A 115,343-nucleotide genomic window follows, 5' to 3' on the forward strand; every position below is an offset into this window, starting at 1 on the left:
CGCTTAGCCCAACAGATTGCACGCCTTATACAACAGCCCGACTCAAATTTAGATCTGTATGGCTATGAAAACTTACTTATTGACGAATATCAGCAACAGGCATTAAAAATGGTCGTGCAACACCATTTTGGAATTATCACTGGAGGCCCCGGTACAGGAAAAACCTATACATTGGCACGTATTATTGCTGTTTTAAATAAATTAATACCTGACCTACGCATTGCAATGGCAGCACCCACAGGGAAAGCGGCACAACGTATGCAAGAGGCATTACAAAACGCATTTCAAGATCCTACACTTCAAAGTAAGGGCTTAATTACTGATAATTTACATCGTATACAACCAGTTACATTGCATCGCTTACTGGCCATGGGCAATAGAGGCATTGCTAAATTTCATCTTAAACAGCCGTTACCTTTTGATGTTATTGTAATTGATGAAGCCTCCATGCTTGATTTAAATCTTGCGACAACACTTTTTGAAGCAATTCCAGATGGAGCAAAATTAATCTTATTAGGAGATGCAAATCAGCTTGCTTCTGTTGGTGTGGGGTCAGTTTTAGCAGATTTGCAAAATATGGACATACTATCTAGGTATCGAACTCATTTAGTTCATAGCAGAAGATTTAGTGATGAAGCTCAAATTGGAAAAATAGCAAAATTTATTCAAAACGTGGGTCAAACATCGGTAGATACGCATGAGAATGTACTAGATAGACTCAGTAACGAGGTCATTAGGCCTTCAGTCATTCAGAAAATTGACCTGAAAAAAGTAGAGATAGATCAAATTCAACTTGAATATTTACCCAAATTAATGGCAGCAGAGGATGTCGAGCGATGTTTAGAGCAACTTTGGTTAGGGTATCAAGAATATGCAGAATCAGTGAAAGTGTATAATTTAAATGAAGGTAGTGAAGCGCATGATCTAGCTCAACTCAGAGATAATATTTTAAAAAGATTTAATGACTACCGTATTTTGAGTGCAATGAATGCTGGTGCGTTAGGTGTAAAACGTATTAACCATTATATTGAACAACACTTTAAGTATGCTGTTTTAGGGCAGACTACTTTTTATGGCGATTGGTATGTTGGTAGACCCATTATGGTCACGGAAAATGATTATCAGCTTGGTATTTCTAATGGCGATATTGGTATATGTTTTAAGCATCGACAAAATCTTGCACAGTATGAAGTATACTTCCCGAGTTTAAATAAATGGGTGATGGCCACACGCTTACCACAAACGATTCAAACTGCATTTGCAATGACGATTCATAAATCTCAAGGTTCAGAATTTGAACATGTGGCTGTTGTCTTGGAACAGGAAGCTGAAAAGCTCTTAAGCAAAGAGCTGTTGTATACAGCAATTACACGTGCAAAACGTGTTGTAAGTATTCTAGCAGACCCTGAATCATTAATAACTGCATTGATGGTGAAAACAGTTCGTCAAAGTGGATTAACTAAAAAAATTAATAATTCAATATATTAGAATGATAGTTAGTCGTATTTTAACTCTTTGTGCGTTATGACTTACATTAAATACAGATATTAACGAATAGAAAGATCGGTATAGTTTTGTAATAATTGATTTATTAAATAAGCTTGGTCGGGAAGATTAAGCGATAAATCGTATTATTATATTAATAGTCGAAGACAGCGAACTTACAGTGATGTGTAGTTAAAAAAAATAGTAAGTATATTTGGGCCTTGTAGTTTTGGGAGAGACTACAAGGCCTTCTTCTATTTAAAGAATAAAAAATAATCTTTTTAGGAGGTTACCTCGTTTTATTGATTTTTTAGTGATGTAGTTCACTGAAATGTACAGAACTTTCTGTTTGTAAGTGATGGCGTACATGATGTGAGGAAAAAACCTCTATGATCGACAAAAATATATCGCAATAATAGAAAGCATAAGGACGCAGCAAAGTAACAGAGATAAGGACTTCTGATAAAAATAAGACTATAAAATAATAAATGAAAAAGCACAGCGCATATTAAAGGCCCAAGGAAACTTGGGCCTTTTATTATGTCATATTTATGTTGTATTTAAAGGTTTTCTTTTAATATTATCTTGAATTATATTTTATATATCTATCTATTATTATTTTCACATAATAAAAAATATTTATAAAATGTATCTCATTAATGGAATAAAGTATGCCAAATAATCCTCAGAAAAATCATGTTGCATAAATATACAAAGCATTTTGCAATTCTATTGTTTTTCACTTAAAATATGCGCTTGCTGTAGTGATGCACGGCAGACAGTTTTATTCAATAGAATTGTTTTATATCAGTTTTTAAATTTTAAGCATCTCGGAGAAATCGAATGGCTTTAACTACACAAGATCGCGCAGAAATCATTGCTAAATTTGCACGTGCAGAAAACGACACTGGTTCACCAGAAGTACAAGTTGCTTTATTAAGCGCACAAATTAATGATTTACAAAGCCACTTTAAAGCACACAAACAAGATCACCACAGCCGTCGTGGTCTAATCCGTATGGTTAACCAACGTCGTAAATTACTCGACTATTTAAATGGTAAAGACCACGGCCGTTATGTTGCATTAATTGGTGCGTTAGGTTTACGTCGTTAATTCGATGAAACACTGTGTTTTCGGAACATCGAAGGTTCGTAATAACTTCGTGACTGAAAAGCAACGCTTAGTCTTCTAAGCGGAAGAAGGGGCGAATGTTCGCTCCTTCTTTATGTTTAAAATCTAGTGAGGTCGGCTTCTAAGCTTTGTCATTTATAATTACAAAACTCAGTCGTAGTGTGAATGCCAAACCTTAGGGGTCTCCACTAGAATAAAATCAGGAAATAAAAATATATGTCGATGTTTAATGTTACTCGTAAAGAATTTCAATATGGACAATACCAAGTTGTTTTAGAAACGGGTCGTATTGCGCGTCAAGCAAATTCTGTTTTTGTGACAATGGGTGGTGTATCTGTATTGGTTGCTGTCGTTGCTCAACCGACTGCAAAAGCAGGTACAGACTTTTTTCCTCTCACTGTAAATTATCAAGAAAAGCAATATGCAGCGGGACGTATTCCAGGTGGTTATGGTAAACGTGAAGGCCGTGCTTCAGAAGCAGAAACACTAATATCTCGTTTAATTGACCGTCCAATTCGTCCATTATTCCCAGAAGGTTACTACAACGAAGTACAAGTAACTGCAACGGTTGTATCTTCTGACAAGACAATGGAAGCTGATATTGCAGCTATGATTGGTACATCTGCAGCGCTTGCAATTGCAGATACACCATTCCGTGGCCCAATTGCTGGTGCACGTGTTGGTTTAGTAAACGGCGAATACATTCTAAACCCTAACTTTGAGCAAATGGCTCAGTCGGATTTAGACCTTGTTGTTGCTGGTACTGAATCTGCGGTATTAATGGTTGAATCTGAAGCGAAAGAGCTTTCAGAAGACCAAATGCTTGGTGCGGTACTTTACGGCCACGATGAAATGCAAATTGCGATCCAAGCGATTAATGAATTTGCTGCGGCTGTAGGTACAACAAAGTCTGAATGGACTGCGCCAACTAACGATGAAGAACTACGTACAAAACTGAAAGAAGCGTTTGAAGCGAAAATTTCAGAAGCATATACGATTGCCGTAAAACAAGATCGTTATGCAGCACTTGGTGCATTGTATGAAGAAGCAGTTGCTCAGTTCGTACCAGAGGAAGATGAAGGCGACAAAATTGCTGATGAAGTTAACTTCTTATTCGAAGATTTAAAATACCGTACAGTACGTGACAATATCTTGTCAGGTAAGCCACGTATTGATGGTCGTGATACGAAAACTGTACGTGCATTAGATGTACAAGCAGGTGTTCTTGATCGTGCACATGGTTCTGCACTATTTACACGTGGTGAAACTCAAGCAATTGTGACAACTACGCTTGGTAATACACGTGATGCACTTATGGTAGATACATTATCTGGTACAAAAACAGATAACTTCATGTTGCACTATAACTTCCCTGCATACTCTGTAGGTGAAACTGGTCGTGAAACTGGCCCGAAACGTCGTGAAATTGGTCATGGCCGTTTAGCACGTCGTGGTGTACAAGCTGTACTTCCACCAATCGATCGTTTCCCATACGTGATTCGTATCGTATCTGACATTACAGAATCAAATGGTTCATCATCAATGGCTTCTGTATGTGGTGCTTCATTATCACTTATGGATGCAGGTGTACCATTAAAAGCACCAGTTGCAGGTATTGCAATGGGTCTTGTGAAAGAAGGTGAGCGTTTTGCTGTACTTTCTGACATCTTAGGTGATGAAGATCATCTTGGTGATATGGACTTTAAAGTAGCAGGTTCTGAAAACGGTATTACTGCACTTCAGATGGATATTAAAATTGAAGGTATCACTGAAGAAATTATGGAAGTCGCTTTAAATCAAGCGTATGCAGGTCGTATGCATATCTTGAATGAAATGAATAAAGTAATTTCTCGTGCTCGTCCTGAAATTTCGGCTCACGCACCAACATTTGAAGTCATTAGCATTAATCCAGACAAGATTCGTGACGTAATTGGTAAAGGTGGTGCAACTATCCGCCAAATTACTGAAGAAACGAAAGCTGCGATTGATATTGAAGACAATGGTACAGTTCGCGTATTTGGTGAAACAAAAGCGGCAGCGAAAGCTGCGATTGCAAAAATCCAAGCATTAACAGCTGAAATTGAGCCAGGTAAGATTTACCAAGGTAAAGTTATCCGTATTGTTGAGTTTGGTGCATTTGTAAATATCATGCCAGGTACTGATGGTTTATTACATATTTCTCAAATTTCTAACGAACGTATTGCGAATGTAACGGACGTATTAACTGAAGGCCAAGAGCTGAAAGTACAAGTACAAGATGTTGATAACCGTGGTCGTATTAAACTTACGATGAAAGATATCGAACAAGCTTAAATATGTTTATGAAAAGCCCGCTTGATGCGGGCTTTTTTTATGGCATCATGTATAGCACGATGAAAAATTTATAATTATTTATGCAAATTTACTATTTTTACCATCATCCAGATGATAATACGATTTTTGTTTCTCAACAGAAGCATGAAAATTGTGTTCTAAATTTCATGTGGATTGACAGTTTAAGAACTGAAGTTGTGGGGCGAATTGAGCATTGGCAAAAAGACGTTTTTGAACATACGCATATTACCATTAATGAACTGCATACTTCAGATATTTTAAATATCGAGCATCCGTGTGGTTTTGATGTAATGGAAGAGTATGACTTTCTCATTTTTCGTAAACTGGTTACACCACACGACCATATCGGTTCAAATGATATGGGATCAGAACAGCATCAGAGTGAGTTTGGTCTAATTACAACACCTGTAAACTTTATTATTGCACCTAAAGCATTAGTGACAGTAAGAGAGGATGGGAATAAAGCAATTCAAAATTACATTGAGCGACTGGTTGGATTAATTGGTAAAAAACCAAATGAACAGAATAAACAAAGAAAGTTACCTGTAACCTCTATTAATTTAACCTTAAGAATACTCAATAGTATGATTGATGATTATTTAGGATTAAGAGCACCTTTGACACGCCGTGTTGAATATTGGCAAAAAGAGTTATTGCAAGGAAAGCATTATTTTCATCAATGGCAGCAACTACTTGAAGAAAATATGGCTTTTCAACAGGTCGAAAATTTATGTGAAGAGCAGATAGAAACTTTGCAAGAGCTTAGAGACGAAACTGTAGAAAATTATCACCATCTCTCGCAAGATAGTCATTTTGAGTCTTTAGATTTGGTTCTTGTACGTATTAATGACTTAGCCAGTCATATTGAGCGTATTCAAAAACATACTGCGCGTTTAAGAAGTTCGATTCAGGCTGCAATAGATTTACATTTTTCCGCGATATCGAACCAGACCAATGAAAATATGCGTATTCTTGCAATTATTACCGCTGTTTTTGCACCTTTAACATTGCTGACTGGGATTTATGGAATGAATTTTGAATTTATTCCAGGATTAAAATCACCTCAAGGATTTTGGATGATGCTTGTGGCAATGCTTTTATGTACAGTATTACTTATTTATTATTTTTATCGCCGTCATTTGGTTGGACGCAGTGAAAAAAGTGTTTTGGACTTATTATCACAATCTCATGAACAAAAAGGTACGAATTTTCTTTCGTTGTTAGATATGGACCCAATTAAACAGAAGATTAAAGAAGTAGAGCAGTTTGCCAAGAGAAAGTAAGTCTCATTTTTCAGGTGTAGACAGTGAACTACACCTGAAATTTTTAAACAATTAGTATTTCCAATCTACACGAAAGAGTAAGCTTCTTGGATCACCTATAAAATTGTTTCCGCCGTTCATACGTACTCTATTATTTTCGTAATAACGCTTATTCGTAAGATTCTCACCAATTAAATTAAATGATAGATTTTCAGAATAGCTATAACGTACATTTGCATTCCACAATGTATAACCGCCCTGACGAATATCATATAGACTACTGGTTTCTGTTTGTGTACTTACGCCTAGACCTGCTGACCATTGATCAAATACGCCTGGAAGTTGGTATTGAGTATATAGACGAAACATATGCTCAGGAGTATGTTTACTAAAATTACTTCCTGCGATATATCGTGAACTCTCAGTTTGTAGATATTTACTTTTATTAAATGTATAACCTGCAAAAATTGCTAAATCATCATTCACTTTTCCAGATATTTCAATGTCTACACCGCGACTACGTACTTTACCTTCAGGAATTGAAAAATGAGTGTTTCTGGAATCGGTGAGGGGGCGATTTTGTTGTTCAATATTAAATAATGCAAGTGATGCATTTAAACGATGGTCAAATAGTTCAGACTTAATACCCACTTCTTGGTTTATGCCCACGACAGGTTCTAAAATTTCACCTGTGATTTGACGGACAGATTGTGGCTTAAATATTTCGGTATGACTGAGGTATACACTTGTATCAGGTGTAATATCGTAAGTTAAACCAAAATAGGGATTAAATTTCTTCTTTTTAACTTCGCGGTTCTTGGCATACTCACCATCTGGTTTACTGTTATAGATTTCGTAATAGGTTGAACCATTGCTAATGGCTTGTGTATAACGACCACCAAGAATAAAGTGAAAGTTCTCAGGAAAATTAAAACGTGTACCTAATGATGCGGCTTGTTGGACAACATAGTTTTTATAAAAAATATGGTAGCTTAGGTTTTTATTCCAATCAGGTTCTTGAATTTGAGAGGGAGAGAATGTCCAGACATTATATGCTGTATTATTAACAATGGATTTCCAATTAGACAATTCATATAAGCTACTATAGTCAAGCGTTGCAAATACGTCATGTGTCGCATTGAATAAAGAGTATTTACCATTTAAAGCAATTTTGGCAGTTACTTCGTCGCTGGAGTTTTTATAGTTCTGATAATTATTGGTTTTTAAATTTGGATTATTTGTATTTATGCCAATATAACTCGTTGTGAGCTGAGCTAAACCGCCAATCTTTTGTAAGGACTGATTCCAGTTACTATTTAATTTAGCTGATATTTTCCAGTCGTCATTAAACTGATGTTCCAACTCTGCAAAAACATTGTATTTCTCTGAATTTAAGGTACTCCAACTTGAGCTCAGATACGTATGGTTTGGCAAACCTGAATCTATTCCTCCTGTAGCCATAGGTATACCAAAGTAATCTGGCATATCATGTGTTTTTTGGTACATTGCACCAAGGCGTAGCAGGGTCGTAGGTGTAAGATCAAAATCTAATACACCATATAAAGTTCGGGTATCACTGTGAGCACTATTTTTAAATGAGTCTTGAGTTCCCCCAATTGCAACAAGACGTCCTCGAATAGTTTTATTACTATTCAAAGCACCAGATGTATCTATCATAGAGCGAACATTATTCCATTGCCCAGCCTGTACATAACCATGCATTTGAAAATCTTGTGTGGGATGTTTTCTAACTGCATTAATTGTTCCACCTGGTTCACTATTGGCTTGGGTTAACCCTGTTGCACCTCTAATGACTTCAATATGTTCATAAATATCTAAATCTGCTGAACTCGATGCTGTTCGGTTGGCATTGCTTGCTGAACCAGGAACGGTACTACTTAGACCATCTTCTTCAATTTGATCGATATAAAATCCACGAGATTGAAAGCGATATCTTCCAGAATCACGAATTACATTTATACCTGTTGTTTGCTTTAATGCTTTGCTTAAACTCGAAATCCCCTGATCTTTTATCTGTTCTTGCGTAATTACACTAATAGATTGAGGTGTTTCTTTAGGTTTCAGCTTTAGGCCTGTCGCTGTTTCTAAGGCAGATGAGGTTTCAGATTTAACGTTAATCGTTTCAAGTTGAGTTGTTGTTGCATCTTCTGCGTATGAAAAAGATGGTGAAAGGGCAAGTACCATGAGAATACTTAAACTCAATGGATGGCGTAAAAATTTTTGCTGACGGAAAGTAGACATAAAAATATAAATAATTACAAAAATATAGTGTTATTTTATATAAATGATAATAATTATCAATATTGTTATTAATTAATAATTGTGATGCGGATATTAGAAATATAAAAATATTAGAATTTTGTAATATTTAAGGTGAGATTATTCATAAGCACGTCATCTCTTGCTAAGATAATTTGAAAGTAAATTGAAATTAAAAAGAAATGATGTGAATAGTTTGTCTTAGCCTACGAGGTGCAAATGTCAATTAAATTAATCGCTGTAGATATGGATGGTACATTTCTAAATGGAGAAAAAAAGTACAATAAACAGCGTTTTCTTGCACAATTTCTTCAGTTACAAGCACGTAACATCCACTTTGTTGCAGCAAGTGGAAATCAACTTTGGACACTCAAAAACTACTTTTCAGATATTCAAGATGAGATAGCATACGTTGCTGAAAACGGTGCGTATGTGGTCGATGGTGTCGAAGAGGTAAGTTTTTCTCATTTTAGCCAAGATGCTGTAGATACCATGATTCATGATCTCTCTCAGCATTACGCCGATGGAATTATTCTGTGTGGGAAACAAGGGGCTTATATTGGGCCAGCAGTAAAATCTGAGGCCATGCCCAAGCTTAATAAATACTTTAAGCGATTAAAACAAGTTGAAGATTTAGAGAAGGTCGACGATCTCATTTGTAAGGTAACAATTAATACAACCTATTATGACTTTGATGAGTTGACCAATGATCTAAATGGAAAGCCATACATTCAATCTGGCGATGTAAAACTGGTTTCTAGTGGTTTTGGTTTTATCGATTTGATTGTGCCTAAAAAACACAAAGCTTATGGATTAGATTTTTTACAACAGAAATGGAATATTTCAGACCACGAAATCTTAGCCATTGGCGACAATAACAATGATATTGAAATGGTTTCTAAAGCAGGCTATGGATTTGCTGTAGAAAATGCGATTCCTGAGTTAAAAAAAGTTGCAAAATATATGGCAAAGCATAATGAGCAAGAAGCCGTTTTAGATGTTATTGATATTGTTTTAAAAGCAAAAGATGAAGAAGAGCTGACTCGTCTATGCGAAGCAGAAAGCGCATAGACGAAAAAATTTAAACATGCTTTGTCTTCTGACGGAGTATGTTTACTTCATCAATTAAATCTAACATGACTGAAACCGCAGGGAGCGAGGCTTCAAAGTCTCGTTGCAACCGATATGCTTTTCTGGCTCTTTGAATATCTTCTTGCAAAAAAGTGGGCGAAGCATGCTTTTTTGCCCTTTCAGGTAAAATGTCATATTCGATGAGCTGAATAATCCAATTAGGGTGTTGCCCACAAATTTCTGCAAATCTTTCTAAAGAAAACTCATGATGTAGAACTTCTACATCATGATGAGTATGACTGGTCACTTCATAGTAATGTATACGACTTTTCATAGTTTCATCTCTTAATTTTTTCGTGGTTTAAACTGAGGAAAAACAGCCGCAAGTTTCTTGTAGGCTTCTTGCTGTTCGTGGGTTATTACCTCAGGTGTTTTAACTGTAAGTATCAGATACAAATGGCCTGGGGGTGAACTTGGAATCCCTTTGTCTTTAATACGTAGCTTTTGCCCATTCTGCGTGTTTTTAGGAATATTGACTTCAATCGTACTGCCAGAAGGTAATTGGACTTGAATTTTTTCGCCGAGTGCAGCTTCCCATGGAGTGATGGGTGTTTCTAAATATACATCTGTACCTTCCACATAAAGGTTTGTAGATTTTTGGTAGGTAATTTCTATATAAAGATCTCCATTTTCACCTCCATTTATGCCAGCTTGGCCTTGTTTTGAGAGACGAATTTGTTGACCAGATTTCATACCTTGAGGGATTCTGATTTCTAAAGTTTTTCTCTGAACTTCTGGTCTACCTTGTGGACTATAAGTAGGAACTTGTAAAGTAATTTGCTGTGTTGTACCGTGGTAAGCAACATCTATAGGAACTTCAATGGATGCATGTTGGTCTTCACCCTTAAACCCTCGATCTTGAAAGCCTCCACCAAAACCAGAACCAAAACGACCAAAAAGATCTTCGAACCCGTGAAAATCATGACTTTGCTGAAATCCTTGCTGATTAGAAAAACCATGCCCCCCTTGGAAAGCACCTTCTGGATGATCTAATGCGTAGTCATATTCTGCTTTACGCTCTTCGTGGCTTAAAGTGTCGTATGCGGTATTTATTTCTTGCATACGTGCTTCAGCATCTTTTTCTTTACTAATATCTGGATGATACTTCTTTGCAAGTTTACGAAATGATTTTTTTATTTCATCAGGAGTTGCATCTCTATCAACGCCTAAAATTTCATAATAGTTTTTAGCCATAGTCATTCAACATGAATTGTTATTAAATTTTTATCCTGAATTTTATTATGTTGTGTATAAAAATAAATCAATAGTGTACGAATGTTTTATTATTGTTTCGAATAAAAGTAGGCAGTTTATCTTTAAATATTTCTTTAAATTGATAGCTTGAAACGATTAAAAAATAGCAGTTTAATAATTTTAAGTAATTGATATATTTTTATATTTTTATATTTTTTGAATTTAGGTTACATTATTTTTTTGACATATAAGCGATGTTTAATCAAAAAATGGTTATACTAGGCGGTTTCTGTTACTCAAATGTAAACAGAGAATTTTAAGAAATATGCTGAGAGAAAACCTATGCTTCTCATGAATGTTGAACAGTACCAAGAAAATAGCTGGAAAATTCTTTGTGATTTTGATGGTACGATTAGTTTGCAAGATACAACGGATGTCTTGTTGGAAAATTTTGCAGATCAAGGATGGGAAGAGATTGAACAGTTGTGGGAGCAGGGTGAAATTGGCTCTAAAGAGTGTATGCAACGTCAAATAGCATTGTTGAATGTCACCAAAGAAAAGTTAGAAGCGCTTGTACATCAGATAGAAATTGACGAAAGCTTTATTGATTTTGTTAAAGCTGCAAAAAAATTGGGTATTCCACTGACGATTGTGAGCGATGGCTTAGATATAGTTATTCGTCATATTCTCGCAAAATATAACTTACGCCATGTTCCTGTTATTGCCAACCAGTTAGAGCAAGTTAGTGAGCATCGTTGGCAGTTACATTTCCCGAATGCAACGAAAACATGTAAATCGCAGTCTGGTACATGTAAATGTAAGGTATCTCAAACACAGCATAAGCAATACAAAACGATTCTCATAGGTGATGGTCGTTCAGATTTTTGTTTATCTGAAGAAGCAGATTATGTATATGCGAAAAAATCCTTATTAAAGCATTGCCAAGATAATAATATTAAACATGTACCATTTTCTACATTTACAGAACTTACCAAAACACTAGATCAGTTTGTTGGATTACCGCAATTAGATGCTAAGGTTCATGTATGATCAAAGATCACTCATTTTTATTAGAAGGCAATCGTACTGGTATTTTACTTATTCATGGACTAACGGGTACGCCTAATGAAATGCGTGGATTAGCACGTAAATTCAATCAACAAGGGTATACCGTTTATTCAGTTCAACTGGCAGGGCATTGCGGTACTGTCGAAGACTTAGTAAAGACCAATTGGAAAGCATGGTATGCCAGTGTATGTGCTGGGGCTGAAAAGCTAAAACAACATGTCGATGAAATCTTTGTTGGTGGTTTATCGATGGGTTCTTTGTTGGCACTTAACTATGCCATTGAGCACTCTGATGTAAAAGGGGTCATTTGTTATAGTCCGACATTTAAATACGATGGATGGAGTATTCCTCGTTGGTCAAAACTTGCTGCACCTTGGATTTTACCGACGGTTTACCATTTAAAAATAGGTCGTAAACTCATGTTTGATGAGGCTGAGCCCTATGGAATTTATAATGAAAATCTAAGAAAACGCATTGTACAGTCGATGCATCATGGGGACAGTAGTGAAGCGGGGTTACCAGGTAATCCATGGCATTCGCTTTACCATATGCAACGTTTGTCGAATCATGTAAAACGAAATCTTTATAAAATTAAAACAGCAACTTTGTGCTTGCATGCTTATGAAGATGATATTGCACACCGTAAAAACAGTCAGCTTATTTATGATCGTGTGCAAGGCCCTAAAAAACTTGTATGGTTAAAGAAAAGTTATCATATGATTACTATTGATAATGATCGTCAGCAAGTGATTGATGAATCATTAAATTTCATTCATACATATAGTGCGTTGTCTCAAGCGTCTTCTGCTTCTTAAGGTATCTTTATGGAACCCATTGTTTTTATCGTATGGTTAGTTACCATTGCTGTAGATACTGTTGGGCAACTGGCTTTTAAAGCCATTGCTTTGAGAGGTGCAGAATATGAAGGGATGGAGCGTTGGGTTGCACTTGCTAAAATGCCAATGATGTGGTTAGGCATAGGTTGTTATGTTGTTGAGTTTATTGTTTGGTTGGCATTTCTATCTTTAGTACCACTCTCTGATGGGGTCATGCTCGGGTGTATTAATATTGTGGTCATTATGATTGCAGGTCGCTTATTCTTTAAAGAGAAAATAACAAAATATCGCTTAATGGGCGTATTGCTTATTACAGCAGGCGTTGCAGTGATTGGGATGAGTATATGAAACTATTTTACTTGGTTGGATTCTCGGTATTAATGCTGTTTGATACACTTGCTCAGGTAAGTTTTAAAATGGCCTCGAACCATGCAATGCCTCTGACATTTGATTTGCCTTGGCTATTTCGTATTTTTAGTAATATCTGGATTTACGGTGCATTATTGGGCTATATCGCTTCATTTTTTACATGGATGACTCTACTGGAGCGTGCCCCGATTGGCCCTGCTGTCGCCGCTTCTCATATCGAGCTGATTAGTGTAACGCTATTGTCTGTGTGGCTGTTTAATGAGCCATTAACACTGGTTAAAGTATGTGGAATGGCCTTAATTTTCTTAGGTGTTTTATGCTTAGCCAAAGGCGAAGCAGAAGAATTTAAAGCAGAGCAAATGACAAAGGAAACGCCTTAAATCAGGCTATTTCCATTTGTTTTGCATACGCTCAATGAGCCTCACATTGAGTGCTTGTTGTTCTTCTTGCCATGTCGTTAACTGATGTTCACTTGGTACTTCTTGATCATCTAACGAGCTGAGTAATCGCTTAAACCATTGCTTGTATTGGTAAAGTGAAATATCTCCAGTGATATCAGCACCCGTAAGTTTTTGGTCGCATGCATCAATCAATGAGTTTAAGTGTTCTTCTGCAAAATAACCTTGATCCCAATTGGTTTGTACGACATCTTTAGAAAGTACATCTTTGTCTATAGATAAGTAGACAGGTAGGTTTACTTTTTCCATTTCAACTAAAAATGTTTTCATGAGTGAATCTGGTTCATCGAATGCATGCCAAGCAGATTTTGCACCAACCTTATGTAACCAACTCGCATTTTGTTGAATACTCCAATAATGCAGTTTGCCTTGACGTAGTGGTGACCAGTGGTTTTCCCAAGCATGTGCCAAGCCAATATCACTTGAGCCAATACCTAATACATCTATACGTGCCACATTTGGTAATTGGCTGGCCCAGTAGACCCATGAGCCACAATGAATACCAAAAGGGTAGCGCATATTATCTGGATGGTTATCACAAATAATTAGGTGTATTGGTTGTTCTTTATTAAGACGAGACAATAACAAATAACTGAGGTGATGGTAATCGCCACTACCTAACAGGACACAACCCATTGCTTCTATTGATGGAAGCTCATTTGAAAGTTTTTGTCCTAATGCTTCAAACGCTTGCCATTTACAACCAAAGCGAATAGTTTCTTGTTCACTTTGGAGAGGAATATTTGTCCATATTTGGTTTGATGCCATTGCTGAATCATCAAAGTTTAAAACGACTGGATGGCGTGGAGAGGTACTCATTTAGCAGTTTTCTCCTCTTGTTGTTGATGCCAATGAGCATCTGCTTCAAATAGATGTCTAAATCTTTTTAAAATAAAACGAAGTAATGGCGATTTGACCCATACAAGGTGCTGAGTAAATGTAAATTTTGCACCAAGTTGTGCTTTAACTTCTGGGTCTGTCCATCCTGCCACATAATATTTTAAATGTTGGCTTTTCGCATAATCAAGATTAACAAACCAACTAATAAAATAGAGATTGTAATCAAGTGCAAGTGGGTAGTTCAGACCAATATATTTGTCTACAAGTTTATCTTCATAAACATAGCAGATATTATAGCCAATGAGTGTTTCGCCTTTCCAATACATGAAAACTCGACCGCCGCTTTGGCTATCTTGTAAAATTTCTTGAAAAAATGCTTTGCTAAGCAAGTCAAAATGAATTTCACTTTGCTCGTATACTGCAAGATAAAGTGTATACAGTTGTTCTAAGCGCTCAGTATGATTAAAGTAATGGTCACCTGTTTGGTGAATTTCAACATTTAATTCATCTAAGCTACGGAGTTTACGTTTTAAATTTTTACGTCTGCTTTTTGACAATCTAGAGAGATAATCTTCTCGATCATTAAAGTCTATTTCGACATATGCTAAAGCTTGTCCTTCAACAGCCAAAAATCCTGCTTCTTTAGCCGATCCTATAAGTGCCGCACTTGCTTGGTTTTCTTCTTGTGTAAGCAGTGGTGAAGATAGTGGAAGATCTTTAATAATCGTAAGACTATGTTCGTGACTGTTCTTCTTTATGGTATCTATCAGTGTCTCTGATGACGTGTCTTGAGGTATTGGCGTATATTCTGTGACTGTTGTGCCAATAAAGCGTGTTGGAAAATGAACAATTTTTTTCCAATAATGATAGCCAACCAAAGACTCAATTTTTTGACGCACAGGTGCATCAAGTGTTGTGAGTAAATTGAAGTTGGTAACAAAGTAATAAAGAGAGTTATCTAAAGTAGAGGCCTGAAAATCTTGAGGTGGATGCTTTAAAAAAGCATCCACAAGACGATTTGGTTCTACATGATTTAAACCATTGTCCATAAGAAATGTTTAGATTTCCTTTTTCGCACGGTTAAGCAATTGCTCAAGTAGTACAAGTGCTTGATCAATTTCAGCGCGTGAAATTTCGAGTGATGGTGCAAAAGTAATTACGTTTTTGTAATAACCGCCCACATCAAGAACAAGACCACATTTTTGACCGTTGTACTCTAGAGTACCTGATAGGCCAATATCTACCATCTTATCAAGCAATGCTTTGTTTGGTGTAAAGCCATCAGCTTCACAAATTTCTGCACGTAATGCTAAACCAAGACCATCGACATCACCAATTTCTACATGACGAGTTTGAAGATCTTTTAAGCCTTCTAGGAAGTATGCACCACTTTCCATAATTTGCTTTTCATAGTCTTTTTCAGCAAGCATGGTCATCAATTCTAAACCAACAGCAGTACCGAGTGGGTTAGATGCAAATGTTGAGTGTGTAGAACCGACTGGGAATACTTCAGGGTTAATTAGAGCTTCTTTTGCCCAGATACCTGCCAATGGGTTTAGACCATTGGTAAGTGCTTTACCAAATACAGTAATGTCTGGTGTAATACCGAAATGTTCCCACGACCACAGTTTACCGGTACGGTAGAAGCCCATTTGAACTTCATCAACTACCAATAAAATACCATGGTCATCAAGTACTTTTTTCAAGCCTGTGAAGAAGTTTTTCGGTGGGATAACGTAACCACCTGTACCTTGAATGGTTTCCATATAAAAAGCAGCAAATTCACTTTCGCCTACTTTTGGATCCCAAACACCGTGGTATTCAGTTTCGAATAAACGTGCAAATTCTGCAATGAGTTTGTCGCCATACTCTTCAGCAGTCATACCTTTTGGACGACGGAATGGGTATGGAAATGGAATGAAGTGTGCACGATCGCCAAAGTGACCATAGCGACGACGGTAGCGGTAGCTTGAAGTGATTGACGACGCACCTAAAGTACGACCATGGTAACCGCCTTCAAAGGCAAGCATACGACTTTTACCACCAGTAAAGTTACGTACAACCTTAAGAGAATCTTCAATGGCTTGTGAACCACCAACATTATAGTGAATACGACCTGCTTCACCTGTTTTTTTGAAGATGTCTTCTGCGATGACTTTACTTAACTGAATTTTTGTTGGGTGTAAGTATTGGCTCGCAACTTGTGGAAGTGTATGAATTTGATCAATCAGCGCTTTATCTAAACGAGGATTCTTATAGCCAAAGTTAACTGCTGAATACCACATTTGAAGATCTAGGTAAGGTGTATCTTGATCATCATAGAGGTAACTGCCTTCACAGTTTGTAAAGATTTTTGGTGGTTCTACATAGTGTACAGTGTCACCATGTGAACAGTATTTTGCTTCATCAAGCAACAGTTGCTTTTCGTTAATTGCCATAAGTCAGTCCTTATTGTGCTGATTTAGTCTAGAAGGTTTTGCAGTTAAATAACATATTATTTTTAACAAAACATTAAAGAATGTGAGAAATCACTCAATTTATAATTAAAACCGGTATAAAAATCCGAGTGACGTTGAAATATCCATGTGTTTTTCCACCATTGGACTATGGTACTGCTGATTTGATAATCCTGTGAATTGTAGGCCACCGTACAGTGTCCAACGTGAATTGAGTTGATATCCTGTGTCTAAGCTGAGGTACGGTTGTAAGCTTTGTTTAGGATGGTATTCTTTTAGACCACTGGTTTGTGCTTCTGTTGCACTTACACCATAGTAATAGTTGTTATACTTTTTACTGTTCCATTGAATGCCAAGTTCAGGTGCAAATGTCCACTGTCCATAATTAACTTCAGCTAAGTAGGCAAAAGTTGCAAAAGCGCCATGGCTCCTTGAAAGAATGTCCTGTTCGGCTTGAACTTGGAAACCACCATATTGAGTAATATATGTATAGCTACCGCCAGCCATCACAGATGGTTTTCTTTTATTGAGTGTTTTCAACTCATCAGAAGGTTTAAATTCACTAGAATCGTAATATAAATTAAATTTAAGTTTATGATGGTCTTGATTGAGACCATAAAAACCAAGCTCATCGCCATCTATATAAAAATAGCGAGAATCATAGAAGATCGCAGGAAGTACAGTATTTGGGTTATTTTGATTTTTATAAGCTTGGAAATCGTAGGTATCTGTCAGTCCAATTTGTAGCTTGGAAGTGTCTGCAGCATGCAAAAAACATAAACTATTTGCCATGAGTAAAGTGGTTATTGTTAATTTCATGGCAGTTCGATTCATCTTCATGCATATTGTCCAAAATTCAGAGCGTACATTCTAAGCGAATATGCCTGAAAAACAGAAGGCATCTCAAGCGTAATTATTGTTGTGATGTTAAAATTTAACAATAAAAATAAATATATTCATATTTTTTTAAATTATTTGCATGATAAGTAGTAAAATTGGGTAAATTTGAGCTTTCGATGAGAGAGTAATAAAAAGATGTGTAGTGAGTTATATAAAATATAATTAAAAATGAATCAGTTTTTATGAATAAAAAAAGATAGACTAGTATTGAATTAAGGATTTTTTTCTTTAATGAAAAGATTTATTCAGTCATTGGATAAGTCGAATTATAAATAATACGAATTGATTAAAATAATGAATATTCAATTTACAGGTCTGTTATGCATATAAAGAAACATTTATTTCTGTTGTTATTTAGCGTGGTTTATCCTATTTCAGCATATAGTTTAACCCCTTCAGGTTCATGGACTCTGGTCGATGAAACACCTGATGTAAAAGATTATTTCTTTCGTATTAATGTTGATCCTGGGGAAGCATATAATAATATTTCTTCAGAAAAAACATCTCCATCTTCTGTTTATTTCTCACAATACGTGACCTTTCAAAATGCAAATGGTGGTTATTTAGGTCTCCAACGAAGTGGTGGCCAAAAGCGTGCTTTGGTTTCTATTTGGACAGGAGATAAACCCGAAGAGGCAAAATACTTTAATGCAGTAAGTGGTGCAATTCCTAAATTGGCCAACTGTAATGAGTTTGGTGGTTGTTCATCTATTCAAGGACCATATGCTTGGAAGGTCGGGCATCAGTATCGTTTTAGGTTTGAAAAAAGTCCCACTTTAAAAGCTACAGGTGGTCAGTGGTGGCAAATTACATTAACTGATCTGACAGTAAATCGTACAGATGTATTGGGTCAGTTAGAAACACCGTCGAGTTTTGGTAATCTTAAAAAATCTAACTCTCTATTCCTAGAGTATTTTTGGGGACCTTATCGTTGTGATACGCTTCGACATGCCAATACAACATATTATCCAATACAAGGTAATTGGGGGAAATCGACCAAATTAGCCTCTGCAAATGCGTCTGCATATGGGGATGCGCATGAGTGTGCAGATAATCTACTTCTACCTCATTCATCGAAAGAAACAATGGGTTCTCATGCTTATTTAGAAAGTGATTCTTCTGTGAAAGGATTAGGGAATCAATATCGAGGCGTACAAGCATGGAATGCGAATGAGCATTATGCAAGACAAGGTATTTTTTACTCTAAAAATCTCGATGCAAAATATCCAATATTATGGCAAGCAAAACGAACTGGAAGTTTAGGTGATATTCCATCGACCAATCAGTCAAATGCTGATTGGCGTTTTATTGGATTAGGTTATCCAATTATTAATGATTTATATTTAACGAATCGACCATTATTTAATTGGGAACAGAGAAATAGTAGTGAGGTGAATATAGGAGATTATTTTGTTTATAGTAATCCATATACCTCAGATGTTGAATATTTTAAAATCAAAAGAAAACCTGCAAGTTACTTTCCAATAAATAAAATGAGTAATGAAGATTGGGAATATGTAGGTAGGCATTTTATAAAAGGAGAGTCTTTAAAAACACAGATATATTCGACTTGGGGAGCAAATAACCGATATGGTCAAGTTGGTGAGGTTTTTAGATCAGGCAATCTTTTATTTCGTTTAAAAACGACTTCGCAATACTGGTATTTTCCGGTAAATGGTGCAACCAGTAATACATGGTGGGATCTTATTGGCACTGTGCATTAATTTTGAATGTTGGGAGGAAGTAACTTTCCTCCCAATCAAATGATTTAACTTAAGTGTTTACCAAATAATGAGAGGGCTTCTTCTGCATTAAAGGTATAACGTGCATTACAAAATTGACAATTCATTTCAATCGGGTTTTGTACTTCTAAAGTCTCTTTTACTGCATTTTCACCAATTTGAATCAGTGCATTGACGCATTTTTTTTGAGAACATGTACATGCAAATCGTAGAGATTCTTGTTCTGGAAGTCTTACATCTTCTTCATGATATAAGCGGAATAAGATCTCTTGTGGGTCGAGTGATGTAATTTCTTCTGATTTTAGCGTGTCTGTAAGCATAATAAGACGAGGCCATAAATCTTCATCTATGGTTTCATATTCATCTTCACGGCGGGGCAGTAACTGAATAAGCAAACCACCTGACGTTTCTTTTGTGCTCGCAAGTACAATATGTGTTGGGATCTGTGCAGAAAGATCGTAATATTGCATAAGACATTGTGCTAGTGTCGGTTTATCTAAAGGAACAATACCTTGATAGCGTTCACCGACTTCAGGTTCGATATTAATAAATAATACAGGTTGTTCTAAAGTCGAAAGAACTGTACTGCTGTCATGCGCCTCTGCAAAGCGAGGGTCTTCTGCAAAATCAGCTAGAGCACGAACCTCGCCTAGGTGGTTACATTCAGCCATAGCCCACTTGAGTGTGCCTTTTGCTTGAATCTGTAAGCTAATTTGACCCTTAATTTTTAATGTGCTTGCAAGTAATGCCGTTGCACTGAGCATCTCTCCAATAAGAATTTTTATTGCTTCTGGATACGAACGCTGAGACAAAATAGTTTGCAGTGCTTCATCTAGATGAACAACTTCACCACGAACAGGGCAGTTTTCAATATAAAAACGTTGACGTAAGTTAGACATATATTTCTCCAATCCCTTTATTTAATGGTGGCATCATCATAAAACACAAGTTATTCATCCTCATTTCTAGAGACATTGATGCGTTGTTGTTCAAGCCCACGGCGTAAGTTCACTTCGCTTTCTTTGGGCTCTACTTTGGTGTCGCTTTCAAATAGATGTTCTAGCTCTGCTAAGGCATTACGATGTGTTTCAAACACTTTTTGTTCATCGTTATAAATACTTTGTTGTTCTGCAAGTAACTTTTCATCATAGTCACGAAAAAGCTCTATTTTTGCATAGGCTTCTTGGTCTTCTATACCTAACTCTCTGAGGGCACGATAGGCAAGACCTAAAGAGGATAAGTAAGTCTCCCGCCAAATATGACTCACGCCAATATCACGCAATAGATGTACATGATGACGGTCACGTGCACGGACAAGCAGTTTAACATGGGGATAATTGAGTGTAATGTGTCGTGCAGTATTGAGTGAATCTTCAACATCATCAATGGCCAACACAAAAACTTTAATATGTTCAATACCTGCCGACCTCAGAAGATCGGGCTGAGTGACGTCACCATAGTAAATTTTTCCACCATAACGCCGTACGAAATCAATCTGTTTTAAGCTAGAATCTATCGCAATAAAGGGAATGTGTTGTAAGCGTGCAATGCGGGCAATAATTTGACCAAAACGGCCAAAACCTGCAATCATCATTGGGCTTTCATGATTTGGAATATCATCGAAAACCTGCTCATCATTTTGTTCTAGTCTTGGAATGACAAAGCGTGTCATGAACCAGTACAAAATAGGTGTTAATACCATAGAGAGTGTGACAATTAAAGTTACAGGCTCAAGTAAACTTTGCGCTAATAGCTGTTCACTGTGTGCAACATTAAATACTACAAATGCAAATTCTCCGCCTTGTGCAAGACACGTACCGAGCATCAGGCTATTTTTCCACGTATTTTTATAATATTTACCAATGAGTGTAATAGAAATAAGCTTAATGAGTAAGAGCGCCAGTGCACCACCTACAATAAGCAATGGATGCTCAAATAGCGTAGAAAGTTGAGTGGTCATTCCAACAGTCATAAAGAATAAACCAAGCAGAAGCCCCTTAAATGGCGCAATACTTGCTTCTAACTCATGACGAAACTCAGAATCTGCAAGTAAAACACCTGTTAAAAATGCGCCTAAAGTTGTACTTATGCCGAGTGTTTCCATAAGTAGAACGACCCCAAGCACAATAAAGAGTGCAACTGCCGTAATAAGTTCACTGGCACCACTTTTCGCGACAAATCTAAAAAATGGGCGCATGACAAAACGACTAAATAAGAATAAACCACTAAATGCTGCAATAATTGCTGCAAAGTATGCAATGCCATGGTGTGCAGAAGACGTACCTGCAAGTAAAGGAATGACTGCAAGTAAGGGAATTGCAGCAATATCTTGAAAAAGAAGAATTGAGAAAGATTTTTGACCATAGGTCGTATTAAGTTCTTGTTTTTCATTTAAGAGCTGAAGTACAAATGCAGTAGATGACAATGCAAGCGCAAAACCAATCGCAAAACTTGTAGGAATACTTTGTTTAAAAATAAACCATAAGATTGCCATGAAAATGAGTCCTGTTACAGTGACTTGTAAACTACCCATTGCGAAAATAGCTTGTCTCATTTGCCACAATCTTTGTGGTCTAAGTTCTAAGCCAATAAGGAACATCAGCAAAATAACACCAAATTCTGCTAAATTCATAATGGCATGAGGATCATTTGCGACATTAAGTACGCTAGGTCCTAAAATAATGCCTGTAAATAAATAGCCAAGAACGGTGGCAATACCTAAACGTTTGCCCAAAGGTACAATAATGAGACATGCACCAAGAAAAATAGTCATCTGTAGCAAAAGTGACATGCAATTGTCCTACGTCATAGACGTTTAATCGTCATTTTGAGTTCATTAAAAGTAATTATGCCATGTGAAGATCATAGTCATTTAAAAGCATATCAAATTATTACTCAGTTCAATTCTTGCGGATCAATATCAATTGAAAGGCGAATATATGCTGGGCATTGAGAGGTAATAAATAACCACCAGTGTCTAATATAATAATGTAGATGCGCTCGATCTTTGCCTAAAATAACCAAATGTGCTTGATACTTTCCTGCTTTACGTTGCATTGGGGCAGGAATAGGCCCCCAGATGTCTAAGTATTGTGTTGATATTTCCTGTAAATTTTGGGAAATCTCTGTCAAAAACTGTAGGTTTTTCTGTTCATCTTTAGATTCACTCCGTACTAAAACCGTATATCGATAGGGTGGTAGGAGGGCAATTTGGCGCTCTTTTAGTGTATGTTGTGCAAATGTTCGATAGTCTTTGGAAATAAGTGTATTTAATGTGGGATGATCAGGTCGTAATGTCTGTAAGAAGACGTCTCCTTTTTTCTCGCCACGACCTGCACGTCCAGATACTTGGACAATCATTTGTGCTGTTCGCTCAGGCGCGCGAAAGTCAACGCTTAATAATCCTGCATCAATATCTAAAATGGCCACTAAAGTCACATAGGGGAAATGATGCCCTTTGGCGAGCATTTGTGTGCCTAATAAAATAAGTGGTTTATTTTGATGTATTTTGTCGTAGATTTTTTCGAGACTACCAACACGACTCGTACTATCGCGATCTACTCGAATAATTTCTGTTTCGGGAAATAGTTCTTTAAGACCTTCTTCGACTTTTACTGTGCCTAAGCCAATGGGTTTAAGCGTTTCTTGTTTACATTCTGGACAGCTTGGAGGTAAAACTTGAATAAGCCCACAGTGATGGCAATGTAAGTGCTGATATGGCTGCGTATGCAGTGTAAAGTGAGCATCGCAATTCGGACAGTTGGCTTGCCAACCACAGTGTTCACACATAAGTACAGGAGCATAACCACGCCTATTTAAAAAAATAAGTACTTGTTCTTGTTGTTGTAAACGCTGTTTAATGTGACCAATTAAGTATTGGCTTAGTCCATGCACTTTTGGACTCACTTTCAAATCGATAAGATGCATTTGGGGCAATACGGCACTTCCTGTGCGTGTATTTAAGGTTAAATGCTGAATCTTCTTTTGTTGTACCAAGGCAAAGCTATCAATACTAGGGGTTGCCGATCCTAAAATAATAGGGCATTTTTCTAAATGCGCCCGATAGAGTGCAACATCTCTGGCATGATATCTAAAACCTTCTTGTTGTTTGAAAGAAAGGTCATGTTCTTCATCTAAAATGATTAGTCCAAGATGTGGCAAGGGTGTATAAATGGCAGAGCGTGTACCGAGTATAATTGAAGCTTGTCCAGTCTGTGCCTGCTGCCATGCATGTAGACGCTGAACATCTGTTAATCCCGAGTGGAGTAAGGTGATATGGCAATTAAATCTGGCTTTAAAACGTGCAATGGTCTGAGAGGTTAAACCAATTTCTGGAACAAGTACCAGAACTTGTTTGCCTTGCTTTAAGACTTCATACATGACTTGTAAGTAGACTTCAGTTTTGCCACTGCCTGTAATACCATCAAGTAAAAAAGCACAATAACCCTCTTTTTTCTCTAAAATGGTGTGAATTGCCTGTGTTTGGTCTTCATTTGCAGTTAAAGGGATTTGTGCTAATTCTATAGGTTTTGCTGAAAAGTCGATGTTTTTTTCTATTTCTTGGATAATTTGTTTTTTTTCTAGGGCGCGTAATGTCGTTAAATGGATTCCTTCATTTACAAGATCTGTTTCAAAACAAGGTTCTACTTTTTTGCATAAGTGTGTATAGGCTAGACGCTGTTTTTCAGAACGTTTAAGCTTTTCTTCTGCATGAAAATCTATAATTTCCCAAGCAGGCGCATGACATTCATAAGCATGGCCTTGTCGTAAACGTGTAGGGAATGCACTTTGTATGACTTCACCTAAGGGAAATATGTAGTACTGTGCCGACCACTTCAATAATGACATCATAGATTGATGAATAAGAGAAGTTGTATCGATCACCTCTAAAATATTTTTGAGTTTAAATGTAGTTTCTTGTGGTGTATTGGGTGGAATTTTTTCGATAACTACAGCAATACATTGTTGGCGACCAAAAGATACTTTTACTCTCGAACCTAAGTTTAAAGAGCGATATTGCTCAGCAGTCACTAAATAGTCAAAGGAGTCATAAATAGGAAGAGGTACAGCAACACGAATACGAAGAGGATGACTAGATATTTCTGCGTTCAATACCATAATTTTTAAATGGGTTTTCTGTTTAAGATGCATTTTAGCATGCAATTTTTTTATATTGTATATGAATAAAAATAACCTCCATAAGGAGGTTATTTCATTTAACGTCGTGATTTAAACGATACATCTACTTGCTTTGGACGATAATACATACCTAAGCAAAGTAAAATGATTGAGAAAATTAAGATAGGCAAATCACCTAAACGCGTATATAAGGTTTGTCCTGAGAATGCAGGCAGATCATGTCTTAATACAAAGGCTTGATCGATTGGTGCTTGCGCAACAATTTGACCTTTTTCATTAATAAATGCTGTGATTCCTGTATTGGTTGCACGAATAAACCAGCGACCATTCTCCTTGGCTCTCATTTGTACCATTTGTAAATGTTGCCAAGGTCCCGCTGTACCAGAAAACCAAGCATCGTTAGAAACAGTTACCATAAAGTCACTATTTTTTGCATTGGTGCGAGTGAGATTGGGGTAGGCAACTTCATAGCAAATTGCTGTACCTAATGCATGCTGTTTTATATTTAATGCTTTTTGCCCAGATGGCCCTGCCGACATACTACCTTCTGTAATATCATTTTGTAGTGCAGGCAAGACCCATTTCAAAAGCCCTGCCAATGGTACATATTCACCAAAAGGGACTAGACGTTGTTTTTCATATAACCCAGATGTTTGTGCACCTGATGCCATTAGACTGTTATAAAACACACTTCGACCTGCTTGAATAGAAGCTTGTTCATCATAATAGGGAATACCACTTATCCAAGCAGAGTTCTTCTGTTTAGCGAATTGAGTCATCTCTTGTATAAATGGTGCCACACTAATTTGAGTCATTGGAATTGCAGACTCAGGCCATACGATAAGGTCGCGTCCCCATTCGCTTGAACTTAGTGTTTGATAGATTTCTAAAGTACGGTCTTGGTAGGTTGTTAGCCATTTTAAATCTTGTGGAATATTTCCTTGAACAAGAGAGACACTTAAAGCGCGTTCATTTTTTGGTTGAACAAACTGCAAGGAAGATGCACCCCAAGCCCCTAAAAGTAAGGTAAGAATAGGGAGAACCCAAAACACACGTTTTCTTATGACTTCCACACAGGCAGTAGCAATAAGTACGGCAACGAAAGAAACACTTAATACACCAAATAAAGGTGCATAATCATCGAGAAAGACATTTGTAAATGCATAACCGACAAAAAGCCATGGAAAACCAGTGAATAACCATGTTTTTAGCCATTCAAATAAAACCCATAGTGGTGCAAACGTAAGGGGCGTTTCAGGAAAAAAACGCTTGTAAGCCCATGTCTGAAAAGCATTAAATAATCCCATGACACTTGCTAAGAGTGCAATGAGGAGTATACCAATAGGTGTACTGATATTGCCGTAGTTATGAATTGAAGCAAATAGCCAAAACGCGCCCGTGAACCATAAGCCAAACCCAAAACTCCAACCGATCAGAAAGGCTTGTTTGGGTCTACGTCCAAGTAAACATGCATAAAGCAATGCAGGAGAAAGTAGGGCAATCCACCAGTAGTGGTACGGTGCTAAAGAGAGGCTAAAAGTCCCACCTGAAATTAATGCGATGAGGCATAAAACGAAGGTGGGAAGTTGAACATTTTTAGACGTAAGCGATGTTACGAGGTTCATTGACGAACAGCCCGAATGAGTTGAATCGTTCGTGTATCTGCTTCAATGATTGTAAACTTCCAGTCTTTAATTTCTATGGTTTGACCCTTTAAATCATTTACAAGGCCAATTTCTTGAAGAAGTAAACCACCTACGGTTTCGACCTCATCGTCAGAAAAATCTGCATCTAACAGATCATTAAAGTATTCGATTGGTGTTAATGCCTGTACGATCCAAGCATTGGCAGTGTCATGTTTTGCATCTGGAAGAATAAATTGTCCTTCTTCATCAGCTGTATCATGTTCATCTTCAATTTCGCCAACAATTTCTTCTAGAATATCTTCTAGTGTGACTAAACCAGAGGTTGCACCATACTCATCAATGACCATGGCAATATGGGTTTGTGTATTTTTAAGCATACGCAATACTTGGTCTGAGCGAGCACTTTCTGGAATGAAAAGTGGTTGGCGCATCAGCGCGCAAATATCTACTTTTGCTGTCGGTTCAGACAGAAAAGGCAATAAATCTTTTGCCAAAAGTACACCGACAACAGTATCAGGTTGATCTGAAGAGAATACTGGAAAACGAGAATGTGCAGAGTCAGTGAGTACATGTAGAATGTCTAACAACTGATCATCTTCTTGTAGGCTTACCATAGCAGTACGTGGTGTCATGACTTCACGTATTTTCGTTGCAGGGAGGTCGAGTACGCCCTCAAGCATTGCAACTGTATCTGGTTCTAAAAAGCGACGAGAGTCTTGTACAAGTTTGAGTAACTCATCTCTGGTTTCTGGTGCGGTGCCTAACCATTTTCTTAAGCCGCGCATACCCCACGATGAGCCTGATTCCTCTTGCATGATCCTTCCTAAATCGGTGTATTTGTTATCAAAGTAGAGGCTTCATCATACCGAAGAAAAAAGGTTCATGCATTAGAAAAACTGTATGAAAAATTTGAAAAGAATGAATTTTTTTGTCGCAACACCATTTAAGACATTATGATAAAATCAATTTTATTTTTGAAGTGATGTATTTGCTATGACAGATGTATCGGCTGACCCTAAAGTTCAGCTTAATACGCGAGGACTATATTGCCCAGACCCAATTATGATGTTACGTCAGGCAATACGTAAAATACAGTCGGGCGAGGTAGTTGAAGTCATTGCAACTGACACATCGACCTCTTGGGATATTCCACGTTTTTGTGTGCACATGAATCATGAGCTGTTACTAAAAGAAGAATATCTAGACGATAAAGGGCATAAAGAATATCGTTACCTCATTCAAAAGGGATAAAAATAAGCCTCTACAAATGAGAGGCTTATAGGTTTTATTACATATTTGGATAGTTTGGACCACCACCACCTTCAGGTGTTACCCATGTAATATTCTGTGATGGATCTTTAATATCACATGTTTTGCAATGTACGCAGTTTGCTGCATTAATTTGGAAGCGTTTGGTATTGTCTTCCTCAATAATTTCATACACTCCCGCTGGACAGTAGCGTTGTGCAGGTTCATCCCATTTTGGTAAATTCACATTTACAGGAATCGTTGCGTCTGTCAGTTTTAAATGAGATGGCTGATTTTCTTCATGTACTGTATTTGAAATAAATACTGAAGATAAGCGATCGAAAGTAAGCGTACCATCTGGCTTCGGGTAGTTTGGCTTAAAGTGCTCTGCATCAACTGTTTTTAATGCAGAGAAGTCAGGAATGGTATCGTGCAGTGTAAATGGGACTTTAAAGATGTTTTGGTCAACAAAGTTAAATGCACCACCGAACCATTGGCCAAATTTATGCATTGCAGGGCCAAAGTTACGAGAGTTGTAAAGCTCTTCTTTTAACCAGCTCTGATTATATTTCTCTGTATATGCTGTCACTTCTTTAATAAAGTGATCTTCATCTTCAGTAAGACGTGCAATAGCAAGGTCACCACCTTTGTCTACACCTTGAGCAATCGCTTCAAAAATTGCTTCTGCACAGAGCATGCCAGACTTCATAGCAGTGTGTGAGCCTTTAATTTTGGCGAAGTTCAGAAAACCTGCATCATCACCAATCAGGCAACCACCTGGGAAAGTAAGTTTTGGCAAGGCATTAAAACCACCTTTAACCACAGCACGTGCGCCGTAGGAAATACGTTTACCACCTTCTAAATATTGTTTAATAAGAGGGTGTGTTTTCCAACGTTGCATTTCCATAAATGGATACATGTTTGGATTGGTATAAGAAAGGTCAATAATCATGCCTAAAGTCACCTGATTATTTTCCGCATGGTATAACCACCAACCACCTGAAGATGCGGTTTCAGACAATGGCCAACCTGCGCCATGCATGACTAAACCTTCTTGATGTTTCTCAGGATCGATTTCCCAAAGCTCTTTAATCCCAATCCCGTAGTGTTGGGGATCGACATCTTTGTCCAATTTAAAGTTTTCAATGAGACGTTTTCCAAGATGGCCACGGCAACCTTCTGCAAATAGGGTGTATTTTGCATGTAATTCATAGCCCGGTGTGAAATGAGGTGTTGGTTCACCATCTTTACCTACACCCATATCGCCTGTTTGAATACCTTTAACTGTACCATCTTCATGATATAGAACTTCAGATGCAGCAAATCCTGGAAAAACAGCAACTTCTAACTCCTCTGCCTTTTCACCTAACCAACGAACAACATTACCTAGTGAAACGACATAGTTTCCGTCGTTGTGCATGGTTTTTGGAACCATCCAATGAGGGGCTTCTTGATGTTTTGTTTCAGACATTAAGAAATAAGTCTTGTCTTCTTTAACCGGAACGTTAAGTGGCGCACCTTCTTCTTTCCAATTTGGAAAAAGCTCATTTAAAGCGCGAGGTTCAAGTACAGCACCAGACAGAATATGTGCACCGACTTCGGAGCCCTTTTCTACGACACAAACGGTTAAATCAGATAAGTCATGTTCAATTGCTAACTGACGAATTTTTATTGCTGCAGAAAGACCAGCAGGTCCTGCACCCACAATAACAACGTCAAACTCCATCGATTCGCGTTCGATGTGTTCCATGTAGGACTCCTCATATTGAAAAAGGTGGCAACCAAACGGTACATTATGGTGCTGCCATGAGTGTTTTCTATAGACACAAATCTCAGACACATGCCAAAACGTGCCCGAGATATCATCACTTAAGATGTATAGAATAGCCTATTGGCTGATAAGTGTGTATTTTCTGTCAAATAGGGGATAAAAGCGATGGGAAAAGATGATATTTCTCAGAGTATGTATAAAAAACACTCAAATTTATCTGATAAAACTTTAGATTCCGTTTTAGAAAGTATAAATTTAGATGGGGACATACATAAAACTCAAATCCCACCACTGGATCAGTGGCAACCTGAAAGATGTGGAAAAATGGATTTATGTATACATGCCAATCATACGTGGTGGCATGAGGGTACACAAATTCAAAGAGATGCACTCATCCAACTATTTTCGCATATTTTATGCAAAGAAGAATCAAAATACTATTTAAAAACACCTGTAGAAAAAATTGAAATTGAAGTCGAGGATGCACCACTTTGTATTCGCAGTGTCGAAAAAATTTCTCAAGCTGAACAAACATGGATTTACTTTCATACTACCGACGGTGATGTGGTTGTTTTAGGTGAAAAGAATAGGATGATTATGCGTGCCTATAAAGGTGAAATGCGTCCATACGTCTATATTCGTTATGGCTTGTATGCACTTATTCCAAGGTCGGTATTTTTTCATTTAATAGAAATGGGTGAATTGATTGAAAATGATCAATTACAGACAGAACTTGTGCTTCAAAGTGGTGATTTTTGCTTGCATTTGACTGCCTGAGGTTTAAGATTTGTCAGCTAAATTAATTTCAAAATAAATGATCCCATGAATGACTTTCATTCCCTAAGATATAGACGAATTCACAGTATTAAAGCATCTAAAGATGCGCCTATTGGTGTGTTCGACTCGGGTGTTGGAGGGTTATCTGTTGTCAATGATATTTTAAAATATTTGCCTCATGAGCATATTCATTATTTAGCAGATACAGCACATGTTCCCTATGGAGCGAGAGATGATAACGAAATTCGTCACCTTACAACGCAAGCCGTAGATTGGTTATATCAAAAGGGATGTAAAGCAGTGGTGGTAGCATGTAATACAGCATCTGCATTTAGTTTAGACTACCTTCGTGAACATTATGGAAGTGATTTTCCAATTATTGGTTTGGTTCCTGCACTTAAGCCTGCAGTTTTAAATACTAAAAGCAAAGTTGTTGCTGTGTTAGCAACACCTGCAACATTTCGTGGGAAGCTAATTAAGGAAGTTGTATGTCGTTTTGCAGAACCTCTAGATGTAGAGGTTTTGCCTATAACTTCTTTAGAACTGGTGCCGCTAATAGAAGCAGGTAAGCAAGACAGCGATTATATGTATTCGCTTCTAGAGCGTACTTTAAAGCCAGCACTTGAGCGTAAAGCTGACCATCTGGTATTGGGCTGTACGCATTATCCTTTTTTAAAAAATAGTATTGAAACTGTTTTTCCAAATCAATTCCAATTGGTCGACTCAGGTCAAGCAGTTGCACGTCAGCTTGCACATGTACTTACCCATCATGGATTAATCAACCCAAATGTAACAAAAACGTTACAGATGACCTGCTATTTCACAGGTGGCTATACACCTCAGACTGAAATAGTGGTACAACGTCTAATTGCTAAAGAAATTCGTTGGACTATGGGAGAATATTCCATCTAAATGATTTTACTTGGCTTTAAAATTCCCTTATTTATTGAGTTTACACATGGTCGATAAGCGTTATCAGATATTCATCTCAACTTCAGGGGAGGGAATGTCTAAAGAATATCGAATACTGTGTCAAACTTTGATTGGGTTAGGTTATTTTGCATGGGGTGTAGAAAATAGATGTACAACTACTGCTACACTGGCGCGCCGTAAAATTGATGAAAGTGACTATATAACGCTACTTTTAGGTAGCGACTATGGACAGTTATCTGTTTCTGGTGTGAGTTATATGCAGTTAGAGTATATTTATGCATTGGCTCGACAGAAGTCGATTGTTGTGTTCATGCAAAAGTATGACTTACCGAGTAATGTCTCCACCTTAGATGAAGCACAACAAAAATTTTATCATTTCAGGCAATTGATCCAGCAAGAAGTGAAGGAAATTTTTGAATATGATCATGTCGATGATTTGGTCACGCAAGTAAAATATCATATGCCCAAAATTGTACAGACATATCCGACCCAAGGGTGGGTACGTGCTTATAATACAAGACTGTTGCAAGACGAGATTCAGCGTCTTAAGCATAAGGTGGCGCAATTTGAATTACAGGCTGAAAAAAATATAAAACTGACAGCGAATCAATCTGTTTTAGTGCAACTTTCAGACCTTTTTACACTCAGTTATCAGGTTTGTGCACATGAAAATGATTCGTTTGAGCGAATTACGCGCTCTATACGCCTTACTTGGTTGGAAATTCTTCAAATTATCGCAAAAGGGCTAACTGAACCTGCTATAGAAGATGTATTTTTAAAGCGCTTAAATCAGTATTTAATGCAAATAACATGGCAAACCTTAAGTAAAGAAAATCCTTTATTGAGTCATATTACACATGTCGATATTGATGACTATATTTTAAATAACATTAAAATTCATATAAAAGACAATGCATGGATTGTACCTATTGGTCGCGACCATAGACAAAGGTTATTGTGGAAAGTGAGCATAAATATACAAAATATTTTAAAAAAAATGATATAGAATCATGATTTGTAAAATGATTGTGAATAACGATAAGTTTTAACAAAAAAACGAGTAATTATATTATTTTAATTAAAATTCAAAACCGTTAAAGTAGATAAAAATATTTCCAGCGAATGAGTGAAGATGAAACAAGATAAACCAAAAATCACAGTAATTCTCGCTAATCTTGGCACGCCAGATGAGCCAACAGCGCCTGCTGTCAGCCGTTATTTAAAAGAGTTCTTGTCAGATCAACGTGTTGTTGAAATTCCTAAAATTGTTTGGCAAATTATTTTACGCCTTTTTGTTTTACCGCGCCGTCCTAAACGTGTGGCAGAAGCATATGCTTCAATTTGGTGGAAAGATTCGCCAATGCGTGAAATTTTATTTGATCAAGCCGACTATTTAAAAAAAGCATTGCCTGAAAAGTATCCTGAGTTTGACTTAAATATTGTCCCGCTCATGACTTATGGTAATCCGGGAATGAAAGCACTGCTAAAAGATTTAGATGGTAGTAAAACAGATCATATTTTATTGTTTCCGCTGTATCCTCAGTACTCTGCCACATCTACGGCTCCACAATATGATTTACTCTCAAAGTGGGCATTAAAACAGCGTAATTTGCCGGGTATAAGTATTATTCGTGATTACTACCAACACCCGTTATATATTCGTGCACTTGCAGAAAGTGTAAAACGTTTCCGTGCCGAGCACGGTACAGCCGACAAACTTTTAATGTCTTTTCATGGTATTCCTCAGCCGTTTGCAGACAAAGGCGATCCATACCCAGAGCGTTGTCGTAAAACTGCTAAATTGGTTGCCCAAGAGTTGGGCTTACAAGACAGCGAATGGGCAATTAGCTTTCAGTCGCGTTTTGGTGCTCAAGAGTGGGTACGCCCTTATACAGATGAACTGTTAGATGAATGGGGCAAGAGTGGTGTTAAGTCTGTTCAGATTATGAGTCCAGCTTTTTCCGCAGACTGTTTGGAAACTTTAGAAGAATTGGCCGTTGAAAATGCGGAAAACTTCAAAAAAGCAGGTGGAGAGTCTTATGCTTATATTCCTGCATTGAATACAGATGAAATGCATTTAACACTTTTCAAAACATTATTGACCGCACATTTGGATGCGATCAAGGTAACATTGGCACAATACGAATAAATCAGAAGGGATGCCCATGCTACAAGTTAAGATTGTACCTGTGACGCCATTTGCTCAAAACTGTTCAATTGTTTGGGACAGTGAGAGTAAAGAAGCCATTATTATTGATGCAGGTGGTGATGCACAAAGAATTCAACAAGAGGTTCAGGCTCTTGGAGTTCAGGTTAAGCAATTGTGGCTGACACATGGGCATCTTGACCATGCTGGTGCAGTGGGTGAACTTGCACGTATATGGAGTATCCCTGTGATTGGTCCTCATAAAGAAGATCAATTTTGGCTAGATATGCTTCAAGAAGTTTCAGCACAATATGGTTTTCCTATTCCAGAGCCTGTTCATGTATCGACTTGGCTTGAGGGCAATGAAGTACTTACACTTGGAAAGCACGCGTTTGAAGTGCGATTTGCACCAGGCCATACACCTGGGCATGTCATTTTTTACAATGCAGAACATCGGTTGTTATGGGCAGGTGATGTGCTATTTAAAGAGTCTATTGGTCGTACAGATTTCCCAAGAGGAAACCATCAGCAATTAATAGATTCTATTCATAGCACATGTTTTACATTACCTGATGAAACACAGTTTATTCCAGGGCATGGTGAGATGAGTACCATTGGTCATGAGAAAAAATTTAATCCCTTTGTATCGGGTAGAGCAGGCTAAGTTAGTCATCTTCTCTTGACAATTCTGACTGTGGTGCATCTTGTGTGGGTAAACGATAACTTTCATTTGCCCATGCACCCAAATCAATCATTTTGCAACGTTCTGAGCAAAATGGACGAAATGCATTCTCTTGCCATTTTGCAGGCTCACCACAACGTGGACATGGAATATAGCGTGTCATAAAAAATATCCAAATATGAGAGTAAAAGTAGGCAATAAGTCTTCCGCTTGCTAGACTTATGTCAATTTTTACTAGTTTGATCTGATTATGCAAATTCGTCAATTTCAGGCACAGCGGATGGTTGCCCCTCGTGATTTCCAACCTATTGAAAATAAACCGATTGTGGTGGAAATTGGAGCGGGAAAGGGGAAGCATGCGTTACAATTTTGTACGTTGCATCCAACACAGATCCTTTATGCCATTGAACGTACTCGTGAAAAATTCGATGCAATGCATAAACAGGCACAGTTACAGCCAAAAAACAACCTAATTGATATTCATGCAGATGCATTACCATGGATTACACATGCGCTTTATCCTAAGCAAGTGACGCAGTTTTTCTTACTTTACCCAAACCCAGAGCCTCATAATTCTGCACAGCGTTGGTTAAACATGCCATTTTTTGAGCTTTTACTTTCTCGTTTAGCAGATGAAGGCACAGTTACACTTGCAAGTAATATTGAAAGTTATATTGAAGAAGCAGAGCAACAGTTAAAAGAGTTATGGCAACTGCCATATGAAAAGCAAATTATTCCAAGTGATTCTGCAAGAACACATTTCGAAGTGAAATACTTACAACGTGGTGAATTGTGTCAGCAACTCATTATTCGTAAGCCACAAGGTTATAAAACGCGGTTTGATGAGTTTGAGCCTTTAAATGGTCGGGATCATGTATGAGTAAAAAGTCTGTTGCAATTGTAGGTGCAGGGCCTGCTGGTTTAATGGCAGCAGAAGTTTTAAGTCAATATAACTATGACATTCATGTATTTGAACAAATGCCTTCGGCTGCAAGAAAATTTTTGATGGCAGGTAAGACGGGTTTAAATATTTCTCATGCAGAAGAACTTTCACAATTTATTCACCGTTATGATCAAGTCGAGTGGTTGAAACCATGGATTACTCAGTTTAATGCACAGTGGATACGTGCATGGATGGATGATTTAGGTATAACCTCTTATGTGGGAAGTTCAGGGCGTATTTTCCCATTAGAAATGAAGGCTGCGCCGTTATTGCGTGCATGGTTGAAAAGATTAAGTAATACAGGTGTTCAGTTTCATTATCGGCATAAATGTACAGGTATCGAACAAAAAAAACTTACTTATATTGATACATCAGTAAACCAATCTATTGAGTCTGAGAAATTATTTGATGCAGTTGTTTTGGCATGTGGTGCTGTATCTTGGCCAAAACTTGGGAGTGATGGACAGTGGCAAACATGGTTACAACAACATGAGCTTCAACCCTTTGTTGCCAGTAACGTCGGGGTTGAGTTTTCTTGGTCGAAGTATATGAAACCTATTTTTGGTCAGCCATTAAAACGTATTCAGGCGTGGACATCATCTCAGCATAAAGTCGATGGTGATATTGTGATTACACATTACGGCTTTGAAAGTGGTGTGATTTATCGTCTTAATCGTACATTACGTACTTCTAAAGTATTGTTTTTAGATTTACTGCCTCATCTTTCAGAAGATGAACTTGTTCGTAAACTGAACCACACAAAAAAACAATCTTTATCAAATATTTGGCGAAAAGCTGGTTTAGACCAAGTGAAAATTGCACTCTTGCGTGAGATTGTTGAAAAAGAGTTATGGCAACAACCTGAAAAAATGGCATCTCAAATAAAAAATTTATGTATCTCTATTGAAGGGTTCCGACCGATAGAAGAAGCCATTAGCTGTGCAGGTGGAGTGAAAGAAAATGTATTGTCACCAATGCTAGAGTTAAACTCACAATCAGGTATTTTTTGTTGTGGTGAGATGCTTGATTGGGATGCGCCAACAGGTGGTTACTTACTTACAGCATGTTTTGCGACTGGAAGGATCGCAGGAGAAGGTGCTCACTTATTTTTATGCAAAAATAATTGAAATTTTCCTTCAACTACCTTTATATAATCATTTGAGATAGAGGAAATGGTATCTTCCTTTTTAAAACCGCCAATAATGGCTAATGATGCCTACGTAACCTTGATGATGATAGCAGGGGCGTAGGTATATGCGTACTCTGCTTAAATAGAAGATAAAAAATAGGAAGAGTATATGTACTATTCATTAGTTGCGATTGCTTTAGGCTCAATTTTAGGGGGATGGTCTAGATGGTGGGTTGGTTTGAAACTGAACAATCTACATCCATCTATTCCTATGGGAACCGTTGCCGTAAATTTGATAGGTGGGTTCATTATTGGATTTGCAATCGCATTTTTTGCGCAAAGCCAGCTCAGTCAAAATTATAAACTATTTGTAATTACGGGGTTTTGTGGTGGTCTAACCACGTTTTCAACATTTTCCTTAGAGGTTGTGACTTTGCTACAACAAGGAAGAATTTCTACTGCTATGTTGGTTATTTCGATTCATGTGATTGGTGCATTGTTGTGTACGATGGCAGGTATGGCAGTATTTCAATGGTGGCATGGTGCTTAATCAACTATTGTTTTCGATATGCTTTTAAGCATATCGAAAACCGATATTTTATACGCGAGGTTGAAGTACGTCTCCATCAAAAGAAACACCTTTCCATCCTGTTTTTATAAATTGACGGATATTTTGGTGGTCTTCTTCATTTGGGGTTGCTTGAACTTTTGCGTAGTGCTCTGCGAATAGTTGCAGCGTATCTTGCTCATTTAACTCATGCAGTTTTGCAAATGATAGAACTTTTGCACTGCCTTGGTTTTCTGTTGCTTGATTTTTTTGAGCGCCATTCACGAAAGCTGTTGGTGTATGTGTATAGTGACGGTCAATGTAAGAAATCACATCTATAAATTTGATTGTATTTGCATTTAATTGTGCTAATAGATGCTGTGCCATTTTCTGCCCTATTTAATTTAAAAATCTTATCCTACAACAAATGATGTCATATACAAATAACTAGCTCGTATGTTGATTAGGAATAATTTCTTCAAATAGATCACTTAAATTGTCATTGACTTGTAAATGAATCATATTCCAGTAGTGACCTGAAATCGTTCGATTAATCATAAGTGTATCGGGTGATGGTTTAAATAAATCCCAATATTTTAAAGACTGTTTAGCCAGTTTCACACTATCATGGTGAGCTGAATTTTCTTTAAAGTCATATTTTTGGGTAAGTGGTCTTAGCAAGACTTCAAGCCATTCATGATATAAGTTTGAAGGAAATTTCCCTTTTTCAGTGAGTGCTTGTAAATCAAATAAAGCCATTTCTAATTGAGGAATATTGCCATCACGAGAAGCTTGAATTAGGTCTTTAAATTGCTGAATGACATAAGAAGAAATAACTTTCACACCACCATAATCATATACAATAACATCGCCATTTTCTCGAAATGCAAAGTTACCTGGGTGAGGGTCACAATGAAAACGCTTCAGATAAAAGATTTCCTGTCCCATTGCTTTTACAAGGCGTCTACCTAAGGTATTTCGAATGTCTTGACTCCATGTGCTTGCTGTTGAAATATCATGCCCGACCTCAAGACTCAGTGTTAATAAATGACGAGTAGAGTAGTCTTTAAAGACTTTTGGGATAATAATTTGTGGATCTAACTTTTCATGAAATGAACGTGCAATTTCTAAATTTTGTGCTTCAATTTCATAGTTTAGTTCATTGGCTAAACTTTCCTGAATTTCATTAAAAATTTGATCTTGGAGTTTTTTATCAATTTTCAGTAATCCCATCATTTTTAATGCCAAGCGAATTTGCTTTAGGTCACTTTCACATGCTTCATCTACACCAGGATACTGAATTTTTACAACAACATGTTCACCCGTTTTGAGTTGTGCTTTATGAACTTGTCCAATGGAAGCAGCAGCAAAAGGTGTTTCCTCAAAAGCTAAAAAGGCTTCATGGAGTGATTGCTTTAGTTCTTTTTCGACTTGCACTTTAATGTCATTAAAGGGCATAGGTGGTGCTTGGCGCTGTAGTTTTTCAATTGCTTTAGATACTTCTGGAGGAAAAATATCTTTATATTGAGAGGCAATCTGTCCAACTTTCATGACAGCACCTTTCATTTCTCCAAGTGTATCTGCAATTTGAATTCCGATATCTTGAAAAAGTTTATGTCTAGCTTGGTCTTTATGCTGCTCATCGGCAGTAAAGCTACGAATAGAGTTCGATACAGTTTTTGTTGCGATACTGGCTGTCATACTTGCAAGTTTTAAGAAGCGTTTACTTGGAGAATTAACTGACTTTGCCATGTGCTATTTCGCCTCTAATAATACTTAAATAATATTTTGATAATAACGACCTTTAGTCACTCATTATGCCAGAGAATTGTTAAGTTTTTAGTATGAGGTGTGTGCCTGAAGTGTTCGACCACGACCTTGTTCTTTTGCATGATATAAAGCGTGATCTACATCTGATAGAAGTAGATTTTTGGAACATTCACCATCCTTCACCATTACGAAACCACCACTATAGTTTAGTTCTATTTTATTTTTGCCTTCATACAATGGGTGACTTGCAAGAGAAGCCCGAATTTGCTCATCAAAAGCGATTGCTTCATTTTCATAACTTGTTTCCAAAATGAGAAGAAACTCTTCTCCACCGAATCGTCCTATATGTACTTTTTGTTTTTTATTGAGTTGTAAAATATGGCAGAAGTGTTGGAGTGCTTTATCTCCAATCATATGCCCCCATGTGTCATTCACGATTTTAAAATGGTCTATATCTAGAAGAAATACACAAAAACCTATTTGAGAGTTTTTACATGTTTTTAAAGACGTTTCTAATTGGTCAAAAATAGCGACTCTATTTAGACATTGTGTAAGATTATCTGTGTTTGCACGTTTTTGTAGTATCTGTTCTGATTTACGTTGCTCTGTAACATTGATACCAATGTTAATATAGGAATAATCTGGAAGCTGAATACTGGTCCACAATGTGGTAAGCATAGAGCCATCTTTACAAATGGGAGTAAGTTCCGTCAGTGTGGATTTCTCAGGTCTACTTAAAAAGTAATTTTTTACTTTATTGTAGTCTGTTAAGTTAGTGAACAAACTTAATAACTGATTATCTGCTTGTTGTAATTCGCTATGTTTCCAACCTAAAAGTCGTTCGCACTCTTGATTCCATAAAGTAAATTTTAAATCTGGACTAATAATATTAATTAATACAGGTGCCTGTTGAGCCAACTGTTTATAAAGTGGATCAGCTTTAATATTATCAATAATATTTTTTTGAGAATAAGCACGGTTTGCAAAATATAATTTTAATAAGCCCATAAAAACAGAGAAATTCTTATTGTAAACAATATGCCTCTTTATAAAATTACCTTTTATAAAGATAAATATTTTTTGAGATATATGGGTATTATCTATTTCTAAAATAAGATAATTATTATCTATATTTAAAGGCTGATCTTTATTTTTAACATAAAAAGAAAAGGGCATATTTTTTTTAAAGAAATGGATGTTTTTAATATATTGAATGGCATTTATCTTAGAAAGTGCATAAGCACTATCGTAATAATAAGAATATTCAGAACCGTTGATGGATTCTAAAAAGACGATATCCTCACAAAGTAGAGTATTTTTGCAAAGAGTAATAATTTCTTGTGGTGAGATATTTTTATGTATACTTTCTGATATTGTGAACAAGTTTGCATTGGACATTTTAAAATGTGATGCAATTATATTTTTATTCATTTTATTATCATGTTCTTGTGAGAATTATTTTATTTTATGCTTAAAAATTATTATATATGTGAATTACATTTTAGTTGTTATGTAAATATAATGATAATAGATAGAAATACAGCAATATATGCCAAGTGATATGCTTTTATAAAAAAGTGAGATAATGGATATTATCTCACTTTAGAAAATAATTATGCTTTGCCTTCAGCTTCAGCTGCTTCCATTTGAGCACGTTGCATATTCGCTTCAAATTCTGCATCAAAGTTAATTGGAGTGAGCAATAACTGAGGGAAGCTTCCTTTTGTGACTAAATCATTTACAGCTTCACGTAGGAAAGGGAATAAAATATTTGGACAGTATGCACCTAATATATAAGGTAGGCGGTCTTCTTCAATACCATCTACAAGGAAAACACCTGCTTGTGTTACATCAACGATAAACGCAGTTTCACCCGCATTTTTCGCTTCTACAATTACTTTTAGTGCAACTTCAAAGTGTGTTGCATCAACTTTATCTGCATTTGAAGATAAGTTAATGTTTAACTCAGGTTGCCACTCTTTAGTAAAAACATGTGCCCCAGGAACTTCAAAAGAAACGTCTTTTGTATATAGACGTTCCAAAGCCAATTGTGGTTGCTTTTCTTCAGTCATTATTAAATCCTTATTTAATATCGAGCTGGTTAGTTAACCAGCTCATCAAGTTTGCTTTCGCGATCTAATGCATAAAGCTGATCAAATCCACCAATGAACTGATCGTTAATAAAAATTTGTGGAACTGTACGATGATTGGTACGCTGCATAAGCTCTACACGTACTTCAGGCGCTTCGTTTGAAAGGTTAATTTCTTTATATGAAATACCTTTGCGTTCTAAAAGTTGTTTTGCACGTACGCAGTAAGGACATACTGTTGTAGAGTAGATGACGACATTTGCCATAATGCTTCTCGCTAAACGTTATTTTGCTTTAATTAATGGTAAGCCTTGAGCTTTCCAATTTGAGATTCCACCATCCAGACGGTAACTATCTGCATAGCTAACTTGCGCGATTGCGCTACCTGCAACTTGACCTAAGTTACAAATGAAAACTAACGGTCTTCCCGCAGTTTGTAACTCTTCGATATGGTTGCTTAAGCTACTGTATGGAATATTGCGACTACCGCTAATATGACCTTCGCGATAGTCTTTGGTATCTCTTAAATCAATCAGCATTGCATTTTGTGCTTTCACCAAAATACCAAGGGACTGTGGAGAAATTTTGCGGCCATTGCGTTTTCCTTCAATTACGAAAAACAATACGATAAGAACCGCAAGCAGACCAAATAAAAAGGGGTGATTCCCCATGAATTCGAACCAACGTTCCACAATTCACCTTATTACCATCAAAAATTGAGCTAGAGTATAGCTTATATTAATAGTGATCAAAAAGCGTGGTTCAAGGGTAATTGCCAAGAAAATTAAGTTTTTTGGTTTGCGACTTGAATTTCATCGCACAAACGTAAAAAACTTTCTAAACGTCTAGGAAGAATTTCTCCCGTGTTTGCCGCTTTTTCAAGTGCGCAGTTTTTTGCATTTTTATGCGTACAATTTCTAAATTGGCATGATCCAATGAGAGGGAAAATTTCAGGAAAACCATGAAGTACCGCATCTTCTGTCAAATGCCATAGCCCGAACTCTCGAATTCCAGGAGAGTCAATGAGTGCACCATTTTCTCCAAAGCTAATAAGGCGCGTTGATGTGGTCGTATGTTGTCCAAGTGCAGAGTTTTCTGAAATGATATTGGTCTTCTGTGAAGCATCTGGAACGATGGTATTAATTAAAGAGCTTTTTCCCACACCAGATTGCCCAACAAAGGCAACTGTTTCACCATCTAATCGTGTTCTGAGAGGAGTTAAATCACCATCAGATTGGGTAAGCATGACTTCATAACCTAAACGTCGATATTCCTCGACAAGTGTATAGATTTCATGATCGTTTTGAATTAAATCAACTTTATTAAGTACCAATAGGGTTGGAATATCTGCTTCTTGGCAAGCCACTAAATAGCGATCAATGAGCATTGGTGCAGGTTCAGGTAGTGGTGCAAATACAATAACGATCAAACTAATATTGGCTGCAACAGGCTTAACCTTGTGGTAACGGTCAGGACGAGTAAGTAAGGACTTACGTTCATGAATTGCTGTAATAATGCCCAATCCCGTATTAGGATCTGCTTGCCATTTCACTCTGTCGCCTGTAACGAGAAGTTCTAAGTTAGTACGAGTATGACAACGCCAAACACTACCTATTTCAATCGGTTTCCAAAATGGTTCTGGTTCATTGTCCTTTACCTTTGGTTTTTCGGGATGATTAAGTGGAGTAGAGAGTGCTTGAACTTCAAGTTGTCTACCATAGTGCTGTACAACCAGACCTTCGAGGTCGTTGGATGTATCAATTTCATCTTGACGTGATTGATGTTGTTTCTGAATTCGACGCTTTTGTTGCTCTGTCAAACGACGTTTACGGATAAGAGCCATTCACATATAAAAACCAGTTGAGAGATGGCAAAAATAGCATGAAGCTTGTTTCAATTACAGCCAAGATGCAATAAATTTGCTACTATTCATGTTTTAGGCGAATAAGAACTGATTTAATGAGCAGTACAGTAGATACACGGTTAATTTGGATTGACCTCGAAATGACAGGTCTAGATACTGATAATGATAAAATCATTGAGATTGCAACCATTATCACAGATGATCATTTAAACGTGCTTGCTGAAGGGCCTGTACTTGCTATTCATCAGTCAGATCAAATTTTAAATGCCATGGATGAGTGGAATACTCGCCAACACGGACAATCTGGTTTAATTGAGCGCGTTCGTCGTAGCCAGTTAACGGCACGTGATGCAGAAGAGCAAACGATTGCGTTCTTAAAAAAATGGGTTTCTCCAAAATCTTCACCGATGTGCGGAAACTCTATTTGCCAAGACCGTCGTTTTATGCATCGTCTTATGCCTGAACTTGAGCAGTTTTTTCATTATCGTAATTTAGATGTTTCCTCTGTGAAGGAACTTGCAAAGCGCTGGCGTCCAGAAATTATGAGTGGTCTTAAAAAAGAAGCTTCTCATTTAGCATTAGATGATATTCGTGATTCAATTCGTGAATTAAAATATTATAGAGAATATTTCTTTATTACGAATAATGACGAATAAGTAATATAAAAGCCTTTATCTTTGATAAGGGCTTTTTATTTTGTAAAACATGTCGATTTAATTTATAAAAAAATAAAATGAAGTTACAAAAACATATGTTGCTGTATAGGATGGCGACTTGAAAAGCTTTAAAATGGTATACATATTTCACTAATCTTTAGAAATTAGAGCAAAACAATGCAAAGTAATAATCCAATTTTAACACGCGTTGAAACTTACGCCGATTATCAAAAACCAATGACCATTCAAGGGACAATTGGGAAGTCAGTATTACTTACGGGAATTGCGGCAGCAGTTGGTCTTGCAATTTTCTTTTATTGTGCACTTTCAATGAATGTCGCTTTGGCAGGTGCTGCAAGCTTAGTCGGTGCGATCGGGGGTTTATTGATTGCACTGGTTACTGTATTTAAACCGAATACATCACGCATGCTCGCCGTTCCTTATGCGTTATTCGAAGGTGCTTTTTTAGGTGGTGTATCATTTGTTTTTCAAATGAAATATCCTGGTGCACCATTACAGGCTCTTCTTGCAACATTTGTAACGACACTGGCTTTGTTTGGCCTGTATAAGTTTCAAATTATTCGTGCAACTGAAAAGTTTAAAGCTGTTGTCATGTCTGCAACGTTAGCTATCGCACTTGTTTTTGTTGTACAGATGGTAATGGGATTAATTTTTAGTTCATCTATTCCATATGTTTTTCAAAGTAATTGGTTAGGAATAGGGTTTGCAGCATTCGTTGCAGTTATTGCATCTTTAAATTTAATTCTAGACTTCGATTTAATTGAAAATGCTGCAGCACAACGTGCTCCAGAATCCTTTGAATGGGTTTGTGCAATTTCTTTACTTGCAACCCTAGTTTGGATGTATACGTCTTTTCTACGTTTAATTGGTCTTTTATCTGATGATTGATCACGTGGTATAAATGAATATCAAAAGTCGTCTTTATCGTTGTAAAGGCGACTTTTTTATGTGTAAGCATCAAAAAAATGAAAAAAGATGCTTTATGCAATTTCTAAAAATGTCCAAAATAGGCATTATTTCACGCATAGTTTTTAATGAGAGAATATATAAATGGCACAAGGACTATTAACAGGCAAGCGCTTTTTAATCGCTGGTGTAGCAAGTAAGTTATCTATTGCTTATGGTATTGCACAAGCGTTGCATCGTGAAGGGGCAGAGCTCGCATTTACGTATCCAAATGAAAAATTAAAGAAGCGTGTTGATGAGTTTGCAGAAAAATTTGGCTCTAAACTTGTTTTCCCTTGTGATGTTGCTGTAGATGCAGAGATTGAAACAGCATTTACAGAGCTTGCGAAACATTGGGATGGTTTAGATGGTGTCGTACATTCAATTGGGTTTGCACCTGCGCATACGTTAGATGGTGACTTTACAGATGTCACTGATCGTGATGGCTTTAAAGTAGCACATGACATTAGTGCGTATAGCTTTGTTGCGATGGCACGTGCAGCTAAACCTTTATTACAAGCTCGTCAAGGTTGCTTGTTAACACTGACGTATCAGGGTTCTGAACGTGTTATGCCAAACTATAATGTTATGGGTATGGCAAAAGCATCTTTAGAAGCAGGTGTTCGTTATTTAGCATCAAGCTTAGGTCAAGATGGTATTCGTGTAAATGCAATTTCAGCAGGTCCTATTCGTACACTTGCAGCTTCAGGCATTAAATCATTCCGTAAAATGTTAGATGCAAACGAAAAAATTTCCCCACTTAAGCGTAATGTTACCATTGAAGAAGTTGGGAACGCTGCATTGTTCCTATGTTCTCCATGGGCATCTGGTATTACAGGTGAAATTATGTATGTCGATGCTGGCTTTAATACAGTAGGCATGAGTCCAGCGATTATGGATGATGAATAAACATTCATAGGAAATTAAAAAGGGCGACTTTTTAAGTCGCCCTTTTGTTTATTTTGGAAGCTGTGTCACTGGACTGCCACCGAGTGCTTGCATAAGCGTGACATAAGCATTGTATTGACTCTGCTTGGTATTGACTAAGCTTAGTTGTGCGGCACGAGAATTCTCTTGCTGATCTAAAACATTTTTTAGCGCAACTGCGCCGTATTTATATTGAACCAACACGAGGCGTTCTGCTTTTTGAGAAAGAGCAAGGTTTTTGGCTTGAGCTGTGACTTGATAATCTAATTCGGTACGATTAGAAAGAGCATTTTCTACATCTGCAAATGCTTGGTAGAGTGTTTGTCGATATTGCAATATTGCTTTTTCATAATCGAGCTGACTAATAGCAATATTTTTTTTCATATCATTATATTGTATGAAGGGTAAGCTGAGGTTTGCGCCTAAAGTAAGTATAGGATTCTTAAGGAGCTGTGTTAGAGAAGTACTACTTGAACCTAATCCCCCAGTTAAATTAATAGAGGGATAAAAACTTGCTGTTGTTGCATCTTTTGTCGCAAGTGCTTTACGTAGTCTTAATTCTGCAGCTTTTAAATCTGGACGCCGTGACAAAATTTCTGCAGGTAAGCCTGATGAAATTTGAGGAAGGTGAATCTGAGGGAGGCGCTTAGGTTCTGTAATATCGAGTTGTTGTACTGGAATATGAAGCAATACAGCAATTGCTGTGCGTGTTTCAACCAGACTTTGTGCAATTCGGCTTAGGTTTGCTTGTTGACTTTGTACAGCCTGTGCAGCTTGGGTTAAGTCTACGTCTGAGACAGCACCTGCTTTGTACTGAATATGAACCAACTTGTAGAGTTTTTGAGAGTTATTGAGGCTTTCTTCAGCGGTAGTTTTACTTTCATGCAAGTAAGCCAATTGCCAATACAGTTTAGCAGTTGTTGAAACCAAGGACTGGGCAGTGGCCTGTAAGTCTTGTTCTGTGGCTAAAGCTTCCCATTGTGCACTTTCAGTTTGTCTTGCTAATTGCCCAAATAAGTCAATTTCATAACTTACATTACCATTTAAAGAAAAGCCCTGAGACTGATCATTGCCTGTATGTAGGTTTAACGTATGCCCTGCAGAACTTGAAGCAGAAGCACGTAAGCCTTGTTGATTTTCCGCCAGTCCTGCTTTTAATCGTGCTTGTTTCAGCGTAAGTCCAGCAATTGCTAGATTATTGTTTCGCTGAAGTACCTGCTCTACAAGCCCATTTAAATTGGTATCACCAAAAAGTGTCCACCAACAATCTGCATGACTATCTATTGAAATTTGTTTGGCATTTGGTTTGCTGTGTTGAAAATTTTGAGGAATATTGACAGCAGGTGCCTGATAAGGGGTTTTAACCAAAGCACTACATCCACTTAAAATGAATGTAGCTAGACCAAAAGCGAGAATATTTTTTTTCATCTTTTTCTCCTTACTCTCTTGCCAACGCAGCAACAGGGTCAAGTTTTGCAGCATTCTTAGCAGGTAAAAAACCAAAGACAATGCCAATGAGGGTTGAACAAATAAATGCTGCAACAATAGAAATGGTAGAGTAGGAGAGTGTGAATACACCACTTGCGAATTGGCTAATAACTTGCCCGATCCCCATTGAAAGGAATATACCTAATATTCCACCAAGTAGGCAGACCAGAACAGCCTCTATAAGAAACTGTTGTAAAATATCGCTTTGACGAGCACCAACAGCCATTCTTACGCCAATTTCTTGTGTACGTTCAGTCACAGAAACAAGCATGATATTCATTACACCAATTCCACCAACGATGAGAGAAATGACAGCAATGGCTGATACCAATACTGTCATGGTATTTGTTGTTTTCTCAATGGTTTGGCGAATACTATCACTGTTCATGGTATAGATATCTTGCGCACCATGACGTAAGGAAAGAAGGTTAACAATCGCATTATCTGCGGCACTTGTTGAATATTGACTATTTATTAGTACGACAATATTTCTTACATTGGATTGTCCAAGCATACGACTCATGACAGTGGTATAAGGCATATATACATTGAGTGTATCGCTAGAAGACATAGCTGTATTTTGAGATTCAACGACACCAATAATACGTGCAGGTACGCTTCCTAGAAGGATCACTTGTCCAATAGGGCTTTGTACGCGACTAAAAAACTGTTGCTGAGTATTGGTATCGATGACTACATCTTGCGAGCGAGAATGAACACTGGTATTGTCAAAGCTTTGTCCTTCTTTAAATTTAAGCCCTTTAACGACAAAGAAATCTTGATTAACACCATTAATAGTACCCGTTGCTTCAGTTTCTTCAAAACGTATAATTTTTGATGTACCTACAACTGGGCTTACTGCATTGACATAGGGCTGTGTTGCAAGTGCATCGGCATCGCTTGGAATAAGTGTCTTAACATTGGCAAGTTTAGAGTTATCTCCAAAGTTTTTTCCCTGAAATACAGTAATGGTATTTGTACCTAAACTACTAATATCTTTTAAGATCTGTTCTTGTGAGCCTTTACCTAAAGCGACTACCGTCACTACCGATGCAATCCCAATGATAATACCAAGCATGGTTAAAAAGGTACGCATACGATGAGCATTCATAGCAAGAAGTGCCATATGGAATGCTTCAGTCAAACGATCTAACATTGAAAAGAAAGAAGATGACTTTTTCCCTTTATCTTCATTATGGGTTAATGCAGTTGTTTCGTTTGGATGTTGGGTGACTTGTTCAGTACACGTATTTATTGAAGACGGTGTATTGGTTTGATCTGCAATAATTTCCCCATCTTTGATTTCGATAATACGCGTTGCATTTTGAGCGACTTCCATGTCGTGTGTGACTAAAATGACAGTATGGCCTGAGGCATTTAATTCACGTAAGATGCGCATCACTTCTAAGCCACTGGCAGAATCTAGTGCACCCGTTGGTTCATCGGCAAGAATAACATCCCCACCATTCATCAGTGCTCTTGCAATAGAAACACGTTGCTGTTGACCACCTGAAAGTTGGTTAGGACGATTATCTAATTTTTCTCTTAAGCCCAACTCGCTGAGTAAATCTTTAGCACGTTGTTGCCTTTGAGTTGTATTTACACCTGCATATATTGCTGGTACTTCGACATTTTCTTTTGCAGATAAGTCGTTGAGCAGTTGATATCTTTGGAAAATAAATCCAAAGTATTCTCTTCTAAGCTTTGCTAAGTCATCTGGCAAGAGCTGACCAGTTTCCTGACCTTTAACTTTATAAGTACCATATGTAGGCTTATCTAGACAGCCTAGAATATTCATGAGGGTCGATTTTCCAGAGCCAGATTGACCAACAATGGCAATAAACTCTCCCGCATGAATTTTTAAATTTATATTTTTTAAAACTTGAATGGTCGACTCACCTGCAGGAAATTCACGAACAAGGTTGTTGACCTCAAGCAATACTTGCTTCGTCATGATTACATTCCCATAGGTGGTGGGCCACTACGTTTACGGCTATTATTCGATTTTGCAGTTGCAGCAGAAGCATCATTGCTGTCTGCAATAACAACTTGTTGACCTTCTGTAAGACCTGCAAGCACTTGGGCATTTACTCTATTATTAATACCAATTAGAACTTGCTGAGAATAGACATCGCCACCATTGTATACACGTACTGTATTAAGGCTTGCTTTACCTTCTTTGAGTAGTGTTTTTTGAGCTTCATTTAAATCTAATTTGCGCGTTTGAGGGGAAGTCGTTTGTAAGTTTGCAGATGCCATGCCATTTGCAGAGAGAACAACTTTAGAGCTACTTAGTGCAGAAGAGGGAACCAATATGGCATCTTTTGCAGCATTAAGTACAATATAAACTTGGGCAGTCATATTAATTCTAAGCTTGCCATCTGGGTTAGGTACATCAAATAATGCATTATAATAAACAGCAGTATTTGTAGAACTTGAGTCACTTGCAATTGAGTCTGGAGCAGGCTCTATTTGGCGTAATGTAGCATAGCGCTTTTGGTCATCTCCAAGTGTTGTAAAATATACTTTTTGGCCTTTCTCAATTTTCATGACATCGGCTTCACTAACTTGTGCTTTTACAGTCATTTCACCCAATTGTGCGAGTTTTACAATGGTCGGTGTAGTTTGATTTGAGTTTACAGTCTGACCTTCATCCGTCACAATTGCGACTACAGTGCCATCAATGGGTGCAACAATACGTGTATAGCCCACGTTTGTTCTTGCTGTAGATTCTGACAGGCGTGCTTGTTCAATTTGGGCATCGAGTACTTTAATTTGTGCAGATGCTGTTTTATAGTTTGCTTCTGCTGCCTCAAAACTTGAACGAGGTGTTGCATTTTGTGCAAGCATTGCTTTTTGACGATTATATTCTAATGTTGCTTCATGCAGTTTTGCATCTTGTTGTAGACGCTGAGCCTGCAAACTACGAATATTGGCTGCTGTATTTTGTAGCGTATTTTCCTGAGTTTCAGAGTCAATTTTGGCAATGACTTGCCCTGTTTTTACCTGATCACCTAGGTGCACATACATGTGTTTGACTTGGCCTGAAACTTGAGCACCTACACTGAGCATTTTACTTGCGCTTAACGTTCCTGTCGCAAGTACAGTACTTTCTAGATCTCCTGTGGTGACAGCTTCTGTAATGTACTGTGGCTGTTCAGCTTTTGGCTTAGAAGACTGCCAAATTAAAAAGCCAATCATCAGAAGAATAAAAAGTACAACGAGAAATTTGACGGATTTAATTTTTTTTAACATATGAAAGCTACGTAGCTGTATCTGAATGGGCGTTGTAAAAGAAATAAAATAATATGACACTGCTGTATTATCATATTTTCTTGCTCTAAAAGTGTCCCCTGACTATTCCATAGCAAGTGGGGAGTCTTATCTAAAAAGTACTTTACCACATAATTGCCCAATTGCTTGCAATATCAGCAGTTCTGGCTTTTGATTTGAGAGACCTTTAATAGAAAGGTCGATATTTAATAGTAAGCTTGGCCAATTTAAGAATTCTTGTGCATCAAGGCGCTGTAAAGCTTTCTGATAAAGATGAACTTTGGTTTTCCAAATGCCCAGTTGTATACCTTGATGGGGTTGTTCAAACAACTGCATGAGTAATCGCATCTCTTTACTAATAACCCATAAAATAAAGGTGCTTGGTTCGCCTGTTGCGATGAGATATTGATAAATTTTTATAGATTGCTCGAAGTGACCTGCAATTAGGCTATCACTAAGATCATATGCAGAATAACGCGATTGGTCTTGTAGACAGCCATGAAGCTCTTTTATACCAACATTGGCCAATTCTGGAAATGTATCGCTTACACGAATGAGACTATTTTTTGCTGCAAGTAAATTATGCTCATGGTGTTCAAGAAGCCATGGCCAAGCATCATTTTCTAAATGAAGGGAAAGTTTTTTTGCTTCTATTTCAAGAATATGTTGTCGATCTTTAGGGTAATTCGCTTGAAGAGAAACCAATGTACCATTTGCTTCAACAGTTTGTATAAAGCTACTTTTTAAGCTCTGTGTATCTTGTTTGGGCATGACAATGACAAGTAAATTTTGCTCATTGTGCTGAATAAATGCTTTCAGTAATTTTAAGCCATTGGCATCAGGCTTAATATTCCCATGTACTTCTATCGCAAGTTGTTGTGAAAAAAGGGACAAACTATTTAAAGCATTAAATACATTTTTCCAGTCGTGAACGCTTTGAATATCATAACGTTGGCGTTCAATGTCTTTAGATCGCCACTCTTTACGAAACTCATCTAGTAGGTTTTGCTCTAATAAAGGTTCCTGACCATGAATAAGCCAAGCACCTAAAGCGTTATTTGTACGCTTGAGTGCTTGCATATAATCAATTTTCATAACAAATGATCAATTATTTTGTATCTTGTACAGTTGTTATCGTAGGTAATCGATTGGTTGAAATCTGACGTGACATTTGTTGTGCTACGTCATCTACTAGCATGTCATTCAGATAAGACTCTTCGTTATCATCGACGTTTACCGTAGCCACATTATATTGGTAGCTTTTAACGCTAGAAATCGTGCGTGGCTCTGTAATTGGTGTGCCGTTGCGGTCTTCAATTTGGAACGTAACATCTAAATGTAAAATGACTTCGGCAACACGACCGCTGAGTTTTTGACGACGATATTGATAGTCCAATACATGGAGGGTATAAGCATTTGAACTGTCATCAAATTTAGCTCCATTACCTGTTAAATATACTTTAAGTTTTTCACCTAAGTTTGCTGTATTTGAAGGTAAATCGAGCTTTAAGTGTTGATATACCAAAGGTGTCGCACTAGGACCATGGCCAACAAGATGAAAGCCACAGCCCACTAAGCTTGCACTTAGGCCTAAAGTTAAAATAACTGCTGAGAGACGTTGGACTAAGTGCATGCTTTTTCCTTTTCTGTTAAACCACGAGGTTTACGAGTTTATTTGGAACAACAATCTCTTTTTTTGTTGGTCCTGTTAAAAATTGTTGTACTTCTGGTAATGCTTTCGCTTGGGCAAGAATATCTTCTTTAGAAAGATCTGTTGCAACTTCAAGTTTACCACGAAGTTTACCATTAACTTGAACAACGATGGTTTGTGTATTGCGTGTAAGTGCTGATTCATCAACCACAGGGAATGTTGTTTGAGTTAAATCAATTTTAAACTCAGCTAAAAGCGTTTGACTTAAGTGTGGTGCAAATGGAGCAAGCATCGTAAGTAAAGCAATAATAGATTCTTGCTCAACAGCAAGATCATTATCAGACACTGCATTAAACTTGGTAATTGAGTTTAATAGCTCCATTTGTGCCGCAATTGCTGTATTGAATGCATGACGACGTTCAATGTCATCACCCACTTTAGCAATCGTTTCGTGCGTTTTACGTCGTAAATCTTGTGCATCTTTAGACACAGTTGCTTTGTCTAATTGAAGTGACTTATTAGAAGTTTTTTCTAAAAAGCTTGCAGTTAAACGCCATACTCGTTTTAAGAAACGATTTGAACCCTCTACACCAGCATCAGACCATTCGAGTGATTGATCGGGTGGAGCAGCAAACATCATGAAGACACGTGCTGTATCTGCGCCGTATTGATTCATAATTGCTTGAGGATCGATACCGTTGTTTTTGGATTTAGACATTTTTTCTTGTCCACCAATAACAACAGGCTGTCCATCTGCTTTTAAAATAGCAGATGTAATACGGCCTTTCTCATCACGAATCAATTCAATTTCATTTGGATTGAACCAAGTTTTTTTACCACTTGTTTCTTCACGGTAGAACGTATCTGCAAGTACCATACCTTGAGTAAGAAGATTCGTAAAAGGTTCATTTCCTTGAACTACACCTTCATCACGCATTAGTTTATGGAAAAAGCGTGCGTAAAGTAAATGTAAAATCGCATGTTCTACACCACCAATATATTGATTGATAGGCAACCATGTTTGCGCTGCTTCAGGCTTAACCATGCCACCTGTAAAGTCAGGAGATGCATAACGTGCATAGTACCAAGAAGACTCTACAAATGTATCTAACGTGTCTGTTTCACGTCTTGCTGCACTACCACAGTTTGGACACGTGGTTTCGTAGAATTCAGGCATTTTTGCAAGTGGATTTCCCGAACCATCTGGAACAACATCTGTAGGTAAAACAACAGGAAGCTGATCTTCAGGAACAGGTACTTGACCACAAGATTCGCAGTTAATCATTGGAATTGGACAACCCCAATAACGCTGACGAGATACACCCCAATCACGTAAACGGAATTGAACTTTTTTGCTTGCAAGTTCTTTTGGTGCTAACAATTCAATAAATGCATCAAAAGCAGCTTGGAATGTTAATCCATCAAACTGCCCAGAATGAACAAGTTTACCTTCTTTACTGCCATACCAATCTTGCCATTCAGTTGGATTGTAAGGTTGATCATTTTCGCCTTGAGCATCTATGACTTGTTTAATAGGTAAACCAAATTTGTTCGCAAATTCAAAGTCGCGTTCATCATGTGCTGGTACGGCCATAACAGCACCAGAGCCGTAGCTCATAAGAACATAGTTCGCAATCCAAACTTCTACATCTTCACCAGTAATCGGATGCTTAACGTAAAGTCCAGTTGAAATACCTTTCTTTTCAGCTGTTGCTAAGTCTGCTTCTGAAACTGAACCATGACGACATTCTTCGATAAATGCATTAAGTTCAGGGCGTAACTCGGCTGCTTTTTTAGCCATTGGGTGTTCTGCGGCAATTGCGACATAAGTCACACCCATTAGCGTATCTGGTCGAGTGGTATAGACCGTCAATCCATCTGCGTAGATTTCTGTATTGGCAGATGGGAAAGTAATATCCATGCCTTCAGAGCGGCCAATCCAGTTGCGTTGCATTGTAAGTACTTGCTGTGGCCAACCTTCTTTTAGCTGATCTAAATCATCAAGTAATTCTTGAGCATAATCTGTAATGCGGAAGTAATACATTGGAATATCACGTTTTTCAACCAATGCACCTGAACGCCAGCCTCTACCATTTTCAACTTGCTCATTTGCGAGGACTGTTTGATCTACAGGATCCCAGTTTACTGTCGAGAGTTTACGATAAATTAAACCTTTTTTATAAAGTTGAACAAATAACCATTGTTCCCAGCGGTAATATTCTGGTGTACATGTCGCAATTTCACGATCCCAATCAACGGCTAAACCCAGTCGTTTTAACTCGTTACGCATGTAATCAATATTTTCAAATGTCCATTTCGCAGGTGCAACTTTATGCGCAATTGCTGCATTTTCTGCAGGTAGACCAAAAGCATCCCAACCCATTGGTTGTAAAACAGTTTCACCTTTGAGCTGATGGAAGCGACTCAGGACATCACCTATTGCATAGTTACGTACATGCCCCATATGTAGTTTGCCGCTAGGATATGGAAACATAGATAGAATGTAACGATGTTTACCTTCAACAGTGTCGGCAACTTTAAAAACTTTGCGATCAGCCCAATCTTGTTGAACTTTAGGCTCAATCGCATTTGCTTGGTATTCGGGGTCAATATGTGATGTAGTCATAAAAATTTAATCGATGACGAATTAGAGTTAAAAAGTTAGTACAGCATATCGCAAAATGCCCATAAAAGTGAATTTTGCGAGATAAATTCTATCAGCTATTTTTAATCTATCCATATTCACCAATGAATTATAGTTACCTTGGTGGTAACTCGGACTCATCTCCATTATTTTCAGGAATAGGTTGTGTCATCGGCATAGGTGCAGGAGCATGAGGGTCATTCGGCACATACGCATTGTTATTGTTACTCGCATTGGAGTCACTGCTTTGGGTGTATGGACTGTTGTAAGTTTTAACAACACCCTGACTTGCAATACCTTTTTGCTTCGGCGGTGGTGTGGTTGTGTAATGCGTAGAACCACTGGCATCTGTCCATTTATAAAAATTTTGTGCATGAGAAGCTATTGGAGCGATACATACAGTCGCTAGAGACGCGAGATGTATCATTTTTTTAAAACTCAAAATCATTTTTTCGCCTTTTGTGTGATGTAATGCTCATATTAATATAAATGGATTATGTGACAATGGGAAAAAATTTCTTTTAAATTTCTTTTTGAAATAAAAAGTATCGAAATGTGTTTGAAAGCTATCCAAGATAGTAGAGATTTTCTTGATATTGCAGATTCTGAGATAAGAATTACGAAAAAATAGCAGAAGTCTTGACATTTCATGCTGAAAAAACAAGAATGCTCAATATATCTACTTCATTTGACCACCCTTCAAATAAAGTAGTAGCAATGGGCATGCGCTCTAGCCGAGTTGTTATGTTTAGAAAAAAACGATGTTTATCCCAGCATGTTTTGTCAGGTTTCGTGTGTAAAAAACCACATTGAATCTTCTTTTCTCCTATTGCAAGATTAATCGTTAAAGCTGTGTTATAAAGAAGCACAGTGAGTGTAAAAATTAAAAGTGCTATATGTCTCCCATATGGTACGAAAAACAATAGGGTGAATCACGTTGGAACTTCTTTCTGGTGGTGAAATGCTCGTTCGCGCGCTTGCGGACGAGGGTGTTGAGCAGGTTTTTGGTTACCCAGGCGGTGCCGTACTGCATATCTATGATGCACTTTTTAGACAAGATAAAATTCAGCATTACTTGGTCCGTCATGAGCAAGCAGCAGGCCATATGGCAGATGCCTATGCTCGTGTTACAGGAAAAACAGGTGTAGTGCTTGTTACGTCTGGACCTGGTGCAACAAATACAGTTACACCAATTGCAACTGCATATATGGATTCTATTCCAATGGTGGTCCTATCTGGACAAGTGGCGTCACATCTTATTGGTGAAGATGCTTTCCAAGAGACAGATATGGTGGGTGTGTCTAGACCAATTGTAAAACATAGTTTTCAAGTGCGTCATGCAAGCGAAATTCCTGAAATTATTAAAAAAGCATTTTACATTGCCTCAAGTGGACGCCCGGGCCCTGTTGTTATTGATATTCCAAAAGACGCAACGAATCCAGTAGATAAGTTTGCCTATGAATATCCTGACAAGGTGAAAATGCGCTCTTATCAGCCACCGAGTCGTGGCCATGCTGGACAAATTCGTAAGGCTGTAGATGAGTTAATTAGTGCCAAACGCCCTGTAATTTATACAGGTGGTGGTTTGGTACAAGGCAATGGCTCTGAATTATTGACCGAAATTGCACACCTTTTAAACTATCCTGTAACCAGTACATTAATGGGGTTGGGTGGTTTTGATGGTACAGACGATCAATTCCTAGGAATGCTAGGAATGCATGGAACATATGAAGCCAATATGGCAATGCATAATGCAGATGTTATTTTTGCAATAGGCGCACGTTTCGATGACCGTGTAACGAATAGCCCTGCAAGATTCTGTCCAAATGCAAAAATTATTCATATTGATATTGATCCTGCATCGATTTCAAAAACAATTTTGGCACATGTTCCTATCGTCGGCGCTGTTGAGCCTGTATTACAAGAAATGCTTGCGCAGTTAAAGCAGTTAGATGTATCGAAGCCAAATGCAGATGTTATTTCTGATTGGTGGAAGCAAATTAATGAGTGGCGTGACCACCATGGTTTAAAATATACACCTGCTGTCAATAATTTGATTAAGCCACAGCAAGCGATTGAAGCTTTATATAAAGTCACTCATGGCGATGCCATCATTACTTCTGATGTTGGGCAACATCAAATGTTTAGTGCAATGTATTACAAATACAAGCGTCCACGTCAATGGGTAAACTCTGGCGGTTTGGGGACTATGGGTGTAGGTTTACCTTATGCAATGGGTGCTAAACTTGCGCATCCAGATCAGCAAGTGGTTTGTGTAACAGGTGATGGCTCAATTCAAATGTGTATTCAAGAGCTATCTACATGTAAGCAATATGGCTTAAATGTAAAAATCTTATGCTTGAATAACGGCTCATTGGGTATGGTTCGTCAGTGGCAAGACATGAATTACGAAGGTCGTCATTCGCAATCATATGTTGAATCGTTACCAGATTTTCCTAAACTCATGGAAGCATATGGTCATGTTGCAATTACGATTAATCATGCAGATGAGCTTGAAGAAAAACTAGCAGAAGCAATGGCTATTAATGATAAGTGTGTGTTTATTAATGTCATGGTAGAACACTCTGAGCATGTATATCCAATGCAAATTCCAGGTCAAGCAATGAAAGACATGTGGCTGGCTAAGGGAGAGCGTACGTCATGAGACATATTATTTCTGTTTTAATTGAAAATGAGTCGGGCGCACTTTCTCGTTTGGTTGGTTTATTTAGTCAACGTGGATATAACATTGAAACGTTAAACGTTGCACCGACTGAAGATGAAACATTATCACGTCTTACGCTGACCACTTATGGCGATGATCATAAAATTGAGCAGATTACAAAGCAGTTGAATAAACTGATTGAGGTGGTCAAAGTTGTGGCATTAAGTGAAAGTGCACATATTGAACGTGAACTTATGCTCATTAAGGTAAAGGCATCGGGTATTGCACGTGATGAAATTAAGCGAACAGCAGATATTTTCCGTGCCAGTATTATTGATGTGACTCCAACAACCTACACCGTACAAATTGTAGGTACAGCCGAAAAACTTGATGGTTTCATGGATGCTTTGGCCGAAAATACAATTTTAGAAGTAGTGCGTTCTGGTGTATCTGGAATTGCACGTGGCGAAAAAGTTTTAAGTATTTAATTAAATTAAGAAAGATTTTTACTGGAGATAACAAATGCAAATTTTTTATGATAAAGACTGTGACTTGTCAATCATTCAAGGCAAAAAAGTAGCAATTATTGGATATGGTTCACAAGGTCATGCGCATGCTTTAAACCTTAAAGACTCTGGCGTAGAAGTTACTGTAGGTTTACGTGCGAACTCTGCATCATGGAAAAAAGCAGAAGGTGCTGGCTTAAAAGTAGCTGAAGTACCAGAAGCTGTAAAAGGTGCAGATCTTGTAATGATCTTAACACCAGATGAGTTCCAGTCTCAGCTTTACCGTGATGTGATTGAACCGAATATCAAAGAAGGTGCAACACTTGCATTTGCACATGGTTTTGCTGTGTTATATAACCAAGTTGTACCACGTAAAGACCTAGACGTAATTATGATTGCGCCAAAAGCACCTGGTCATACTGTACGTTCAGAATTCCAGCGTGGTTCTGGTGTTCCAGATCTTATTGCAATCCATCAAGATGCTTCTGGTAATGCACGTAACGTTGCACTTTCTTATGCTTCAGGCGTAGGTGGTGGTCGTACAGGTATTATTGAAACTTCATTCCGTGAAGAAACAGAAACTGATCTTTTCGGTGAGCAAGCTGTACTTTGTGGCGGTGCAGTTGAACTTGTAAAAGCAGGCTTTGAAACATTAGTTGAAGCAGGCTATTCACCAGAAATGGCATACTTTGAATGCTTACATGAGTTGAAATTAATTGTAGACTTAATGTTCGAGGGTGGTATTGCAGATATGAACTACTCAGTATCAAATAATGCTGAGTATGGTGAATATGTAACAGGACCTGAAGTGATTAATGACCAATCACGTGAAGCAATGCGTAATGCACTTAAACGTATTCAGTCTGGCGAATATGCGAAAATGTTTATTCAAGAAGGTGCTTTAAACTACCCATCTATGACTGCACGTCGTCGTCAAAATGCAGCACATGGTATTGAAGTAACTGGTGGAAAGCTACGTGCAATGATGCCATGGATTAAAGCAAATAAAATTATTGATAAAGATAAAAACTAATTTATCTTTTGAATAAAAAAAGCCTCACTTTACCGTGGGGCTTTTTTTATGGTATTCATAATGGTGTCATGCTTTAACGATAAGTTGAGTGGTGAAAATAATTAATAATATTGATCGCTTGAAATTAGAAAAATGGTTTGGGGGGCAATCGTGATGTTACAAGATCTAAAAATAAGAATGCTCGCGCTTGATTTAAAAGGGTGTATTTATTTAAATCAATTTTCTCAGGTCAAGGCTGTAGCAAAATTTTTTAAAGTGATAAGCCGCTTGGGAGATGGAGGTTTTTGGTATGCCATGATGTTTCTTGTTTGGTATATGCAATCAACCAGTTATTTATTCCAAATACTTTATTTAATGGTAGCAAGTAGTTGCGCAACGCTTTTATATAAACTACTTAAGCATAAAACGACGCGACCCAGACCTTACCAAGTCCATCAGGTCATTGTATTGGGAGAACGCCCCTTAGACCATTTTAGTTTTCCATCGGGTCATACCTTACATGCAGTTTTATCGACCATTGTCTTGGGGTATATTCAGCCTGTTTTGTTATTCTTTATGATGCCATTTACTTTGTGTGTTGCATTATCGCGCATGGTATTGGGGTTACATTATCCGAGTGATGTTTTGGTAGGTGCAATTTTAGGTACAGTCTTAGCTATAACAGTTATTCACTTGTCGTTTCATTTAAATATTTTGTTATAGAAAAATAAGTAGTCATGAATTCCGTCTGATTTTTTTGTTAAAGTAGCTTAAGTTTAAATTTTTGAATCTAGGAAGTAGTTATGGCTTTACGTTGGACAGATACTATTGATATTGCAATTGAGCTGTCAGAAGCACATCCAGAGGTAGACCCGCAGTGGGTAAGATTTACAGATTTACATGCATGGATTTGTGCTTTGCCTGAGTTTGGTGATGATCCCAATAAATCTACAGAGGGCTTACTTGAAGCGATTCAAATGGCTTGGATTGATGAAGCAGACTAAAAAACACATAAAAAACTAGACTTTTATAGATTCAAAGCTGATTATTTCGGCTGACACCGCTATAATGCGGAAAATTTTTTTCACCTCTTGTTTAAGGAGCCAATCATGGCAATTGAACGTACGTTATCAATCGTAAAACCTGACGCAGTTGCAAAAAACCACATCGGTGATATTTTTGCACGTTTTGAAAAAGCTGGTCTTAAAGTTGTTGCAACAAAAATGAAGCATTTGTCTAAAGCTGAAGCTGAAGGTTTCTATGCTGAGCACAAAGAGCGCGGTTTCTTTGGCGATCTAGTTGCATTCATGACTTCTGGTCCTGTTGTAGTATCTGTTCTTGAAGGTGAAAATGCTGTATTAGCTCACCGTGATATCTTAGGTGCAACAAACCCTAAAGAAGCTGCTGAAGGTACAATTCGTGCAGATTTTGCTGTAAGCATCGATGAAAATGCTGCTCACGGTTCTGACTCTGTAGAATCTGCTGCGCGTGAAGTTTCTTACTTCTTCGCACAAACAGAAGTTTGCCCACGTACACGTTAATTCGTCGGCCACTTCAAACCAGATAAGTGTTATAATGCTTATCTGGTTTTTTATGCTTTACATTTTTGCTTGAAAAGCATTCTCTTTTTTTCTCTTTCGACATTATTTAGGTAATATACATGGCTCATGAAGCAGTTAGTTCATCGTCTGTTACGGGTGAACACCATAACGCCACATCTCAGCCTGAGAATACAACCCCAAAAGTTAATCTCATGGGTATGTCGAGGGCGGAATTAGAGACGTTTTTTGAAAGTCTAGGCGAGAAAAAGTTTCGTGCTGGGCAGGTCATGAAATGGATTCACCAGTATTTTGTAACTGATTTTGCAGAAATGACAAATATTTCTGGGAAACTGCGTGAAAAATTAGAACGTATTAGTGAAATTAAAGCCCCTGAGGTTGTACACAGAAACTATTCTAAAGATGGTACCCGTAAATGGGTTTTCCGCGTGGGAGACGGGGCGGGTTCACTGGTAGAAACTGTGCTTATTCCAGCCGATGATAAAACTGGGGCAAGAAAAACATTATGTATTTCTTCACAAGTGGGTTGCGCCCTTGACTGTTCTTTTTGTTCTACAGGGAAGCAAGGTTTCCAGCGCGATTTAACACCAGATGAAATTATTGGACAACTTTGGGTTGCAAATCAGTCTTATATGGAAGATGTGGCACTTGCTGATCGTACACGTTCTGTAACGAATGTTGTGATGATGGGTATGGGTGAGCCATTATTAAATTTCAAACCTGTGGTTAAAGCAATGTCTCTTATGTTGGATGATTTTGCTTATGGGATGTCTAAACGCCGTGTAACTTTGTCTACCTCGGGTGTTGTACCCATGATGGATAAACTGTCAGAGGAACTTGATGTTGCATTGGCTATTTCGTTGCATGCACCTAACGATGCTTTGCGTAACGAGCTTGTGCCTATTAATAAAAAGTATCCTTTAGCGCAACTTATTGGCGCTGCACAGCGTTATATTCGCAAAGATGGTAACGAAAGTGCACGTAAACATGTCACAATCGAGTATGTCATGCTAGATGGTGTAAACGATCACGCTGAACATGCACAACAACTTATACAATTATTGAAAGATTTACCAAGTAAAATAAATTTAATTCCGTTTAACCCGTTCCCTCATGCACCTTATGGGCGTTCTAGCAGAAATAGAATTATTGCTTTTCAAAAGGCTTTATCTGATGCTGGTTTTGTATGTACAATTCGTCAAACGCGTGGTGATGATATTGACGCAGCATGTGGGCAACTCGTTGGACAGGTCGCGGATCGAACGCGTCGTGCAGAGCAATGGAAAAAGAAAATTGCACAGCAAGGCGAAATTATTCGATCTCAAGGATAAAATAATGTAGAGGCAAGTGCGTGAAAAAAATATCATCATATGCAGTTGTGGGGCTAATTTTAAGTTTAACCTTACAGGGGTGCCAGACCACCCAAAGCAATCTGAAGCAAGATCCTAAAAAATCTGCTGAAGTAAGAACACAAATTGCAGCAGAATATATTCGTTCTGGCGATTTGGATGCAGCAAAACGGTCTTTAGATGAGGCATTACAAAAAGATGACCGTGATGCAACTGCAAATATGATGATGGGTGTGTTATTACAACAAGAAGGTAGTCCAAGTAACCTTGAAAAAGCAGATCGTTACTTTAAAAGAGCAATTTCTTTAAATTCAACAGATGCGCAAATTCGTAATAACTATGGTCGTTATCTTTACCAATTGGGTCGCTATAATGAGGCAGAGAAGCAATTACAAATTGCGGGCTCTACATTAGGTTACGATCAAAGAGCCATGGCCTTAGAAAATCTTGGACAAACCTATTTGCGTTTGGGGAATACAACTGCTGCTGAGCAGGCTTTCATGAGTGCACTAAGAGCTGATCAGAGTTCTCCTGTTGCTTTGGTAGAATTGGCAGAAATTATGTATCAGCGCCAACAATATAATACGGCTTCAGATTTTTATGAGGGCTATGTACGTATTGTTGGTAGCAAAAATCAAAGTGCTCAAGCACTTTGGGTTGGAATTCGCATTGCGCGTGCGAATGGTGATAATATGAGTATGCAGATCTTGGTGAATCAGTTGCGCGCATTATATCCTGATAGCCAAGAATATCAGCGTTATTTGAAATTACAGTACAGTACTGAGGCGGTATGGAAGTAAATCCAAATTCACAACAATCGGCAGGTAAGCAGTCGACTCCGAATACATTAGGTAATGTCCAACGTCCTGGTGAATACTTACGCCATGTTCGCCTAAATAAAAAGTATGACTTATCTTCTATTGCGCAAGCGCTTAATATTCCATTGCGTACGATTGAAGCTTTAGAGAAAGATGATTATAAATCATTGCCTGAGCCTGCCTTTATTAAAGGATATTATCGTAGTTATGCCAAACATTTAGATGTAGATGCTTCGACAATTATTCAAAGATTTGATGAAATTTATCAAAATGATACGGGACTGCAAGCACACCATGGGTTAAAAGACTCTCCAATAAAAATTATGGGGAAACTTTCTGGTTCTAATAAAGAAAGAAGTCGTAAATGGTTAAAGCGTGTTGTCATACTTGTTGTTGTGTTATTGGTGGCATGGCTAATTATTGCTGGTATTCAAAATTGGATGGCGAAGAAGAAACAAGCGCAACCTGCAAATGCACAATCTAACGTACAAGTGATTTCAGTCGATCAAGGCGGAGCTATATCTGGCGATCGTTTAGAACTTCATATTTCTCGTCCAACATCTTTAAATATTGTCGATTCGACAGGAAAAGTATTGGCGACTGGTCGTCAAGCTGAAAGTTTAAATTTGACAGGACAGACACCATTTCAAATTCGTTTGAACGATGCTGATGCAGTGTCATTAAAATTAAATGGTGAACCTATTTCATTGTCTCCATATACGGTAAATGGTAAAGCAGATTTCCGTTTATCACGTTAAAAGACAAAGTTGAGCAGTAATAATGATAGTAAACCCGATTAAGCGTCGCCCAACCCGAAAAATACGTGTTGGTTCTGTCTATGTTGGTGGTGATGCACCGATTAGTGTTCAAAGTATGACCAATACTGAAACATGTGATGTAGATGCAACTGTCGCACAGATTCAGCGTTGTGCACAAGCTGGTGCAGATATCATGCGTGTATCTGTGCCTTCTATGGAAGCTGCTCGTGCTTTTGGTGAAATTCGAAAACAAGTGGATGTACCACTGGTTGCAGATATTCATTTTGACTATAAGATTGCGTTAGCGGTTGCTGATTACGGGGTGGATTGTTTAAGAATTAATCCAGGAAATATTGGTTCTGAGCAAAAAATTAGAGAAGTTGTTGCTGCTGCGAAACATCATGGCATTTCTATGCGTATAGGTGTAAATGCGGGCTCACTTGAAAAAGACTTACAAAAAAAATATGGTGAACCGACAGGCGAAGCCTTGCTCGAATCTGCTTTACGTCATATAGATATTTTAGATCGTCTAAACTTTCATGAGTTTAAAGTAAGCGTAAAAGCATCAAATGTATTTTTAACCCTTGATGCCTATCGACTTCTCTCACAACAGATTGATAATCCTCTGCACTTAGGTGTGACTGAAGCAGGCATTTACCGTACAGGTACTGTCAAATCAGCCATTGCACTAGGCGGATTGCTACTCGATGGTATTGGCGACACAATGCGTATTTCTTTGGCAGCAGAGCCAGAAGAAGAAATAAAAATCGGGTTTGATATTTTAAAATCGCTCAGCTTACGTTCAAATGGTATTAACTTTATTGCGTGTCCAAGTTGTTCACGTCAGGAGTTTAATGTCATTAAGGTCATGCAATCTCTCGAGGAACGTTTAGAAGATATTCGTACACCTATGGATGTCTCAGTCATTGGCTGTAAAGTAAACGGTCCAGGCGAAGCAAAAGAGGCAGATATTGGGGTAGTTGGTGCAAGCCCGCGTTCACTTGTTTATCGTAACGGTGATAAAAGCCATCTCATCGACACCAACCATTTGGTCGATGAAATCGAAACGATGGTTCGCCAACGTGTTAAAGAGCTTGAAAAAGCAAAATCAAAAGAAATTATTCGTAGTTCATCATCATGAGTTCAATTGTTGCAATTAAAGGTTTTAACGATATTCTTCCAACACAAACGCCTGCATGGCGACGTTTGGAGCATCATTTAGCATCATTAATGGATGCATACGGTTACCAACAAATTCGTTTGCCAATTGTCGAGCAAACAGGGTTATTTAAGCGTGCAATTGGTGATGCAACAGATATTGTTGAAAAGGAAATGTATACCTTTTTAGACAAAGGTAATCCACCAGAATCGTTGACGTTACGCCCTGAAGGTACAGCAGGCTGTGTTCGTGCCATGCTTGAGCATAACCTACTTCGTGGTGCGACACCTCGCGTATGGTATGTCGGCCCAATGTTTCGTTATGAAAAGCCTCAAAAAGGTCGTTATCGTCAATTTCACCAGTTTGGTGTGGAAACATTTGGTGTTGCAACACCTGACATTGAAGCAGAATTAATACTCATGACAGCGCGTTTGTGGAAACAAATGGGTGTGCTAGATAAAGTACAACTTGAGTTGAATACTTTGGGTGAAATGGATGAGCGTACAGCTTATCGTAATGCATTAGTTGAGTTTCTTACAGAGCATCAAGCTGATCTTGATGAAGACTCTAAACGTCGTTTAAGCACAAATCCTCTACGTATTTTAGATTCGAAAGATGAAAAAACTCAGAAAATTTTAGAAAATGCACCAAAATTGCATGACTTTATGCAAGAAGAAAGTATGGCGCATTTTAATCAACTAAAAGAATACCTCTCGGATGCAGGCATTTCTTTTGTTGTGAATCAAAAGCTTGTGCGTGGATTAGACTACTATAATAAGACTGTTTTTGAATGGACAACCACAGCATTAGGTTCGCAAGGAACAGTATGTGCAGGTGGTCGTTACGATGGCCTTGTTGGACAACTTAAAGGTAAGGCAAATCAATCTGTACCAGCTGTTGGTTTTGCAATGGGTATGGAGCGTCTTCTATTATTGTTAGAGCAAGTAGAAGAAGTGAAAGCTGTTCGTGATTGTGAAGTTTTCTTAGTGGCTGATCCAAAATATCAAGGTAAGGCACTCGTTTTAGCAGAAAAACTAAGAAATGAGTTAGAGGCTGTAGGCTCAACTATTCGCTTAAAAGTAGGCTCTCAAGGTAGTATGAAAAGCCAAATGAAAAAAGCAGATCAATCTGGTGCGACATTTGCAATGATTCTAGGCGAGCGTGAATATGAAGCTGGAAATGTAGCTTTTAAAACACTTGCAAATGCTGAACAAACCGAGATTGAAATTTCAGAAATTACTTCGTTTATTCTGAAACAGTTTTCTTAATTTATCTTATCTAATTTAGTGAAGGAACCGTCAGATGAGTAGTGCACTAACAGAAGAAGAGCAACTCGACAATTTAAAATCACTGACAAAAAAATATGGCTCAGCAGTTGTTAGTGGAGTACTCATTGCATTAATTGCGTTTTTTGGTTGGAACTATTGGCAGAAAAAGCAACTTGTAACAGGGCAAAATGAAACAGCTCGCGTACAACAACTGATGGATCAAGCCCAATCTGCTTCATTGACAGATAAAAATGCAATGATAGGTCTTGTTACCTCTGCAGATGCAATTGTGAATAATGGACCAGATACTGCACAAGCATTACAAGCAGAATTGGTGATTGCTAAGGCTTATACTGACCGTAGTGATTATGCATCTGCTGAACGTGCATTGAAAAAAGTACAAAGCGCTAAGGTTTCAGATGAAGGACTGATTGCGTTGGTCAATTTACATCTTGCATACGCACAAATTGCCCAAAACAAATATGATGAAGCAGTAAAAACTCTTGATTTAATCAAGTTGCCATCATTTAAGTCGACGGTAGATGAAGCACGCGGCGATATTTTTGTTTATAAAAATGATATAAATAACGCACGTACTGCTTATCAAAGCGCATGGAAAGAAGCTGTTGAACATAAACAGCAACCTCAAATTTTACGCACTAAACTAGAAAGTGTTGGCATTTTGGTAGATGATCCAGATATCGAAAGTCCAATTTTGAAAACACAAGCGGATGACTCTTAAATGAATAAAAGATTTAAAATACCTTTTGTGCTGACTCTTGTTGCTGCCGCTCTTGTGGGTTGCTCAAGCAATAAACCAAAAGTAGAAAAAATTAAACCTAATCCTCTTCCTAAGCTTGTTCAAGCAAAAACATTACATCAGGTTTTTTCTGAGCATGTTTCTGCAACCAATAAATATGATCCTCTACGTTTACAAATTGCTGTAGATAATGGAACTTTATTTTTGATTGATCCGAACAAAGATACAGTTGAAGCTTTTCAAGGCAATAAACGTCTTTGGGCAACACGTATTGCTAAGTATGAGACTCTAAGTGCTGGTGCTGTAGCAGATAGTGGTATGGTTATTGTGGGTAATCAAAAAGGTCAACTTTTTGCTTTGGACCAAGCAACAGGAACAGTAAAATGGACCAGCCAATTATCTGGCCCGATTATTACACCATCGCATATTCAACAAGGCCGTGTGATTACAGTAACTAATGATGGGAATGTGTATGCACATGACATTTCTTCTGGTCAACAGCTTTGGACTTATCGTTTACCAACAGTCACTTTAAGCTTACGTGGACAAGCTGCACCAACACAATTGGATCCAAATACGGTACTGATTGGAACAGCAAATGCCTATGTATATGGCATAGATGTTGTAAGTGGTATTCCTCGTCTGCAACGTCGTGTTTCCGTTGCTGAAGGTTCAACAGATATACAACGCTTGAACGATATCGATGGCGATCCTGTTATGATGGGTCAGTTTATGGTGACGACAAGCTATCAAGGACAAGTAACTGTCACAGACTTGCAGCAACAACAGGTTGTTTGGAGTGATAATGTTAGCAGTAATAAACGTCCACAAGTGACTCAAGATGCGGTATATGTCACTACAATGGATGGTAAAATTATTGCTTATGGCTTGTTGACAGGTGAGAAGTTGTGGGAAAATGATCAGCTTCTACATCGTAATTTAAGTAACCCTGTATTATTTGGCTCTGACCTTGTGGTTGGAGATTTTGATGGTGCATTAAGCTTACTTGATCCAAGTACAGGGAAAATTATTGGTCGCTCAATGACAAAAGGTGATGTGACGTCATTACGTGTTATTGATAACCAACTCTATGTTTCAACTCAAAAAGGCGCTTTAAGCGTTTGGCAGAATCGTTAATTTATGAAACCCGTAATTGCGCTGATTGGGCGTCCAAATGTCGGAAAATCGACATTATTTAACCAAATCACTAAAAGCCGTGATGCTCTTGTGGCTGACTTTGCTGGTCTAACTCGTGACCGCAAATATGGCGATGCTGTATATCAAAATAAATCATTTATTGTGGTAGACACAGGTGGTATTGGTGAAAGTGAACAAGGCATAGATAGCTACATGGCTGAGCAGTCCAAAACTGCTATTCATGAAGCAGATATGATTGTTTTTGTCGTAGATGCGCGTGCGGGTTTATTGGCTTCTGATGAGCAAATTGCAAGAGATTTGCGTACACTTGGCAAAAAAGTTTTCTTAGTTGCCAATAAAGTTGATGGTGTACATGCAGAAGCGGCTGTCGTTGAGTTTTATAAGCTTGGTTTAGGCGAACCTATCCATGTTGCAGCTAGCCACGGTCGTGGTGTTGCGCAAATGCTAGAAGATATTTTAGTAGATGTACCTGAAGACGAAAGCTCAGAAGTCTTAGACAAACACACAGGTTTACGTTTAGCTGTTATTGGTCGTCCAAACGTTGGTAAATCGACGCTCGTAAATCGTCTTTTAGGTGAAGACCGTGTTGTTGTATATGATATGCCGGGAACAACACGTGATTCCGTTTATATTCCTTATGAGCGCAATGAGCGTAAATATACACTGATTGATACCGCTGGTGTACGACGTAAGGGTAAGGTAGACGAAACGATTGAGAAATTCTCAATTGTGAAAACCTTACAAGCGATTAAAGATGCACATGTAATTGTTGCTGTAATTGATGCACGGGAAGGTATCGTTGAGCAAGATTTACATCTTATTGGCTATGCTTTACAAGCAGGCCGAGCTTTAGTGATTGCGATTAATAAATGGGACAATATGTCCGAATATGATCGTAAGCAAGTAAAATTAGATGTAGAAAGACGTTTCGACTTTATCCCTTGGGCAAAAATCCACCTTATTTCTGCTTTACATGGCACGGGAGTAGGGGATCTTTATCCATCAATCCATCGTGCTTATGAATCTGCGAATTTAAAAGTTTCACCATCAAAATTAACTCAAATTTTGAATGATGCAACAGATCAACATCAGCCGCCACAGATTCAAGGTCGTCGTATTAAAATGCGTTATGCGCATATGGGTGGACAAAATCCACCAACGATCGTCATTCATGGGAACAAAGTAGATAAAACGCCTGCAGATTATCGTCGTTATCTAGAGAATATTTTCCGTAAGGTTTATAAACTTGAAGGAACGCCAGTTAAAATTGAATTTAAGACTTCAGAAAACCCATTTGAAGGCCGTAAGTCACAATTAGATGAGCGAACTGCTGCACGTCGTCGTCGTTATGTGCAAAAATTCAAGAAAGCTGAGAAAAAATATAAGCGTTAATTTTCTTATATTTTAAAAGCCAAGCATATGCTTGGCTTTTTCATTTAATTGGTAGACTGAAAATATGCAGACACAGATATTTATTCATTATCTTAAACTTGATGAGCTATTATCTATAAATAGTACAACAGCGATAAAGGCTTTAACTAAAATAGAAAAGCAATTAATTCAACAACAACGTAACTTATATTTAAGTCATTTCCTAAAATCTGACTTACCACTTAGTATTACGGAAGATGAATATGGTAAGCCTTATGCTGTAGACCATCCAAATTTAAGTTTTAATCAATCACACAGTCAAGCCTATTACGCCCTAGCATATACGAATACAGCGACGTCTATTGGAATAGATATCGAAGATTTCTCAAGAAATATTAATATGGATGCTTTAGCAAAAAGATACTTTCATACTGAAGAAATAAAAAAATGGGAAGCATCTGGGAAAGATAAAATGTTTTGGCTTAAGGTCTGGACGACAAAAGAGGCTGTACTTAAAGCACATGGTTTAGGTATACGTTTAAGCCTAAAAACAATTAATACAAATATAGATGATAAAAGAGATTTTAGTCTGATTCATCATGAACAGCTTGGTACTTTTCGTTACCATTGCTTCCAAATGGATTCTTCTATATTAACTATTGCATATAAAGATATTGGTGCGAACGCTAAGATTATATTTAAATAAAAACAGCACCTTATGGTGCTGTTTTTATAATAATTGAGATTATGGAATGTTGTGATGTTCTTCATCAAATTCTGGTTTAACTTGTACAATGAAGTCTTGGCGATTTAAGCCTCTCCAAAGTGCAAATGCTGTACCAATATAAATAGATGAGTAAGTACCAACGAAGATACCAACGAACATTGCAACAGAGAACCAATGTAGGCCATCACCACCGAGAATCATCATAGACACAACCACTAAAGTTAATGTCATTGATGTATGTACAGTACGACGTAATGTTTCTGTGAGTGCAATATCTATAATTTCACGTGGTGAAGCACCACGAATTTTTCTGAAGTTCTCACGGATACGGTCAGATACAACAATGTTATCGTTGAGTGAGAACCCGATTACAGCAAGTACAGCAGCAAGTACAGTTAAATCGAAAGGCCATTGCATGAGTGCAAAGAAGCCAAGAATAGCGATAATATCGTGAAATAACGACAAAATAGCACCCATAGCGATTTTAAACTCGAAGCGTATTGTTACGTAAATAAGCATCAGTACAAGTGCAAGTGCAACAGCACCCGCAGAGCGTACATAAAGCTCATTACCGACTTGACCACCTACAGAATCTACTTTATGCAACGTTGCTACATTATTCGGTACTTGTATCGCTTTAGTCAGTGCAGCATTAAGGTCTTCAACTTTGACATCTTGTACAGGCATGCGAATGAGTAAGTCGCTACTACTTCCTAATGTTTGTACAACGGTATGCTTAAATCCAGAAGATTCTAGCGATTTCACAACCTGATCTTGATCAACTGCTTTTTGATAAGTCACTTCGGCTGCAATACCACCTGTGAAATCTAAACCAAGATTTAATCCTTTCGTACAAATGAAGAAGATACTTGCAAGCGTAATTAAAATAGAAATGATTGCTGCTGGTTTAGCAATCTTCATAAATGGAATAATACGCTCGTTGTCTGGTCTGCCGTATTGCTTTTCAGATTGTTGAGTTACTTGGGTCATAGGTGTCTCCTTATATACTCAACTTCTGTAAGTTACGACGTTTGCCATAAATGAGTTGGACAATTGCACGTGTTACAGTAATTGCTGTAAACATTGAGCAAACGATACCAATCATAAGTGTAACGGCAAATCCTTTAATTGGACCTGAACCAATTGCGAACAGAATAAAAGCAACAATAAATGTTGTTAAATTCGAGTCGAAAATGGTGTTATAGGCACGATCATAACCCGCAACAATCGCTTGCTTCGGTGAAGCGCCCCATTTCATTTCCTCTCGAATACGTTCACAAATAAGAACGTTTGCATCGACCGCCATACCAATAGTAATGACAATACCAGCAATACCAGGAAGGGTAAGGGAAGCGCCAATCCAAGACATAATAGTAAGAATCATGGCTAGGTTAAAAACCAATGCAAAGTTTGCAATTAAACCAAATAAACGGAAGAAAACGATCATCCACAATGCTACGAGAATAAAGCCAACCTCAGTAGACAAAATGCCTTTATCGATATTTTCTTGTCCAAGACTTGGACCAACCACACGTTCTTCAACAAAGTACATCGGTGCAGCGAGCGCGCCTGAACGAAGCATTAATGAAAGCTCAGCTGCTTCTTGTGGTGAACTTAAGCCCGTAATACGGAATTGTGAACCCAATACTTGTTGAATGGTTGCTGCATTAATTACAACTGCTTCAGTATATGGCGTACGTACTTCTGTTTGAGCGCCTGTTGTTGGGTCAGCTACATAGGTAATACGTTGTTTATTCTCAATGAACAATACAGCCATACGTTTGCCAACAGCACTACGGGTCGCATCTGACATGAGCTTACCACCAGCACTATCGAGCGTGATGTTTACTTCAGCACCGCCAGAATCTTGACTTAAGCCAGAAGATGCATTTTGAACACGTTCACCTGTTAAAATACGATTACGCTGTAATAAAATTTGGCGACCGCTATTTAACGATTGATAAGCAAAAAGTTCTGTACCTGCTGGAAGTGGCTGACCATTATATTTGCCCGTATAGGCATCAATAAATTGATCATTCTGATTTGCAACAAGACGGAATTCTAAGTTTGCTGTGCGTCCAAGTACACGTTTTGCTTCAGCAGTATCTTGTACACCTGGTAATTCAACCACAATACGGTTGCTACCTTCAGTTTGTACTACAGCTTCGGCAACACCAAGTTCATTAATACGGTTACGTAACGTTGTTAAGTTTTGGTTAACCGCATAGGATTGAATTTCTTGACGACGTGTATCTGTATACGTTAGGCGTAATGTTGGACCTGCATCTGTTGCAAGTGCTTGCTGAGAAAATTCATTGCCATTACGGCGTAAGAACCCCATCGCATTATCGCGATCTGTATTGTCTGTAAATTGCACAGTAATAACATTATTATTTAAGCTTAAATTGTTAAATTTAATATTATTATCACGGAATTGACGACGTAAATCAGTCGTAGATGTTTCCATACGTTGTGCAATCGCTTTGTCCATATCTACTTCAAGTAGAAAATGAACACCACCACGAAGATCGAGACCGAGCTTCATTGGCTTAGCACCAATTTTTTGTAACCACAATGGTGTTGTTGGTGCAAGGTTAAGTGCGACAACGTAGTTTTCACCAAGACCACGACGTAAAGCATCTTGTGCTTTTAATTGAGCACTTGAGTTGCTTACACGTAATAAAGCAGCATTATTGGTAAAGCTGTTATCGTGGCTTGCGATTTGTTCACTTTGTAAAATTTGCTCTGCTTTTTGTAAGATAGACTGGTCAATTGTTGTACCAGCCTTCGCTCCCGAGATCTGAACAGCAGGTTCATCTGGGTACAAACTTGGCAGTGCGTATAATGTACTAATCACTAGAACAAAGATGATTAGTAAATATTTCCATGCAGGGTAACGCATTTGCTATCTTCTTAATATGAGAAAGTCGTGCATTTGCACGACTTGAAATAAAAAATTAAAGACTATTTAAAGTACCTTCTGGTAAAACTGAAATCACGCTTGAGCGTTGAATTTTAATGTTTACACCACGGCTAAGTTCAACCACAGCATAGTCACCGTCAATTTTTGTAATACGACCCATCAGACCGCCTGCAAAAACCACTTCACTGCCTTCACCTAAACTTTCAATGAGGGCACGATGCTCTTTGGCACGTTTAGATTGTGGACGCCAAATTAAAAAGTAAAAAATTGCAACAAAGACAACAATCATACCAATATTGGCAATCATACTTGGTTGCTGTGCAGCGCCTTCAGCGGCGTGAGCAGTAGAAATAAACAGGCTCATTTAAATTTCCTAAATAATAAAATCAAAAAAGATACTTGATTACTTGAGCAATGTACCTTGTCTTGGCATTGAGCGCAAATGTATAAAGATTACTCAGCAGGACAAGGAGGAACTTCTAAACCACGGCGTGTATAAAAGTCTTCTACAAAGGCATCAAATGTTCCTTCATCAAGTGCGTGGCGCATGGTTTCTGTTAAGCGTAAGTAATAACGTAAGTTATGTATTGTGCCCAACATAGAAGCCAACATTTCACCACACTTCTCTAAATGGTATAAATATGCACGTGTAAAGTTTTTGCATGTATAGCAATCACAATGAGGGTCTAGAGGCCCTTGGTCGTGACGGTATCGGCTATTACGAATACGTACTAAACCATCTGTTACAAAGTAGTGTCCATTACGTGCATTTCGTGTTGGCATCACACAGTCAAACATATCTACACCACGACGAACTGCCTCGACGATATCTTCTGGTTTTCCAACACCCATTAAATAACGTGGTTTATCTTCAGGCATTTTACTTGGTAAGTAATCTAAGACTTTAATCATTTCATCTTTAGGTTCACCAACAGAGAGGCCACCAATGGCATAGCCATCGAAACCAATGTCGAGCAAACCTTTTAAAGATTCATCACGTAAGTCTTCATACATACCACCTTGGATAATTCCAAAGAGTGCATTCGGGTTGCCATTGTTCGTGTGTGCCGTTTTACAACGTTTCGCCCAACGCAGACTTAACTGTAAAGATTGTTGTGCTTGTTCATGGGTCGCTGGGTAAGGTGTACACTCATCAAAAATCATCACAATATCTGAATTAAGTGTTTGCTGAATTTCCATTGAAATTTCAGGCGATAAGAAGACTTTAGAACCATCAATCGGAGATCTGAAAGTAACACCTTCTTCTTTAATTTTACGCATTGCGCCTAAGCTAAACACTTGGAAACCACCTGAATCAGTTAAAATGGGTTTATTCCATTTCATAAATTCATGTAGTCCACCATGTTTTTTAATGACCTCTAGACCAGGGCGTAGATAAAGATGGAAGGTATTTCCTAAAATAATTTGGGCATTAATTTCTTCAATATCGCGAGGAAGCATCCCTTTGACTGTGCCATAAGTACCTACTGGCATAAATACAGGTGTCTCAACTACACCATGTTCAAGTGTTAAGCGGCCACGACGGGCACGACCTGACTGACCTAACTTTTCAAACTTCATATGTCATCCGAATCGAGGCGAAAAAACAGTTCGCTGATACTGAGTGCCTAAGCACTTCTTTAAAAGTGATCTATTTTCCTAAATTATGCCTGTAGATGCCACCTTTTATTCAGGTGTTTTGTAAGGAAGTCTATGTTTTTTTCAAAGATTTATTCTGAGTGATTTGGTTTAAAGAAGGGTTTTGTGCATCATGATCATGAATAATACGATCAAAATAGGGTTATATCTCACGTGATATAACCCTGTATATTTAGGTTGTTGCTTGATCAATAAGCATGGCATCACCATAACTAAAGAAACGGTATTTTGCGAGAACAGCATGCTGATAGGCTTTAAGAATATTCTCACGACAAGATAGAGCTGAAACAAGCATTAATAAGGTGGATTCTGGTAAATGGAAGTTGGTAATTAAACGATCCACAACACAAAATGTATAGCCCGGATAAATGAATATTTGAGTATCACCTGTCCAAGCATTGAGTTCTCCGCCATGTGCCTGTGCAGCACTTTCCACTGCACGAGTTGCTGTTGTACCTACAGAAATAACTTTATTGCCACGTGCTTTGGTTGCTTGAATAAGTGCAACAGTTTCTGAAGAAACTTGGCACCATTCACTATGCATAATATGATTTTCGATATCAGTGGTACGTACAGGTAGAAATGTGCCTGCACCAACATGCAAGGTAACAAAAGCTTTTTGAATCCCTTTTTTCTCTAACATTTCAAGTAATACATCGTCAAAGTGCAAGCTTGCGGTAGGCGCTGCAACACTTGCTAGTTTTGTCGGGTCATTAAATACGGTTTGATAGCGTTCCGTATCAATCTCTTCGGCTTCTCTATTGAAGTAAGGAGGAATTGGTAGCTGTCCATATAAATCGAGTACCGTTAAAATAGGCTGTGAAAATTCTACGATGTAAAGGTTTTCATGACGACCTTTAACAGTAACAGGTACGGCACCCGCTCCGATAAATAAGGTCGTTTCAGGCTTTGGAGAGTTGCTTGCTTTAATATGACAGTGTGCAACAAATTCATCTTGCATACGTTCTACTAGTACTTCAACAGCACCACCACTTTCACGTTTACCTTTAAGGCGTGCTTTCATAACTTTAGTATCGTTTAATACAAGTAAGTCTCCTTCGTTGAGTAAGTTTACAATATCTGTAAATTGATGATCGTGATAATTACCTGAAGCATCTACATGTAATAGACGTGAGGCACTACGTTGTTCAAGTGGGTAACGGGCAATAAGCTCATCTGGAAGGTCAAAGTTAAAATCTGAGAGTTGCATAGTCATCATTAAAGCGATTTTTATGTATTATAAACATTTTCTCTTTTAAGCATACAAAGGCTTTAAACTGTATGTGGTTTAAAAACCACCACTCTGAACGTAAATAGATTGACAATGTAAAGAAATTGCGTAATATACACATCACAAACCCATACTCTTCCCGAGGTGGTGAAATTGGTAGACGCGGTGGATTCAAAATCCACTATCAGAGATGATGTGTCGGTTCGAGTCCGACCCTCGGGACCAAGTCTTACATTCGTAAGCTATTCTAAATTATATTAATACCCTCATAATTATTTCATCTGGCTACTTCTAAAAATTTATATTTTGCTTAAACTACTTCTACCTTCATGGCAGCAGTGAGTCATTTTTATGACCAGTTTTCAAGTGATACGTTGTACATTCGAACAGCACGGTAAACGTATATTAGAAATATTTAATGATGCAATTTTAAATTCGACAGCTTTGTATGAATACAAAGAACGCACCTTACAAGATGTAGAAAAGTGGTTCGAGCTTAAGCGAAGTATGCAGTTTCCTGTGATTGGTCTTGAAAATGAACATGGGATCTTAATGGGTTTTGTTACTTATGGCGCTTTTAGAAATTTTCCTGCGTATGTACATACTGTAGAACATTCGGTTTATATTCATAAAGAGTTTAGGGGCTGTGGGTTAGGTCGTAAGCTCATGGAAGAAATTATTCAAGAAGCGAAGAAAAACAATATCCACGTTATGATTGGTGGTATAGATGCGCAAAATGAAGGCAGTATTCGCTTGCATGAAAAATTAGGGTTTCGTCTGGTTGGTACTTTGCCAGAAGTCGGATTCAAATTTGATCGTTGGTTAGATTTAGCATTTTATCAACTTATTTTATCAAATCCTTAGCCACTCGAAACCTAAGTATTTAGTGGACGAACTTCTGATGGAGTAAGTCCATATAATTTTTTAAATTCTCTGGAAAAATAAGACAAATCGTTAAATCCTGTGTCATATGCCACTTGTTTAACTGCATACATGTCTTTAGGTGTAATTTGCAAAAGTTGTTTAGCATGTCTAAGTCGTTCAGCCAATAAAAACTGACCAAAGGTCATATCTTCCTTTTGAAAAAGTTTACTGATATATCGGGTACTGATTCTAAATGCTTGAGCAACTTCATGAATGTTTAGCTGAGGATCGACATGATTTGCAGTCATATATTGTTTAATATCGTTGAATAAGTAAGAGGTCTTTACTGGATATTGATCTGCGACCATATGGGTCATAAGGTGAAATAGGTGTTCTTCAATCATGCATTGTTGTGGTTCAGTAAATAGCTGGTTTGTAGTAAAAATATCTTGTAAACAGTGTTCATAAAACTGCTGTAAAGGATGATTTTCTCCAAAACTATAACCATATAAGTCTTTAGATGTGCCAAAGTTCGCTTCAAAACGTGCTTTTGGAATAGCAACCACAATTTGGTCAAAGGTAGTGTCTAAATTAAGGTTATATTCTTGATCTGTATCATAAAAGACAAATTGTTTTTCTTTGAGGGTAATTTGTTTTTGGTAATAATCTAGCCCCATTTTTCCTTTTAACATAAAGCTCATTAACACGAGATCTTTAGGTGTTTTACGTATTTTTTGTCTGCAACGTTTGACGTGTTGTGATGCACCTTGTACTCGCACAATGGTTAAGTCCGAACATGTACGTGATTCAAGCCTTCCCCAAAATGATTCTGAAGATTCTGTTTGAGAGTCTAAAGGAACAAAAACTTGACTAATGGCATCTTGCCAATAGTCATTACGTTGTTTGAGAACAATATCTCGTGTATCAAAATAACTTGTTTTAATATTATCTAAGCATATCGTTTTCATCGTATATACATCCGAATATTAAGCATTAAAAAATAAGCAAATTTCATACCTAAATTTTAAAAAAACATGCGGTGTTCGCTGTCAGTCAAGTTATCGTTCTTTCTCAGAATACCTCACACATAAAAATTTAAATTATAAAAATAAATAGGCACTCAGCAGACCCATAGGAAACTCAAATGACTCAACAAATTAAAGTTGCATGTGTACAAGCTGCACCCGTATTTATGAATTTGGACGCGACTGTAGATAAAACAGTTCAGCTGATTGAGCAAGCAGCCCAAAATGGTGCAACGCTTATTGCATTTCCTGAAACATGGATTCCTGGATATCCATGGTTCTTATGGCTAGATACACCTATGAAAAATATGCCTCTGGTATATCAGTATCATCAAAACTCATTAGAGTTAGATTCTGAAAAGGCATTCTTAATTCGAGAAGCTGCAAAGCAAAATAATATTTTTGTCGTACTTGGTTTTAGTGAGAAAGACCATGGAAGCTTATATATTTCTCAATGGATTATTGATAATAGAGGAGAAACTGTTTCTACACGCCGTAAATTGAAAGCAACACATGTTGAGCGCACTTTATTTGGAGAAAGTGATGGAAGTTCAATTCGTGTAGATGAAACCTCTTTGGGAAGAATAGGTGCGTTGTGTTGTTGGGAGCATTTACAACCTTTAGCACGCTATGCCATGTATTCACAACATGAGCAGATTCATATTGCTGCTTGGCCAAGTTTCTCTTTGTATCAGCCACATATGGGGTCTATTGGTCCTGAAGTAAACATTGCTGCATCTCGACTTTATGCGGCTGAAGGTCAATGTTTTGTAATCTCGCCATGTGCAATTGTGTCTAAAGAGATGCAAGATTTGATGTGCGATACTGATGAAAAAAGAGAGTTACTTAAACTCGGCGGCGGTCATGCACGTATTTTTGGACCAGATGGGAAAGATTTAGTTGAACCTCTTGCTGAAGATGAAGAGGGGCTTCTATATGCAACATTAGATTTGAATCTGATTACCCTTGCAAAAACGGCTGCAGATCCTGTAGGGCATTACTCTAGACCAGACGTATTCCAACTTGTTTTTAATAAAACAGCAACGAAGCGAGTGATTAAAAAACAAAACTATGCACTTGAGTCAGACATGATTATTGATGAATTAGAGGCGATGGAGAGTTAGTTTGTGGAATCGGCTATTCCTAGAGACTTACAGGAGAAGCGTACATGTCCACATCATAAGGCAGATAAAGAGTATCTGCCTCCATTTCCTGCATGGACATCTCGCTTTGAAAATAATGCAGAACAATTTGTGGTGGTCTACTTTGCAATTCAGTCTTTGCAAAGCATTCATTTTGATGAACATCGAAAAGTGACCCAATATCTTCAGAAAAATCATTTGCCTGAATATTGGGTTCCATCCACTTATAGAGATCATCTTGGGTTTTATCATCTGGTTGTGACAATGTACTGGTCATCCACTCAAGTATTTGAAGCATGGTTTAGATCTTCTGGCTTTGAAGCATGGTGGAAAGATAAAGAGCGTGAAGCGGAGTCTTGTGGTTACTTTCTTGAGGTCTATTATCCCAAAATTTCCGAGTTCGAAATGATTTTCTCAGATCCTAAGACACCAGAAGGGTTAGCACATCTTGCAAAGGGAATGAGTGGTGAGATTCAAGAGCATGGATATTATGGAAGTATGAGAGATCGATTACCTATAGCGCAAACTCACTTATTGCAAGCAGAAAGTATTACTAAAGAAAGTAGAATTGAGGTGAGTAAGAAAAGAATACAGATTAAAGGTAAGGAAAACTTAAGTTTAATTCGCTCTGGGCAGGACTGGAGTCATACGGTTGGTAATGAAAGAAATATTTATTTAAAGCATGTAGAGCCGATTCTGCGTCATGGTATGAACTTTTTAGCTCTTGATGGAAAAAAGGAGGGATGTCTGAGTTGTCGATATATGCGTGTGTTAGATAAAGATACAGGCGATGAAATTGACAAGACGTTTGGGCTAGCACATTTTAAGGATTTAAAACATTTAGAGAACTGGGCGAAGTCTCATGAAACACATACTGCAATTTTTGCAGAGTTTATGTCGTATGTTAGGGAAATGCAGTTTAATATCTCTTTAAAACTCTTTCATGAAGTCATGGTATTGCCTGCAAAGTCTCAATATTATGAATATATTGCGTGCCATTCTAAGACAGGAATGCTGCAAGATGAGAGGTCGTTTATTCAATAGATCTGATAGGCTCAATACGAGCCTATTTTTATGTGAAATTTCAATTAATTCTTAGGTTTTATTCACAATTCAGGTTATGATTTTGAACCGTTGAGTCAAATGCTTTATTTATTTGCCGTTAATTCAATACATGATTGTTATTTTGAATTGTTATCATTGGAATATTGAATCATCAATTTATAATGTAACCCTTTCATTTGTATTGCTTATTATCAAAAACACATAAGTTACTTAATTTAATTCATTTTTTTATAAATGTGTTTTGTTTTGCAGAAAAAAATTTAAATGTGACACTTATACTTTTTAACGATAGTAGATTAAAAATAAATTAATTAAGTGTAAAAGTTCTATTCATTATTTGATTTTTTTGTAAAAACCGTTAACACTATCTACGTAAGGTTTCTCCGTAGTGAAAACTAGAAAACAATGATATGAGAGGGACACATGGCAGTATCATATATCGATCACATTGAGCAATTAAGCGCATGTCATCGTGCACTTTTGCTTGATTCTTCCGCAAAAAATAATAAATTAATGCGGTGTCTACGTCGAGTAAAAACAACAAATTTTGAGCATAGTATTTGTATTTTTAAAGATGAACCCTATGCATGGAAATGTATTACACACGTCGAGAATGGTTTAGAAACACATGCTATACCGTCTACACTTACGACAACGTTAACCGATTATATTCAAAATCAGCGATGTATAAATTCAAGCCATATTCAATATCTTGAAATTAAACAACTCATAGAATCTCATTTTTTCCCTGTAAAACACGTTGCAGCTTTTCCAATAGGTCAAGGAAAAGAAACCATAGGTTTTATACTGCTGTGTAATGAGAAAGATGAAAATGAAGTATATTTAGCTACTGAAGAAGCTGAAGAAGTATGTGAAGACTTAAATGAATATATTCTTTTAAAACAGTCGCATGCAGAGTTAAAAGAGATAAATGATAACTTTTCTGCTTTAACCTATAGCCAAACAAAGTTTTTCCAAATTATTGCACATGATTTACGTGCACCATTTCATGGGTTGTTAGGTTTTTCAGAAGTGCTCGCAGATGAAATTAGAACATTAGATCCAGACAGTTTGCAACGTATCGCCAATTATTTAAATGACACAGCGCAATCAACCTATCATTTACTTGAAAATTTACTGAACTGGGCAATGGCTGAAGGTGGACATTTTGTCTATCACCCTAAGGCTTTTTGTTTGCATCGATCGAGCCAAATTGTTACAGGTGTTTTAAACAGTTTAGCAATGAATAAAAAGATTCAGTTAATTGATCAGATACCAGATGAGCTTGAGGTGTATGCAGACATTAATATGGTTACGTCTATTTTGCAGAACCTTGTCTCAAACGCACTTAAATTTACCCCAACAGATGGTATGGGGAAAGTAATCATTTCTGCTGAAAATGATCAAGATCATGTTCGTATTTCAATTACCGACACCGGATTAGGTATGGATGAAAAGCAACAAATTGAGATTTTTCAGCCAAAAATTAAAACCTCTTTAACAGGGACTGCTGGTGAGAAAGGTACAGGCCTAGGACTAGTTCTCTGTAAGCGATTTGTAGATTTAAATCATGGTGAAATTAAGGTAACTTCTCAAAAAGGCTTAGGAACAACTTTTGAGATTTTGTTACCGAATATACAACAAGACCATAATATTAAACATCGGGTAGAGAAAGTTGCTGTATAAATTCGAAAAGTTATAAAGACAAAGCATGTAAATTATTTTATGTTTAACTTGTATATATTGGACGTGGTACAGGTTAAATCATGAATAGAGAACAACTAGAAAAAACATTAAACGCAAGTGTGTATGCCACTCAAGTGTTTTCTATTTACCGTGAGCAAATTGAAGAAGATTATAAATTAGATAAATACTTAAGCTTACTTTCACAACGTGAAATTGTGCAACTGACGCAAAAGACTCTACAAGATTGTGAAAATGAACAACAGTGGATGAAGCTTTTACGGGTTCTACGTGCAAGATTAATGTTCCGATGGATCTGGCAAGATGTAAATCAATTAACAAATGTTGTTCAACTCACTAAAGAATTGTCTGATTTTGCAGATGTTTGTATTAATGAAGCCAAAGATTTCTCGAAAAAACCTTTATTAGAAAAATATGGTGAACCCATTGGTTGTGATGGGTTAGTGCAAGACCTTATTGTGATTGGTATGGGTAAATTAGGTGCACAAGAGTTAAATCTGTCGAGTGATATAGATCTTATTTTTGCATTTGATGAGCAAGGGGAAACCAATGGCAGAAAAACGATAGATGTTCAACAGTTTTGCATTTTATGGGGGCAAAAACTGATCTATCTTTTAGACCATATTACAGCAGATGGATTTGTTTTTAGAGTAGATATGCGCTTACGACCTTGGGGAGATGGCTCACCTTTGGCAATGAGTTATGCTGGGTTAGAAAAATATTTAATTCAACATGGTCGAGAGTGGGAGCGCTACGCTTGGATTAAAGCAAGAATTATTACAGGTATGGAAAAAGGACAAGAACTTCTTGCGATGACACGTCCTTTTGTTTTCCGTCGTTATGTCGATTATACAGCTTTTTCTGCAATGCGTGACATGAAGAGCATGATAGAGAAGGAAGTGGTACGGCGAAATTTACAAGACGATATTAAGCTTGGGGCAGGTGGTATTCGGGAAATTGAGTTTATTGTACAGGTCTTTCAGCTTATTTATGGCGGAGCTAAACTTGAGCTGCAAGACAGGCAGTGTTTAGTTAATCTTGAGCATCTTGCAGAGGTAGACTTGCTTGCACCTTCTGTTGTAAGAGAGCTTAAAGATGCATACATTTTTTTAAGACGGGTTGAACATGCTATTCAAGCATTAAATGATCAACAAACACAGTCTTTGCCGACTGATGAAGATTTAAAAGCGCGTTTATTGGTAGGGCTCGGCTATAGCAATTGGTGCTTATTTTTATCTGATTTGGATAAAAAGCGTGAAGTCGTTAAAGCACAGTTTAAATTACTCATTCAAGAAAATATTGATGGACAAGTTGTAGAAAAAAATAACGAAGATTTACAGCAACGTCTAAATGTCTATTTAGATGAGCGTGGACAACAATTGGTAGAAGAGTTTTGGTCAAGTAATGCTGTAAAAAAGCTACCAGCACAAGCACTTGAGCGATTAAAAGCATTTTGGCCACCATTTGTTGAACTGATCTTAGAATCCGAATCACCTCAAACTGCACTTTTACGTTTAATGCCACTTGTTGAGTCTGTATTGAGGCGTACAGTCTATCTGGTCATGCTCATTGAGAACAAAGGTGCTCTACAAAGGCTGATTAAGATGGCTGTTGTTAGCCCTTGGATTTGTCAGGAATTAACACAGTATCCTGTATTACTGGATGATTTTTTATCTATGGATTTTGAATTACCTACTCGTCTAGATTTACAAGATGCCATGCGTCATCAACTTTTGCGTGTTGAAGCAGATCAAATTGAAGATCAGATGCGTGTACTACGCTTGTTTAAAAAAAGTCATGTATTAACTGTGGCTGCTAGTGATGTTTTGGCTGAAAGTCCTTTAATGAAAGTTTCAGATGCACTGACAGATATTGCAGAGGTGAGTGTAGAAACTACTTTACATTTGGCATATCGAGCAGTTGCTGACCGATTTGGCTTTCCTATTCTTAAAAGTGGTCAGCGATGTACCTTAGATACTAAGGGTTTCATTGTTATTGGTTATGGCAAGCTCGGTGGTATAGAGTTAGGTTATGGGTCTGATTTAGATTTGGTGTTTATTCATGATTTAGATGAGCAAGCCGATACGGATGGTTTAAAGCAAATTACCAGTTTCGAATTTGCTTTAAAAGTTGCGCAAAAGTTTATGTCACTGATGACCACACAAACTTTAGATGGTCGTGCTTATGAAATTGATACCCGCCTTCGTCCTTCTGGGGAGTCTGGCGTGTTGGTGACCAGTTTACGTGCATATGGTTTGTATCAAGAAAAAAGTGCATGGCTGTGGGAGCATCAAGCATTGGTGCGAGCACGCTCAATAGCGGGCGATGACTGTTTAAGGGAGCAGTTTGAGCAGATTCGTATAGATGTACTCACACAAATACGTGATGTTCAGAGTGTTCAACATGAAGTACTGAAAATGCGTCAGAAGATGAAAGATCATTTAGGTTCAAATGAGACAGAAAAAAAATCAGGTATTTTTCATTTAAAACAGGATGCAGGTGGTATCGTTGATATTGAATTTATGGCACAGTATATGGTGTTGGCATGGAGTGGGACGAAACCTGATCTCGCCCGCTACTCTGACAATGTTCGAATCTTAGAAGATGCTGCAAGACTTGGCACTTTATCCAATGCCGAAGCGCAGGCTTTGATTCAAGCTTACCTGAGTGAACGAGCCGAAAGCCACCGTTTAGCCCTTGCAAATCATAACATGCAAGTCCAAGCAACGGATTGGCAAGACACCCGCGAGATCGTTTGCAAATTGTGGCAAAAACTAATTGATCCAACGGCAGAAAATGTCTTGGACAGTCAATAATAATGTAGAAATTTGGAGTATGCGCCATGAATTTGGCTGATCGTGATGGTTTTATTTGGCAAGATGGAAAATTAATTGATTGGCGTGATGCAAAAATCCACGTCTTAACACATACGTTACACTACAGTATGGGTGTCTTTGAAGGTGTACGTGCTTATGAAACGGCAAAAGGCCCTGCAATTTTTCGTTTAAAAGATCATACTAAGCGCTTACTGAACTCTGCAAAGATTTATCAGATGAAAGTAACTTATGACCAAGCGACGTTGGAACAAGCTCAAATTGATGTAGTACGTGAAAATAAATTAAATTCGTGTTACTTACGTCCATTTATTTGGATTGGTTCTGAAAAGCTAGGTATTGCTTCAACAGATAACTCAATTCATGCTGCAGTTGCTGCATGGGGTTGGGGTGCGTATTTGGGTGAAGAGGCGATGGCACAGGGTATTCGTGTGAAAACATCTTCATTTACACACCATCATCCTAACGTGACAATGTGTAAAGCAAAAGCTTGTGGTAACTATACAGTGTCTATTTTGGCACACCAAGAAGTTGCTCATGCAGGTTACGACGAAGCAATGCTTATGGATCCACAAGGTTTCGTGTGCCAAGGTTCTGGCGAAAATGTATTCCTTATTAAAGATGGTGTACTACATACACCTGATTTAGCGGGTGGTGCACTCGAAGGAATTACACGTCAGACGATTATTACCATTGCTAAAGATCTCGGGTATGAGGTTGTAGAGCGCCGTATTACACGTGACGAATTCTATATTGCAGATGAAGCCTTCTTCACAGGTACTGCGGCAGAAGTAACACCAATTCGTGAGTATGATGATCGTCAAATTGGTGAAGGCAAACGTGGCCCAATCACAACAGAACTGCAAGCAGCATTCTTTGATGCTGTGCAAGGTAAAAATCCAAAGTATGAACATTGGTTAACATATGTAAACTAGTTTGAATCTTTGATAAAAAAGGTGAACGATGAAGTTCGCCTTTTTTTATATCTGCCTTATGGGCTTTATGCTAAAATTGCCCCGTTGTCAGGTCAGTGGCTATGAATAGTAGGTAGCGTAACATGTTAGATTCTCAAAAGTCAGAAGCACAGGATGTGCAAGAAAATATTATTTTGTGTATGAAATGGGGCACAAAATATGGTGCTGAATATGTGAATCGTTTATATAACATGGTCAAACGCCATTTAACGTTGCCATTTAAGATGGTTTGTCTCACGGATATTTCTGAAGGAATTACGCCAGAAGTAGAGTGTTATCCAATTCCACCTTTAGATTTACCTGAAGGTAGCCCTGAACGTGGTTGGAATAAACTGTCTACATTTGAACCCGATTTATATGGTTTACAAGGAAATGCCTTATTTCTAGATCTAGATGTAGTCATTGTTGATAATATCGATTGTTTTTTCCAACAAGAAGGTGATTTTTTAATTATTCATGACTGGAAAAGACCTTGGCGTATTACAGGAAATAGTTCGGTATATCGCTTTAAAATTGGAGCATTTCCAGAAGTACTTCCTTATTTTAGAAAAAACTTTGATGACATTAGACAAAAGTTTCGTAATGAGCAAGCTTATCTCTCGTGGTTTATTGACCAACATGGCACATTAACGTATTGGCCAGACAGTTGGTGTAAAAGTTATAAATATCATTGCTTACATAAAATTCCCTTTGCTTATTTTAAGCCACCTATTAAACCCGCTGGTGTAAAAGTGATTATTTTCCATGGTGAAATTAATCCACCGGATGCGATTAATGGGACAGGTGGAAAATGGTACCGCTATGTCTTGCCATCAGATTGGATTAAAGACGCGTGGCAGTAATGATGACTTCAGGAACTGCAATTAATCAGCAACCTAGACCATACCGTTTAAGTGTGGTTATGATTGTGAAGAATGAGGCTAAAAATTTAGAAAAAAGTTTACCTGCACTGCATGGTTGGATTGATGAGTTGATTGTGCTTGACTCTGGCAGTACGGATCATGGGCAAACCTTGGTTCAACAAGCAGGTGGACAATGGCATCGCAATACCAATTGGCCAGGTTTTGGTAAGCAACGTCAGATAGCACAGCAATATGCAACTGGAGATTGGATTCTTGCATTAGATGCTGATGAAGAAATTACTCCTCATCTGCGAGATAGTATTCTAGAAGTCATTAAAAATCCGCCTGAACAGGTGGTGTATGGTATTAAACGCATAGATTGTATTTTTGGGCATAAGATAGATAATCCATACTGGCCAGTAAAAGCACATTGGCGTTTGTACCCTAAAAATTATCAGTATAACGATAATCTTGTGCATGAATCTGTCGATTTAAATCATGCAACATGTAAAAAATTAGACGGTTTTTTATTACACCATACCGCCGATACGCCATTATTTTGGTTAGATAAAAGACTTTCTTATGCAAAAGCATGGGCGGAGGATCGTTTTCCAAAAGGAAAAAGAGTATCTGTTTCATCGATCTTTTTGCGTTCTTCTTGGGCTTTTTTTAAACAGTATATTGTCGATGGTCGCTTCTTAATGGGTAAGTATGGCCTGTTTTATGCAGCTTTATTTGCTCAATATACATTTAATAAATACGCGATTTTATATGATCTTGCCGAAAATAAAGCAGAGCAAACCTTTAAAAAATCGCTTTTAGAAACTGAAAAACAAACGGTTTTAGTACCAGAAAATAAACGATCTACTGTATCTTTAGTCATGATTGTAAAGAATGAGGCACGGCATCTTGCTGCTTGCCTAGATACAGTGAAAGATTTAGTCGATGAGATTGTTTTACTTGATTCTGGAAGTACAGATTTAACGAGAGAAATTGCAATACGTTATGGTGCAAAATGGCACATAAATACCCATTGGCAAGGTTTTGGTAAGCAACGTCAAATAGCGCAATCCTATGCGACGTCTGATTATATTTTGGTACTAGATGCAGATGAACGTTTAGATCATACATTAAGAGCATCAATTTTAAATATTCTTCAACAACCTGTAAAAACCGATGTCGTATATGCATTCAATCGACGCGACTATTTTTGTGGCAGGGTTGTTCGTCAAGGTTATTTTGATGCTTATGATCGTTTATATGCAAGACAATCGTTTGATTTTAGTGATGCAGAAGTACATGAGTCCTTAGACCGCAAAGCAATACGGAGAGAAATACTCCAAGGTGTGCTCTATCATCATACAAATGATAGCCTTTTTCATTTTTTATACAAGAATATTCAGTATAGTCATCAATGGGCACAGCAAAATGCACTTAAAAAGAAATCTATATGGTTGATAAGTGCATTTTTAAGAGCATTTGTTTCATTTATCCGAGAGTATGTTCTGCGTTCAGCATGGCGTACCAAAGGTTATGGGCTTATTTTTGCGATTGCGACAATGGGGTATACATTAGATAAATATCTAATGTTATGGCACGAACAAAATGATAGAGATATCTCGGAGTAAGTTTCATTGAATGTTTTCATTATTAATTTAGAGCAATGTACTGATCGTTTGAAGCAACAAGAAACACAGTTCAAAAAGCTTGGATTAACATTTGAAAGACTACCTGCTGTTTCTATTGAGGAAATATCAACAAAGGACTATGAGCGTTTGGCTTTTAATGGCCAACGTCCAATGAAACAGTCAGAACTAGCTTGCTTTCTCAGTCATAAGAAGGCATGGACGGCTGTTATTGAAGCAAATGCACCTTGTTTAATTCTAGAAGATGATGCTGTTTTAGTCAGAGATTTAAAAAATATTCTTCATGATGTCGCAACACTTAAAAATATTGATGTTGTAAATTTAGAGGTGCATGGACGAAAAAAAATGATTTCCAAACAGTGTGTTGCAACGGTAGCACAGAATTATCATTTATTTGAGTTGTACCAAGACCGTAGTGGAGCGGCAGCTTATATTTTATTTCCATCTGGTGCGAATAAGTTACTTAAACGTTTAGAGCATACTTATCCTAAACTAGCAGATGAGTTTATATGGAATTGTTATAGTTTAATTGGCTATCAGATAGAGCCTGCTGCAGCATTACAAAGTGATAAAGCAGAGATGTATCAGGTAAAAGTGCCTGCAATGCACAGTTCAGTGATTGGTTTTATAAAGAACAATCATGAAAATAATGCGCTTACTTCATCTATTGCAAAAATAAAGTATAAAAAAAATAGAGTGGTGCAGCAATTGTCTTTAGGTGTCCATCAAATTAAAGGAATTTTTAAATTTACACGTCGAGAAATTCAACTCGACAATCGTCGATTTAACTTAGATTGATTCATGGGGTTTAAATGATTTTAGGTAGCATGGTAATGATTTTGCAGATTGGGAACAGATGTAATGAATATACAGTAGTTAAGTTTTCAAAGAAAAATGACTTTTTCAGCTGTTGAATGTTAAACAACTGAAACGGCGTATCTTGAGTTGACCTGAGTTGCTTCGTGTTATTGGCGATTCAGCATGCCTTATTCATCTTTAAACCCTATAGCAAATGCCAGTCATAGGTCTAAGATATATTACTATTTTTGAAGATGATATTATTCATTTTGATGATAGCTTGTACGGAAGAAAGTAATCGATGGTTATTCCTAAAATCATTCACCAAACGTATAGAAGTGAAGCACTTCCACCAGAAATTCTTGAAATTGTGGAAGGTCTTAAAAGCTTAAATCCAGATTGGGAATATCGATTTTATACAGATGAAGATATTTTAGAATATATTCGAAAAAACTTTGATGAGAAAGTCTTAACTGCATATCTAAAAATTAATCCGATTTATGGTGCTGCTAAAGCAGATTTATTTAGATACTTAGTGCTGTATAAAGAAGGTGGTGTGTATTTAGATATTAAAAGTACCTGTATTTATCCATTAAGTGATGTCATTCAATCAGATGACCAATTTATTGTTACTCAATGGCAGAATGAACCTGGCCAGAAAGATGAAGGTGCAGGATTATTTCGTTGCTTAAGAGAAAATCTAAACATAGCTCATGGAGAGTATCAGCAGTGGTTTATTATCGCTGAAAAAAATTCTCCTATAATGAAGCATGTTGTAGATACAGTTGTAGACAATATTTTGAGTTATCGTGCTTGGAATTATCGATTTCATTGCTATGGAAAAAGGGGGGTCTTATTCGTAACGGGCCCTGTGGCTTATACGAAAGCAATTTATGAAATCAAAAATCAGCATGCTATTCGATTTGAACGTTACGATAAAGATCTTGGCTTTGTATATAATGCATTAAAAAATAAATCGCATACCAAAGTATTAACAAGTCATTATGCAAACTATAAAAGACCTGTAATTGATCAGGGAACTACAATTAATTTTATTTCTTTTTTCTATATTTTTGGTGTTCGCTTAGTTAAAAATACATTAAAAGCGATGGGGAAAATGAAGAACTAGATGATTCTAGTCCGAGAAATATAAAATTGTAGATGATTATAGGTGTAAAGTAATGCTTTGGGTAAATATTTCGAATATTTTAAAAGTTGATAAATTTAGTGGTATTGCGCGTACAGAGTATGAGTTGTGTTCGTATGCGTATCAATTATATCAGCAGAAATATGAAATTAGATTTTGTACGTTTGATGATTGTTTGGGTTTTATTGAGATTGAGAGCCAACAGTTATCTGAGGTTTTACATAATTTGAAACATGATTGTGTAATGAAAAAGAAAAAGATTAAATTTTTACCAAAATTAAAAAGAAGCACTGCAAAACGTTGGAATACATTCAAAGTTCACTTGGGAAAGGTGTGTAATGAGTTTTGCGATGGCGACATAATTATTTCCGTAGGACAAAATTTAACTTCGAGTGAAATGACTGCTTTTGAAAAGATTAAAAGAAAAGTAGATATTCATTTAAGGCTTTTATGTCACGACTTGATTCCAATTAATTATCCAGAGTTTTTTTTAAGTCAAAATACACGACTGTTCTCAAAATATATACATCAAACCTTTAAAGTAGTTGATCATTTTTATTGCAACTCTGAATTTACTAAAAATGAATTAGCCGAGTATCAAGCAAAAGTAGATAATAAAAAGACACCAATGTCAGTAGTGACTTTAGGCTGTGACTTACATATAAAGCAAGTTATGAATAAGAGTAGCGAGCAATTAAAAGATATGGTTAATCAACCTTATGTCTTATTTGTATCTACTATTGAAACTCGAAAAAATCATGATTTAATTTATCAAATGTATTTAAAGCTCTTAGAACAAGGTGTAGAGAATCTACCGAGAGTTTATTTTGTTGGGCGTAGGGGCTGGAAAGTAGAAAAATTACTACACAATTTAGATCATGATTCTCGAATTAAAGATAAAATTTTTATTTTAGATAATGTCTCCGATTCTGATCTTATACAGTTATATCAACATTGTTGGTTTACTTTGTATCCATCTTTTATAGAAGGTTATGGCTTACCTGTCGCTGAAAGTCTATCTTTAGGTAAATTTTGTTTATCTTCAAATACAGGCTCTTTGCTTGAAGTCGGGGGATCATATATAGATTATGCAGACCCACATCATCTAGAACAGTGGATTGAACGATTTAAATTTTTAATAAATCATCCAGATTATATTACTGAAAAAGAAAGAAAAATCTCTAATGAATATCAGCCAGCTTCTTGGGAAAGTTGCTCAAAGGAGATTCTGAGTTCTGAGTTACTCTCTTGTAGAAAAAATGAATCTTGATAAATGATAAAAGGTCTTTGGTGGTTAGTATAAATTAACTGCCAATTGACAATTATTTGTAGACATCAGGAATATCTGGCACATGTCTGAAACGTTTGTAGCCCCACATATAATCGCTTGGTGAACGATTAATCATTTCTTCAATCGCTTCATTCATAGCTGTTGTCGCAATATGAATATCTTTGTTATATAAGTTAGGGTTATCTAATGCATCGCAATACACTTCGAAGCCTTGGCCATCTGGTTTACGAAAACAACTGAGTCCAACAAGGCGACAACCTGTTTTTTGAGCCATTTTACTGGCCAATGTACTTGTAAGTGTATGAATACCAAAAAAAGGAACAATGACACCTCCCGAAGGATGAGGTACATGATCGGGTAAAATGACACTAAAGCCACCTTCTTTTAAGTTTTTAAAGAGTAACTTTACGCCCGTCGCATCTGTTGGCACGAGTTTAGACTGTAGTCCTTCTCTAGAATGAAGTACAAAGTCATTCATGATTTTTTCTTTAATGGGTTTATACATAATGGTGGGCTTTCCATACTGATGTACCCATGCATTCATAATTTCCCATGTGCCTAAGTGAGGTGTAATAATGAGAGCGCCTCTTGGGTCAGCAAGTGCTTGAGTCAGTACATCAAGCTGATGAACCGTAGTCACTTGATTTATACTCCATTGAGGCGGCATTGCCCAACACTTCATAAACTCTGCATAAGACATACATTGTTTAATAACACTTTGCTTGGCAATTTTTTCTCTTTCTTTTTCTTGTAAATGTGGATATACCAATTTTAAGTTAATAAGGACTTTGCGAAGCATACCTTTTTCAGGTGATCGATTTAGCCACCAAGCACATGCTTGAGCAATATTTTGAAGTGCTTTTAGCGGGATGTAGCGAAAAATTTTTAATGGTTGCATCGAAAATAGTCTATCAACAAAAAAGCAAGCTATTCAAATTAAAATAATTTGTATAGTTGCTTTAAAAAATTTGTTTTTAATATATGAAGAGCGATTAGTTCTGATGATTCTCTGCATTTCCTTTTAGTACCATATAAATTAATGATACAAAGATAAGCAAAGCAGCAGATAAACTACTAACACAGAAGTATAAAATGCGTTGATAAGTAGTCATATTAAATAGTTCATTATGAATGATGTAGTTCATAATGCACCACTGTACTATAGAAAACACAATGATGACCAATGCACGACGACGTACTTCTGGGCGCATAGCCATAGAATGAACTCCCTATTAATATATGTCTATATTATGCCATTGTGAAACATGAAGCACAATTAATAAAAAACCCTGCGAAGCAGGGTCTTTTATTTCATTATTTAAGCATCTTTTTTAGGTTGTTCACGTAGGCGAATACCTAAATCACGAAGCTGTGTTGCTTCTACAGGAGCCGGTGCTTCTGTCAGAGGACACTCTGCAGTCTTCGTTTTAGGGAATGCAATAACATCACGAATAGAACTTGCATCTGTCATTAACATCACAAGACGGTCTAAGCCAAATGCTAAACCACCATGCGGAGGTGCACCGAACTTTAATGCATTCAGTAAGAAGCTAAATTTATCTTCTGCTTCTTCATCCGAAATACCAAGCGCTTCAAAAATTGCTTTTTGCATTTCGAGAGTGTGAATACGTAAAGAACCACCACCAATCTCTGTACCATTTAAAACCATATCGTAAGCAACAGATAGAGCTTCACCTGGATTGTTTTTCACATCTTCTACGCTACTTTTTGGCAATGTAAATGGGTGGTGTACAGATGTCCATTTACCATTATCTGTTTCTTCAAACATTGGGAAGTCAACAACCCAAAGCGGTGCCCATTCACATGTTTTAAGGTTTAAATCATGACCAATTTTAACACGTAAAGCACCCATTGCATCATTTACAACTTTCGCTTTGTCTGCACCAAAGAAGACAATGTCTCCATTTTCTGCGCCAACGCGTTCTAAAAGTTGCATAACAATAGGTTCGATAAACTTCACAATTGGTGATTGAAGCCCTTCAATGCCTTTTTCAATTTCATTGACTTTAATATACGCAAGGCCTTTAGCACCATAAATTCCAACGAATTTTGTATATTCGTCGATTTGGCTGCGTGTAAGTGAGCTTGCATTTGGTACGCGTAAAGCTGCAATACGACCTTTTGGATCTTTTGCAGGTCCAGCAAATACCTTGAACTCGACTTCTTGCATTAAGTCTGCAACATCAACCAGTTTTAATGGAATACGTAAGTCTGGTTTATCTGATGCATAGTCGCGCATTGCTTCGCTGTATGGCATACGTTGGAATTTACCAAATTCGACATTGAGTAAATCTTTAAACATTTTTACAGTCATGCCTTCCATCAAATCCATAATTTCATCATCATTTAAAAATGATGTTTCAACATCGATTTGAGTAAACTCTGGTTGGCGGTCTGCACGTAAGTCTTCATCACGGAAACATTTAGCAATTTGATAGTAGCGGTCTATACCACCAACCATAAGTAATTGCTTAAAGAGTTGCGGTGACTGTGGTAAAGCATAGAAGCTACCGTTAGATACACGACTTGGTACAAGATAGTCACGTGCACCTTCAGGTGTTGCTTTGGTTAAAATTGGAGTTTCAACATCTAAGAAACCGTGACCATCTAAATAGTTACGAATAAGGTTTGTTACTTTAGAGCGGAAACGTAAACGCTCAAGCATCTCAGGACGACGAATATCTAAGAAACGATATTTTAAGCGAACATCTTCAGAAACAGTGATGTTTTCGTCATTAAGTGGAAATGGTGGTGTTTCAGAAGCAGATAATACTTCAATGTCTTTACCGAGCACTTCAATTTGGCCACTTACCATATTGGCATTTTCTGTGCCTTCATAGCGACGGCGGACACGACCTGTAATTTTTAATACAAATTCTGAACGTACTTTATCTGCAGTAGCAAATGCTTCAGGCGTGTCAGGGTCGATAACCACTTGTACAAGACCATCGCGGTCTCGCATATCAAGAAAGATGACACCGCCATGATCGCGGCGACGGTGTACCCAACCGCATAATGTAACTGTTTGATCAATTTGGGCTTCTGTGAGTGAGCCGCAGTAGTGAGTTCGCATCATGGCGTACTTAGTCCAACTTCTATTATTTAAAACTTGTGAAAATTATTTAAGTAAGTGTTTACTTACTACTTAGAAACACTCAATTATGCCCACTTCATGGCTTAGGCTCAAGGGGGTAGGGAAAAAACCTCATGAAACCTTGTGTGGAGTATAGATATTTCAGGCTTTAAACAACGATTTAGAGTGTGAAAACAGATGCTATATTATAATTTTTGCTCTCCGTTCATTTTTTGATGTTATAAGATTATGAACTAGAGACAATAAGTTTTGTTTTCCATGAGTATTTTTTCCATGCCCATAGTTTACCTAACTTACCATCTACATATACTTTAGTGTCGAGATGTGCTTCTTTCGGATTCAAATTGGTGGGTTTTTTTTCAGAAAATACAAATAAAAACTCTCCGCCAATAGCTTGTATATAGGCGACGTCTTCAGTCACAAATGTGGGGTTTGTACTTAAGGTAATTGCAGTTGTTTTCATATCATCACCGTGTCCTTGATCTATTTCTATCGTTTGTTTTAGACATCTTAGCGTTTCTTATATTCATATTTTTACAATTAAATAGTAGTTCAACACAAGAAGTTACTGAACGTTTTTTGTGGTGAAATTTAAAATTTCATTGATTTTTTAAATAAAAAAGATTTTTTATGTGATTTATATAGCATTTTATATTGATATTGAAACTTAATTTACGTTTTTTTATTTCTCTTTTTTAAAAATTATATGCCATCTATTTTAATTTGAACAATAATTTATACAAATGAGAATCTTCGACTTAATGGTCATAAGTTATTGGCTTTAAAATAGATTATTTTTTTATAAAACGTATAAAAAACAATAACTTTAGAAAAATCTTGTAAATTAATAAATATGTTATAACATAACTATAATTAAAATTGGGCCTGAATTATGTATATTAAACAGCATTTATTTGTATTGTCTTTACTTTCTGTTGCCATGCAGAGTGCTTTTGCTGAACAAGTGGCAGATTCATCAGTGGTAGATCGTTTATCTCCAATCGAATTAAAAGCAGATAAAACGCCAAGTTCTCTGTTGGATACAACAGCAGGTGATCATGTTTTACAACAAAAGCAGTTGATCGAAGGTGCAACCACCATTGGGAATGCGCTCAATGGTCAGTCAGGGGTATATGCTGCTCAATATACTGGAGGTGTAAGTAGACCTGTTATTCGTGGTTTAGATGGGGCACGTGTCAAAATCACTGAAAATGGTGGAGATGCGCTAGATGTTTCTTCTGTGTCTCCAGATCATGCTGTCACTGTAGATCCAAACTCTGCACAAGAGATTCAAATTTTGAAAGGCCCTGAGGCATTATTGTATGGCGCGGGATCTGTAGGTGGTTTAATTAATGTGGTCGATAATAAGATTCCTACACAAATGCCTGAAAAAGGTTATGAAGGGCGCATAGGTGCACGCTACAACACAGCAAGTGATGAGATGCTATATTCGGGCAATGCAACGATTGGGTTAGGCGATCAGGTTGCATTGCGTATAGGTGGTCTAAATCGTGATGCCAACAATTATATTCTTCCTCAAGATTTGCAAACATTGGATCGTCGTCAAGACAGTACATTTGCAAAATCGCATGATTATAACGTGGGGCTTTCTTGGATTTATGACCGTGGTTTTACAGGCATATCCTATAGCGAAAGGCATGATCGCTATGGTATTCCTGGTGATAATGCAGCCTATGGTGCATGTGAAATTAATAATACTAAAACAGGATTTACCGCAGACTCTTGTGGACATGCTCAAGAGGAAGATGATAGCGCATTATCATGGATTAATTTAAAAGAAAAACGCTATGCGATAAAGTCAGAGTTGAACGATCCTTTTGCAGGTTTTTCAAAATTAGCCGGACAAGTCAACTATACAGACTATCAGCATCAAGAAATGGATGGTGATACACCAGATACGACCTTTAAAAGTCGTGGTACCGATGCGCGTATTACATTAGATAATGAGGCATGGGCAGGCTGGAAAGGTCAGTTTGGTACACAATATACGCAACAAAAGCTGACCATTGGGGGCGATGAGGCGTTAATGGATCCGACAACCACCCAAAAATATAGTTTATTTGCTTTACAACAAAAACAGTGGAATCAACTTCATTTTCAAGTGTCTTCACGTATCGATCACCAAAAGATTGATGTGAAACGTGCAAATATTAATCCTGATGCGAAAAATTTTGAAGGTACTGCTTATTCTATTGCCGGTTCTACGGATTGGGAGTTTGTTCCAAACTATAAGCTGTCTTTAACAGCTTCACATCAAGAACGTTTGCCTATGGCACAAGAGTTATACTCAAATGGTAAGCACATGGCAACAAATACTTATGAGCTAGGCAATGACCATTTAGATACAGAAAAATCAAATAATCTTGAATTGGGCTTTCACTTTGACAATGATCGTTTGAAATATAATGTGAGTGTATTCCACAATTGGTTTGATAACTTTATTTATGCCAATACTTTAGATCGCTATCAAGATTTCCGTTTAATTCAATATACACAGTCTGAGGCACGTTTTTATGGTGTAGATGGAGATATTTCTTATATGCTTTCACCACGTTATACGGTTGGCTTATTTGGAGACTATGTACGTGGCAAATTAGAAGATGCAGGTAATGCACCACGTATACCAGGTGGTCGCTTGGGTGCACGAGTAAATGCAGACTTTGGCAATGGATATACAGGTTCAGCAGAGTATTATCATGTATTTAAACAAGATGATATTGCAAGTTATGAAACAGATGGACAGAGTTATAATATGTTGAATTTAGGCTTTGCCTACAGTGGCGTACTCCCAAAAAATATGGGATATCGTATATATACCAAAGCGAATAATTTATTAGATAGTAAAGTTTATCAACATGAGTCATTCATTGCGAATGTGCCACAAATTGGGCGAAACTTTACAGTAGGTGTGGATTTTAATTTTTAAAATTTCACTAAAATAAGCTTGAAAAAGTTGTTCAGAAAACCTAGCCTAAAAACATAGGGTTAGGTTTTTTAATATGCGTATTTTTCAAAGAATTCATCATAAATTAAATTGGTCAAAAAAACAGTATACGTGTTTGATTGCTGGCGTTTTATTGGTGGGCTATGCTTCATCTGCAATTTATCATACAGTAAAGCCTATACCAGTAGGGCTAGACTATGCAGGTCCGTTGCACTATACAGATGCACAATTTTTGTCTGATCAGACTTATTTAAATGCTCAAGGGCAACAAGAACAGCATCATCAAATCTTTGATGAAATGCTAAAAATGATTAATGAAGCCAAAACGACCATTGTGTTGGATATGTTCTTACTTAATGATGAGGTTGGGGAGTCTAAGCAGAAACAACGTGCTTTAACGAAAGAGCTTGCTGAAGCTTTAATTCGCAAGCGTGCTTTGCAACCGAATATTTCAATTACTGTACTTACTGATCCTATTAACTCTATGTATGGTGGCTTTGCACCTGAGCAATATGTGAAATTACGCCGTGTTGGTGTGGATCTCATTGAAACAAACTTAACGCCTTTAAGAGCATCTAATCCAGCATGGTCTGGTTTGTGGTACTTGTGCTGTCAGAATTTAGGCAATAATAATCAAAGAGGTTGGTTAGCAAATCCTTTTGGCGACGAAAAAGTTACAATACGCAGTTATTTAAACTTGTTAAATTTTAAAGCGAACCATCGCAAGACTCTGGTCGTAGATACGCCCCGTGGATGGCAGGCTTTAGTAACATCGCAAAATATTCATGCGGGTAGTTCTAGACATGACAATGCTGCTTTGGTCGTTACTGGTGCAGCGGCTGTAGATGTATTAAATACTGAACAGCCAGTCGCTCAAATGTCTGGTGGTACTTTACCTACAGTACTTATGGGGGGTGAAGAAGCTAATCCTCAATTACCTCAGGTACAGGTGTTAACCGAAGAGGCAATTTATCGTGCTGTTTTGAAACTTATTCAAGGCACTCAGCGTGGTGAAACCCTTCAAATGGCAATGTTCTATTTATCTGAGCGTCAAATTATTGAAGCATTAAAAGCAGCACAGGAACGTGGTGTTCACTTAAATATTCTATTAGATCCGAATAAAGATGCTTTTGGTCATCAGAAAGTTGGAATGCCAAATCGTCAGGTGGCAATGGAACTTCATGAGGCAGGTGTTCCTGTACGTTGGTGTGATACTCATGGTGAACAATGTCATAGTAAACTGGTAATTAAGCGTGGCAATGCAGAGAGTGAAATGTTGTTAGGTTCTGCAAATTTAACAGCACGTAATTTAAAAAATTATAATTTAGAAACTGACTTACGAGTAATTGGTTCAAACCAGTTGCAGGTATTTAAAGATGCTGAAAGTTATTTTAATACATCGTGGTCAAATTTGAATGGTCAGCAAATGAGTGTGAATTACGAAAAGTATGAAGATTCATCGAAAATGAGATACTGGTTATATCGCTTCTTGGAGTGGTCAGGTATTTCTACATTTTAATGGGTAGAAAAAGCGGTATTTACCGCTTTTTCTATATTGAATTATGCAAGCTCGTCATCTTCAGGTTTTAGATGGCGAGGTATAGAGTTTTTATCTTTGACAATAGATGGATAATGCCAAGAGGCATAACGTACAATAAATATGGCAAGTGCAAGAATAAGAATCGCGCCAGAAACAATGAGCAAACCAACATCTGCTTTATGGTCGTGCTGAATTACAGAAATAAGTAATCTAGTGAGTGCAGTAATTGCAATGTAAATTAAAAATCGTACAGGCATATGGTTGGTTTTAAAGTAAATACCGACCATCGCGCCAAGTTCTAAGTAAATGAACAAGAGAAGAATATCATCAATAGATGCAAATGACTTTTCTGTAAAGATATTAATGGTCGTATGTACTGCTGACCATGCAATTAAACATCCAATAATAAATAATGCGAGGTAATGAAATGCCTCAACTGCAAAGTTTCCTATTCTATCTAGTTTGGCATTAATTTTATGAAGTTTCGTTTTTTGCTCATTCATGGATGAAAGCTCGTATCATCAATATAACTTTTTATAGCATAAGTAAATTTTTATCAGTTGCATAATATTTAAAAGCTTCATTTCATTTATTCTTATAAAATACATGCAATATTTGTTTCACACTTGAGCTTAACAAATATTATTGAACTTCATATTGAAACCTATTTTATTCGCTAGAATAATGACTGCAAATAAGTTGAAATGAGATGGATTAGCCAATATGGGGTTAGGAATAAAAAAAACACCTGTAAATAACCGCCGTATACCTATTGCGCTACGTTTATTTTCAACAGTTCTATTAACGACATTAATTATTACAACCGTCAGTTTGGGCGTTTTTCAATGGACAATGAAGCAGAATTTTGCCAAGTATGTTGCCGATGTGGAAATGCAAAAACTTGACCATTTGATTGAGAACTTGGCTGGTATTTATAGTGTATACCATGATTGGGGTGATGCGATTCAAGCACAAATTTTGCAGGTAGAAGGAGTTGCCGCACCAGATGACTTTGATCGTTTATCTAGAACTTGGTTGCGTAGACAATACGATATTGCTTTTCAGCAACGTTATTTTAAAGAAAATACGGTTTTAAGTATTCCTACTGGATTAGAACAAAAAACAGATCGTTTAAAGAAACAGACTTTAACTGAGAGTGAAATTCGACAAATACAACAAAACTTACCATCAGAATTTCAGCCATTTGAAGGGCTGAAATTTCCTTTAAAAGATAACTTCGCTTTATTTGGCCGTCCTAAAGATGGGCCACCAGAAATGGAGGGAGGAAACAATAGAGGAAATCCATCTGCTGAAGATAAAGTTGAAATGATAGATGATGAGCCTGTAACCAAGAAGTTTATTCCGATGCCAGACCGTTTTGGGTTGAGCTCACGACTTTCGTTGTATGATGCGAAGAAACGCTTTGTTGTTGGTCAGCCACCACAGGGAGCAGTTTCATACAGACCTATTTTGGTTAATGGTATTGTGATTGGATATTTAGGATTAAAACCTGTTTTAGACCAAGATGATATTTTAAGTCTGAGCTTTTTTAGTACACAAAAACGTGTATTACTTTTAATTTATGCAGTAACTTTCTTTGCAAGTTTACTTCTTGCTTTGCTGTTGGCAACTTACTTTAAAAAGCCTATTCAAAAATTATTGCAAGCCACGCAAGAGCTGACGAAAGGAAATTATCAACATAAGGTAAAAGTGGGAAGAAATGATGAGCTTGGTGATCTCTCTAATCAAATTAATCGATTGGCATCTATTTTAGATCAGCATGAGAATTCACGTAAGCAATGGGTAGCAGATACCTCCCACGAGTTAAAAACACCTTTAGCAGTGTTACAAGCGCAGATTGAGGCAATGCAAGATGGTATTCGTAAGGCTACACCTGAGCATTTAACCTCTATGATGAGTCAGGTTTCAAGTTTGAAAAAATTGACGCAAGATCTTGCAGACTTGGCACAGGTGGAGGCTCAGCAACTGAAATGCTACTTTGCCGAAATGGATCCGTGGAAAGCAATACTACAAGAAGTCAATAACTTTCAATCTAAGTTTGAACAAGCACATTTAACTGTTCGAACACAAGGAACTGGGACAATATTAATGTTAGACCATGATCGCTTTAAGCAGGTGATTGTGAACTTATTGAGTAATAGTGTGCGTTATACAGAACAATATGGAGAAATATATATACATACGCATCAAACAGATACATATTGGAGTGTCATTGTAGACGACAGCCCATTAGGATTGACCGATGACCAATTAAAACGGTTAGGTGAGCGTTTTTATAGAGTCGATGACTCGCGGACTCGGGCAACAGGAGGTACAGGCTTAGGACTGGCACTCTCTGCAAAAATTATTCAAGCCCTTGGCGGTGAGCTTTCATTTGATCATTCTCCGCTTGGCGGATTACGTTGTACTTTGACCTTTTTAAAAGAAAAGTTGAATTAGGAAAGTGTGTACATGAGACATATTGTTTTAGTTGAAGATGAAGTAGAGCTTGCAAGTTTAGTCAAAGATTATTTAGAAGCTGCAGGTTTTGAGGTAAGTGTTTTTCATGATGGTCAGGAAGCATACCAGAGCTTTTTACAGCATAAACCCAGTTTAATGATTCTAGATCTGATGGTGCCTAAGATGGATGGCCTGACAATTTGTCGTAAAGTCCGCGAACAGTCAGATTTGCCAATTATTATGGTTACTGCTAGAACAGAAGAAATAGATCGCGTACTTGGATTGAATATGGGGGCAGATGATTATGTTTGTAAACCATTTAGTCCTAAAGAGTTGGTTGCACGAGTACAAGCTGTATTGCGTCGTTTAGAGCGTAAAGACGAACCAGAAGATCATCAGTTTTTCAAAATTGATCAATCTCAACAACGAATTTGGTATAAGCAAAAAGCACTGAATTTAACACCAACAGAGTTTAGACTATTCGAATTGTTTTTAGATCATATTGGACAAGTCTATTCTCGTTCTCAATTGTTAGATCATATTAACCCTGATAGCTTTGATGTTGCTGACCGTGTGATTGACAGCCACATTAAGAATTTACGCCGTAAAATTACCGACATTACGAGTGTAGATACACAGCATGAGTGGATTCAAGCTGTGTATGGAGTAGGTTATCGTTTTGAGTATCCTGAAAATATGTAATTTACGATGAGCAACTGATTGAGATTTCAGGTGCATCAGTTGCAGGTGGAACCAAATCCGAGGGTTTTTCAAGGGTAGGCTGTTTGGTGAATGGATTGGCAAGCAGCTTAAATAAGCGATCAACTTCCGAAAAATCATCCCGCTCTGCAGCCTCAATGGCATCTTGTGCCATATGATTGCGAAGAATATAGTGTGGGTTATGTTCCTGCATGCTTTGCTGTAGTGCTTCGATATCCTGATTTTCGCGAATCTGATGATAATGTTCTAAAAACTCATCAAATACATCTGTATTAATACAGTTATCTCGTAAGTCGGTATATCTTTTTTCTTGTAGCGCAATAAAGCTTTGGGTGTAATCTAGTTTTTCCTGCTGTAATATTCTTAAAAAATTTAAACTACAGTCGAAACTTTCTTTATGAAATGTCGGTAACCCCATTTTGCATGCTAGGCCTGTTTGGTATTTTTCTAAGAAAGTGATTTCAAATTGGCTCAAAGTATCTGAAAGTTCTGCTTTAAAAGTGTCTCTCGTTTCTTTAGGGACAAGGTAAACGAGTTGATTAAGCCAAACCCATAGATTCCAATGAGCAATGCTAGGTTGTTTTTCGTATGTATAACGTCCCTGATGATCGGAGTGATTATTGATCCAATTGGGGCGAAATCTTTCTAAAAAACCGTAAGGGCCAAAATCTAAAGTAGAACCTGTAATATTAAGGTTATCGGTGTTCATAACGCCATGCGCAAAACCGACCAATTGCCAGTTTGCGACCAAAATTGCTGTTTTTTCTATGACTGCTTTTGCAAATGCAAGGATAGGTGACTCTGCTTTAAGACATTCAGGGTAATGCCAAGAAATACAGTGCTGTGTAAAATCTGAGAGTAATTCTGGTGCATATTGATTTATCCATTCAAAATGACCTAGACGAATATGGCTGTCAGCACTACGTAACAGCATGGCACCAGGCTCTAACTTTTCACGCTGTACGCCCTGTAATGAGCTTGTAAAGCCTACGGCATTGCTTGATGGAATACCTAAAGCATTAAGGGCATGTCCTGCTAGATACTCTCGGATGACAGAACGTAAAACAGCACGGCCATCTCCCATACGAGAAAAAGGTGTTTGACCAGCCCCTTTTAAATGTAAATCGACCGTCTGTTGTTTTTTATTCAATACCTGTGCGATGAGTAATCCTCGTCCATCGCCCAAAGCACCAGCCCAATGCCCAAATTGATGACCAGCATAAGCCATAGCAAGCGGCTGGAAAGGTGTAATTGTGCGTTGTCCACTGCAAATTTCAACCCAATTCTGCTTTTCTTCGGCACTCCATTGTAATTCATCTGCAAGGGCTTCATTAAAGTGACCTGCTTTTGCACCTTTCAGTGGCGTAGGCATTTGTTCACGATAGAGTTTCGCATTGAGCTGTGGATAGCGTGGGTTGAGTTGCATAAAAAAATCCTTTAAGCCATGCAGACCACTATAACAAAACTCCTATCATCATGCGATGAATCTAAGGTGTTAAAAAGGGTACTTGAATGTACCCTTTAATTTAAGAAGATGATGGTGGAAGATGTTTGGGAAGGCTCTTTACCATAATTTCTAAACGCGCTCTATGATGTTGTAGGCGTTGTTCGATGAGCTGAAATTCGAACTTTAGCTTGTCATCCATTTGATGCAGTTTTTCAGTCATGCGTTGTTTTTTTGCCAACATTTCTTGTTCTTTGAGCTTAGCCATGTCATTTAATGTATGTGTAAAAGCCTCATATTCTTGGGCGATACGATGTTTAATCGTATGAAAATCTTCACTGACGTGATGTCCATAGATAGCAAGGTCTTGTTCTGCATATTTAAATTTCATAGCAAGTTCGGCTTTTTTAATATTCAAGCTAGGAATTCTTCTTAGATTTTTTGCAAGCCCTAACTTTGAGCATGACCAAATGAGCCATTTTGTTGGATCATATTGCCACCATTTAACACCATTACGGTAGTCATATTGAAAAATGTGGTGATAGTTATGATATCCCTCACCCCATGTTGCAATGGCTAACCAGAAATTATCTCGTGCTGTATTTTCATCGGTATAAGGACGTTTACCGAACATGTGGCAAAGCGAGTTAATAAAGAATGTAACATGATGGCTCAATACCAGTCGTAATAACCCACCTAATAAGATAACACCCCAAATATCTCCTACAGCCCAGCCTATACCTAGTAAAAGGATGGTATGTACAGCAATGACTAATGAGACATAATGTTTATGTTGAAACATGACTAAGCGGTCATTCATAAGGTCTGGAGCATTTTTGTAATTTGCTTCTGCTGCTGGATAATCTCGAATCATCCAGCCTAGATGTGCATACCAAAAACCTTTTTTAATAGAATATGGGTCTTTCTCTTCGTCGTCTACATGACGATGATGTGTTCTATGGCCAGATGCCCAATATAAAATACTATTTTGAATGGCAAAGGTTCCGCCAAGCATAAGAATAATTTTTAAGGGAAGAGAGGCCTCATAGGCACGGTGTGCCCACAAACGATGATATCCTGCTGTAATACTTAAACTGCTGAAAGCCAATAAGAAAAATAAGCTAATCCATGCTGACAATGAAAAATCATAATGATATGCATATAGCGGAATTGCAATGATGGACACAATGGGTGTGCCTAGCAAAGTAATGGCTGCTGTCCAATTAATAGGAGCTTTAAGCGCTTGGGACGAAAGAGTCATAGGAGACGCTCCCAAAAGAATGAGATGGTCATTTTCAAAGTAAAACTCTGAAAATACTTTGCGTAAAAGTTGAACGCTAAATATGAATATATAATAGTATACAGTTGTATATTATGGCAAATATAAATGATTAGAATTGAAAGATTTATAATTTATTTTTCATCAGTTGAGGTACATCAGTAATAAGGCCGTCAATACCATATGCTTTGAGCTCTTTTGCTCTTTCAAGTTCATTCACTGTCCAAACACTGACCTTCAAACCTGCACAATGTGTTTTTTCAATGATGTTTCTAGTTGCAAGTGAATTCATCCACCCAATACGATCGCATTCTAAAATTAATGCTTTTTCAATTGCCATTTCTTTAATATCTTCTTCTATAAGTAGTCCACGTTTAAATGGGCAGTTTTGTTGTTGTAATACTTGTAGAATTTTTTCGTCAAAACTCGTAATCGTTACATTTTTTTCAAAGCCTTGAAGTGCTTTAAGTAAACTTCGGCAAAGTATTTCTGCTTCATTCAAAGTTTCCACAGCTTTAACTTCAACCTCTATATGTGTAAATTGTTGAATAATTTTGAGTGTTTCAATGAGTGTGGGTGTCGGTTCATTATACTGCCAATCTTTCCAGATTAACCGATGGTCATGTTTGATTAAATCCTCTAATAGAGTGTCATAAATTGATTGTACTTGACCTGTTGTTCGTTTTAGATTGTCGTCGTGTATTATAACCAATGTATTATCTTTAAGCTGTCTAACATCAAACTCAACAGCTGTAATTCCAATTTCTTTTAAGTATTTAAAACCACCTAGGGTATTTTCAGGTGCTTCATTTCGAGCACCACGATGTCCTATAATTTGCATAATTATGTTCTAAATGCGATAAATAAAAATATTATATGGGATTGTCATGTCAAAAAGTTTGCAATTCGGTATGGTTTTGCTAAAAATAACAGTGCAAAGATATTGATAGAATGCTTTCTAAATAAACTATTGGGCAATAAAGAGAAGCTATGCGAACTCGTGCAAAAATTTGTGGAATTACCCGTTTAGAAGATGCCCAAGCAGTCGTAAATGCAGGTGCAGATGCTATTGGTTTAGTATTTTATAAGCCAAGCCCTAGAGCTGTTTCTGTATCACAGGCAGAAAAAATAGTAAAAATGATTCCACCTTACGTACAAATTGTGGGATTATTTGTAAATGCAGAAATTGATGAAATAAGAAACATACTTCATGATGTTTCTATAGATGTTTTACAGTTTCATGGTAATGAAACACCAGAGCAATGTACATCTATTGCTCAAGCATTTGGTAAACGCTGGTATAAGGCCATTCAAGTGAAGCCTGAACTCGACTTAATTGGCGAAATACAGCGTTATCAAAAAGCAGGCGCAAGTGCTATTTTACTTGATGCTTGGCATCCTGAACTCAAAGGGGGAACAGGATTGCAATTTGACTGGTCTCAATTTCCTGACTTAGATATTCCGCTTATATTGGCAGGTGGTTTAACGCCTGAAAATATTACTGAAGCTATTCAAATGACACACCCATTTGCGGTAGATGTGAGTGGTGGGGTAGAGGCAAGTAAAGGAATAAAAGACCATCAACTGATAGAAAAATTTATGCAAGGAGTCCATTGTGGATCAGCAAAATAAGATTGACTACACACAATATCCAGATGCAAAAGGGCATTTTGGTATTCATGGCGGACGATTTGTGTCAGAAACATTAATGGCAGCGTTAGAAGATTTACAATCTCTTTATGAGAGAATGAAAGATGATGCCCAGTTTCTAGCAGAATTCGATCGTGATTTGGCCTATTATGTTGGCCGTCCAAGTCCTCTTTATTATGCTGAGCGATGGTCGAAACATCTTGGTGGTGCGCAAATTTATTTAAAACGTGAAGACCTAAACCATACAGGTTCGCACAAAGTAAACAATACGATTGGTCAAGCTCTTCTCGCTAAGCTTTCAGGTAAAAAGCGTATTATTGCAGAAACAGGTGCAGGACAGCATGGGGTTGCAACAGCAACAATTGCAGCGCGTTTAGGGCTTGAGTGTGTTGTTTACATGGGCGCAGACGATGTAAAGCGTCAGGCGATGAATGTTTACCGTATGCGATTATTGGGAGCAAAAGTTGTTCCTGTAACGAGCGGTTCACGTACATTAAAAGATGCAATGAATGAAGCAATGCGTGATTGGGTGAGTAATGTGGACAGTACCTATTATGTTATTGGTACGGTTGCAGGCCCACATCCATACCCTCAGTTGGTACGTGACTTCCAATCAATTATTGGACGTGAAGCACGTCAGCAAATTCAAGAACAAGCAGGTCGTTTACCTGATGCATTAGTCGCATGTGTAGGTGGTGGTTCAAATGCCATGGGCTTGTTCTATCCGTTCTTAAATGATACTGACGTTGCCATGTATGGTGTCGAAGCAGCAGGATTGGGTGTTGAAACAGGCAAGCACTCTGCACCTCTTAATGCAGGTCATGTTGGTGTATTGCATGGCAATAGAACGTACTTGATGAGCGATGCGCAAGGTCAAATTATTGAAACACATAGTATTTCTGCTGGTCTAGACTACCCAGGGGTAGGTCCTGAGCATAGTTTCTTAAAAGATATGAAACGTGTGCAATATGTACCGATTATAGATGATGAAGCTCTACAGGGCTTCCGAGACCTTACAAAAATTGAAGGAATTATTCCTGCACTAGAAAGTGCCCATGCAATGGCATATGTTTCTAAGTTGGCACCAACCATGTCTAAAGATCAGATTTTAATTGCGACGGTCTCAGGCCGTGGAGATAAAGATTTGATGACTGTTGCCCGTTTAGATGGCATAGAAATGGTTGATATGTAAGAAGCTATATAAAAAAGGCGCATTTGATGCGCCTTTTTTATGGTCTGTTTTTTGCTTAGTCTTTGAAGTTATTAAACTGTAATGGGATACCGAATTGCTCTTCACGTAAGAATGCCATAAGTTTTTGTAGGGTATCGCGTTTTTTATCGCTGACACGAATTTTATCACCTTGAATAGATGATTGAACTTTGATTCCGCTTTCCTTAATGGCCTTATTTACTTTTTTTGCAGTGTCAGAGTCTAAACCATCTTTAAGTTTAATGACCTGAACAAAATGCTTACCTGAAGCAGATGCTTTTTGCGGATCCATTGCTTGAATATCAATTTTACGTTTAAAGAAATGATTTTCAAGCATGCTGTAAACTTGTTCGCACTGAAAGTCACTTTCTGTAGAGATTTTAATCTCTTTCGATTTTTCATTGAGCTCAACAGTTACATCTTGACCACGAAAATCAAAACGTGTTGCGATCTCTTTCTGTGTATTTTGTACAGCGTGGTTAACTTCGAAAGTCTCAAGTTCGGAAACGATATCAAAAGAAGGCATATCTAGCACCTTTACAAGTGGATGAAATATCTGAGATGCTAAGAGGGTTTTCTTGATTTGCCAAGTGTTGTTTATATAAAAGGAGGACACAATGATCCGTAAACAAGAAATTACAACATTTGAATTCCCAGATAATGCTGTTATTTGGGATGTTAGAGATGCAAATGCCTATGCAGAGGCACATTTAAAAGGTGCGGTAAATCAACCGATTGACCATATAAATGAAGATGCATTGACCGAAATTTCGGCAGATCAGCCTATTTATATTTTGTGTGGTGGGGGCAGTAAGGCACCTAGAGCTGCTGAAAAATTAGAAAGCTTTGATAGTGGCCGAGAATATGTCGTACTGATGGGTGGTACACGTGCGGCCAAAGCAGCAGGATTACCGATAGAATAAAAAAAGCGCCTTAGGGCGCTTTTTTAAGGCTTTTATTTTGGTAGTACGGTTTTTTGGGTTTGGTTTTTCTCAAAAATCTTTGCGGATTGAGTTTGTCTATAACACTTATAGGTACTGGGCAAAGCTCATTTAAAATTTGAGAAGCTAATATTTCAGCACACAGTGGTGCAAATAAGAAGCCCTTAGACCCTAGTCCTGAGCAAGTATATATTTTTTGGTGGTCTCCATATGGACCAAGTAACGGAAAATAATCTGCACTTTGTGCGCGTACAGATGCTCGACCTTCCCAATGCACGATATCTTCTAACGTTTCAGCATAATCAGGATAAACTTTTTTTAGGAGGGCCAGATTATGTATATGGTCTTCTTCAAGTACTGCATCATCTGATCTTTGTGGATGAAAAGAAGCACCTAAAATAAGTTGTTTATCATTCAACTGCATTGCATAACCACCATAACTCAATGCTTGATGACTAGGAAGTGGTGCATTTTCATTATTTAGCCAACTGACTTGACCACGAATAGGTTTAAGTTGTGGCAATTCAGGCAGTAATAGATGACTATCTATTGCTGTGCAGACAATAGTAAAGTCTGCAAAAAACTGTTGGCTCAACTTATCAATGATGTAAACTTGTTCGGCTTGTTCCTCTATTTGAGTTATTTCACTTTCAATAAGTTCGATAAGAGGATGCTGAAGTATCTCTTGAGCTAAGATCTGAGGAGTCACAACACCAGCATGTTTAAGTTGTATTGATGAATAATCTGATTTTAGAACGCTATCTTCAGTTGCAACTAATTCAGTTTCAGGATAATCATTCAAAATACTATGAAGTTCGCCGTTTTGCTTTAAATCAGTTTGCTGGACACTGATACGACGAAACGCTTTAAATTGTGAGTAATATGAACAGCTATATTGCCAACTTAAACTCATTAAATGTTCGTGATTTTGTGTTGCTGGACAAAGTTTGGGGTTTAGAAGTGCAAGTGGGTTACCAGATGCGCCAGAAATTGCGTTTTTACGCTCGTAGATACGCACATGATGGCCACGTTGTGCAAATGCCCAAGCATGGCTTAAACCTGCGATTCCTGCACCAATAATAGCAATATTCAGTTGACTTGAAGGCTGAGCTCTCTCAGAGCGGTCTGAAGCTGGCCAGATCGCTTTTAACATTTCACGTTTGTGACCAAAACCTTTAGGTCTAGAAATGTCTATACCATATGCTTTAAGACCACGTTTAATGATGCCTGCTACACTAAAAGATGCGAATGTTGTATGAGGTGCAGATAGGCGAATGATATGTGACAGTATATTTTCTTGCCATAATTCAGGATTACATGCTGGTGCAAATCCATCTAGAAACCATGCATTTACAGTCCCTATTTTAGGAATAATAGGAAAAATATCTGCTGCATCACCTAGCCACAAATCTATACTAAAACGTTCATTTGGAAAGTGAAGACGGTGACAACCTGCAATTGGTGTAGGGTATTGTAAGATGAGTTGTTCTGCTAGAGGCTGAAGTTCCGGCCATGCTTTTAATGCTCGAATTAAATCTTCTTTAGCCAGAGGAAATTTTTCTACAGTTAAAACATGAAGGTGACTCTGATTATTTGGGCGTACTGCTTGCCACATTTGCCATAAAGCTAAAATATTTAAACCTGTACCAAAGCCTGTTTCACCTACACAAAAATATTCGTAACTGCTTAGCTCAGATAGCCTTGTAGATAGGTCATTTCCATTTAAAAAAACATGGCGTGTTTCTAGTAAGCCATTGTCTTTAGAGAAGTAAACGTCTCCAAACTGCGTTGAGACTGGAATATCAATACCATCAACACGTTGCCATGTAAGCTTTGCAGTTTCAATTTTACCGAACAATCTTAAACCCTTTATCTTTTACCACTGACGACGACGTTTTGTATAAATATAACCTGCGAGCACAAAGCCTAAAATGACACCAATAGCCAGTGTTGCAGCCCCATACATAAATAATTGTGCTGTACGTTCGCTTTGTAGAACTTGAACTTGTACACCTAAATTATCGTTTTTAAGTTGTAATGCTTGATTTTGAGCTAAAGCATCTAAATTTGCTTTTTCTAATTGCTGCATTCGAACTTCTTGGTTTTTGACCAATGTTTTCATTTTTAAATCATCTTCTGCTTTTTTTTGCGCAAGTTGTGCTGGAGAGTTAGGTTCTACCAAAGGTGCACTTTGATTTGTTTTTGTCACTTGCGTTGTTGATGCGTTATTTTGAGACGGACTTGATGGTTGATTTGCAACAGGTTGTGCCTGAGGAATTGGTGTTGTTTGAGATACTGGTTCGACAGCCCATGCAGATGCTGACAGTAGCATGAACACACCAAATGTACGAGATACAACACGTTGCATGATCTTTATCCTTTAGGAAAAACTTGAATGAATGGCTTTACATCTATGTGACCATATACACCTGCTTTAAGATAAGGTTCATCTGATAGCCAAGCATCTAAAGCCTCACGTGTTTCAAAATCTACAATGAGCGTGCTGCCGTAAAAGCCAGCTTGAAGGTTGTCATGTTCTTTTGGCATTGGACCAGCGACAATTAATTTACCTTCAGCATCAAGTTTTTCAATACGTGCTAGATGTGCAGGACGAGTAGCAAGGCGAGTTGCTAAAGTCCCTTCTTTATCTGTACATGTAACAATAAATAAAGGCATAATTTTACTCTTGTTTTATATAAAAAAGTATTCTTGTTATTCAGAAGTTTTAAAATGTTTTCTTAGAATAACAAATTGAATAATAATAAAAGAGAACATAATAATCATGTCACCAAATGATGTAAACTCGCCCCAGTATTTTCCGTGCATAAATAAAAATGCGAAAAATACATGTAAGCAAGACATTAGTATAAACATACCTGCCCAAGCAAAGTTTAAATTACGCCATCCTTTAGGATTGAGTTCAAGAACAGTACCAAACATTTTTTTAATGAGTGGACTTTTATCTTTGGTAAAAAGAGGAGAGAGTAAAAATGCTATTGCAAATAGAAAGTTAAGCAATGCTGCTTTTAGCTTAATATAGAAATCGTCATTTAGTAATAATGTCACACCACCAAATACAACGGTCATAATAAAAATTAACCACTGTTGTTTATCTAAACGAAATTTTTGAAAAACAAAAAGTGCCCCATAAACGACAATCATCGAAATAATAAGTGCAGCCGTTGCAACCAAAATATTATTATTGTCAATGCCACCTGAAGAGCCAACAAGACTTAAAATAGGGTGATGGTTATTTGTAGGATCAACTGTTTTATAAAAATAGAAAAAGATGATAAGAGGGATAAAGTCCAAAAGTGCTTTCATGTTAAAGTGTTTAATCCTATCTCGCGAATGGTTCATTATAAAATATGCAGGGTATAGATTTACATACACATAGCAATATTTCTGATGGTGCGTTAACACCAGAGGATTTAGTGCGTAAGGCAGTTGAGTCAGGTATCCATACTTTAGCATTAACTGATCATGATTCAATGGATGGCTTAAAAAGAGCTGAAATAGTTGCATGTGAAAATCAAATTAAATTGATTTCTGGGGTGGAAATTTCGAGCCAATGGTCACGTCCATCTACTAAAAAAAGTTATGGCGTACATATTGTCGGCTTAAATATGCAAGATCGTGGATATCTAGATGAGGTTTTAGCAGAGCAAAAACAAATTAGAGCACAACGTGCTGTAGAAATTTGTCACAAGCTTGAAAAAATACTTAAACAAGATTTTTATCCTGATGTACTTGCCAAAGTAGATGGGATTGCAGATCGAGTAACACGTAGTCATATTGCACAAGTTTTACTGGAGAAACGTGTTGTCAATCGGTTGCAACAGGCTTTTGACCGATTTTTAAAAACGGGAAAACCTGCTTTTGTTGCATTTGAATGGTTGTCACTCGAAAAAACAATTCAAGCCATTCATAGTGCTAAAGGCTTAGCAGTCTTAGCACATCCCACAAAATATGATTTATCTGCAACCAATATTCGTTATTTGATGGAATTATTTACTAAATATGGAGGGGATGCGGTTGAGTTACCTCCACCATCTGAAACAGCATCTAGTCGTCAAATGATTGATCGTTTAATTGCAGAGCATGGGCTTAAGGTTTCTATTGGTAGTGATTTTCATGGTGAGCATATGCCATGGTTACACTTAGGTCGTGTACCTATGTTAAAAGAAGGGCAAGAAGGGGTTTGGGAAAGTTTTATTTAAATTTTTCTGCTTAAACTTATAGTTAATTACGTTTAAGCAGAGGTGATCAAAATTTATAAATATTTATTTTCATATTCACATAAAAAAATTAAAAATATAATTTACTGATTTTTAATTAATTAAAAAAATTAAATCTCCTAATTATCTTTTTATGATAATTGAGTCACTTTATATGATTATTTATTAATGTATAATTGTACAATCTTTGTTAATTTAGAAGTTTTTAATGTACAAATTATGTAGTGGAAGAAACTTTTTAATTTGCGGTTTAGGGCTCTCTTATTGCATGCTCAATGTAGCTCATGCAGCTTTTTCACCTACAGATCCGTACATACAACAACAACAAAGAAATGAACAAATCGATCAGCAAATGCAAACCAACCCTCGGGTCAGTTTGAAGCCAGAACAAGAACGTGCATTGGGTGAAGTCCAACTTTCTAAATTACAATCTCATAGCGAAGAAGTCTGTTTTCCAGTTCATCATTTCACCTTAGAAGGTGAGCAGGCACGAGAATTCACCTTTGCTGTTGTCCCATTTACACATGGAAAAAATAATATTATTGGTCGTTGTTTGGGAGCAGAGGGTCTGAACCAATTGGTTGAGCTCATTCAAAATAAAATTATTGAAAAAGGGTATATCACAACACGCGTTTTACTTCCACAACAAAATATATCTTCAGGCACTGTTCGTTTTACAGTGATTGCAGGTCGTGTCAATCAAATTCACTTTGCTTCAAATACCTCTAGACGTGCACATAAGGTAAATGCTTTACCTGTTCGTCAAGGTGATATCTTAAATATTCGTGATATTGAGCAAGGATTAGAGAACTTCAAACGTATACCAACGGTAGATGCTAATTTCAAGATTAAGCCTGCTGAGACAGGGCAACCTGGTTATAGTGATTTGGATCTGACATGGACACAAACTCGACCTTATCGAATTAATTTAAGCCTAGATGATTCGGGTTCTAAAACGACAGGTAAATATCAGGGAACTGCAACGCTTTCACTCGATCATCTCTTGACGTTAAATGATCTTTTTTATACAAGCTACACACATGATGTATTTCAATATGAAGAGAATAAAGGTAGTTCAAGTCTTTATTTGAATTACAGTATTCCGTGGAATTACTTCTTATTTTCTGCAAATTATAGTGATTCTAAATATAGTCAAAATGTTTTGGGTAAAAACGATAACTATCAATATAGTGGCACAAGTAAGCAACTAAATTTTGACATCACACGTCTGATTTACAGAGATGCATCTCGCAAAGTGTCTTTGGGTGCAGGGGGATGGTTTAGACAATCAAACAACTTTATCAATGATGTTGAAATTCTCTCTCAGTATCGTCGTACAGGTGGATGGCAAATTCATGCTGATTACACGGAGTACTTTAAAAAAGCGACCCTCAATGCACGTCTTTCTTATAAACGAGGAACAGGTGCTTTTGGAGCAATTTTGGCTTCGGAAGAAAAGTTTAATGAGGCTTTTACCCGTGTTGGGATTTGGCAAATTAACTCAACATTACAAGTCCCCTTTAAGGTTTCATCTATGCCATTTTTCTACACGATGGATTGGCGTATGCAGTACAGCGATAAAATCTTAACACCTCAGGATCGATTTTCGATAGGCAATCGTTATACCGTTCGTGGCTTTAGCGGTGAAGAAACGCTTGCAGGAACGAATGGATTGACGATTCGTAATGAGTTCGCCACTCCAGTTCTTCATTCATCTCACTTAATTTATTGGGCTTTGGACTATGGTCAAGTGGGTGGAAAAAACTTTGACTATCTTGAAAATAGACCCTCTTATCAAACAAAAAATAATCATTTAGTTGGTACAGCCATTGGTTTGAAAGGCCAATTTGAGAAGCTGAATATCAATTATGATTTTTTTGTATCTACACCGCTACAACAACCCCGCACCATGAAGCCCGACCATCTTGTCACAGGCTTTAACTTGAATTGGAATTTCTAATTTTTTTAATTTTTTAGGTTAGTCAGATGAATAAGAATTGCTATCGCGTTATTTTTAGCCAAGCTTTAGGTGTATTTGTTGCAGTTGCAGAATATGTAAAAAGTAAAAAAAAGCAGGTTGGCCAATCTAGATATAGTGGTACCAATACCCCTACATCACCATCTTTACAGATGATGACCTATAAAAAACTAAAACCCGTCAGCTTCTCTGTATGTGTTGGATTGGGTGCAATGACGATGCTTTGTTCAACATCGATTTGGGCCGAGAGTCAAATTATTGCAGATCGAGCTGCACCTACACATCAACAGCCGACAATATTAGAAACAGCCAATCACATTACGCAAGTGAACATTCAAGCACCAAGTGAACGAGGCGTATCAAGAAATACCTATTCACAGTTTGATGTTGGTCAAGAAGGTGCCATTTTAAATAACTCAAGAACCAGTGCAAAAACCAATTTGGCTGGATGGGTTCAAGGTAACCCTTGGCTTGGGCAAGGCGAAGCAAAAGTTATTTTAAATGAGGTCAATAGCAGTAATCCAAGTTATTTACGTGGCTTTGTTGAGGTTGCAGGAAAGTCTGCACAAGTGATTATTGCCAATCCAACTGGTCTGGTTTGTGATGGCTGTGGTGTCATTAATGCAGATCGATTTACTTTAACAACAGGTGAAAGTAAATTTGATTCACAGGGTTACCTTGAATCGTTTTTAGTAAGAAAAGGAACAGTCACTATCGGAGACAAAGGTTTAAATGCAAGTTTAACCCCATATACCGATATTTATGCGCGTGCCTTAAAGTTAAGTGGTGAGCTTGCTGCTCAGCATATAACAGTTGTGACAGGTGACAACCAGATAAAATCTCAAGCAGTAGATGATAAAGACGTTATTTCAAATACTGCTGGACGTGATCAATCTGAGGCAAAACCTGAGTTTGCGGTTGATGTTGCAAACTTAGGAGGGATGTATGCTAAAAAGATCCAGCTGATTGCGACTGAAGCAGGTGTAGGTGTTCGTAATGCTGGGGCATTAACTACTCAAACTGGATCACTTAAACTAAATGTGCATGGTGATTTGATCAATACAGTTGATGGCAATATTGTGTCTCATCAGGGTGAATTAACTGTTCAGACAGATAAGTTAACAAACCAACATCGTATTCAAAGCCAACAAGATAAACTTTCGATTGAAAGTAATACCATTGAAAATCAAGGCACGATCGATACCAATGATGAGCTTATTATTCATAATCAGCATGATATATTGAATCGTGGTTCATTGATGGGTCAACAACTGAATATTCATTCAGATCAACTCACAAATACAGGGAATATTACTCAAACAGGTCAACAAGATCTGAAAGTGACAACAGAAAAATTATCGAATGAATTAGGTAAAATTGGACTAGTCGACAATACTACAAATACTACAAATACTACAAATACTACAAATACTACAAATACTACAAATACTACAAATACTACAAATACTGCAAATACTGCAAATACTGCAAATACTGCAAATACTGCAAATACTGCAAATACTGCAAATACTGCAAATACTGCAAATACTGCAAATACTGCAAATCCAGCAAATCCAGCAAATCCAAAAGTTTATACTGAGGCAGGACAACTAGCGATCAATGCTGAACTCATCAATAAAGGGCAGATTTCTAATAATGGAAGTCTTCAGCTGTCTTTAAAGGATTTAGTAACCAATAAGGATGGGCAAATTGCAGTTGAACGATTGAGTAGTCAAGGGAATGTAAACAATAACCAAGGACAGCTCAGTTCA

At 37.4% G+C, this 115,343-nt stretch carries 105 protein-coding genes, 1 tRNA gene and 1 riboswitch (2 of these 107 cut by a window edge); of the genes, 59 read left to right on the plus strand and 47 right to left on the minus strand.

Translation table 11 applies throughout. From position 1 onward, the window contains the following. From recD to OZX61_RS01595, 4 genes are all read left to right on the plus strand, one after another. Nucleotides 1-1,488: the 3' portion of an exodeoxyribonuclease V subunit alpha gene (gene recD, locus OZX61_RS01580; protein WP_277095608.1), read on the plus strand. It extends 249 nt beyond the left edge of the window; 1,488 of the gene's 1,737 nt are visible here — the last part of the coding sequence; its start codon lies off the left edge, out of view; it ends in the stop codon at nt 1,486-1,488. 840 nt (nt 1,489-2,328) lie between these two features. Then, nucleotides 2,329-2,598 carry a 30S ribosomal protein S15 gene (rpsO, locus tag OZX61_RS01585; protein ID WP_195774119.1) on the plus strand — a complete coding sequence of 90 codons (270 nt, stop codon included), beginning with the start codon at nt 2,329-2,331 and terminating at the stop codon, nt 2,596-2,598. A gap of 240 nt (nt 2,599-2,838) precedes the next feature. Beyond that, nucleotides 2,839-4,929 carry a polyribonucleotide nucleotidyltransferase gene (pnp, locus tag OZX61_RS01590; RefSeq protein WP_277095609.1) on the plus strand — a complete coding sequence of 697 codons (2,091 nt, stop codon included), beginning with the start codon at nt 2,839-2,841 and terminating at the stop codon, nt 4,927-4,929. 80 nt (nt 4,930-5,009) lie between these two features. Beyond that, on the plus strand, nt 5,010-6,233 hold the full coding sequence (locus tag OZX61_RS01595) for a magnesium transporter CorA family protein (protein WP_277095094.1): 1,224 nt from the start codon (nt 5,010-5,012) through the stop codon (nt 6,231-6,233). 51 nt (nt 6,234-6,284) lie between these two features. Here OZX61_RS01595 and OZX61_RS01600 read toward each other — a convergent pair whose 3' ends face one another. Next, on the minus strand, nt 6,285-8,474 hold the full coding sequence (locus OZX61_RS01600) for a TonB-dependent siderophore receptor (protein ID WP_277095095.1): 2,190 nt from the start codon (nt 8,472-8,474) through the stop codon (nt 6,285-6,287). Nucleotides 8,475-8,711: 237 nt separating this feature from the next. On the opposite strand from OZX61_RS01600, the gene OZX61_RS01605 reads away from it, so the two are divergent. Continuing rightward, nucleotides 8,712-9,563 carry a Cof-type HAD-IIB family hydrolase gene (locus OZX61_RS01605; protein WP_277095096.1) on the plus strand — a complete coding sequence of 284 codons (852 nt, stop codon included), beginning with the start codon at nt 8,712-8,714 and terminating at the stop codon, nt 9,561-9,563. A 10-nt stretch (nt 9,564-9,573) separates the two neighbouring features. Here OZX61_RS01605 and OZX61_RS01610 read toward each other — a convergent pair whose 3' ends face one another. Both OZX61_RS01610 and OZX61_RS01615 read right to left on the minus strand, forming a co-directional pair. Beyond that, entirely contained in the window at nt 9,574-9,897 is a 324-nt protein-coding gene (locus tag OZX61_RS01610; protein WP_277095097.1) for a chaperone modulator CbpM, read from the minus strand. A gap of 11 nt (nt 9,898-9,908) precedes the next feature. Continuing rightward, nucleotides 9,909-10,817, minus strand: coding sequence for a DnaJ C-terminal domain-containing protein (locus OZX61_RS01615; RefSeq protein WP_277095098.1), 909 nt, complete (start codon nt 10,815-10,817; stop codon nt 9,909-9,911). Between the two features lie 342 nt (nt 10,818-11,159). On the opposite strand from OZX61_RS01615, the gene OZX61_RS01620 reads away from it, so the two are divergent. The 4 genes from OZX61_RS01620 to OZX61_RS01635 are packed head-to-tail and all read left to right on the plus strand — an operon-like array spanning nt 11,160 to nt 13,470. Continuing rightward, entirely contained in the window at nt 11,160-11,867 is a 708-nt protein-coding gene (locus tag OZX61_RS01620) for an MtnX-like HAD-IB family phosphatase (protein ID WP_195771441.1), read from the plus strand. After that, nucleotides 11,864-12,700 carry an alpha/beta fold hydrolase gene (locus OZX61_RS01625; RefSeq protein WP_277095099.1) on the plus strand — a complete coding sequence of 279 codons (837 nt, stop codon included), beginning with the start codon at nt 11,864-11,866 and terminating at the stop codon, nt 12,698-12,700. The genes OZX61_RS01620 and OZX61_RS01625 overlap by 4 nt, the downstream gene beginning before the upstream one ends. 9 nt (nt 12,701-12,709) lie before the next feature. Then, on the plus strand, nt 12,710-13,069 hold the full coding sequence (locus OZX61_RS01630) for an EamA family transporter (protein ID WP_277095100.1): 360 nt from the start codon (nt 12,710-12,712) through the stop codon (nt 13,067-13,069). Further along, nucleotides 13,066-13,470: an EamA family transporter gene (locus OZX61_RS01635; RefSeq protein WP_195771438.1), complete on the plus strand. Its 405-nt coding sequence runs from the start codon at nt 13,066-13,068 to the stop codon at nt 13,468-13,470. Before OZX61_RS01630 ends, OZX61_RS01635 begins: the two co-directional genes overlap by 4 nt. A 6-nt stretch (nt 13,471-13,476) precedes the next feature. Here OZX61_RS01635 and OZX61_RS01640 read toward each other — a convergent pair whose 3' ends face one another. From OZX61_RS01640 to OZX61_RS01655, 4 genes are all read right to left on the minus strand, one after another. Next, nucleotides 13,477-14,367 (minus strand): hypothetical protein, encoded by an 891-nt coding sequence (locus OZX61_RS01640; protein WP_277095101.1) that lies wholly within the window; start codon nt 14,365-14,367, stop codon nt 13,477-13,479. Next, nucleotides 14,364-15,437 (minus strand): GNAT family N-acetyltransferase, encoded by a 1,074-nt coding sequence (locus OZX61_RS01645; protein WP_277095102.1) that lies wholly within the window; start codon nt 15,435-15,437, stop codon nt 14,364-14,366. Before OZX61_RS01645 ends, OZX61_RS01640 begins: the two co-directional genes overlap by 4 nt. Before the next feature lie 9 nt (nt 15,438-15,446). Next, entirely contained in the window at nt 15,447-16,826 is a 1,380-nt protein-coding gene (locus OZX61_RS01650) for an aminotransferase class III-fold pyridoxal phosphate-dependent enzyme (protein ID WP_277095103.1), read from the minus strand. A gap of 105 nt (nt 16,827-16,931) precedes the next feature. Beyond that, entirely contained in the window at nt 16,932-17,684 is a 753-nt protein-coding gene (locus OZX61_RS01655; RefSeq protein WP_195771434.1) for a MipA/OmpV family protein, read from the minus strand. 380 nt (nt 17,685-18,064) lie between these two features. Between OZX61_RS01655 and OZX61_RS01660 the strand changes: the two genes are divergently transcribed. Beyond that, nucleotides 18,065-19,468: a DUF3472 domain-containing protein gene (locus OZX61_RS01660; RefSeq protein WP_277095104.1), complete on the plus strand. Its 1,404-nt coding sequence runs from the start codon at nt 18,065-18,067 to the stop codon at nt 19,466-19,468. 44 nt (nt 19,469-19,512) lie between these two features. Here the strand turns inward: OZX61_RS01660 and OZX61_RS01665 are convergent, their stop codons facing one another. The 5 genes from OZX61_RS01665 to OZX61_RS01685 form a co-directional block, all read right to left on the minus strand. Beyond that, nucleotides 19,513-20,385 (minus strand): Hsp33 family molecular chaperone HslO, encoded by an 873-nt coding sequence (locus OZX61_RS01665; protein WP_195771431.1) that lies wholly within the window; start codon nt 20,383-20,385, stop codon nt 19,513-19,515. Nucleotides 20,386-20,435: 50 nt separating this feature from the next. Then, nucleotides 20,436-22,277 carry a monovalent cation:proton antiporter-2 (CPA2) family protein gene (locus tag OZX61_RS01670; protein WP_277095105.1) on the minus strand — a complete coding sequence of 614 codons (1,842 nt, stop codon included), beginning with the start codon at nt 22,275-22,277 and terminating at the stop codon, nt 20,436-20,438. A gap of 104 nt (nt 22,278-22,381) precedes the next feature. Continuing rightward, on the minus strand, nt 22,382-24,604 hold the full coding sequence (locus tag OZX61_RS01675; protein ID WP_277095610.1) for a primosomal protein N': 2,223 nt from the start codon (nt 24,602-24,604) through the stop codon (nt 22,382-22,384). Between the two features lie 98 nt (nt 24,605-24,702). Next, a complete protein-coding gene (gene lnt, locus OZX61_RS01680) occupies nt 24,703-26,250 on the minus strand; it encodes an apolipoprotein N-acyltransferase (RefSeq protein ID WP_277095106.1) in 1,548 nt (515 codons plus the stop codon). After that, nucleotides 26,247-27,086, minus strand: a complete 840-nt coding sequence (locus tag OZX61_RS01685; RefSeq protein ID WP_211140182.1) for a transporter associated domain-containing protein — start codon at nt 27,084-27,086, stop codon at nt 26,247-26,249. The genes lnt and OZX61_RS01685 overlap by 4 nt, the downstream gene beginning before the upstream one ends. A gap of 178 nt (nt 27,087-27,264) precedes the next feature. Between OZX61_RS01685 and tusA the strand changes: the two genes are divergently transcribed. After that, the gene (gene tusA, locus OZX61_RS01690; RefSeq protein ID WP_195771428.1) at nt 27,265-27,522 is read left to right on the plus strand and encodes a sulfurtransferase TusA; all 258 of its coding nucleotides are present in this window, start codon (nt 27,265-27,267) and stop codon (nt 27,520-27,522) included. A 37-nt stretch (nt 27,523-27,559) separates the two neighbouring features. Here the strand turns inward: tusA and OZX61_RS01695 are convergent, their stop codons facing one another. Next, nucleotides 27,560-29,269 (minus strand): electron transfer flavoprotein-ubiquinone oxidoreductase, encoded by a 1,710-nt coding sequence (locus OZX61_RS01695; RefSeq protein ID WP_277095107.1) that lies wholly within the window; start codon nt 29,267-29,269, stop codon nt 27,560-27,562. Between the two features lie 186 nt (nt 29,270-29,455). On the opposite strand from OZX61_RS01695, the gene OZX61_RS01700 reads away from it, so the two are divergent. From OZX61_RS01700 to OZX61_RS01720, 5 genes are all read left to right on the plus strand, one after another. Beyond that, nucleotides 29,456-30,067 (plus strand): DUF1285 domain-containing protein, encoded by a 612-nt coding sequence (locus OZX61_RS01700; RefSeq protein ID WP_277095108.1) that lies wholly within the window; start codon nt 29,456-29,458, stop codon nt 30,065-30,067. 45 nt (nt 30,068-30,112) lie between these two features. Further along, nucleotides 30,113-30,979, plus strand: a complete 867-nt coding sequence (gene murI, locus OZX61_RS01705; protein ID WP_277095109.1) for a glutamate racemase — start codon at nt 30,113-30,115, stop codon at nt 30,977-30,979. Between the two features lie 94 nt (nt 30,980-31,073). After that, the gene (locus OZX61_RS01710; RefSeq protein WP_277095110.1) at nt 31,074-32,006 is read left to right on the plus strand and encodes a DUF4062 domain-containing protein; all 933 of its coding nucleotides are present in this window, start codon (nt 31,074-31,076) and stop codon (nt 32,004-32,006) included. Between the two features lie 126 nt (nt 32,007-32,132). Next, a complete protein-coding gene (gene hemH / locus OZX61_RS01715; RefSeq protein WP_237411729.1) occupies nt 32,133-33,149 on the plus strand; it encodes a ferrochelatase in 1,017 nt (338 codons plus the stop codon). Nucleotides 33,150-33,165: 16 nt separating this feature from the next. Further along, nucleotides 33,166-33,810, plus strand: coding sequence for an MBL fold metallo-hydrolase (locus tag OZX61_RS01720; protein WP_277095111.1), 645 nt, complete (start codon nt 33,166-33,168; stop codon nt 33,808-33,810). 1 nt (nt 33,811) lies between these two features. Here OZX61_RS01720 and OZX61_RS01725 read toward each other — a convergent pair whose 3' ends face one another. Continuing rightward, complete coding sequence (locus OZX61_RS01725) at nt 33,812-33,991, minus strand: DNA gyrase inhibitor YacG (protein WP_195771421.1); 180 nt, start codon at nt 33,989-33,991, stop codon at nt 33,812-33,814. An 87-nt stretch (nt 33,992-34,078) separates the two neighbouring features. On the opposite strand from OZX61_RS01725, the gene OZX61_RS01730 reads away from it, so the two are divergent. The 3 genes from OZX61_RS01730 to crcB all read left to right on the plus strand — a co-directional run bounded on the left by OZX61_RS01730 (nt 34,079) and on the right by crcB (nt 36,450). Beyond that, entirely contained in the window at nt 34,079-34,708 is a 630-nt protein-coding gene (locus OZX61_RS01730; protein ID WP_195771420.1) for an SAM-dependent methyltransferase, read from the plus strand. Beyond that, on the plus strand, nt 34,705-35,898 hold the full coding sequence (locus OZX61_RS01735) for a TIGR03862 family flavoprotein (RefSeq protein WP_237411725.1): 1,194 nt from the start codon (nt 34,705-34,707) through the stop codon (nt 35,896-35,898). The genes OZX61_RS01730 and OZX61_RS01735 overlap by 4 nt, the downstream gene beginning before the upstream one ends. A 32-nt stretch (nt 35,899-35,930) precedes the next feature. Further along, nucleotides 35,931-35,997, plus strand: a riboswitch (Fluoride riboswitch). 72 nt (nt 35,998-36,069) lie between these two features. Further along, on the plus strand, nt 36,070-36,450 hold the full coding sequence (crcB, locus tag OZX61_RS01740) for a fluoride efflux transporter CrcB (protein WP_237411724.1): 381 nt from the start codon (nt 36,070-36,072) through the stop codon (nt 36,448-36,450). A gap of 48 nt (nt 36,451-36,498) precedes the next feature. Here the strand turns inward: crcB and OZX61_RS01745 are convergent, their stop codons facing one another. From OZX61_RS01745 to rsgA, 7 genes are all read right to left on the minus strand, one after another. Then, a complete protein-coding gene (locus OZX61_RS01745) occupies nt 36,499-36,834 on the minus strand; it encodes a HopJ type III effector protein (protein ID WP_237411723.1) in 336 nt (111 codons plus the stop codon). A gap of 60 nt (nt 36,835-36,894) precedes the next feature. Further along, the gene (locus tag OZX61_RS01750; RefSeq protein ID WP_277095112.1) at nt 36,895-38,199 is read right to left on the minus strand and encodes an AarF/ABC1/UbiB kinase family protein; all 1,305 of its coding nucleotides are present in this window, start codon (nt 38,197-38,199) and stop codon (nt 36,895-36,897) included. An 87-nt stretch (nt 38,200-38,286) separates the two neighbouring features. Continuing rightward, nucleotides 38,287-39,648 carry a sensor domain-containing diguanylate cyclase gene (locus OZX61_RS01755; RefSeq protein WP_277095113.1) on the minus strand — a complete coding sequence of 454 codons (1,362 nt, stop codon included), beginning with the start codon at nt 39,646-39,648 and terminating at the stop codon, nt 38,287-38,289. 182 nt (nt 39,649-39,830) lie between these two features. After that, nucleotides 39,831-40,289: a protein-export chaperone SecB gene (secB, locus tag OZX61_RS01760; RefSeq protein ID WP_195771414.1), complete on the minus strand. Its 459-nt coding sequence runs from the start codon at nt 40,287-40,289 to the stop codon at nt 39,831-39,833. Nucleotides 40,290-40,318: 29 nt separating this feature from the next. Beyond that, the gene (gene grxC / locus OZX61_RS01765; protein WP_277095611.1) at nt 40,319-40,576 is read right to left on the minus strand and encodes a glutaredoxin 3; all 258 of its coding nucleotides are present in this window, start codon (nt 40,574-40,576) and stop codon (nt 40,319-40,321) included. A 15-nt stretch (nt 40,577-40,591) separates the two neighbouring features. Further along, complete coding sequence (locus OZX61_RS01770; protein WP_277095114.1) at nt 40,592-40,999, minus strand: rhodanese-like domain-containing protein; 408 nt, start codon at nt 40,997-40,999, stop codon at nt 40,592-40,594. Nucleotides 41,000-41,091: 92 nt separating this feature from the next. Continuing rightward, entirely contained in the window at nt 41,092-42,150 is a 1,059-nt protein-coding gene (gene rsgA / locus OZX61_RS01775; protein WP_277095115.1) for a ribosome small subunit-dependent GTPase A, read from the minus strand. 116 nt (nt 42,151-42,266) lie between these two features. Here rsgA and orn point away from each other — a divergent pair, with 116 nt between their 5' ends. The 3 genes from orn to OZX61_RS01790 all read left to right on the plus strand — a co-directional run bounded on the left by orn (nt 42,267) and on the right by OZX61_RS01790 (nt 44,702). After that, nucleotides 42,267-42,827, plus strand: a complete 561-nt coding sequence (orn, locus tag OZX61_RS01780) for an oligoribonuclease (protein WP_195771411.1) — start codon at nt 42,267-42,269, stop codon at nt 42,825-42,827. A 177-nt stretch (nt 42,828-43,004) separates the two neighbouring features. Then, complete coding sequence (locus tag OZX61_RS01785; RefSeq protein ID WP_195771410.1) at nt 43,005-43,736, plus strand: Bax inhibitor-1/YccA family protein; 732 nt, start codon at nt 43,005-43,007, stop codon at nt 43,734-43,736. 162 nt (nt 43,737-43,898) lie between these two features. After that, nucleotides 43,899-44,702, plus strand: coding sequence for an enoyl-ACP reductase (locus OZX61_RS01790; protein WP_195771409.1), 804 nt, complete (start codon nt 43,899-43,901; stop codon nt 44,700-44,702). Nucleotides 44,703-44,750: 48 nt separating this feature from the next. Here OZX61_RS01790 and OZX61_RS01795 read toward each other — a convergent pair whose 3' ends face one another. The 7 genes from OZX61_RS01795 to OZX61_RS01825 all read right to left on the minus strand — a co-directional run bounded on the left by OZX61_RS01795 (nt 44,751) and on the right by OZX61_RS01825 (nt 54,224). Next, a complete protein-coding gene (locus OZX61_RS01795) occupies nt 44,751-46,148 on the minus strand; it encodes an efflux transporter outer membrane subunit (RefSeq protein ID WP_277095116.1) in 1,398 nt (465 codons plus the stop codon). 10 nt (nt 46,149-46,158) lie between these two features. Continuing rightward, nucleotides 46,159-48,162, minus strand: coding sequence for a MacB family efflux pump subunit (locus tag OZX61_RS01800; RefSeq protein ID WP_277095117.1), 2,004 nt, complete (start codon nt 48,160-48,162; stop codon nt 46,159-46,161). Between the two features lie 2 nt (nt 48,163-48,164). Continuing rightward, the gene (locus OZX61_RS01805) at nt 48,165-49,463 is read right to left on the minus strand and encodes an efflux RND transporter periplasmic adaptor subunit (RefSeq protein WP_277095118.1); all 1,299 of its coding nucleotides are present in this window, start codon (nt 49,461-49,463) and stop codon (nt 48,165-48,167) included. A gap of 126 nt (nt 49,464-49,589) precedes the next feature. Further along, the gene (holA, locus tag OZX61_RS01810) at nt 49,590-50,576 is read right to left on the minus strand and encodes a DNA polymerase III subunit delta (RefSeq protein WP_277095119.1); all 987 of its coding nucleotides are present in this window, start codon (nt 50,574-50,576) and stop codon (nt 49,590-49,592) included. 13 nt (nt 50,577-50,589) lie between these two features. Continuing rightward, a complete protein-coding gene (gene lptE / locus OZX61_RS01815; RefSeq protein WP_195771404.1) occupies nt 50,590-51,114 on the minus strand; it encodes an LPS assembly lipoprotein LptE in 525 nt (174 codons plus the stop codon). Nucleotides 51,115-51,130: 16 nt separating this feature from the next. Then, nucleotides 51,131-53,758 carry a leucine--tRNA ligase gene (leuS, locus tag OZX61_RS01820; protein WP_277095120.1) on the minus strand — a complete coding sequence of 876 codons (2,628 nt, stop codon included), beginning with the start codon at nt 53,756-53,758 and terminating at the stop codon, nt 51,131-51,133. Nucleotides 53,759-53,891: 133 nt separating this feature from the next. Next, on the minus strand, nt 53,892-54,224 hold the full coding sequence (locus OZX61_RS01825) for a DUF4124 domain-containing protein (RefSeq protein WP_277095121.1): 333 nt from the start codon (nt 54,222-54,224) through the stop codon (nt 53,892-53,894). Between the two features lie 489 nt (nt 54,225-54,713). Between OZX61_RS01825 and OZX61_RS01830 the strand changes: the two genes are divergently transcribed. The 15 genes from OZX61_RS01830 (at nt 54,714) to OZX61_RS01900 (ending at nt 68,865) form a co-directional block, all read left to right on the plus strand. Then, on the plus strand, nt 54,714-56,441 hold the full coding sequence (locus OZX61_RS01830) for an acetolactate synthase 3 large subunit (protein WP_195771401.1): 1,728 nt from the start codon (nt 54,714-54,716) through the stop codon (nt 56,439-56,441). Continuing rightward, nucleotides 56,438-56,929: an acetolactate synthase small subunit gene (gene ilvN / locus OZX61_RS01835; RefSeq protein ID WP_195771400.1), complete on the plus strand. Its 492-nt coding sequence runs from the start codon at nt 56,438-56,440 to the stop codon at nt 56,927-56,929. Before OZX61_RS01830 ends, ilvN begins: the two co-directional genes overlap by 4 nt. A 34-nt stretch (nt 56,930-56,963) precedes the next feature. Next, a complete protein-coding gene (gene ilvC, locus OZX61_RS01840) occupies nt 56,964-57,980 on the plus strand; it encodes a ketol-acid reductoisomerase (protein ID WP_195771399.1) in 1,017 nt (338 codons plus the stop codon). A gap of 150 nt (nt 57,981-58,130) precedes the next feature. Next, complete coding sequence (locus tag OZX61_RS01845; RefSeq protein ID WP_277095122.1) at nt 58,131-58,682, plus strand: phosphatase PAP2 family protein; 552 nt, start codon at nt 58,131-58,133, stop codon at nt 58,680-58,682. Between the two features lie 80 nt (nt 58,683-58,762). After that, nucleotides 58,763-58,963, plus strand: a complete 201-nt coding sequence (gene iscX / locus OZX61_RS01850) for a Fe-S cluster assembly protein IscX (protein WP_195771397.1) — start codon at nt 58,763-58,765, stop codon at nt 58,961-58,963. Nucleotides 58,964-59,068: 105 nt separating this feature from the next. Continuing rightward, on the plus strand, nt 59,069-59,500 hold the full coding sequence (gene ndk, locus OZX61_RS01855; RefSeq protein ID WP_195771396.1) for a nucleoside-diphosphate kinase: 432 nt from the start codon (nt 59,069-59,071) through the stop codon (nt 59,498-59,500). A 119-nt stretch (nt 59,501-59,619) separates the two neighbouring features. Further along, entirely contained in the window at nt 59,620-60,849 is a 1,230-nt protein-coding gene (rlmN, locus tag OZX61_RS01860) for a 23S rRNA (adenine(2503)-C(2))-methyltransferase RlmN (protein ID WP_195771395.1), read from the plus strand. A 20-nt stretch (nt 60,850-60,869) separates the two neighbouring features. Then, nucleotides 60,870-61,667 carry a type IV pilus biogenesis/stability protein PilW gene (gene pilW / locus OZX61_RS01865; protein ID WP_195771394.1) on the plus strand — a complete coding sequence of 266 codons (798 nt, stop codon included), beginning with the start codon at nt 60,870-60,872 and terminating at the stop codon, nt 61,665-61,667. Next, entirely contained in the window at nt 61,658-62,443 is a 786-nt protein-coding gene (locus OZX61_RS01870) for a helix-turn-helix domain-containing protein (protein WP_195771393.1), read from the plus strand. Before pilW ends, OZX61_RS01870 begins: the two co-directional genes overlap by 10 nt. 22 nt (nt 62,444-62,465) lie before the next feature. Further along, a complete protein-coding gene (ispG, locus tag OZX61_RS01875) occupies nt 62,466-63,584 on the plus strand; it encodes a flavodoxin-dependent (E)-4-hydroxy-3-methylbut-2-enyl-diphosphate synthase (RefSeq protein WP_277095123.1) in 1,119 nt (372 codons plus the stop codon). Then, the gene (gene hisS, locus OZX61_RS01880) at nt 63,581-64,870 is read left to right on the plus strand and encodes a histidine--tRNA ligase (RefSeq protein ID WP_277095125.1); all 1,290 of its coding nucleotides are present in this window, start codon (nt 63,581-63,583) and stop codon (nt 64,868-64,870) included. The genes ispG and hisS overlap by 4 nt, the downstream gene beginning before the upstream one ends. 34 nt (nt 64,871-64,904) lie before the next feature. Continuing rightward, nucleotides 64,905-65,612, plus strand: a complete 708-nt coding sequence (locus tag OZX61_RS01885) for a tetratricopeptide repeat protein (RefSeq protein WP_277095127.1) — start codon at nt 64,905-64,907, stop codon at nt 65,610-65,612. Then, on the plus strand, nt 65,613-66,767 hold the full coding sequence (gene bamB / locus OZX61_RS01890; protein WP_277095128.1) for an outer membrane protein assembly factor BamB: 1,155 nt from the start codon (nt 65,613-65,615) through the stop codon (nt 66,765-66,767). 3 nt (nt 66,768-66,770) lie between these two features. Next, nucleotides 66,771-68,180 (plus strand): ribosome biogenesis GTPase Der, encoded by a 1,410-nt coding sequence (gene der / locus OZX61_RS01895; protein WP_195771388.1) that lies wholly within the window; start codon nt 66,771-66,773, stop codon nt 68,178-68,180. 64 nt (nt 68,181-68,244) lie between these two features. Beyond that, the gene (locus OZX61_RS01900) at nt 68,245-68,865 is read left to right on the plus strand and encodes a 4'-phosphopantetheinyl transferase superfamily protein (protein WP_277095130.1); all 621 of its coding nucleotides are present in this window, start codon (nt 68,245-68,247) and stop codon (nt 68,863-68,865) included. Between the two features lie 39 nt (nt 68,866-68,904). On the opposite strand, the gene secF is transcribed toward OZX61_RS01900, so the two are convergent. From secF to queA, 5 genes are all read right to left on the minus strand, one after another. After that, on the minus strand, nt 68,905-69,876 hold the full coding sequence (gene secF, locus OZX61_RS01905) for a protein translocase subunit SecF (protein WP_277095131.1): 972 nt from the start codon (nt 69,874-69,876) through the stop codon (nt 68,905-68,907). A gap of 10 nt (nt 69,877-69,886) precedes the next feature. Continuing rightward, nucleotides 69,887-71,788 (minus strand): protein translocase subunit SecD, encoded by a 1,902-nt coding sequence (secD, locus tag OZX61_RS01910; RefSeq protein WP_195771385.1) that lies wholly within the window; start codon nt 71,786-71,788, stop codon nt 69,887-69,889. Between the two features lie 55 nt (nt 71,789-71,843). Next, nucleotides 71,844-72,173 carry a preprotein translocase subunit YajC gene (gene yajC, locus OZX61_RS01915; protein WP_195771384.1) on the minus strand — a complete coding sequence of 110 codons (330 nt, stop codon included), beginning with the start codon at nt 72,171-72,173 and terminating at the stop codon, nt 71,844-71,846. 89 nt (nt 72,174-72,262) lie between these two features. Continuing rightward, nucleotides 72,263-73,390, minus strand: coding sequence for a tRNA guanosine(34) transglycosylase Tgt (gene tgt, locus OZX61_RS01920; protein WP_277095132.1), 1,128 nt, complete (start codon nt 73,388-73,390; stop codon nt 72,263-72,265). Nucleotides 73,391-73,640: 250 nt separating this feature from the next. Beyond that, nucleotides 73,641-74,678, minus strand: a complete 1,038-nt coding sequence (queA, locus tag OZX61_RS01925) for a tRNA preQ1(34) S-adenosylmethionine ribosyltransferase-isomerase QueA (protein ID WP_277095133.1) — start codon at nt 74,676-74,678, stop codon at nt 73,641-73,643. Nucleotides 74,679-74,837: 159 nt separating this feature from the next. On the opposite strand from queA, the gene OZX61_RS01930 reads away from it, so the two are divergent. Both OZX61_RS01930 and OZX61_RS01935 read left to right on the plus strand, forming a co-directional pair. Beyond that, a tRNA-Leu gene (locus OZX61_RS01930) sits at nt 74,838-74,924 on the plus strand. 126 nt (nt 74,925-75,050) lie between these two features. Next, the gene (locus OZX61_RS01935) at nt 75,051-75,563 is read left to right on the plus strand and encodes a GNAT family N-acetyltransferase (RefSeq protein ID WP_195771381.1); all 513 of its coding nucleotides are present in this window, start codon (nt 75,051-75,053) and stop codon (nt 75,561-75,563) included. A gap of 11 nt (nt 75,564-75,574) precedes the next feature. Here the strand turns inward: OZX61_RS01935 and OZX61_RS01940 are convergent, their stop codons facing one another. Beyond that, on the minus strand, nt 75,575-76,531 hold the full coding sequence (locus OZX61_RS01940) for a response regulator transcription factor (protein ID WP_277095134.1): 957 nt from the start codon (nt 76,529-76,531) through the stop codon (nt 75,575-75,577). Nucleotides 76,532-76,707: 176 nt separating this feature from the next. On the opposite strand from OZX61_RS01940, the gene OZX61_RS01945 reads away from it, so the two are divergent. From OZX61_RS01945 to OZX61_RS01990, 10 genes are all read left to right on the plus strand, one after another. Further along, the gene (locus tag OZX61_RS01945) at nt 76,708-77,712 is read left to right on the plus strand and encodes a carbon-nitrogen hydrolase family protein (RefSeq protein WP_195771379.1); all 1,005 of its coding nucleotides are present in this window, start codon (nt 76,708-76,710) and stop codon (nt 77,710-77,712) included. A 3-nt stretch (nt 77,713-77,715) separates the two neighbouring features. Then, the gene (locus OZX61_RS01950) at nt 77,716-78,774 is read left to right on the plus strand and encodes a phenylacetaldoxime dehydratase family protein (RefSeq protein ID WP_277095136.1); all 1,059 of its coding nucleotides are present in this window, start codon (nt 77,716-77,718) and stop codon (nt 78,772-78,774) included. A gap of 444 nt (nt 78,775-79,218) precedes the next feature. Beyond that, complete coding sequence (locus tag OZX61_RS01955) at nt 79,219-80,481, plus strand: HAMP domain-containing sensor histidine kinase (RefSeq protein ID WP_277095137.1); 1,263 nt, start codon at nt 79,219-79,221, stop codon at nt 80,479-80,481. An 80-nt stretch (nt 80,482-80,561) separates the two neighbouring features. Beyond that, on the plus strand, nt 80,562-83,315 hold the full coding sequence (gene glnE, locus OZX61_RS01960; RefSeq protein ID WP_277095138.1) for a bifunctional [glutamate--ammonia ligase]-adenylyl-L-tyrosine phosphorylase/[glutamate--ammonia-ligase] adenylyltransferase: 2,754 nt from the start codon (nt 80,562-80,564) through the stop codon (nt 83,313-83,315). 26 nt (nt 83,316-83,341) lie between these two features. Continuing rightward, nucleotides 83,342-84,268, plus strand: coding sequence for a branched-chain amino acid transaminase (locus OZX61_RS01965; RefSeq protein WP_195771375.1), 927 nt, complete (start codon nt 83,342-83,344; stop codon nt 84,266-84,268). 122 nt (nt 84,269-84,390) lie between these two features. Continuing rightward, nucleotides 84,391-85,149, plus strand: coding sequence for a glycosyltransferase (locus OZX61_RS01970; RefSeq protein WP_195771374.1), 759 nt, complete (start codon nt 84,391-84,393; stop codon nt 85,147-85,149). Beyond that, entirely contained in the window at nt 85,149-86,777 is a 1,629-nt protein-coding gene (locus OZX61_RS01975; RefSeq protein WP_277095612.1) for a glycosyltransferase family 2 protein, read from the plus strand. Before OZX61_RS01970 ends, OZX61_RS01975 begins: the two co-directional genes overlap by 1 nt. Nucleotides 86,778-86,783: 6 nt before the next feature. Beyond that, on the plus strand, nt 86,784-87,593 hold the full coding sequence (locus OZX61_RS01980) for a glycosyltransferase family 25 protein (RefSeq protein WP_195771373.1): 810 nt from the start codon (nt 86,784-86,786) through the stop codon (nt 87,591-87,593). Between the two features lie 301 nt (nt 87,594-87,894). Beyond that, the gene (locus tag OZX61_RS01985) at nt 87,895-88,722 is read left to right on the plus strand and encodes a glycosyltransferase (RefSeq protein WP_195771372.1); all 828 of its coding nucleotides are present in this window, start codon (nt 87,895-87,897) and stop codon (nt 88,720-88,722) included. A 52-nt stretch (nt 88,723-88,774) separates the two neighbouring features. Beyond that, a complete protein-coding gene (locus OZX61_RS01990) occupies nt 88,775-90,010 on the plus strand; it encodes a glycosyltransferase family 1 protein (protein ID WP_277095139.1) in 1,236 nt (411 codons plus the stop codon). Nucleotides 90,011-90,062: 52 nt separating this feature from the next. Here OZX61_RS01990 and OZX61_RS01995 read toward each other — a convergent pair whose 3' ends face one another. The 4 genes from OZX61_RS01995 to OZX61_RS02010 form a co-directional block, all read right to left on the minus strand. Next, a complete protein-coding gene (locus OZX61_RS01995) occupies nt 90,063-90,929 on the minus strand; it encodes a lysophospholipid acyltransferase family protein (RefSeq protein ID WP_277095140.1) in 867 nt (288 codons plus the stop codon). Between the two features lie 94 nt (nt 90,930-91,023). Beyond that, nucleotides 91,024-91,248, minus strand: a complete 225-nt coding sequence (locus OZX61_RS02000) for a hypothetical protein (protein WP_195771369.1) — start codon at nt 91,246-91,248, stop codon at nt 91,024-91,026. A gap of 101 nt (nt 91,249-91,349) precedes the next feature. Next, nucleotides 91,350-93,128 carry an aspartate--tRNA ligase gene (gene aspS, locus OZX61_RS02005; protein ID WP_277095141.1) on the minus strand — a complete coding sequence of 593 codons (1,779 nt, stop codon included), beginning with the start codon at nt 93,126-93,128 and terminating at the stop codon, nt 91,350-91,352. A gap of 244 nt (nt 93,129-93,372) precedes the next feature. Next, entirely contained in the window at nt 93,373-93,609 is a 237-nt protein-coding gene (locus OZX61_RS02010) for a hypothetical protein (RefSeq protein WP_195771367.1), read from the minus strand. A gap of 429 nt (nt 93,610-94,038) precedes the next feature. Here OZX61_RS02010 and znuD point away from each other — a divergent pair, with 429 nt between their 5' ends. Further along, nucleotides 94,039-96,093 (plus strand): zinc piracy TonB-dependent receptor ZnuD, encoded by a 2,055-nt coding sequence (znuD, locus tag OZX61_RS02015; protein WP_277095142.1) that lies wholly within the window; start codon nt 94,039-94,041, stop codon nt 96,091-96,093. A gap of 73 nt (nt 96,094-96,166) precedes the next feature. After that, complete coding sequence (locus OZX61_RS02020) at nt 96,167-97,630, plus strand: phospholipase D-like domain-containing protein (protein WP_277095143.1); 1,464 nt, start codon at nt 96,167-96,169, stop codon at nt 97,628-97,630. Between the two features lie 41 nt (nt 97,631-97,671). Here OZX61_RS02020 and OZX61_RS02025 read toward each other — a convergent pair whose 3' ends face one another. Beyond that, nucleotides 97,672-98,154, minus strand: a complete 483-nt coding sequence (locus OZX61_RS02025) for a phosphate-starvation-inducible PsiE family protein (protein WP_195771364.1) — start codon at nt 98,152-98,154, stop codon at nt 97,672-97,674. Nucleotides 98,155-98,374: 220 nt separating this feature from the next. Between OZX61_RS02025 and baeS the strand changes: the two genes are divergently transcribed. Together baeS and OZX61_RS02035 are read left to right on the plus strand one after the other, a co-directional pair. After that, a complete protein-coding gene (gene baeS, locus OZX61_RS02030; RefSeq protein WP_277095144.1) occupies nt 98,375-100,111 on the plus strand; it encodes a sensor histidine kinase efflux regulator BaeS in 1,737 nt (578 codons plus the stop codon). Between the two features lie 12 nt (nt 100,112-100,123). Beyond that, nucleotides 100,124-100,813: a response regulator gene (locus tag OZX61_RS02035; protein ID WP_195772861.1), complete on the plus strand. Its 690-nt coding sequence runs from the start codon at nt 100,124-100,126 to the stop codon at nt 100,811-100,813. Between the two features lies 1 nt (nt 100,814). On the opposite strand, the gene OZX61_RS02040 is transcribed toward OZX61_RS02035, so the two are convergent. From OZX61_RS02040 to OZX61_RS02050, 3 genes are all read right to left on the minus strand, one after another. Further along, nucleotides 100,815-102,257, minus strand: coding sequence for a protein adenylyltransferase SelO family protein (locus OZX61_RS02040; protein ID WP_277095145.1), 1,443 nt, complete (start codon nt 102,255-102,257; stop codon nt 100,815-100,817). A gap of 100 nt (nt 102,258-102,357) precedes the next feature. After that, complete coding sequence (locus OZX61_RS02045) at nt 102,358-103,536, minus strand: acyl-CoA desaturase (RefSeq protein ID WP_277095146.1); 1,179 nt, start codon at nt 103,534-103,536, stop codon at nt 102,358-102,360. 145 nt (nt 103,537-103,681) lie between these two features. Then, complete coding sequence (locus OZX61_RS02050) at nt 103,682-104,395, minus strand: glycerophosphodiester phosphodiesterase (protein WP_277095147.1); 714 nt, start codon at nt 104,393-104,395, stop codon at nt 103,682-103,684. A 149-nt stretch (nt 104,396-104,544) separates the two neighbouring features. Here OZX61_RS02050 and OZX61_RS02055 point away from each other — a divergent pair, with 149 nt between their 5' ends. Both OZX61_RS02055 and trpB read left to right on the plus strand, forming a co-directional pair. Further along, nucleotides 104,545-105,186 (plus strand): phosphoribosylanthranilate isomerase, encoded by a 642-nt coding sequence (locus OZX61_RS02055; RefSeq protein ID WP_277095148.1) that lies wholly within the window; start codon nt 104,545-104,547, stop codon nt 105,184-105,186. Further along, nucleotides 105,170-106,396, plus strand: coding sequence for a tryptophan synthase subunit beta (gene trpB, locus OZX61_RS02060; RefSeq protein ID WP_277095149.1), 1,227 nt, complete (start codon nt 105,170-105,172; stop codon nt 106,394-106,396). The genes OZX61_RS02055 and trpB overlap by 17 nt, the downstream gene beginning before the upstream one ends. A 55-nt stretch (nt 106,397-106,451) precedes the next feature. Here trpB and OZX61_RS02065 read toward each other — a convergent pair whose 3' ends face one another. Continuing rightward, on the minus strand, nt 106,452-106,940 hold the full coding sequence (locus OZX61_RS02065) for a YajQ family cyclic di-GMP-binding protein (protein ID WP_195772868.1): 489 nt from the start codon (nt 106,938-106,940) through the stop codon (nt 106,452-106,454). A gap of 91 nt (nt 106,941-107,031) precedes the next feature. Here OZX61_RS02065 and OZX61_RS02070 point away from each other — a divergent pair, with 91 nt between their 5' ends. Beyond that, nucleotides 107,032-107,337 carry a rhodanese-like domain-containing protein gene (locus tag OZX61_RS02070; RefSeq protein WP_195772869.1) on the plus strand — a complete coding sequence of 102 codons (306 nt, stop codon included), beginning with the start codon at nt 107,032-107,034 and terminating at the stop codon, nt 107,335-107,337. Between the two features lie 10 nt (nt 107,338-107,347). Here OZX61_RS02070 and mnmC read toward each other — a convergent pair whose 3' ends face one another. From mnmC to OZX61_RS02090, 4 genes are read right to left on the minus strand one after another with little or no spacing between them, the layout of a single operon-like run. After that, on the minus strand, nt 107,348-109,213 hold the full coding sequence (gene mnmC, locus OZX61_RS02075) for an FAD-dependent 5-carboxymethylaminomethyl-2-thiouridine(34) oxidoreductase MnmC (RefSeq protein WP_277095150.1): 1,866 nt from the start codon (nt 109,211-109,213) through the stop codon (nt 107,348-107,350). A gap of 18 nt (nt 109,214-109,231) precedes the next feature. After that, nucleotides 109,232-109,723: a hypothetical protein gene (locus tag OZX61_RS02080; protein WP_195772870.1), complete on the minus strand. Its 492-nt coding sequence runs from the start codon at nt 109,721-109,723 to the stop codon at nt 109,232-109,234. Between the two features lie 5 nt (nt 109,724-109,728). Continuing rightward, a complete protein-coding gene (locus tag OZX61_RS02085; protein WP_195772871.1) occupies nt 109,729-110,031 on the minus strand; it encodes a YciI family protein in 303 nt (100 codons plus the stop codon). Nucleotides 110,032-110,067: 36 nt separating this feature from the next. Further along, the gene (locus OZX61_RS02090; RefSeq protein WP_277095151.1) at nt 110,068-110,679 is read right to left on the minus strand and encodes a septation protein IspZ; all 612 of its coding nucleotides are present in this window, start codon (nt 110,677-110,679) and stop codon (nt 110,068-110,070) included. A 44-nt stretch (nt 110,680-110,723) separates the two neighbouring features. Here OZX61_RS02090 and OZX61_RS02095 point away from each other — a divergent pair, with 44 nt between their 5' ends. The 3 genes from OZX61_RS02095 to OZX61_RS02105 all read left to right on the plus strand — a co-directional run. Further along, entirely contained in the window at nt 110,724-111,575 is an 852-nt protein-coding gene (locus OZX61_RS02095; protein WP_277095152.1) for a PHP domain-containing protein, read from the plus strand. A gap of 286 nt (nt 111,576-111,861) precedes the next feature. Continuing rightward, the gene (locus tag OZX61_RS02100) at nt 111,862-113,553 is read left to right on the plus strand and encodes a ShlB/FhaC/HecB family hemolysin secretion/activation protein (protein ID WP_277095153.1); all 1,692 of its coding nucleotides are present in this window, start codon (nt 111,862-111,864) and stop codon (nt 113,551-113,553) included. Nucleotides 113,554-113,579: 26 nt separating this feature from the next. Then, a protein-coding gene (locus OZX61_RS02105; protein ID WP_277095154.1) for a filamentous hemagglutinin N-terminal domain-containing protein crosses the window boundary here: on the plus strand, nt 113,580-115,343 show its beginning. The gene runs 13,503 nt beyond the window's last position; the window shows 1,764 of its 15,267 coding nt (coding positions 1-1,764); the start codon lies at nt 113,580-113,582; the stop codon falls past the right edge of the window.

It is taken from the genome of Acinetobacter sp. ESL0695, assembly GCF_029392135.1.
Lineage (GTDB): Bacteria > Pseudomonadota > Gammaproteobacteria > Pseudomonadales > Moraxellaceae > Acinetobacter > Acinetobacter pollinis.

Coding starts and splice junctions, on each gene's coding strand:
- rpsO (WP_195774119.1), top strand. CDS start 2,329: ATGGCTTTAACTACACAAGATCGCGCAGAAATCATTGCTAAATTTGCA.
- pnp (WP_277095609.1), top strand. CDS start 2,839: ATGTTTAATGTTACTCGTAAAGAATTTCAATATGGACAATACCAAGTT.
- OZX61_RS01595 (WP_277095094.1), top strand. CDS start 5,010: ATGCAAATTTACTATTTTTACCATCATCCAGATGATAATACGATTTTT.
- OZX61_RS01600 (WP_277095095.1), bottom strand. CDS start 8,474: ATGTCTACTTTCCGTCAGCAAAAATTTTTACGCCATCCATTGAGTTTA.
- OZX61_RS01605 (WP_277095096.1), top strand. CDS start 8,712: ATGTCAATTAAATTAATCGCTGTAGATATGGATGGTACATTTCTAAAT.
- OZX61_RS01610 (WP_277095097.1), bottom strand. CDS start 9,897: ATGAAAAGTCGTATACATTACTATGAAGTGACCAGTCATACTCATCAT.
- OZX61_RS01615 (WP_277095098.1), bottom strand. CDS start 10,817: ATGGCTAAAAACTATTATGAAATTTTAGGCGTTGATAGAGATGCAACT.
- OZX61_RS01620 (WP_195771441.1), top strand. CDS start 11,160: ATGCTTCTCATGAATGTTGAACAGTACCAAGAAAATAGCTGGAAAATT.
- OZX61_RS01625 (WP_277095099.1), top strand. CDS start 11,864: ATGATCAAAGATCACTCATTTTTATTAGAAGGCAATCGTACTGGTATT.
- OZX61_RS01630 (WP_277095100.1), top strand. CDS start 12,710: ATGGAACCCATTGTTTTTATCGTATGGTTAGTTACCATTGCTGTAGAT.
- OZX61_RS01635 (WP_195771438.1), top strand. CDS start 13,066: ATGAAACTATTTTACTTGGTTGGATTCTCGGTATTAATGCTGTTTGAT.
- OZX61_RS01640 (WP_277095101.1), bottom strand. CDS start 14,367: ATGAGTACCTCTCCACGCCATCCAGTCGTTTTAAACTTTGATGATTCA.
- OZX61_RS01645 (WP_277095102.1), bottom strand. CDS start 15,437: ATGGACAATGGTTTAAATCATGTAGAACCAAATCGTCTTGTGGATGCT.
- OZX61_RS01650 (WP_277095103.1), bottom strand. CDS start 16,826: ATGGCAATTAACGAAAAGCAACTGTTGCTTGATGAAGCAAAATACTGT.
- OZX61_RS01655 (WP_195771434.1), bottom strand. CDS start 17,684: ATGAAGATGAATCGAACTGCCATGAAATTAACAATAACCACTTTACTC.
- OZX61_RS01660 (WP_277095104.1), top strand. CDS start 18,065: ATGCATATAAAGAAACATTTATTTCTGTTGTTATTTAGCGTGGTTTAT.
- OZX61_RS01665 (WP_195771431.1), bottom strand. CDS start 20,385: ATGTCTAACTTACGTCAACGTTTTTATATTGAAAACTGCCCTGTTCGT.
- OZX61_RS01670 (WP_277095105.1), bottom strand. CDS start 22,277: ATGTCACTTTTGCTACAGATGACTATTTTTCTTGGTGCATGTCTCATT.
- OZX61_RS01675 (WP_277095610.1), bottom strand. CDS start 24,604: ATGGTATTGAACGCAGAAATATCTAGTCATCCTCTTCGTATTCGTGTT.
- lnt (WP_277095106.1), bottom strand. CDS start 26,250: ATGAACCTCGTAACATCGCTTACGTCTAAAAATGTTCAACTTCCCACC.
- OZX61_RS01685 (WP_211140182.1), bottom strand. CDS start 27,086: ATGCAAGAGGAATCAGGCTCATCGTGGGGTATGCGCGGCTTAAGAAAA.
- tusA (WP_195771428.1), top strand. CDS start 27,265: ATGACAGATGTATCGGCTGACCCTAAAGTTCAGCTTAATACGCGAGGA.
- OZX61_RS01695 (WP_277095107.1), bottom strand. CDS start 29,269: ATGGAACACATCGAACGCGAATCGATGGAGTTTGACGTTGTTATTGTG.
- OZX61_RS01700 (WP_277095108.1), top strand. CDS start 29,456: ATGGGAAAAGATGATATTTCTCAGAGTATGTATAAAAAACACTCAAAT.
- murI (WP_277095109.1), top strand. CDS start 30,113: ATGAATGACTTTCATTCCCTAAGATATAGACGAATTCACAGTATTAAA.
- OZX61_RS01710 (WP_277095110.1), top strand. CDS start 31,074: ATGTCTAAAGAATATCGAATACTGTGTCAAACTTTGATTGGGTTAGGT.
- hemH (WP_237411729.1), top strand. CDS start 32,133: ATGAAACAAGATAAACCAAAAATCACAGTAATTCTCGCTAATCTTGGC.
- OZX61_RS01720 (WP_277095111.1), top strand. CDS start 33,166: ATGCTACAAGTTAAGATTGTACCTGTGACGCCATTTGCTCAAAACTGT.
- OZX61_RS01725 (WP_195771421.1), bottom strand. CDS start 33,991: ATGACACGCTATATTCCATGTCCACGTTGTGGTGAGCCTGCAAAATGG.
- OZX61_RS01730 (WP_195771420.1), top strand. CDS start 34,079: ATGCAAATTCGTCAATTTCAGGCACAGCGGATGGTTGCCCCTCGTGAT.
- OZX61_RS01735 (WP_237411725.1), top strand. CDS start 34,705: ATGAGTAAAAAGTCTGTTGCAATTGTAGGTGCAGGGCCTGCTGGTTTA.
- crcB (WP_237411724.1), top strand. CDS start 36,070: ATGTACTATTCATTAGTTGCGATTGCTTTAGGCTCAATTTTAGGGGGA.
- OZX61_RS01745 (WP_237411723.1), bottom strand. CDS start 36,834: ATGGCACAGCATCTATTAGCACAATTAAATGCAAATACAATCAAATTT.
- OZX61_RS01750 (WP_277095112.1), bottom strand. CDS start 38,199: ATGGCAAAGTCAGTTAATTCTCCAAGTAAACGCTTCTTAAAACTTGCA.
- OZX61_RS01755 (WP_277095113.1), bottom strand. CDS start 39,648: ATGAATAAAAATATAATTGCATCACATTTTAAAATGTCCAATGCAAAC.
- secB (WP_195771414.1), bottom strand. CDS start 40,289: ATGACTGAAGAAAAGCAACCACAATTGGCTTTGGAACGTCTATATACA.
- rsgA (WP_277095115.1), bottom strand. CDS start 42,150: ATGGCTCTTATCCGTAAACGTCGTTTGACAGAGCAACAAAAGCGTCGA.
- orn (WP_195771411.1), top strand. CDS start 42,267: ATGAGCAGTACAGTAGATACACGGTTAATTTGGATTGACCTCGAAATG.
- OZX61_RS01785 (WP_195771410.1), top strand. CDS start 43,005: ATGCAAAGTAATAATCCAATTTTAACACGCGTTGAAACTTACGCCGAT.
- OZX61_RS01790 (WP_195771409.1), top strand. CDS start 43,899: ATGGCACAAGGACTATTAACAGGCAAGCGCTTTTTAATCGCTGGTGTA.
- OZX61_RS01795 (WP_277095116.1), bottom strand. CDS start 46,148: ATGAAAAAAAATATTCTCGCTTTTGGTCTAGCTACATTCATTTTAAGT.
- OZX61_RS01800 (WP_277095117.1), bottom strand. CDS start 48,162: ATGACGAAGCAAGTATTGCTTGAGGTCAACAACCTTGTTCGTGAATTT.
- OZX61_RS01805 (WP_277095118.1), bottom strand. CDS start 49,463: ATGTTAAAAAAAATTAAATCCGTCAAATTTCTCGTTGTACTTTTTATT.
- holA (WP_277095119.1), bottom strand. CDS start 50,576: ATGAAAATTGATTATATGCAAGCACTCAAGCGTACAAATAACGCTTTA.
- lptE (WP_195771404.1), bottom strand. CDS start 51,114: ATGCACTTAGTCCAACGTCTCTCAGCAGTTATTTTAACTTTAGGCCTA.
- leuS (WP_277095120.1), bottom strand. CDS start 53,758: ATGACTACATCACATATTGACCCCGAATACCAAGCAAATGCGATTGAG.
- OZX61_RS01825 (WP_277095121.1), bottom strand. CDS start 54,224: ATGATTTTGAGTTTTAAAAAAATGATACATCTCGCGTCTCTAGCGACT.
- ilvN (WP_195771400.1), top strand. CDS start 56,438: ATGAGACATATTATTTCTGTTTTAATTGAAAATGAGTCGGGCGCACTT.
- ilvC (WP_195771399.1), top strand. CDS start 56,964: ATGCAAATTTTTTATGATAAAGACTGTGACTTGTCAATCATTCAAGGC.
- iscX (WP_195771397.1), top strand. CDS start 58,763: ATGGCTTTACGTTGGACAGATACTATTGATATTGCAATTGAGCTGTCA.
- ndk (WP_195771396.1), top strand. CDS start 59,069: ATGGCAATTGAACGTACGTTATCAATCGTAAAACCTGACGCAGTTGCA.
- rlmN (WP_195771395.1), top strand. CDS start 59,620: ATGGCTCATGAAGCAGTTAGTTCATCGTCTGTTACGGGTGAACACCAT.
- OZX61_RS01870 (WP_195771393.1), top strand. CDS start 61,658: ATGGAAGTAAATCCAAATTCACAACAATCGGCAGGTAAGCAGTCGACT.
- ispG (WP_277095123.1), top strand. CDS start 62,466: ATGATAGTAAACCCGATTAAGCGTCGCCCAACCCGAAAAATACGTGTT.
- hisS (WP_277095125.1), top strand. CDS start 63,581: ATGAGTTCAATTGTTGCAATTAAAGGTTTTAACGATATTCTTCCAACA.
- OZX61_RS01885 (WP_277095127.1), top strand. CDS start 64,905: ATGAGTAGTGCACTAACAGAAGAAGAGCAACTCGACAATTTAAAATCA.
- bamB (WP_277095128.1), top strand. CDS start 65,613: ATGAATAAAAGATTTAAAATACCTTTTGTGCTGACTCTTGTTGCTGCC.
- der (WP_195771388.1), top strand. CDS start 66,771: ATGAAACCCGTAATTGCGCTGATTGGGCGTCCAAATGTCGGAAAATCG.
- OZX61_RS01900 (WP_277095130.1), top strand. CDS start 68,245: ATGCAGACACAGATATTTATTCATTATCTTAAACTTGATGAGCTATTA.
- secF (WP_277095131.1), bottom strand. CDS start 69,876: ATGACCCAAGTAACTCAACAATCTGAAAAGCAATACGGCAGACCAGAC.
- secD (WP_195771385.1), bottom strand. CDS start 71,788: ATGCGTTACCCTGCATGGAAATATTTACTAATCATCTTTGTTCTAGTG.
- yajC (WP_195771384.1), bottom strand. CDS start 72,173: ATGAGCCTGTTTATTTCTACTGCTCACGCCGCTGAAGGCGCTGCACAG.
- tgt (WP_277095132.1), bottom strand. CDS start 73,390: ATGAAGTTTGAAAAGTTAGGTCAGTCAGGTCGTGCCCGTCGTGGCCGC.
- queA (WP_277095133.1), bottom strand. CDS start 74,678: ATGCAACTCTCAGATTTTAACTTTGACCTTCCAGATGAGCTTATTGCC.
- OZX61_RS01935 (WP_195771381.1), top strand. CDS start 75,051: ATGACCAGTTTTCAAGTGATACGTTGTACATTCGAACAGCACGGTAAA.
- OZX61_RS01940 (WP_277095134.1), bottom strand. CDS start 76,531: ATGAAAACGATATGCTTAGATAATATTAAAACAAGTTATTTTGATACA.
- OZX61_RS01945 (WP_195771379.1), top strand. CDS start 76,708: ATGACTCAACAAATTAAAGTTGCATGTGTACAAGCTGCACCCGTATTT.
- OZX61_RS01955 (WP_277095137.1), top strand. CDS start 79,219: ATGGCAGTATCATATATCGATCACATTGAGCAATTAAGCGCATGTCAT.
- glnE (WP_277095138.1), top strand. CDS start 80,562: ATGAATAGAGAACAACTAGAAAAAACATTAAACGCAAGTGTGTATGCC.
- OZX61_RS01965 (WP_195771375.1), top strand. CDS start 83,342: ATGAATTTGGCTGATCGTGATGGTTTTATTTGGCAAGATGGAAAATTA.
- OZX61_RS01970 (WP_195771374.1), top strand. CDS start 84,391: ATGTTAGATTCTCAAAAGTCAGAAGCACAGGATGTGCAAGAAAATATT.
- OZX61_RS01975 (WP_277095612.1), top strand. CDS start 85,149: ATGATGACTTCAGGAACTGCAATTAATCAGCAACCTAGACCATACCGT.
- OZX61_RS01985 (WP_195771372.1), top strand. CDS start 87,895: ATGGTTATTCCTAAAATCATTCACCAAACGTATAGAAGTGAAGCACTT.
- OZX61_RS01990 (WP_277095139.1), top strand. CDS start 88,775: ATGCTTTGGGTAAATATTTCGAATATTTTAAAAGTTGATAAATTTAGT.
- OZX61_RS01995 (WP_277095140.1), bottom strand. CDS start 90,929: ATGCAACCATTAAAAATTTTTCGCTACATCCCGCTAAAAGCACTTCAA.
- OZX61_RS02000 (WP_195771369.1), bottom strand. CDS start 91,248: ATGGCTATGCGCCCAGAAGTACGTCGTCGTGCATTGGTCATCATTGTG.
- aspS (WP_277095141.1), bottom strand. CDS start 93,128: ATGATGCGAACTCACTACTGCGGCTCACTCACAGAAGCCCAAATTGAT.
- OZX61_RS02010 (WP_195771367.1), bottom strand. CDS start 93,609: ATGAAAACAACTGCAATTACCTTAAGTACAAACCCCACATTTGTGACT.
- znuD (WP_277095142.1), top strand. CDS start 94,039: ATGTATATTAAACAGCATTTATTTGTATTGTCTTTACTTTCTGTTGCC.
- OZX61_RS02020 (WP_277095143.1), top strand. CDS start 96,167: ATGCGTATTTTTCAAAGAATTCATCATAAATTAAATTGGTCAAAAAAA.
- OZX61_RS02025 (WP_195771364.1), bottom strand. CDS start 98,154: ATGAATGAGCAAAAAACGAAACTTCATAAAATTAATGCCAAACTAGAT.
- baeS (WP_277095144.1), top strand. CDS start 98,375: ATGGGGTTAGGAATAAAAAAAACACCTGTAAATAACCGCCGTATACCT.
- OZX61_RS02035 (WP_195772861.1), top strand. CDS start 100,124: ATGAGACATATTGTTTTAGTTGAAGATGAAGTAGAGCTTGCAAGTTTA.
- OZX61_RS02040 (WP_277095145.1), bottom strand. CDS start 102,257: ATGCAACTCAACCCACGCTATCCACAGCTCAATGCGAAACTCTATCGT.
- OZX61_RS02045 (WP_277095146.1), bottom strand. CDS start 103,536: ATGACTCTTTCGTCCCAAGCGCTTAAAGCTCCTATTAATTGGACAGCA.
- OZX61_RS02050 (WP_277095147.1), bottom strand. CDS start 104,395: ATGCAAATTATAGGACATCGTGGTGCTCGAAATGAAGCACCTGAAAAT.
- OZX61_RS02055 (WP_277095148.1), top strand. CDS start 104,545: ATGCGAACTCGTGCAAAAATTTGTGGAATTACCCGTTTAGAAGATGCC.
- OZX61_RS02065 (WP_195772868.1), bottom strand. CDS start 106,940: ATGCCTTCTTTTGATATCGTTTCCGAACTTGAGACTTTCGAAGTTAAC.
- OZX61_RS02070 (WP_195772869.1), top strand. CDS start 107,032: ATGATCCGTAAACAAGAAATTACAACATTTGAATTCCCAGATAATGCT.
- OZX61_RS02080 (WP_195772870.1), bottom strand. CDS start 109,723: ATGCAACGTGTTGTATCTCGTACATTTGGTGTGTTCATGCTACTGTCA.
- OZX61_RS02085 (WP_195772871.1), bottom strand. CDS start 110,031: ATGCCTTTATTTATTGTTACATGTACAGATAAAGAAGGGACTTTAGCA.
- OZX61_RS02090 (WP_277095151.1), bottom strand. CDS start 110,679: ATGAAAGCACTTTTGGACTTTATCCCTCTTATCATCTTTTTCTATTTT.
- OZX61_RS02095 (WP_277095152.1), top strand. CDS start 110,724: ATGCAGGGTATAGATTTACATACACATAGCAATATTTCTGATGGTGCG.
- OZX61_RS02100 (WP_277095153.1), top strand. CDS start 111,862: ATGCTCAATGTAGCTCATGCAGCTTTTTCACCTACAGATCCGTACATA.